This window comes from Halopiger thermotolerans (assembly GCF_054654555.1).
The window spans coordinates 342,120-457,462 of sequence record NZ_BAAIEU010000003.1; the positions used below are offsets into that span (position 1 = coordinate 342,120).

Below are 115,343 nucleotides of genomic sequence, written 5' to 3' on the forward strand. Positions count from 1 at the left end.
CATTGACGATACCGACGAATGGAAACGGCGTCTGGAACGACGCTACGACGAGTTCGTGGTTGCGGCGGCCGATGCCGGGATCAACCGCCGAACCGTCGAGCGCAACTTCGAGCCAGAGAGTGCCATCTGGACGCCCGTTCAACTCCGCGAGGAGTTTCCGACCGTCGAGTGGCGTTCACCGGACACCGCCCTGCCGAGCCGGGTCGTCCGCCTGGCCGATTCGATCACGACCATCGCGACCCACGCCGCCGAGACGACGTTGCGAATCGAGGGCGACGAGGGCCGCGTCACAGAAAACGGCGTCGTTGTCCCGACGTTCGACGCCGTTCTGGGATACGTCAACGACGCCATCCGCGACGGGCTGGCGTCGGCGTCGGTCAGGTCGTATCTCGAACGCATGGGATTCGATGTCGACGCGTACCACCCAGTCACACACGAGATCGAGGGCCGTAGCCCGGTGTCCCGAGACGACGCACGGCGACTCCGGCTGGAATACGCAGATCAACTCGAAGACGACGTGCAACGAGCCGATGTGGTACGTGGCGGATGACCCGCACCGAGCAGTCGGGGTGAGTTCGAGACTATAGAGGATCTCGCTGGACTCAGGTCACTCGTGTTTCCCTGGCAGGCACGACCTTCCCTGGCAGGCACGACCGTGTGGGAATGCGGGAGAGAGACGACGAGATATGGGTAGATAGGTTCACCGCCGCCTCAAGGCCGTTGGCCTCGTCGTCCGCTCCTGTTATCGGTCAGGTTCGGCAAGCAGTCTTCACCCTTTGGTAGGGTACGTGCGCCGTGCTAAATCCACCCTCTGTATTTAGCACGCTATTCTTATCGGCTGTTGCGGATTCCAACCGAGCCCGATCACCGACACTCGGACGGATAAGACAGACCGTTTAACAGCCACGACTCCCTACTGGACGCCATGGCAAGCTTCCGTATCGGTCGGATCTTCGGGATTCCGATCGAGCTCGACCTGACGTTCCTGCTCGTGTTGCCGCTGTTCGCCTGGGTCATCGGCTCGCAAGTGGAGTTCTGGATCGACATCCTCGGAATTCTTCCGGAGGCGACCCCCTCGAGCGGCGCGCTTACGGAAGGGTCGACGCCGTGGCTGCTCGGCCTCGCGTCGGCCATCGGACTGTTCGTCGGCGTCCTGTTGCACGAGCTCGGCCACTCCGCCGTGGCGCTGCACTACGGCTTTACGATCGAGTCGATCAAGCTGTGGCTGCTCGGCGGCGTCGCGCAGTTCACCGAGATGCCCGAGGACTGGCGGCAGGAGCTTCTCGTCGCCGTCGCCGGTCCGATCGTCAGCGTCGCCGTCGGCGCGGTTTCGTACGTCGCCTTCGTCGCGCTCCCGACCGACCTCCCGGCGGCCCGCTTCGTCGTCGGCTACCTCGCGCTCATGAACGTCGCCCTCGCCGGCTTCAACATGCTGCCGGGGTTCCCGATGGACGGCGGTCGCGTCCTGCGCGCGCTGCTGGCCCGAAACCGGCCCCACGTCCGCGCGACGCAGATCGCCGCCGCCGTCGGCAAGGGGTTCGCGGTGCTGATGGGTCTCATCGGTCTGCTCGCTTTCGATCTCCTCATGATCGCGCTCGCCTTCTTCATCTACATGGGCGCCTCGGGTGAGGCCCAGCAGACGGCGCTGAAGGCCGCCTTCGAGGGCGTCACCGTGCGCGACATCATGACCCCCGCCGAGGAGCTCGAGACCGTCACCGAGGAGACGACGGTCGCCGACCTCCTCGACCGAATGCTGCGGGAACGCCACGTCGGCTACCCGGTACTGCGAAACGGCCGGTTCGCCGGCATGGTGACCCTCGAGGACACCCAGTCCGTTCGCGAGGTCGAGCGGGACGCTTATCGCGTCGAGGACGTGATGACCGAGGCCGACGACGTCCCGACGGTCCGGCCCGACCAGCCGGTCATGGACGCGCTCGAGACGATGCAGGAACGCGGCGTCGGCCGCCTGCCGGTGATGACCGCCGACGGCGACCTCGCCGGCCTGATCTCGCGAACCGACCTCATGATGGCGTTCAACATCGCCCAGTCGGGCGGCTCGATCGGCCCGATTCGGACGCAGGAGCCGCTGCTCGAGCGACCGTAACGGCGGTAATCGATTCCGTATTCGGATCCGTTCTCAAGCCAAGTCGCCAGGTCGTCAGTTTGTCGACGCGTGGTATCGGTGCGGGACCTCCCTAGTCGTCGAACACCGTCGACTGGAATTGATCGTCGGACTCTCGAAACAGACGCTTCGTCCCGTCGTGTTTCGAAAGATCGCCCCGCTCGAGATCGTCGTGCACCGCTTCGATAGTTTCGGGCACCACCTTTTCGGTCACCTCGAACGTGTCCACCGGGCGAATCAGGCCCCACAGCGCACCGATCGAGTGGACGCACACCGCGGCCGGCGTGAGCAGAACGAACAGCGGCCACACCAGCGGATGTTTCCGATACCCCCAGAGGCCCGCGATCATGTACACGAACAGCATGCTCGCGAACGCGAGCGAAAGCACCCGATACGGAGCCAGCGTCGGGATGCTGCGCGGAAACAGGTAGCCGATGCCCATCAGTAGCGGCACGAACGGAGAGAACGCCCACGCGACGATGCGCGTGTAGTACAGCGGACGATAATACCGCGGGAGGATCCCCCCGTCACTCGTCGTTCCCGAAATCCACCGGCGACGCTGTTTGATCATCGCTCGAAGGGACGGCGGCGCCTGATTTCGAAACCGCGAGTCCAGTACCCGAAACGAGAGCTCTCGTGCATCCGCCGCCCGCCAGATGAAGTTCGTATCCTCGGTAATCGTGGCGGCGTCCCACGTGATCTGGTCCTCGAGCGAAGACCGAACGGCGACGCCGCCGCCCCACGCGTACAGCGGATAGCGGAGCCGGTGGAACCCCACCTGTTCGAACTGGTAGCCGATGCGGAACACCTCGGCGAGATACGCGAGTTTCGAGCCGGTGTACAGCGGCTTTTCGGTAAACTGGACGATATCCGCGTCGGGAATTCCCGCAAACCCCGCCATGAGCGTGTCCTCGTCGATGTAGAGCACGTACTCCTTGTCGCAGGGGACGTTCCGGCGCGCCCACTCGAGGGCGCGACCTTTGTTGGTCGCCTCGCACGCAAACTCGTCCGGGACGACGTGAACGGACGCGCCGTCGACGGAGAGGTCCTCCTCGGCGATGACGCGCACGTCGGTAATCTCGTCGGGAACGGAATCGACCGTCGTCTGGACGACCGCTTCGGCGTCTATCGTCAGGACCCGAACCTGGACGTCGTCGAACCCCCACTCGAGCTCGTCAGCACCGACACGCCAGCCGCGGGAGAGGACTATCGTTTCGAACCACCACCAGAGAACCGACGATCCGTACACCAACAGCACGGCCCACAGGAGAGCGACGATTACCCAGACGAAAGCCGACGCCATTCGACCGGCTACTCTCGGCTACACGCTCTAGTATATTTCGACTACAATGTCCGGTCAGGCGATCAGTCCGTGCAAAGTGCCTCGGAAAGGTCATCGCCGACCGACGCGATCGCCTCGAGCGCGCGGTCGACGTCGCGCATCGTCATGAAGCCGTGGATCATGTCCTCGTAGTTCTCGTAGCGCGTGGGGACGCCGTCGCGGACGAGCTGTTCGGCGTAGGCCTTTCCGCCGTCCCGGAGCGGGTCGAAGCCGGCAGTGACGATCGTCGCCGGCGCGACGCCGGAGACGTCGCCGGCGTTCGTCGGATCCGCGTAGGGGTTACGGCGGTGGATCTCGGTCCGGTAGTAGCACTCGTCGAACCACTCCATGTCGTCCTCGTCGAGGACGAGTCCGGCGTGTTCCCGGACTGACGCCTGCTCCCGATCGATCCCGACGGCCGGATAGAGCAGCGCCTGATACTCGATCGCCGGACCGTCGCGCTCGGCGGCCATGAGCGCGGCGACGGCGGCGAGCGTCCCGCCGGCCGAATCGCCCGCCACCGCGATCCGTCCGTTTCCGGCGACCATGTCGGGGTTCGCGGCCGCCCACTCGACGGCGGCGTACGCGTCCTCGACCGCCGCGGGGAAGGGGTGCTCAGGAGCGAGTCGGTAGTCGACCGAAAGGACGGCACAACCGCTCGCTCGAGTGAGGTGCCGACAGAGCCAGTCGTGGGTTTCGATGCTCCCCAGCACGAAGCCGCCGCCGTGGAAGAAGACGATCGTCGGATGCGGTCCGCTCGCGGACGGGAGGTAGAGCCGAGCGTCGCGGTCGCCGTCGGGGCCGGGGATCGTCCGGTCGATCGTCCGCCCGACGCTCGGCCCGTTTCGGTTCCGGATCCGCGACATCACGTGACTGAACAGTCTGAGTAGCTTCAGTCCGTAGCGGTTGTGCGGCAACGGGATTCGCTCCTGGCGCTCGAGCGCGGCCTTCGCCTGCGGATCGATCCTTTCAGCCTGCATACGTGACGGTTCGACGACTCGAACGAAGCCGTTTCGATTCGGAAAGTCGGTCACCGTCGCGTCGGGGGTCTCGAGGCGGCGGGAACGTACACGCTCCGATCGCGGAACGGACGCCGCGAGATCGGTGAGCGGTCCGGCACCACGCTGAATATCGACTCGGCGTAACGATACGGTATGAAACGCGATTCCGACGACGAGGTTCGGGTATGGCTCGTCGAACGGACGTACTCCGACGACGAACAGAACATGATCATCCTCACGTACGCCACCGTCGACGGCGAGCGGTACTTCCGAAAGGAACGGGCGCTCACGTCGTTTACTGACGTCCGCGATACGACCGCCGCGGTCGACGTCCCGCCCGGTAATCTCGGCTCGGTCGACGATCCCGACCGGCGAGAACAGTACGCCGCCGAAGCGCAGCGGATGGCCGAGATCCACGATCCGGACGACGTCATCTGACGGGATCGCCGGAACGCCGGCCACGGCGCGGCGGTGACTCGTCCCCGCCGACCACTCTGCGCCGTCTAGCCGCCAGTCACGGACTGCGCTCTCCCGTCGGTCGTATAGAAAGTAGCGAGTCGCGTCGGTCCGCCACCGGAACGGCGGTCCGACCGCTTATCCGCTGGTTTGCCACCAGTCCTCGGTCTCGAGGATCTGATCCTCCTCCTCTTCGCTGACCGGACTGGCGTTGACAGTAATGAGGGTATTGTTGTCGCCGAACGGGGTCCACTCTCGGTTCATCTCGAACAGCTGGGGTTGGTTCTGGTCGTCATCGGCGTCGGGGATAAATCCGAGCTCCTCGTCGTACTCGCCGATGTTCGCGTCCTGTGCGACGTACAGCGGAACGATCTCGTCAGTGTTCAGCCACCGGATCTGATACGTGTTGTATTCGGAGAACCAACTGTCCTGTATATCTCCGTAGTTGGGCACCCAGTTGATGACTCCCGAGACGAACGTGAATTTGGCGTTCGGGCGGAAGTTACTGATCTGAATGAGCGCCTTCCAGGCGTCGTCGAGGTCGCCGACGCCGCCGTCGTCGTCCTGCGCCGTTGTGATCCCCGATGCGCCGAGGGCGAGCGCGCCCGACGCGAGTGCACCCTTCTTCATGAATGATCGGCGCGAATCGTCCGAATCGCCGAGACGCCAATTATTATCTTCTGTCATGACAAGATCACTCCATCGAATAGAAGCCTCATAGAGGGTTAAGAACTGTCCTTGCACCATATAGGATTTGTTATCAGAATCCGACACTAGTAAGTACGACGTAACGGTCACCGCCGGGCCGTGGGTTCTCCCACCTCCCGGGAGCGTTCCCGACTGCGGCCCGGGGACACTGGGCCCGTTCCGGAACCTGGTTTCGGCCTGTCACCCCCGTAACCCTGTCCGTCGTTCGCTCGTCGACGACGATCGAAATCGGCCGTCGATCCCCGAGGCGGTAATCGGTCCGTTCGGACCACAGTGTGAACCCATTTAACCCTCGATACCATAACGGAAGTTCAATGAATTCCGATCGAGTCGACCGTCGCTCCCCCCATCCCGTTTTCGAGGCCGTCGCGGCCGGTCCCCGTCGGGTGATACTTCGGTTTCTCGTCGACCGGAATACATCTGTTACCGAGCGCGAGCTGGTATCTCACCTCGAGATGACCGAATACAGCGGATCCGAACGGGATCGAACCGCTGACGCCGTCCGGACGGTCCTCGTTCACAGTCACCTGCCGAAGTTAGCCGCCGCCGATCTGATCGCGTGGGACAGAGCGGACGAGACTGTGGGCGCGACCACTCATCCGGCGCTCGCGGATCCTCGATTCGAGCGGTTGCTCGAACTCGAAATCGACGGGTTGGACGCGGTGCTATCGCACCTCGCCAGCGACTCCCGTCGCGTTCTCCTCACCGTTCTCAGGGAGGCTCGGGCGTCGATGACGCGCCGAGACGTCGCCGTGGAACTGCTGCGTTCCGCGGACACCGATCTCGAGCCGGACAGCGACGCGATCGAGGACGTAGTCGCGTCACTGTACCACGTCCATCTGCCCGCGCTCGCCGCTGACGACCTCGTCGAACTCGATCCGCGAACCGATCGAGTTGCGTACGCGGACCACCCGGCGGCCGAGGACGTCTTCGCGGTGCTCTACGAATCCGAAGATCGTATCGTCGACTCGTACGACGGGTTCTTGACGGGGTTAGGCGAAGCCTACGAGAACCTGCGGTCGGACTCCACCGCGGAGGCCGGCTGGCCGGATTTCTGGAGGGAACCGTCGTATGAATAGTAACCCGCCGGAGCTGTGGGCTTTCATAATCGCCAACACCCTGTTGTTCGTCATCAGCAGCGTGTTGGTGGTCTTGAGCTACGCCGCGTACCGCCAGAGCGACGACCGGACGTCGTATCTGACGGCGACGATCGGATTCGTCGCCGTGGTCCTCGGCGGTCTCGTCGAACCGGGCTATCAGTTAGTCGTCCGGGGCGACTTCAACATCGACGGAACCGAACTGCTCTGGCTCCAGACCGCGGAGGGACTCCTGATCGCGGCCGGGCTCGGGCTGATTTTCTACGCGGTAACCCACCACGGCTCGGAGGAGCGCGCGGCCGACGAGGACGCCTACAAATTCGGACCGCAAGAGACGGACGACTGACGCGAACGCCGCTCGAACGCGTCTCGGCTTCGATCACTCAGCTACCGACACCGATACCGTCGGTCTCCGGTGCCGCCTTCTCGAGTCTGTGCGGTCGGGCGCGAGGGTCCTCCATCGCGCCGCAGCGTTTTACGTCGCCGCTCCCTACGGAATCGCATGCGAGAACTCGTCTTCGCCCTCGAGTACGAACCCGGCTGCAACAGGGTGGCGGATACGCTCGCCGACCACCCCGACGCCCGGATCCGGTCGCTCTCCTTGCACGCCACTACGGAGGAGCTCTGGCGCGTCGATCACGCGACCGGCGACCCGGACGCGCTCGCGGCCATCGAGGACGCCTTCATCACCGCCGACTACTACGCGGACTGTCTCGCGACCGGCGACTGCGGCGCCGTCCAGACGACGCAGGTCCTCGAACACGCCGCCGACACGCTCGTGCTCTACTCCTACTGGAAACGGACGCCAGACTGCGAATCCGTTCCTCACATCGCGCTCGAGCACCTCGGCAGCGGCGTGCTGTTCGAGACGCGCCACGAGGGCCGTCACTACACCTGGCGGCTCATCCACTCCGGCGAGGGCGACGTGAGCGCGTTCTTCGACGACCTCGAGACGGCCGTCGGCGACTGCGCGCGAATGGAGATGCTCCGGACCGCCGAGGCGGAGCCGACGGGGAGCGAACCGGCCGACGGCGGGGACCTCCCGCCGGAACAGGACGCGGCGCTGCGGGCGGCCGTCGAACACGGCTACTACGAGTCGCCGCGGGCGGTCGATGTCGGCGAACTCGCCGATCATCTCGAGGTGCCGCGGTCGACGCTCACCTACCGCCTGCGACGCGCGGAAGAACGGCTGGCGAAGCAGTACGTCGCGGACGGGCAGGTCACGAGCGAATCGTCCCAACCGCTCTGAGGAGTGCTGACGGCCGCTGTTGCCCGCTCTGGCTCTCTACCGATCAGTATGGAAAAAGTACTTCCAAGCGGCGGTAGGAATGTAGACATGAATCGCCGCGTTTTCCTCGCGACTGCCGGCGCTTTCGCTCTCCTTGCACCGGGCTGTTTAGGCGTCGGTAGATCGGGTTCGGATCCCGGGGAAGTCTACGATTCGGAGCGGATGGTCGAACTCAGCTGGCGGGAGGAGAGCCCCCTCGTCGATGGGCTCGGACGTCACTCGGAGGTGCAGTACTCCGTCGCCGTCGTTGACTCCCCGTCGGACCCCGACGTCAACCGGGCGTACCTTCGCGAAAACGACGGTGAAGCCCTCCTCGACTTTCTCGACGAAACGACGTTCGAAACGACCCGCATTCTCGCGTTGCAGGCGCGGCACTCGAGCGGCGCACGGTACCTCCACGTCGATTCGCTCCGTCTCGACGTCGGTGAACGGATCGACGGATCGATCTCGATCGGTACCGCTGAGGGGGGCAACGGTGCAGAGAATCGTGAAACGTTGTTCGTTCGCGTCGGGACGGGCGAGCGCGACCCAACCGACGCGCGGATCACCGTTCGAGGGGACGACGAGGCAGTTACCGTGGAGAGCAACTAGGTCGACACTAAGCAGTGTGGACGGGCGTGTTCGTCTCTGGAAAAGAATCAGAAGTACCGGTCTGGTGACGATTTCCCCGTCCGATTGTCCGCTGGATAGTAAGTAACACCGGTGTTAGTAGCCGACATCGGTGTCCGCGAGCACTTATGGCCCGTCTCTGACTAATACTCCACGTCGACACAACCGCCATCGAATATGTCACAACAAAAAGTAGATTACGCGGACGAGGCTGCCATCGACGAATCACTGGACGAACTGCCGACCGACGAAGACCTCGAGGAGACCGTCGAAAACCTCGAGGCCAACGGGTTCGACGTCGTCGTCGTCGACTCGGCCGAGGACGCGCTCGCGGAGGTACAGTCGCTCATCCCTGCCGGAGCGTCCGTGATGAACGGCCACTCGACGACCCTCGAGGAGATCGGCTTCGTCGAGTACCTCAGCGAGGGCGACCACGAGTGGGAGAGTCTCCCCGACGAAATCTGGAGCATCGACGACGACGCGGAGCGTCAGGCCGCCCGCCGCGAGTCCCAGACGGCCGACTACTTCCTCGGCGGGATCAACGCCATCGCACAGACGGGCGAACTCGTCGCGGCCGACCGCTCCGGCAGCCGCATCGGCGCGTATCCCTTCGCCGCCAGCAACGTCGTCATCGTCAGCGGCGTGAACAAGATCGTTCCGACGCTCGAGGACGCGCTCGACCGACTCGAGTCGGTCGCCTACCCGCTCGAGAACGAGCGCGCCAAGGAAGCCTACGGCGTCGAGTCTGCGATCGCCAAACAGCTGATCTTCCGGCAGGAACTCGAGGAGGGGCGCACTACCGTGGTGCTCGTCCGCGATCGCTTGGGCTACTAACGAACTAGTCCTCCCGGGGACCCGATGCTTCTGGGTTCGCCGTCGCTGATTGCGACGAGTCTCGGGCGTCACACGTCGGACGATCGCCTCTCAATTCACGGGAGCGCTACCTGCATGCGAAACGATCATCGAGGTACTATCTCTCGATCGCTGTAAGAGGGTTTTAACTCAGATCATCACATAAACCGAAGCCGCATGGTCGACGAGGGTGAGCGACAACGGGCAGCGGCAGTGTGTGAAAACTGCGGGACTGCTCACGCGGTTCGGCTCGGTCCCGACGGTGAAATACGACCGATCGGGAGCGAACGAGCTACCGGTTGCACGTGCGGGAACGGTGACCTCCGTATTCTCAGCACCGACGCGACCGTTCTCGAAGACGTAGATATGTGACCCGCGTCGCTCGAGTGTATAGGAAGGTGCGAAGCGGTTGCTTTGCGTTTCTCACGTCCTCTCCGCTCGTATCGCTGACGCCGCTCGCCTCGAGTTGGAATATTCCAACGAAGGCTTATCGAAATGACGCCCTTAGCTCGACGTAATGACCGACGAAACTGCAGTGGGGCAGGCAAGCGGGGACGGGGGCGGACAGCGGACGGAGACGCTGACTGCCCGGCTCGCAGTCCCCGAGATGGACTGTCCCTCCTGCGCGGGGAAGGTGGACAAGAGCCTGCAGCGCGTCGAGGGCGTCGTCGATGCGGACCTCAATCCGACAACCGGAACGGCGACCGTCACGTACGATCCCGAGCGGGCCGCCGAGAGCGACGTGGTGGCGGCGATCGAAGGGTCGGGGTACGAGGTGACGGGCGGTACCGGCAGTGACGCTGGCGCCGACGCCGACGCAGCGGCGAGCGAGTCGGCCGACGGCGTCGACGTCGCACCGCCGTCGGAGGTCTGGACGAGTCCGCGAGCGACGAAGACGTGGCTCGGTGCCGCGTTCGTCGTCCTCGGTCTCGCTTTCGAGTTCGTCCTCGAGGCGCAGAACGTCGCCGTCGCGAGCGTGCTCGGCGCGCCGCTCTCGATCGCCGACGTGCTCTTTCTCGGGGCCGTCGCAGCCAGCGGCGTGCCGGTCGTGCGGAGCGGCTACTACTCCGCGAAGGCCCGGAGCCTCGACATCGATCTCCTGATGGGGACGGCGATTATCGCCGCCACCGGGATCGGCTACTTCGTCGAAGCGGCGACGCTCGCGGTGCTTTTCAGTGTCGCCGAACTGCTCGAGGACTACGCGATGGACAGGGCCCGCGACTCCCTGCGCGAGTTGATGGAACTCTCCCCCGACGAGGCGACGGTCCGCCGCGACGGGGAGGAAGTGACCGTGCCCGCCGAGGACGTGGACGTCGGCGAAACGGTCGTCGTCCGCCCGGGCGAGAAGATTCCCCTCGACGGAACCGTCCGGGAGGGCGAGAGCGCGGTCGACGAGTCGCCGATCACCGGGGAGAGCGTCCCCGTCGACAAGACGGCCGGTGACGAGGTCTTCGCCGGCGCGATCAACGAGGAGGGCTACCTCGAGGTCGAAGTCACCTCGACGGCGGGCGACTCGACGCTCTCGCGGATCATCGAGTTAGTGCAGGGCGCGCAGGCGAAGCAGACCGAAACCGAGCAGTTCGTCGACCGGTTCGCGGGCTACTACACGCCGCTGGTGGTTGCCCTGGCGATGCTGACGGCCGCCGTGCCGCCGCTTCTCATCAGCGATCCCGTCTCGACGACCGTCGCCGGTTACGAGTTCGTCTTCGCCGCCGACTGGGGGACGTGGTTCGTGCGCGGACTCACGCTGCTGGTGATCGCCTGCCCCTGCGCGTTCGTCATCTCGACGCCCGTCTCGGTCGTGTCGGGGATCACCAGCGCAGCGAAAAACGGCGTGCTCATCAAGGGCGGCAACTACCTCGAGGCGATGGGCGAAGTCGACGCCGTTGCCCTCGATAAGACCGGCACGCTCACGAAGGGCGAACTCGCCGTCACTGACGTCGTTCCGTTCGGCGACGCCGACGAGAGCGACGTCCTCCGGTACGGCGCCGGGCTGGAACGGCGCAGCGAACACCCGATCGCCGACGCAATCCTCGATCGCGCCGACGAGGCGGGGATCGCGGACCTCCCCGAGCCGTCGTCGTTCGAGAGCCTCACCGGCCGGGGAATCCGCGGCGAAATCGACGTCTCCGGCGAAGCCGGAGGCTCGTCGGACTCGTCCGACGGTGGCGAGACCTACTACGCCGGCAAGCCCGCGCTGTTCGAGGACCTCGGCTTCGATCTCTCTCGAGCGCGCAGCGTAACTGAGACCGACGGCGGGGTCGCCGTCGGCTCGGACGCGAAGGACGAGACCGGGTTCAGCGAGGAGACGCTCGCCGAACTCGAGCGGGAGGGGAAGACCGTCGTCCTCGTCGGTACGGAGTCGACACTGCTGGGCGCGATCGCGATCGCCGACGAGGTCCGACCCGCCTCCAAGCGGGCCGTCGCTCGCCTTCGCGAGCTGGGCGTCGACCGCGTCGTAATGCTCACCGGCGACAACGAGGGCACCGCCCAAGCCATCGCCGACGAAGTCGGCGTCGACGAGTACCGCGCCGAACTCCTGCCCGACGAGAAGGTCGACGCCGTCGAGGCCCTGCAGCAGGAGTACGGCGACGTGGCGATGGTCGGCGACGGGATCAACGACGCGCCGGCGCTCGCCACCGCGGAGGTCGGCGTCGCGATGGGTGCCGCGGGGACGGATGCGGCCCTCGAGACGGCCGACATCGCGCTGATGGGCGACGACATCGGCAAGCTTCCCTACCTGTACGCGCTCTCGAACACGGCCAACGGCGTCATCCGGCAGAACATCTGGGCGAGCCTCGGCGTGAAGTTCCTGCTCGCGCTCGGCGTCCCGCTGGGGCTGGTCAGCGTCGCGATGGCCGTCGTCGTCGGCGACATGGGGATGAGCCTCGGCGTGACCGGCAACGCGATGCGGCTCTCCCGGCTCAAGCCCGACCGGTTCTTCGACTAGGGCCGGCAGGTAGCCCGGCCCGACGCCGTCCCCCCATTTGGCCGATACTTATACCCGGCTCGCGTTTCGAATTGTAGCCGAATGAACGCAGGGGACGAACGGATAACGCCGGCCGTCAGACGAGGGGTCGACGGGGCGCAACTGGCCGCCGAAATCGGCATCGACGGGCGGGAGATCGAGTGGCGCAAGGACTTCACCGGCTTCGACGATGCCGACCGGCAGCGGCTGCAGGCGCTGGCCGACGTCGTCGACCCGGTCATCGACGAGACGGTCGACGACTTCTACGACAACCTCCAGTCGTACGACGAGACGCTCGAGATCTTCGATCGCTCCACGAAAACGGTCGACCAGCTCAAACAGACGCAGCGCCAGTATCTCACGCGCCTCTTTGCCGGACGGTACGACGAATCGTACTTCCGACAGCGCGCGCGGATCGGAAAGATCCACGATATGCTGGACTTGGGCCCGAAGATCTACCTCGGGGCCTATTCCGTCTTCTACGAGCACTTGCTCGAGGCGATGGCTGCGGATCTGAAAGCCGAACTGCCCGAGACCGACGACGAGACGACGGCCAACGCTGGCGACGGGGAGGCGCAGTCGCCGGCCGAAGTACTGGACGAGTTCGCGGCTCGAACCCTCTCGCTCCTGAAAATGACGAACCTCGACCAGCAGGTGGCGATGGACACCTACATCCACTCCTACAGTCAGCGCCTCGACGACGTCATCGACGAGCAGGAGGCGTTGATGGAACAGGTCAGCCAGGAAGTGCAGCAACCGCTGGCCGACCTCGAGGCTTCGGTCGGCGACGTCGCCGCGAGTTCCGAGCAGATCAGCGCGCAGGCCCGCGATCAAGCCGACTCGATGGAGACCGTGACCAGCGAGGTCGCGGACATGTCGGCGACGGTCGAGGAGATCGCCTCGACGGCCGAGGAGGTCGCCGCGACCAGCGCCGAGGCCGAAAGCCAGGCACAGGAGGGGCGGGAAGCGGCGACGGAAGCGATCGAGTTGATGCAGTCGATCGATTCCTCGACGGCCGAGGTCGCCGCCGACGTCTCGCAACTCGAGGACCGAATCGACGAGATCGACGAGATCGTCGACGTCATCAACGACATCGCCGACCAGACGAACCTGCTGGCGCTGAACGCCTCGATCGAGGCGGCACACGCCGGCGAGGACGGCGACGGGTTCGCCGTCGTCGCGAACGAGGTCAAATCGCTGGCCGAGGAGTCCCAGGAGCACGCCCGCGAGATCGAAGGGCTGGTCGACGAGATCAAGACCGACACCGCCGAGACGGTCGCGAGCCTCGAGGAAACGACCCAGGAGATCGACCGCGGAATCACGCAGGTCAACGACGCGATGGAAACCCTGCAGGACATCGCCCGCGCCGTCGAGGAGGCATCGGAGGGGGTTCGGGAGGTCTCCGACGCGACCGACGATCAGGCCGCCAGCACCGAGGAGGTCGCGTCGCTGGTCGACGAACTCCTCGAGCAGGCCGATCAGGTCGCCGACGAGATCGAGGACGTCGCCGCCACTAACGAGGAGCAAGCCGAGAAGGTCGAGCAGATCAGCGAGACGGTGACCCGATTGTCGGACGAGCGCTGATCGGACGTTAGTGGCCACGTCTCGGGAGACGATCCACGTGGCGTCGCGTGCCCGTACCGTGACGTGACGCGGTGCGGCCAGCAATCACCGTCGGCGCCCGCTCGCGTCGAGCGCCGAGCGCGCCGCGGTCGGTAGTAACGCACTGATACGAACCGGCTACGAGCCGGCGGTCCGGACGACGCGCTCGTAGAGGGTCGCCAGTCGGTCCAACGAGCGCTCGACCGCGATCGTCTCCCGACGCCGTAAGCACCGCTCGCGGAGCCGATCCTGCTCCGCCATCGTTCGGTCGATCGCCCTGCGCAGCGCCGCGACATCGCCGGGCGGATAGCGGTACCCGGTCTCGCCGTCGATCACGGTATCGCGCAAGGCGCCCGCGTCCGCGGCGACGACCGGCGTTCCGCAGGCGTTCGCCTCGAGGGCGACGAGTCCCTGCGTTTCGATGCGGCCGGGAAACGCGAAGACGTCGAGCGCCGAGTAGAACGCCGGTAGCGCGTCCCGGGGGAGGACGCCGAGAAACGCGACGTCGCACTCGAGCGTCCGCGCCCGTTCGACGAGCTGCGGCCGGGACGGTCCGTCGCCGGCGAGGAGGACCGTCACGTCCGTGTCGGCGGCCGCCTCGAGCAGTTCGGAGAGGTACTTTTCCGGGCTGTGTCGCCCCGCGTAGCCGACGAGCGGCGAGTCACCGTCGATGTCGTACGCCGCCTCGAAGGCCGTGGAGTCGACAGGCCGAAACGTGTCCGTGTCGATGCCGTTGGAAACGACTTCGACGGCAGTCGTCGGATCGATCGCCGTTCGTACGTACCGCCGGGCGGCCGCCGTCGGCGCCGTTACGAGGTCGACCGCGTCGTAGAAGCGCCGCTCGTATCGAAGACACGCCTTCTGGAGGCCTGCGGCGAGCGCGGGGTGACCGACCCGCTGTGCGAGCCGATCGGCGAGCACGGTGTGGTACGACGCGACGACGGGAACCGACGACCGTCTCGCGAAGCGGATCCCGGCGAGGCCGAGGGTGAACGGGGAGTGAACGTGGACGACGTCGGGCGTCGGGAGAGCCGCCGGCGCGATCGGCACGCCGAGCCGGTGGCCGCGGTACGTCGGCGCCGGGACGCTCGGTACCGGCCGTTCGCCCGCTCTGGCGTCGTGACCGCGGGAGCGCGGATAGACGACGGTCATCCGACCGCGCTGCTCGGTCCAGCGCGATCGCCAGAGGTCGATCGTGTACGTGACGCCGTTGACCGTCGGCAGGTAGGTGTCTGTGAACGCGGCGACGTGCGTGACCACTCGACCGTCCTTCCACGGCCAGCGGTAAATCATTACGGCGTCGTCGTCCGAAACGGGATCCCGTGGGTCCGCAGTAACGATCGCATCGTCTCGACGCCGCGGACGGTGTCCCAGACGAGCACGCGGTAGTGGTCGATCGGGTGTCTGATCCACGAGTATTCCCAGTGTGCGTACGTCTCGATGGCGTTCGTGCCGGCGCGAAAGAGCGTCACGTGGAGTTGCTCGTCGGCGAAAAGCGACCGTCGGAACACCCAGCTGCCGGCGGACTTGCGGCCGTCGCGGTGGCACTTCAGCGCCGCGATCGGTTCGGGACGAAAGCCCATCTCCCGCAGGTCGGTCCGGTATCGGTCGAGCGTCCGTTCGACCGTCCCGACGTACTCCGCCGAGTGCATGGTACACTGGACGTAGCCGCCGAACCGGCCCGCGATTTCGTGGAGCACCGGACAGACCCGCCGACGGAGGGCCGTGAGTCGATCGACGGAATCGCGGTTCGCGCCACCGGACATCGGTGGGAGTACTAACCAGCCCGGGGACCAAGACGGTGTCGAATACCGTCGTTTCGGGATTCGTGAGCGTCGAACCGGTGCGGTGCGAATCGAGGGCGGGCAATTATAATGGCGTCTCACGAACGCAGACTATGCCTCGAGACCCCTCCTTCGAGATACGGGTAGCCGACGACGCACCGGTCGGCGACGTCCTCCTGATCGGGCTCACCGACGTCGGAACGGCGAGTCTCACGGCCGCAGACTACCTCGTAACGTCCCTCGAGACGACGCAGATCGGCCACGTCGCCGCTCGAAACCTGCCGATCGGGACGCCGGTCGAGGCGGGAGCGCCGCGGCATCCGATCCGCCTCTACGCGGTCGAGGAGACGTCGATCACGATCCTCGTGAGCGAGGTCTTCGTCCCCGTCTCGGTCGCGGACCCGTTCGCCGAAGCGGTCTTCGAGTGGGCGACCGATCGCGGGATCGAGGAACTCGGCGTCCTCCACGGCGTGCCGTTCCCTCACAGCGAAACGGAACATCGGCTGTTCTACGCCGCGACGCAGTCGTACCGGCAGGACCGCTTCGAGGAGACGGCGCCGTCAGATCTCGAGCCGCTCCCCGGTGGCGTCCTCGACGGCGTGAACGGCGAGTTGCTCGTTCGGGCCTCGAGGCGTCTCGCCCGTCGGTGGGCGTGTTCGTGACGCCGGCCCATCCGCCCGGCCCGGATTTCGACGCGGCGCTGACGCTTCTGGAGGGCATCGAATCGCTCTACCCTGTCGAAATCGACGAGGGGGAGCTCCGTCGTCGCTCCGAGGAAATGCACCGGTACTACGAGGAGCTCGCGGACCGAATGACGGCGCTTCGGCAGCGCGACCAACCGGTCCGCGGCCGCGATTTCCCCGAGGATCGAATGTACATGTGAGCGGACGGCGACTCGCGATCGAACGGGACGGACGGGGTGACCGCTCCCTACGCCGACGCTTCGTACCCGGCGTCGTCGACGGCGTCGACGAGCGCGTCGACGTCCGCGTCCCCCTCGACGGTGGCCGACTCCGTCTCGCGGTCGACGCTCACGCTCGTTACGCCCTCGACGTCCTCGAGGGCGTCTTCGACGGTCTGTTCGCAGTGCTCGCAGGACATTCCTTCGACGGTGATCGTCTGACTCATGGTCGAATGACGGTAACGGACCCTGATCTTTGTGGGTTTTCCCTTCGATTCGAACGTTTTGCGCCCCTCGAACCCGACCGATCCAAAGTGGATCGCAGGAAACAGTATAGTATCCTGAGCGCGTAGCGAGTCCATGCGCGAGTTGGACGAAACGGACATGGAGATCCTGTCGCTGCTGGCCGAGAACGCCCGTCGACCGTTCAGCGAGATCGGCGAACAGGTCGGACTGTCGGGACCGGCCGTTTCGGACCGCGTCGAACGGCTGCAGGAGGCGGGCGTCATCAACAACTTCACGATCGACGTCAACCGGTCGCAGCTCCGGGCCGGCGTTCCCGTCTTGATTCGGACGGAGCTTCCGTCCGAGTCGCTCGAGCCGGCCCGCGAGCGCGTCCGCGACGCCGACGGCGTCGAACACGTGTTCGTGACGGCGGAGGGCGACCTCTGGTTCTACGCGCGCATCGAGGCCCAGAACGTCCGCACGTGGCTCGAGACGCTGTTAGAGGACGTGACGGTGACCGATTACACGGTGACGCTGGTCGACCGCGTCGAGTGGACCCCGTCGATCGACGGCGTCGAGTTCGCGCTCTCCTGTGCCGAGTGCGGGAACACGGTCGACAGCGAGGGCGAAACGTCGCGGATCGACGGCGAGGTCTACCACTTCTGCTGTCCCTCCTGTCGCACCCGCTTCGAGGATCGATACCGGGAACTGGAAGAAGGCGTCTGACGACGCTTTGGATTCGAAAGCGAATCGGCGCCCGTAGCGGGCACATCGAAGGCATAAACCGCGTAAAGATGAGGCCCATAGTATGATACAAGATATAGTATGGCCACCCGAACTACCCACCTCGATATCACGGGGATGTCCTGCGCCAACTGCTCGGCGACGATTCAGGACACCCTCGAGTCCCTCGACGGCGTCTCTGAGGCCGACGCCAACTACGCCACCGACGAGGGCTCGGTCACCTACGACCCCGACGAGGTATCGCTCGCGGAGATCTACGGCGCGATCGACGACGCCGGCTACGGCGCCGTCTCGGAGACGGCGACGATCGCCATCGCCGACATGTCGTGTGCCAACTGCGCGGAGACCAACGAAACCGCGCTCGAGTCGACGCCGGGCGTCGTCGACGCGGAGGTCAACTACGCGACCGACGAGGCGCAGGTCACCTACAACCCCGCGGAGGCCTCGCTCGCGGACCTGTACGACGCCATCGAGGACGCCGGCTACTCGCCGGTCCGCGAGGAGAGCCACGACGAGGGGTCGGGGCGAGACGCCCGCGACGCGGCCCGACAGGACGAAATTCGGAAGCAGCTCCGACTGACGCTGTTCGGGGCGGTGCTGTCGGCTCCGTTCCTGTTCTTCCTGGCCGATCGGTTCCTGCTGGCGGGCAGTTACCTCCCCGCTGCGGTCTTCGGCCTCGAGTTCGGCTGGGTCGAGTTCGCGCTCGCGACGCCCGTCCAGGTCGTGCTCGGCTGGCAGTTCTACAGGAACTCCTACAAGGCGCTCGTCAGGAACGGGCGGGCCAACATGGACGTGCTCATCGCGCTGGGCTCGTCCACCGCGTATATCTACAGCGTGGCGGTCCTGCTCGATCTCATCGCCGGCGGCGTCTACTTCGACACGGCCGCGTTCATCCTCGTGTTCATCACGCTGGGGAACTACCTCGAGGCCCGGTCGAAGGGCCAGGCCGGCGAAGCGCTCCGCAAGCTCCTCGAGATGGAAGCCGAGACGGCGACGATCGTCCGCGAGGACGGCAGCGAGGAGGAGGTCCCGCTCGAGGACGTCGAGGTCGGCGACCGGATGAAGGTCCGGCCGGGCGAGAAGGTTCCCACGGACGGCGTCGTCGTCGACGGGCAGTCGGCCGTCGACGAGTCGATGGTCACCGGCGAGTCCGTCCCCGTCGAAAAGGAGGAAGGCGACGAGGTCGTCGGCTCGACCATCAACGAGAACGGCGTCCTCGTCGTCGAGGCGACGAAGGTCGGCTCGGACACGGCGCTCCAGCAGATCGTCCAGACGGTCAAGGACGCCCAGTCGCGCCAGCCCGAGATTCAGAACCTCGCGGACCGCATCTCCGCGTACTTCGTGCCGGCGGTCATCGCGAACGCCCTGTTCTGGGGGACCGTCTGGTTCCTGTTCCCGGAGGCGCTGGCCGGCGTCGTCGACTGGCTCCCGGTGTGGGGCCAGGTCGCCGGCGGTCCCGCGCCGGCCGGCGGGAGCGTGTCGGTCTTCGAGTTCGCGGTGATCGTCTTCGCGTCCGCGGTGCTGATCGCCTGTCCCTGCGCACTCGGGCTCGCGACGCCTGCGGCGACGATGGTCGGGACGACCATCGGCGCGCAGAACGGCGTCCTGTTCAAGGGCGGCGACGTCCTCGAGCGCGCGAAGGACGTCGACACCGTCGTCTTCGACAAGACGGGGACGCTCACCGAGGGCGAGATGGAACTCACCGACGTGGTCGCCTTCGATGAGGGGGCCTCGCTGCCGGACGGCGGCGAGACGGCGCCGGACGGCGGCCAACTCGCGGCTCGATCCGACCTCTCGGAGGGCGAGGTCCTCCGACTCGCGGCGTCGGCCGAAAGCGGTAGCGAACACCCGCTCGCGCAGGCGATCGTCGAGGGCGCCGAGGAACGCGGCCTCGACGTCACTGACCCCGACGCGTTCGAGAACGTCCCCGGCCACGGCGTCCGGGCGACTGTCGACGGCGGCGAGGTGCTAGTCGGCAACCGCAAGCTGCTGCGGGACGAGGGAATCGATCCGTCGCCCGCCGCCGAGACGATGGAACGCCTCGAGAACGAGGGGAAGACGGCGATGCTCGTCGCCTACGAGGGCGAGCTAATCGGCGTCGTCGCCGACGCTGACACGGTGAAGGAAACGGCAGACGACGCCGTGGCCGCCCTTCGAGAGCGCGGCGTCGACGTGATGATGATCACGGGCGACAACGAGCGGACCGCTCGAGCCGTCGCCGAACGCGTCGGGATCGACCCCGAAAACGTCCGCGCCGGGGTCCTCCCGGAGGACAAGTCCGACGCGGTCGAGCGCATCCAGGACGAGGGTCGACAGGCCATGATGGTCGGCGACGGCGTCAACGACGCCCCCGCGCTCGCCGTCGCCCACGTCGGGACGGCGATCGGCTCGGGAACGGACGTCGCCATCGAAGCGGCCGACGTGACGCTGATGCGCGACGATCCGCTGGACGTGGTGAAGGCGATCCGCATCTCGGACGCCACGCTGCAGAAGATCAAGCAGAACCTCGTGTGGGCACTCGGGTACAACACGGCGATGATCCCGCTCGCGTCGCTGGGGCTCCTGCAGCCGGTGCTGGCTGCGGGCGCGATGGCGTTCTCGAGCGTCTCGGTGCTGACGAACAGCATGCTGTTCCGTCGGTACGATCCCGATCGGGATTACAAACTGCTCGGCCGACTCCGCTGATCAGAACCTCGTCGAATCGGGTTCGGCCATGCCGTACCTCTCTATTCTGGAAGTATATCGAATATTCGGTATGTTGTCGATTCGAGGGCTCGACTTTGCAAGCAGTCCCCTCACGACGACTGCCGGCGAAGCGTCCGATACCAATGCACCGAACGACCGACGCCCGGACGCGACGCAACGGACGAACAAGCCCTATTACCCCAAATATTTCGTTCGATCCACCATGGTAGAGCCCGATTCAGCGAACCGAAATCCGCCCCGTCGCCGCGTCGGCGACGGAACGAGCCAGTCGATAACGTCGGTCGTACTAGCTGTCTCCGAAATAGACAATGACCAAATTGGTGCCGTGACTGACACCGTCGCGGCGGTCGCCGGACCGACCCACGCGACCGTGCATCTCGTGTGTCCCTTTTCGCCGGACGAGTTCGAGCGGACGGTCCGCCGGCTCGAGTACGACGCCGAATCGCCGCCGGAGCCGGACGAACTCGCGAAGCGGTCGCGGTCGGTTCGCGAAACGGCGGCCGAACTGCGCGATCCGCGCCGAAACTACGGGATGCCGATCTCCGTTCACGGTCGGATCGCCGACGATACCGGGGCGGCGATCGTGAACGCCGCGACCGAGGTGGACGCCGACCGCATCGTCATCTCCGGTCCGAACCGCTCGCCGACCGGGAAGGCGATATTCGGCAGTCCCGCGCAGTACGCCCTCCGCAACGCGCCGTGTCCGGTCACGTTCGTCCGCGGCGACTGAGGGGTTCGCCGACGGCCTCCCCATTCGACACGCTTCGCGGTCCGCGGCGCGACGGCCGTCTCGCGTTCTCGTCCAACAAATCGTGAACATTATCTTCCTCGCCGTCGCGACCACGGGTATGGACGTCTACGGTATCATCGGAAACCCCGTCGAGCACTCACTGTCGCCGCCGATGCACGAAGCCGCCTTCCGCGAGCGCGGCATCGACGCTAAATACGTCACCTTCGAGGCCGATCCCGATCGGATCGAGGGCGCGTTCCGCGGCGCCGAGGCGCTCGGCATCGACGGCCTGACCGTCACGTTGCCGTTCAAACACGACGCCTTCGCGTTCGCCGAACCGGACGAGCGAATCGAGCGGGTCGGGGCGGTCAACACGATCGACTTCACCGAGGACGGACCCGTCGGATACAACACCGACATGACCGGCACGCTGCGGGCCTTCGAGCACCACGGCGTCGACCTCGAGGGCGCTCGCGCGGTCGTCGTCGGCGCCGGCGGTGCCGCCCGGGCGCTGGCCTTCGGCTTCGAGGAAGCGGGCGCCGACGTGCAGATCGCCAACCGGACGGAATCCAAGGCGCACGACCTCGCCGACGAGGTTCCGGGCGCGACCGGTCACGGACTCGAGGAACTGCCGGACCTGATGGCCGACGCCGACGTCGTCGCCAACGCGACCAGCGTCGGGCTGGAATCCGACGAGTCGGTCGCGCCGGCCGACGCCTGGCACGGCGACCTCGTCGCCTTCGACGCGGTGTACAAGCCGCTCGAGACGCGGTTCCTGCAGGACGCGGCGGCCGCGGGCGCGCAGACGATCGACGGCGCGTGGATGCTGCTGTTCCAGGGCGTCGACGCCTTCGAGCTCTGGACCGGCGAGGAGGCGCCGCTCGAGGTGATGAACGAGGCGCTGCGCAGTCACCTGTAACCTCGCTTCGGTCGATACCGACGAAAAGACCGATCGAGCGCTTTGATTCTGCTTTTCGATCGGTGTGAAGAACGGCTTCGTTTCGGGCGCGTCGGTGATCGTCGTGAGTGAGAGCGCGTTCGGGTCGCCGCTCAGACGTCAGCGTCCGACTCGAGGACGCGCTCGCCGGCGATCAGGAACCAGCCCTGGCCGTAGAGGTTGATCGCCTGCGGGGCCTCCGGGCCACCGGGCATCGCCGCGTTGCGCTGGACGGCGCCGTCCGGAGTGACGACCGTCTTGGCCGCACTGATCGCGTCTTCGGCGACTTCGCGGTACTCCTCGCCGAGCAGACCCCGGTCGACGGCCTCGGTGAAGGCGTAGGCGTACTGGAGAGTGCCCGACGTTTCCAGATACATCGTGTCATCGTCGATGAGGTGGTGCCAGAAGCCGCTGGCGTCCTGGTAGTCGGCCATACTCCGGAGGTGGTCGGTGACGAGTTCCTCGAGGTGGTCGCGTTCGGGGTGGTTCTCGGGGACGTAGTCCAACGTATCGAGGACGCCCGTGGCGAACCAACCGTTGCCGCGCAGCCAGAGCGAGCCGTCGGGGTAGCTGTTTGGCTGTTCGCGCCAGATGTGTCGGTAGAGGTCGGTGTAGGGGTCTCGAAGGTGCTTCGCGTGGACGAGGATCTGGTCGACGGCTTCGTCGATCGCTTCGGGCGTGTCCGTAATCTGGCCGTAGCGTGCCATGAACGGACACATCATGTAGATAGCGTCGATCCACAGTTCGATGTCGTCCATGTGGTGGGTGATCCCACCGTCCTCGCTTCGCGGGGCGTCCTCGTGGAGGTACTCGAACTGTCGGCGGCAGGCCTCGAGGTAGGCGTCGGGCCCGCCGTTCTCGTAGACTTCCAGTGCGAGGACGGCGACCGCGCCGGCGTCCGGAATCGGCCGAAAGATGCGGTGTTCGTCCCACTCGGGGACCACGTCGATCGAGCCGTAAGCCATCAGCCCGTCGCTGGACTGCGAGCGGACGGCCCAGTCGATGTACCGCTCGGCGATTTCGGTGTGTTCCTCGTCGTCCGTCGCCAGCAAGCCGCGAAGGACCATCGGCCGCTCGCCCTGAATGAAGTCCTCGAAATCGAGGTCGATCGTGTATTCGGCGACGGTCGGGAGCAGTTTCGCTAGCGGACGTTCTCCAGCCATACGCAGTCATGCGAGGGAGTATCACTTAAGAATATAGGTGTCGTCCGTGTTCCAATCCAGCGGATCGACCAGCAGCGGCTACCGCGGGAGTAGTCGACGACGTATCGGTTCAGTATATGGGAACTGTTCTCGAGAAGCGAATGGTGGCGTGGAGAGCCCGACGATACCCGTAAGAGACGGCCCGCCGATACCGTCCTCCGCCACGTGACGGCACAACCTAGTCGAGCGCCGGCGATTCGATCCGGCGATGCCGAATGACCGTGAACGATTATATCGGTACTGCCTGTAGCGTTCCCGGATGGCACACGACTCTCGGTATCTGATACGGGCCGCCAAACTCGAGATGCCTAAGAGTACGGTCCACGACCACCGCCGGACGCTGACCGAAGCCGAGTACCCGGTCACCGAGGGCGGGACCTACCGCGTCGGCGCGGGGTTTCTCGCGCTCGGGGATTCGCCCGCAGTCGGACGAAACTGCACCGGGTCGCCTCCCCTGAGCTGAAAAAGCTCGCCGAGGAGGTGGGCGAACACGCCAATCTGCTGATCGAGGGACACGGCAGGGGATCTTTCTCACCGAGTTCGAGCGTTGGGACGCCATGGCCCTCGATACGCACATCGGCAAGCGCGTCCACCTCCATACGGCGACGCTCGGCAAGGCGATCCTTCGCCGGCCGGAATCGGCGGTCGACGACCTCTCCGACCGACACGGATTGCCGGCCGTGACCGAGCGGACGATCACCGACGAGGACGAGCGAAGGCCGAACTCGCGGAGATCCGCGAGCGCGGCTACGCGGTCGCCGACGAGGAACGCGTGCTCGGCATGCGCTGTATCCGGAGAGCGGCGACGGCCGAACGGGCAACGTTCGGCTCGTCGGGCGCTGTCGACGAACCGACGATGCCACCCACCTACGACGTTTGTGGCGTCGAGTACGGTGAGAGCGGATTCGAGAGTCCGCGGGAGAATCGTGACACTGTCTCCCAATACGATATCGGCGTTTCCGTCACATTTCGTCCGGCCTGAACGGACAGACGCTGACACGGCCGCTATTCGGACGGAGAACCCGTCATACGGCGCCTCGAGATATGAAATGGACGATCGGAACAGTCGATTTACGCCCGTACATCCGTAAATGTGCGCCGGCGAACAGTTGCTAACGGACGCGAAGTAGTCCGGTCACGCCGGACGGTATGCTGACGCCGGTGCGTTCCGCCTCGACGGTGAGTTCCGGTTCCAGCCGGTCGGTTGACGGCGGAGACCGCCGCACTCGTCCGGAGCTACAGATAAGCGAGCCATGGTGAGGCGCAGATGATGCGCACGGACGGCCGCGATGTCGCCGTCCTCGAGGCCGACGAGACTGTCGACGGTGGAGGCGCTGACGGAGACGGTCGGCGTCGTTCCCCGGTCGACGATATCGACGGGCGGGCGATCGTCGTCGGACGCACGGCGTCGTCGATCCGGTGGTCGTCCATACGGACGGCGAACCCCGCCGATCGTCCCTCGGCCCACGGAAGATGCGCGGTCGGCGACCGAACTGACGGCGCTTGCGCTGAGTCCAATTCAGAATCGATCGAACACGTCGATTTCGAAGTAACTGAGGACACCGACCAGAACCAGCATTAGTAGGCAGAGGGCAGCCGTCATCGTCGCGGCGACGTACGAGCCGGTGCCGGGCTCGAGGTACGGGTACGAAAACCCCAGGAGAAGCAGGAAGAGGACGTTGATGCCGAACACGAACTTGAGTACCGGTCGAGTGCGATCCATCGATCGGGTGTGAGATTCCATCGAACTATAAGTTTTCCGCGGCGGCCGCCGATCTCACGGGCTGCAGCGTCCGTGCCCAATTTATCAGTAAAGTATATATGGTTATATCATGAACACGTGAGCGATGCCAACGAATAGCAATCGCTCGAACAGTGCGATTACTCGACGGACTGCACTAAAGAGTGGGCTTGCAGGGGGGGTAGTGGCGCTCGCCGGCTGTACTAACGGCTCGGGGAACGGAGCCAACGCCAACCGTGAACCGGTCGACGAGCGCGTCGACACGCAGTTCACCAAGGCGCTCCACCGCGGGACCTACGACATGCAGAACGCGTCGTGGAACCCGTACGATCCGAACAGCGCGATGGCGAACTTCGATCCGCCGGGGCTGATCTACGATCCGGTGCTGATTCACTACCAGAGCCACGACACGTTCCAGGGCGTGATCGCGGACAACTGGGAGAAGGAGGACGAGTCGATACTGGTCGAGTTCAGCGACCAGTGGACGTGGCACGACGGCGACCCGGTCACCGTCCACGACTGGAAGACCGACTGGGACATCAACTTCGCGATATCCGACATTACGAGTCCGGATACGCCCGCGAGCGACTACATCTCCGAGGTCGAAGTCGTCGACGACTACGCCATTCGGTTCCACCTCCGCGACGATTACGCGCTGGAATCCGTCCTCGTCAACGAACTCTCCGCCATGATCATGATCAAGGAGGAGGGCGTGGGATCCCCGTCCTTCGGCGAGTGGCGCGACCGACTCGTCGATGCGGATCCGGAGACCGACGAAGCGTCGCAGCTCGTCTCGGACTTCCAGGAGTGGTCCCCCGCCCTCGAGGACGTCGTCGGAAACGGGCCGTTCCAGATCAAGGAGGTCACGGATTCCGCCTTCGTCGGAGAGATCTACGAGGACCACCCCAACGCGGAGAACGTCTACTTTACCGAGTACGTCATCGAACGACACGAGGACCAGGTGCTCGCGTTCATGGAGGGGGCGGTCGACGCGATCGCGCTCAACCTCCCCGAGTCGCCCGATATCATGCAACAGCTGCCGGAGCACCACGAGATCAACCGGGACTACAATCACGTCTGGTCGGTCCTGTACAACTTCGGTAACTACGACTGGCCCAACTCGCCGGCCGAGAATCCGACCAACCAGCCGATCACGTCGGACGAGCGGGTCCGACACGCGATCGCGTACGCGCTCAACCGGGAGGAGCTCTGGGCGTCGGTGCCCGAGGAGTACGACCTCTACGAACTGCCGTCGACGTTCCTCAACCAGACCGCGGTCGACGAGGGACTGGTCGACATCGAGGGGTACAGCGACTACGCGCAGGACCGAGATCGCGCCGCGTCGCTCATGGAGGAGGCCGGCTACCAGCGCGACGACGGCCAGTGGTACGACGAGAACGGCGACCCAGCGGAACTCAATCTGCTGGCCCAATCGAGCACCAGCGTGCAGGTCGACGGACTCAACGCCGTCCAGCACCAGCTCGAGGAGTTCGGGTTCACCGCGAACCTCGACGCGGTGGACGAGGCGACGTACGGCGAGAGCCGGCTCAACGGCGATCACGACATCATCTTCGACAACCACCCGGTGTTCTCCATCATGGGGCTGACCTACGTCGGCTTCGTCTGGGAGTGGTTCAGCAACCTGAACCACATCGACTACGCGAACGAAACGTTCGAGGTCCCCTCCGAGATCGGCAACCCAGACTCCGAGGAGACGATGGAGATCAACGTCATGGACGAGATCGACCAGCTCCACCTCACCGGCGACAACAAGTACCTCCAGCGGCTGACCTGGTGGTACAATCAGACGCTGCCGATGTACAACTGCGTCATCGCCGGCGACTACGGGGCGATCAACGCCAACCGCTGGCACGTCGACGCCCCTGAGGAACTGCTCGACAACCGCGTCGCCGAGTTCAACCTCACGAAGGTCCCCGAGGCCGAACTCAAACCGTACCAGGGGTAGCGCTCTCGAGCCGACCAATAAGGACACGATACCGGTAATGAAACCGCACGACGCAGGTATACAATGAACTGGAAAATACGACGGCTCGGCCAGGCGGTGTTCACCGTCTGGGCTGTGATGACCCTGGCGTTCGTCCTGACGCGGATGATGCCCGGCAACCCGGTCGACGCGTTCGTCGCTCGCGTCGGCCCGCAGCTGGACAACCCCCAGCAGGCCTACGAGCTAGCGGAAACGTACATGAATATCAACCCGCAGGACCCGATCCACGTCGCCTACTGGGATTACATGATCTCCATGCTTCAGGGGAACATGGGGCAGTCGATGAGTCAAAACGCCTCGGTCGCCTCGATCATGGGGGAGGCGATCCCGTGGACGCTGTTCGTCATGAGTTGGGCGGTCGCCATCAGCTTCGTGGCCGGCATTTCGCTGGGCGCGCTCATGGCCTACTGGGAGGGCAGCAAGTTCGACACCGCGCTCACCGGCTACGCGACGGTCATCACGTCGATCCCCTTCTACGTGCTGGCGCTGTTGCTGTTGATCACCTTCGCCTACCGGCTCGGCTGGTTCCCCACGTCGGGCCGTCGGCCGACGGGCGTCGAGCCGGGATTCAACCTGCCGTTCATGCTGGGAATCATCCACCACGCGACGCTGCCCGTCCTCTCGATGTTCGTCGCGTCGGGCGCGGCCTCGCTGACGATGCGCGCCAACAGCGTTCGCGTCCTCGGCGAGGACTACCTGCGGGTCGCTCGGCTCCGCGGGTTGGCAGACCGGACGATCGCCGTCCGATACGTCGCCCGCAACGCGATCCTCCCGATGTACACCGGGTTGATGATCTCGCTGGGAACGATGTTCGGCGGCTCCGTCGTCCTCGAGCAGATCTTTTCCTACAGGGGAATGGGATACTACATGATTCAGGCGGTGCGAGCACGCGACTACCCGCTGATGATGGGCGCGTTCACCGTTATCACGATCGCGGTCGTCGTCGCGCTGTTGATCGCCGATCTGACCTACGGCAAGATCGATCCCCGTGCAGGAGGTGAGAGCCGTGACGCGTTCTGAAGACGATCCCGGCGAATCGACGGACACGCGGACGCGCAACTCGGTCGATGCGTTCGTTCCCGATCAGTCCGGCGGCGCGACCGACGACGCCGGACCGTCGGTGCGAAGCGACGGCGGAACGATCGATACGGACTCGCCGTTCGAGACGACCGCGTCCGTGGCGGAAACGCGCAGCGACCGGATCGACCGGTTCCTCGAGGACTACGTTCGAACGCCGTGGTCGATCCTGCGCAGCGATTGGCGGGCGCTGGCCTCCTTCGCGATCATCACCTTCTACATCCTCGTGGCGACCGTCGGGGTCTACCTGGTCGAGCCGACGTACCCGGCCCACGGGGACAAGCTGCTGGGCCCGTTCCAGACGTGGGAGTTCCCGCTCGGAACCACGTCCTCCGGGAAGGACGTCTTCTCCATGACGGTCCACTCGACGCCGTCGATCCTGGTCATGATGACCTCCGGAGCCGTTTTCACCGTCGTCGTCGGCACCGCCTTCGGCGTCGTGGCCGGCTACAAGGGCGGAACGATCGACACCGTTCTCAGCACGATCACCGACGTGTTCATCAACGTCCCCGGGCTCCCGCTGGTCATCGTCCTCGCCACGCTGCTCGAGGCCTGGATCAACAACTCCGTGACGCTCGGAATCCTGCTGGCGGCGGCGGCGTGGGCGGGCCTCGCTCGGTCGATCCGCTCGCAGGTGCTGACGATCCGCGCCGAGTCGTTCGTCGAGGCGGCGCGAGCGATGGACCTGTCGACGCGGTGGATCCTCGTTCGGGAGATCATCCCGCACCTGATGCCGTACATCGTGGTGAACATGGTCAACGCAGCCCGCCGGATCATCTTCGCGGCGGTCGCGCTGTACTTCCTCGGCGTGCTGCCGTTCTCCGACGCCAACTGGGGCGTCATGTTGAACAACGCGTACAACAGCGGGGCGCTCTACCGCCCCGACGCGATCCACTGGCTGCTCGTGCCGATGATCGCCATCACGGGGATCGCGATCGCGCTCATCCTGCTCGCGCAGTCGCTGGATCAGGTGTTCAACCCCCGGATCAGGGCGCGCCATCAGGACCACGGCGACGACCAGTTGGAACCGGACTCCGAAACCGACACCAAGGACATGATGAACGTATGAACACGGTTACCACGACGATCACGACTTCGATCCGACCCGTTCGACCGATTCGACGACCGACTGCCGGCGGCCGACCTTTCCCGCGGGAGGTGTCGCGATGACGGTCTCGCAGTCGGCGGCGCAGGTCGACCGCCCGAACGAGGACGTCATCATGGAACTGCGAAACGCGTCCGTCGAATTCGGCATGGACCGCGGGCAGTCGCGGGTCCTCAACGACGTCGACTTCGAGGTCCAGCGCGACGAAATCGTCGGCGTCATCGGCGAGTCCGGCTCCGGGAAGTCGATGTTCGCCTCGGCGATGCTCGATGCCGTCCCCGAACCGGGCGTCACGACCGGGGACGTGATCTACTATCCCGAGGCCGGGGAGCCGGTCTCCGTCACCGACCTCTCGAAGGAGGAGCTCCGTCAGTTTCGCTGGGAGGAGGTCTCGATGGTGTTCCAGGGCGCGATGAGCTCCTTCAATCCGGTGTTGCAGATCCGCACCCACTTCGTCGAGACGCTAAGCGCCCACAATTACGACGTCCAGCGCGGCCTCGAGCGCGCGAAGGAGCTGCTCTCGGACCTGTACCTCGATCCCGAGCGGATGCTCGAGTCGTACCCCCACGAGCTCTCCGGCGGGATGAAACAGCGCGTGCTGATCGCGCTGAGTCTCGTCCTCGATCCGGAGATGCTCGTGATGGACGAGCCGACGGCGGCGCTGGACCTGCTGATGCAGCGCTCGATCATCTCGCTGCTCGAGGAGATCAAGGAGAAACACGACCTGACGATCGTCTTCATCACGCACGATCTGCCGCTGGTCGCCGACCTCGCGGACCGGCTGGCCGTTCTATACGCCTTCGAGTTCGCGGAGGTCGGTCCGGCCGACGACATCCTCGAGGACCCCGCACACCCCTACACGCGGGCGTTACTGAACGCGACGCCGAACCTCTCGGCGCCGCTCGAGGAGATGCGCCCGATCGAGGGCGAGAGTCCGGACCCAGTCAACATTCCGCAGGGGTGTTCGTACCACCCCCGCTGTCCGCTCGCGGACGACGCGTGTCGGGCGCAGGACCCTGACGCGTACGACGCCGGGCCGGATCACGACGTCTACTGCCACCACTGGGAGGACTCGATCGAGAACATCGATCGAGCGTTCTCCGACGCCGACGGGGCGGTCGACCGACGACGGAAGACGGCGGCGGATCGCTCGGCGGACGCCGAGCCGGTGGTGTCGCTGACCGACGTCGAAGTCGAGTTCGGCTCCGAGAACGACGGGCTGCTCGATTTCGGCGACTCCGAGGTGGTCACGGCCGTCGACGGCATCTCGCTCGACATCTACGAGAACGACGTGGTCGTCCTCGTGGGCGAATCGGGCTGCGGCAAGACGACGCTCGGGAAGACCGCCGTCGGCCTCCAGCGGCCGACGGACGGGAAAATCGAGTACCAGGGGCAGGACATCTGGGAGGGCAGCGGCGGCAGTAGCACGCTCGCCGACGAGGAGATTCGACGCGCGCTCCAGATCGTCCACCAGGATCCCGGCAGTTCGCTCAACTCCCACCACCGCGTTCGCACGATCCTCGAGACGCCGCTCAAGCGGTGGCACCCCGACCTCGACGGCAACGACCGACGAGAGCGGATTTTGGGAATGCTCGAGTACGTCGGGATCAGTCCGCCGGAGGACTACATCGACCGGTACCCCCACCAGCTGTCGGGCGGCGAGAAGCAGCGGGTCGCGCTGATCCGCGCAATGTTGATCAACCCGGACCTCATCCTGGCCGACGAAGCCGTGTCGGCGCTGGACGTCTCGCTGCGGGTCAGCATGATGGATCTGATGATCGAACTCCAGGACGCGTTCAACACGTCGTTCCTGTCGATCTCCCACGACCTCTCGAACGCCCGCTACTTCGCCGAGAAGACCGGCGGCCGCATCGGGGTCATGTACCTCGGGGAGCTGGTCGAGATCGGCTCGCCCGAGCAGATCATCCACGATCCGCAGCATCCGTACACGCAGGCCCTGCGCTGGGCGACGCCGGAACTCGATCGCACCGACGCCGAGGACGACGACGAGAATCCGATGCGATCGATCGACGTCCCGGACCAGACGAACATGCCCTCGGGCTGTCGGTACCACACGCGCTGTCCGGAGGCGCGCGAGGTCTGTCGCTCCCAGAAACCGGAGTTGGTCGACTGCACCGACGAGAACGGCGTCCAGCACACCGCCTGCTTCCGCGCGCTCGAGGACCACGAGTATTGGGACAGCGAACCGCTCGCGGCGGACGAACCGGCCGCAAAAGAGGCGGGCGACGCCGACTAGACGACGTCGAGAACGCCGCGCGTCGGTTTCAGTTCCTTCCGTTTCAACCGGCTGTTCCGTTTCCGAACGGCAAAATCGATCCCGAGTCGGCCGACCAGCGATTCCCGCGGACGGCTCAACCCCGGGTGCCCCGGCGCGAAAGCGTCACTGCGACGTGGATCGCTGCGCCGACGATGACGAGCGCGATTCCCCAGATGCCCAGGATCGCGGGCCAGATCCCGGTGTTCACGACGTACCCGATGACGGTGACGAGCAGTCCGGCGACGGCGGTCTTGAGTGCGTACGAGCTCGAGATCCTCCCGAGGATTCCGGTCGTTCGCCCGCTTGCAGTCCCGCTCCGCTCGAGGCGGCTCGGTTGACTATCGTCGTCAGTATCGACGGCCATATGCACACGTTATCACGGACCGTGTTATCTGTTTCGGCGCACCACGTCGTCCCCCTCATCTTGCCGGGCCGCAGCCACTCGAGATCGAGAGCCGGCCTCGAGCGGACTCGACGCACGACGACAGGGCGATAAGAGACGACACGACCCCCAACGCTCGAGTCGGTGAAGTGACGACCGCACGCGGTGAGATCGACGTTGCGACGGATGCTGCATGACCCGATCAGTATCGATTCTGTCGTAATCGACGCTAATCTTAGCGTACCTACATAATTTTTATATCATATGCTGTGGTCGGAGAAAGTGCGGTGTGAGAGACAATGACAGATCCAAATATGAGCGATACGAGCAGCCGACGGTATCGACGCGAGATTCTAAGCGGGATGGCAGCCGGATCGGCGGCGGCGGTCGTCACTGGCATGACGACGGCGTCCCAAGGGCAGGGTAACGCCCGCGGAAAAGGCAAGCAAAAGCACGGCTCGAAACGACAGATGGAGTCCCTCGATCGTGGCCTCGTGGCCGTGCCGGCCGACGACGGGGTACTCGTCCGCTGGCGACTCCTCGGAACCGAGCCCCGCGATCTGGGGTTTCACGTGTATCGCGACGGCAAGCGACTGAACAACAAACCGATCACCGAGAGTACGAACTACTTCGATCCCGACGGAACGACGGACTCGACGTACGCGGTTCGAGCGGTCGGCAACGGTCGAGCCAGCGGCAGGAAGGACGGCGACCGGAAACCCGGGATGTCGGAGTCCGTCGAGGTTTGGGACGAACAGTACAAGGAGATTCCGCTGAACAAGCCCGAGCCGGTCGAAGGCGAGGACGGCGAGACAATCACGTACCACGCGAACGACGCGAGTCTGGGCGACCTCACGGGCGACGGCACGCTCGACATCGTCCAGAAGTGGACCCCGTCGAACGCGAAGGACAACTCCCAGTCGGGTCACACGAGTGACGTTCTGATCGACGCGTATACGATAGAGGGAGAGCACCTCTGGCGGATCAACCTCGGCCAGAACGTCCGGGCCGGCGCCCACTACACGCCGTTCCTGGTGTACGACTTCGACGGCGACGGTAAGTCGGAGTTAGTGGTACGGACAGGCGACGGTACCGAAGACGGTGCCGGTAACGTTATCGGCGATCCGGACGCCGACTGGACGAATGATAGCGGATACATCCTCGAGGGGCCGGAGTATCTCACCGTCTTCGACGGCGAGACCGGTGAGGAACTCGCGACGGAGGACTTCCAGCCCGCACGGGGCGACCCCTGCCAGTGGGGCGACTGCTACGGGAACCGCGTCGACCGGTTCCTCGCGGGGACTGCCTACCTCGACGGCGAGCGACCAAGCATCGTGTTCACGCGGGGCTACTACGAAAAGACGATGCTCGCCGCGTGGGACTTCCGGCAAGGCGAACTCGAGTTGCGCTGGCTCTTCGACAGCGAGGACGGGAACGAGGAGTACGAGGGCGTGGGCGCACACAGCCTGGCCACCGCGGACGTCGACGGCGACGGCAAAGACGAGATCGTCTTCGGCGGGGCAGTCATCGACCACGACGGCACCGGCCTGCACACGACGACGATGTCCAACCCCGACGCCCAGCACTGCGGTGATTTCATCCCCGACCGGGAGGGCTTGGAGATCTTCGTCCCCGCCGAGTATCCGGCCGAGGGGGCACCGAGCCTGTCGATGCGCGACGCCGAGACGGGCGAGTACATCTGGGCCGTCAGGAACGGCGCGGACATTGGCAGAGCGATGGTCGCCGACATCGATCCGAACTACGAGGGGGCGGAAGCGTGGGCGGGCGTGCCCCTGGAAACCGATAGCGAGATCGCCGGGACGTTCACCGCCGACGGTGAGCAGATCAGTGAGACCGGCGTCAATTCGGTAAACTCGGCGATCTGGTGGACCGGCGATCTGCACCGAGAACTGCTCGATCACGATTTTCTCGGCTGGGACGCGGGATACGGCGTCGGCTGGATCAAGAAGTGGAACCCGGAGACGGAGGAACTCGACCTGTTGAAGGAGTTCGAGGGAACGCGCTCGAACAACTCCTCGAAGGGCAACCCGTGTCTGTCGGGGGACATTCTCGGTGACTGGCGTGAGGAGGTCATCTGGCGGGCCGAGGACAGCAGCCACCTGCGCCTCTACGCGACGCCACACGAGACCGATCATCGGCTGTATACGCTGTTGCACGACCCGCAGTACCGGACCGGTATCGCCCGGCAGAACGTGGGCTACAACCAGCCGCCGTGGCCCAGTTTCTTCCTCGGCCACGGGATGGACGACCCGCCGAAACCAAACATCATGACCTCGTTCGAGCCCGCGGGACACGACCGTCTCGCCGAGATATCCGCGAGCGAGACCGACTCGACTCCCTGCGACCAGGTCGACTTCGAAGCGGTCGACCTGACGGGCAACGGCAACAAGATCCGTTCCCTGACGTGGGAGTTCGGCGACGACACGACTGCGACGGGCTGGTCGGTCAGTCACACCTACGACGAACTGGGGACGTATCCCGTCAAGCTGACCGTGACGGCCAAGAACGGGGAGACGACGACCGACTTTGAGACGATCACGATCACCGAACCGGAGCCGCTAGCGCGGGCCGTGCCGAGTGCGACCCGCGTCGACGTGGGCGAGTCCATCGACTTCGAGGCGGAGGACGTCTCTGGCGACGAGGAGTCGGTCGACTCCCTGACGTGGGAGTTCGGCGACGGCACGACTGCGACGGGGTGGTCAGCTACGCATAGCTACGACGGTCCCGGCGAGTACACCGTCACGCTGCACGCCACCGCCGAAAGCGGTTGTGAAACATCGTACTCCGAGACGATCACGGTCGACCTCACGGAGGGCACCTACCGTCTGACCTCCCAGATCAACAGCAACGACATTGTGATGAGCGTCGACGGCGAACTCGCTGACGGGGCGAACGTCTACAACGACACCGTAGGCGAGGCCAACGGCCAAACGTGGGCGGTGACCGAACTCGAAGACGGCGTCTACCGCATCGCCGCGGCCGGCAACGAGGATCTCGTGCTGGAGGCCGCCGACGGGGGTACCGACACCGGCACGAACCTCGAACTCGGCCAGTGGGAGGGCGCCGATTACCAGAAGTTCGCGGTGGTGCCTCAGAGCGGCACGGGCTTCACGCTCGAGCCGACCCACGCCGACCTCGCGGCCGACGTCTGGGAGCGCGATCCGGAGCCGGGCGCGGACATCCGCCACTGGAACGTGACCAGTGCGGAGAATCAGCAGTTCGCGTTTATCGACCCCGACGGCAACTAACCGATCGGAGTCACGTAGTCACACCACCACCACGAACCTCGGGACGGGAGCCGGGTAGACACTACGCCGGTCTCCGTAGACCGCGTCGCTCGAGGCGATCGCGGACGACCGGCGGTTCGATGCTCGGTTCCGTTCTCGCCGATTTATCGATAAAAACGGGACGGTAGTCAGCGACTACCTCAGTTTTCGAGGACAGCCGCGTTCTCGAGATCGTACGCGTCGAAGTAGTCGCGCTCGATGTCGATCAACTCGGCGAACAATTTTTGCGCGTCCTCACGGGGGAGCGTCACCAGCGGCTCGTTCAGGAACGCCTCGAAGGCGAGATCGAGATCGCCGGCGAAGCCGGCCTTGACGAGCGTCTCCTGGTTGTGGATCGCGGTCGTGACCATGCTGCGGACTTCGCGGGGGAGCGTGCCGGCGGTGATCGGCTTCACGCCGGCGCCGGTGATGAGGACGTTCGTTTCGACGACGGCACCGTCGGGAAGGTCCGGCGTCTGGCCGACGTTGGGGTAGTTGACGTTGGTTTTCAGCGGCTCGAGGCCGCACAGGGCGCGGATGATGTCGACGGCTTCCTCGCTGGTTTCCGTGAACTCGAACTCCTCGGGATCGGTCATGTACTGCGCCATCTTCGCCGGCCCGTCGCTATCGCTGACGCGGGCGGAACTGGGCGTCAGGCGGATCCCCCAGCGCTGGATCTCCGCGGGCTCGTCGATCGAGAGATACCACGGGACGAACTCCACGAGGTGGCGGTCGCCGGCGGCGCCCAGAAGGCCGAATTTGTCGTAGAGGTCGAACGCGACCTCGTGGTGGTTGATCCAGTAGTCCGCGTCGTCGAAGTCGCCGGGCTCGAAACTCGGGAGGGGCTTTCGCTCCTCGAGTTCCGCATCGAGGTACTGGAAGATATCGTGATCGCGCCAGTAGGCCTCGTCGATCCACGTGAAGTGGTTGACACCCTTGACGTTCACGTCGATCTCACTGCCGGCGACGTCGTCGGCGTCGTCGACGTACTTCTCGGCGATATCTGCCAGCATCTTCTGGACGTGGAACACCTCATGACAGAGGCCGATAGCGTTGATGTCGGGGTACTCCTCGTAGAGCGCTCGCGTGCAGACGGTCATCGGGTTCGTGTAGTTGAACACCCAGGCGTCGGGACACTGCTCGCGGACCGTCGCGGCGATTTCGCGGTACTGCGGGATCGACCGCAGCGCGCGGACCGCACCGCCGGGGCCGCAGGTGTCGGCGACCGTCTGGTAGATGCCGTACTCCTGTGGCACGTCGATGTCGTGGACGAACGTCTCCTCGGGCGGATCCTGGGTCGAACAGATGACGAAGTCCGCGTCCTCGAGCGCCGCTGCGAGGGTCTCGGCGGCCTCGAACGTCCAGTCGCCGACGGCCTCCTCGCGGGTCGCAAGCGCGTTGCCGAGGTCCGCGTTCCGCTCGGCGGCCTCGTAATCGAGGTCGTAGAGCCTCACTCGCCCAGAGACGTCCCGGCACTGGAGCAGGTCGTTCATGAACGTGTGCGCCCAGCCCTGACTGCCGCCGCCGACGTAGCCGATCGTCACGTCCGTTCGCGCGTCCGACGCAGTCGTCGCTGTACTACCGAGATGGTGCATGGTACCGTGACTGACGGTGACGTACAAAAACGTTGGCGTTCAGGGCGGTCTGACCGCCGATCGCAGGTGTTAGATGACGGACGATCGGTGATGGCTGTACCCGCCGCGAGCCGCTACCGCCACTCGAGGACGGTCTCGACCGCCGCGTCGGCGTCGCCGGTCGGCGAGAACTCGCAGCCGACGTAGCCGTCGTAGCCGGCCTCGTCGATCGCCGCGATGATCGTTTCGTAGTCGAGTTCGCCGGTGCCAGGTTCGTGTCGGCCGGGAACGTCCGCGATGTGAACGTGGCCGATCCGGTCGACGTTGTCGGTGATCGTCTGAATGACGTTCCCCTCGGTGACCTGCTGGTGGTAGACGTCGTACAGCAGTTGCACGTTCGGCGAGCCGACGTCGTCGACGATGTCGAATCCCTCAGCGGACGTCTCGAGGAAGTAGCCCGGATGGTCGACGGCGGTGTTCAGCGGCTCGAGGACGAGCGTCACGCCGGCGTCCTCGGCGTCGGGCGCGACGCGGGAGAGCACGCTCACAATGTTGTCGTACTGCGCGTCGCGGTCCAGTCCGTCCTGGTCCTGTCCGGTCGTGACGATCAGCGTCGGGACGTCGTACTCGGCGGCGGTCGCGATCGACTCTCGGATCGTTTCGACGGCCTCATCGGCTACGTCGGGGTCGGTGAGCGTCCCGCCGGCGACGAAGCCGGCGATCGGAATCTCGGCTGCCTCGGCGGTGTCGACGATCGCCTCGAGGTCCTTCTCGCGCCAGCCCCAGAACTCGACGGCGTCGGCACCGGCGTCGGCAGCCCGCTGGATTCGGTCGACGAACGGCTCGTCGTCGTAGACCATCTCGACACAGATCGAGAGCCGAGCCATCTATTCGGCCTCCTCGTCGGCCATCGGCTCGGGGTTCAACTCGCCCGACTCGACCATGGCGTCGAGCGGGTTGTCGTCGATCTCGAGCGGCAGGTCGACCCGGCCACGTTTGCGGGCCGACTCCCACGTCCCGAAGATGAGTTCGGTCGCGTTCAGGGCGTTCTCCGCGCTGAGTTCCGGCTCCTCGTTTTCGTCGAGACAGCGGACGTTCTCGGCGATGGCGCGGTCGATGAACTCCCAGCTGTGGAGGCCGTCCTCGGTTTCGACGGCCTCCCAGGCGTCGTCGCCGGCGCGGCGGATGCGCAGTACGGGGAGGTCCTCGCTCTCGTCGCCCTCAGGGCCGAGTTCGATCGTTCCCTCGGTGCCGATCAGCCGGTTGTGGCACGCGACGGCGCTGGTCGGACCGCCGTCGCCGGTGGCGTCGCTCGTGCCGAGCCCGTGGACGCCGTTTTCGTACTCCCACATCACGACGGCCTGGGTCTCGTTGTGCGACCCGAAGACGACGTTCTCCTCGCTGTAGTCGATCTGGCCGAGCACCCACTCGGCGGGCACCTCGTCGTTGAAGTAGTTACAGAGGTCGAACGAGTGGCTCCCGTAGTCGAAGATGCCGACCGGCGCCGAGAACTCGATGCGCTCTAACTCGCCGATCTCGCCGTCGTCGAGCAGCCGTTTCGCGGTACGGACGGCGTCGCTGAACCGGCGCTGGTGGTTGAACGTCAGCTGGACGTCGTGACGAGCGGCCTCCTGGGTCATCATGCGCGCGCCGCCGTAGGTCTGGGCCATCGGTTTCTCGCAGTGGACCGCGTCGACGCCCGCCCGACAGCAGTCGATCGCGATCGGCGCGTGGATCGCCGGGGGGACACACAGTGAGACGATGTCGGGCTGGACCGCCTCGAGCATCGCCTCGTAGTCCTCGAAGACGTTCTCGTCGTCGATCCCGTACTCGGCGGCGAACGCCGCGGCGTTTTCGGGGACGATGTCGGCGCAGGCGACGAGCTCGCACCGATCGTGTTTCTCGTATCCTTCCGCGTGGTGGTACGCCATCGCGTAGCCGTCACGTCCGGGGTCGTCCGGTTCCGTCCCGGTTCCAATCACTGCTACCTGATAGGACATACCATACCGTTTCGCGTCAACCAGTATAATTGTTCATCCTTTTCACCGGTCATCGCTCGCTGGAGGCGTCGGACGACGAGCCGTCGTCAACTCGCCGACGCGTCGTCTGAGAGAAAGATTCAAGATTCAAGGCGGAAAGTTCGACACGATGCAATTCGTTCGATTCGCGACCGACGGTAGCGTCCGTTGGGGCGTCACAGCGGACGACCAGACGTACGACCTGACCCGGTTCGGCGAGCCGACCCTCGAGGAACTCGCGTCGCCGGGCTACCGACGGCGCGTTAGCCGCGCCGTCGAGACGGGGGAACTCCCGGCGATCGACGACCCTGAGGACCGGCTCGCACCGGTGCCGTCGTCGGCCGTCGACCAGATCATCTGCGTCGGTCTGAACTACCACGACCACGCCGAGGAGCAGGACGAGGAGATCCCCGAGAAGCCGATGCTGTTCGCGAAGTCGCCGTCGACGGTCACCGACCCCGGCGCGCCGATCGTCCACCCCGACGACGTCGAGCAGGTCGACTACGAGGTCGAACTCGGGATCGTCATCGGCCGCACCGCCTGCGAGGTGTCGGCCGAGGAAGCCGAGGACTACATCGCGGGCTACACCGTCGTCGACGACGTCAGCGCGCGCGACGCGCAGTTCGAGGACGGCCAGTTCTTCCGCGGAAAGAGCTACGACACGTTCGCGCCGATGGGCCCCGCGCTGACTAGTCCCGACGCCGTCGATCCGAACGATCTCGCGGTCGAACTGCGGCTCAACGGCGAAATCAAGCAGGAGTCGACGACCGCGGAGTTCATCTTCGACGTCGGCGAGGTCGTCGAGTACATCAGCAACTTCACGACGTTGCGGCCGGGAACGGTCATTTCGACCGGCACGCCCGGCGGCGTCGGTATCTTCCGCGATCCGCCCGAACTCCTCTCGCCGGGCGACACCGTCGAAGCAGAGATCGAGGGGATCGGGACGCTCGAGAACCCGGTCGTCGGCGAGTCGGAGTAACGCGGTACCGTTTCGACGAACGGGGAGCGGTTAGATCCCCGCCAGCTCCCTGAACGACCGCTCCGTGAGCCACTTCCGATCGTTCTGCGAGAGGCCGTCGACGTGCTCGAGCCACCGGAGGCTCTCCTCGTAACTGGCCGCGTCGCTGACGTTCGGGAAGTCCGATCCCCAGACGACCCGCTCGCGACCGAACGTCTCGAGCAGCCAGCGGACGTGGTCGTGCATGTCGGCGTAGGGGAACCCCTCCTCGGAGCGGTGGACGACCTCCGAAATTTTCACGGCGACGTCGTACTCCTCGGCGGCCAGCGGCTCGAGGGGTGCGAACACCTCGTCGGGATCGGTTTCGGGGCCGGCGTGACAGAAGTGATCGAGCGCGTAGCTGAGGTCGGGGTAGGTCTCGATCAGGTCGACCACCTGCTCCAGTTGGTCGTAGTGGGCGAGAATCTGGACCAGGGCATCGGTATCGCGGGCTGCGTCCCAGAACTCGGGTTCGTCGATGGCGTCGCGCAGCCAGTCAACCTCGGGGTCGAACGTCTCCCACATCCGATCGTAGGGGCAGATCGCGCCGAGCCGGAAGCCGAGGATGCCGTCGGTAGCCATGCACGAGCGCAACCGGTCGGCCACATCGTCGGCGAACTGATCCAGCATGACGATCCCGTAGAGATCGTCGTACCGTTCGGCGCACTCGAGCGTGTAGTGGTTGTCTGTCCACTCGCAGATCGGGTAGCCGACGACGACCGCCTCGTCGACGCCGATCGCGTCCATGTCGGAACGGAGTTTCTCGGCGTCGTAAACTGCGTCGACGCCGAACTCGTCGACGGTATCGACGAGCGGCCCGTTGACCCAAGGATGGTCGCGATCCGGTCGCGTCCAGGCGTGCGTGTGAGTGTCCAGCACCATTCGTTCAGGGGAACCGACGCGTCGAGCGCTACTAAGCGTTGTGTTACACGGGGTCGCACGCGAGTGCGTTACGTTCCCGACGAAAAGAATCGACTGGCCTCGCGCTCGTGGCTGCGACCGTCGCTCTCGAGTTCGCTACGCTCCCGAGCTGTCGTCGGCTTCGACTTCCTCGGTGATGAGGTTCCCGTCGTTGTCGATCCGAAGGCGGTACTGACTCTCGCCGTCCGGCGTCGTGAGGATGGCACCGTTGCCGGCCCCCTCGATTCGGACGTCGGATTCCTCGACGGCGAACGTCGGCGATCCGCCGGCGCGGAACTCGTGGGAGCCAGAGGTCTCGTGCCGTTGTGTACCGTCGTCGAACCAGCGCGTCGACCCGACCGCGTCGTCGCTCACGTTGGGTTCGGGGCGCAGGTTCTGCTGATCGAAGTACGACGCGTACTCGATATCGGTGCTGTACTCGGCGTGGAACAGATCGACGTTCTCGACGAAGAGCCCGTTGTGTCGCGGCCCCTCGCCGTCGGTCACGTCGACGGCCCTGACGCCGCTGTGGTAGTCCATCGCGTTGTGGCGTTCGTGGACGTTCGAGATCGACACGCTCCGTGTCTCATTGACCGAGTTCTCGAGTTTGACGATGTCCTTGCTGACCGACTGCAGCGGGTGGCCACCGACCTGGATCGAGTCCAGCGTGATCGAGGCGCCGCCGTCGATCCGGATGCTGTGTTCGCCGCCGCCGCCCCGCCAGTTGTAGATGTCGAGGTCGAACGAGGGGCCGTACGGGACGTCCTCGTTCCCGTACTCGGCGAGGAAGGCGTCGCGACAGCCGGTCACCTCGGTGTCCTTGATCGTCACTTCGCTCGTCCCGTGGTAGTCCGCGAGTCTGATCCCGGCCGGCACGCTGTTCCGCCCGCTCAGGCTCTGGAGGTACATCCGGGAAACGTGCATGTGACCGATACCCTGGATGTCGACGAACGACCGCTCGAGGTTCCCTCGAGCGTAGAACATTCCGCCGTAGAGGTTGATGTTCTCGGTCTTCTCGTCCGGTCCGATGACGAAGAAGCTCTCGATCGGCTCCGTGGCGAAGACGAGGGTCCACCCCATCTCGAACACCAGTTTGCCGACGTTGTCGTCGATCTCGACCGGGGACTCGAACCGCCAGGCCGGAAGGCCCGCGGCCGCGGCCGGATCGTCCGGATCGGGCGACGGAACGACGATTTTGTGCCCTGGTTGTCCGCTCGGGAGATCCTCGAGGACGTTCTCTAGCTTCTGGTCGAGCGTGTCGCCCGGATAGTCGGTGACGACGTGGATCGAGTCGGCCGACCCCTCGGCGTTGAGTACGCCGTCGTCGTCGACGTTCAGGTTCGAACCGGCGAAGTCCGTAATCGCCGCATCGTTTGCCACCGTTGCGAGCGCGCCCAGTTCGGTCAGGCTGTGACCGTCGGCGTCGACGTCGGCGTCCCACGCGTACCACGGCTGTTCGCCGCGGCCGTCCTCTTGTGCGCTCCCCGCCCCGGCGAGCGCGACGCCGAGCCCGGCTGTTCCGAGCAATCCCAGCGCCCCGCGTCGGGGGAGCGTCCAGTCCGATCGCTCTCCGTTGTCAGCATTGTCATTGCTCATTGGTATCAACCGCTTCTAACGGCAACAGATCCGTTACCCGTCCGGATATAAATTATTTTTTGACAACGAGAATGTAACACTCACTCATATTTCGTGACGGCTGAAATTCCTGCCAGACGTAGCCGAAAACGCTTCGCTCCGAGGTCGTTCGGGGCACGCGAAGAACTGAACCGCTCCCCTGCGCCGGATTATTCGGAAAACGAGAAGACGGGTTTGCAGGTCTCGGACTCGAGGAACGCTTCGAACGCCGCGGTCGGGTCGTCGACGCTGTAGGAGGTATCGATGATCTCGTCGGCGTCGATCTCGCCGCCGTCCAGGAGACGGATCGCCTGCTCGAAGTTCCGCCAGGTCGACCCGTAGGACGTGTTCACCATGACTTCGCCGCGGACGACCGGCGTCATGAACAGTTCGCTCGGCGCGCCGGGCAGTCCGACGACGACGACCTGCCCGCCCTTGCGGACGTGTTCGACGCCCATCTCGACGCCGCTCTTGTGGCCGGTGGTATCGAAGACGACGTCGAAGCCGCCGCCGTCGGCTTTCGCCTCCACGAACGTCTCGAGATCGTCGGTCTCGACGTCGACCGTCTCGATGCCGAGTCGTTCGACGAGCGGCAGCCGATACTCGGTGTCCTTGCCGAGCCCCGAGACGACGACGTTCGCGCCCAGCGAGTCGGCGACGGCCGCGACCAGGACGCCGATCGGGCCGGGGCCCTCGACGAGGACGAAATCGCCGGGCGTGACGGTCGACCGGTCGAACACGGCCCGCGTCGCAATGCTCAGCGGTTCGGTGATGCTCGCCTGTCTGAGCGGGACGCTGTCGGGGATGTGGTGCAGGTCTTTCGGTTTGACGGTCGTGTACTCGGTGTACGCGCCGTCGTTGTGCATCCCAGTGATCTCGAAGTTCCGGCAGACGTTCGACTGGCCGTTCTTGCACTGGAAACACGAACCGCAGTCGTGGATCGGTTCTTCGACGACGTGATCGCCGGCCGCGAAGTCGGTCACCGCGTCGCCGACGGCGATGACTTCGCCCGAGTACTCGTGGCCCATGATGCGGGGCAGCGGGATCCACTCGTAGCCGTCTTCGTACGTGTAGGCGTGGGCGTCGCTACCGCACAGTCCGGCAGAATCGACTCGTACGAGCACTTCGTCCTCGGCGGGCGTCGGCTTCTCTCGTTCGCGAATTTCGATAGATCTGGGACCGGTATGGACTATGGCCTTCATGCTGGAGTTCCCTCTCGCTCTAGTCGAGCTAGTGGTGGTTTGCAATCTACTCACATATAACTTTGCGCTATCCGGAAACGGAGCGACGGTTCGCTCGCCGCCCACGGCCGATCGCCGCCGGCCTGCTCCCGGACGACCGCGCTGGCAGTGATCTCCGCTGTCGGCGGCGCAATCGGATCAGTGGAAAGGATTTTATCGCTTCCGAGAGCAGTAGCGTTCACGAGGAGAGAGAATGGAAATCACGGACGTCAACGCGACCAAGATCAGCAACGAATCGTGGGGCGAATTCATCGAGTTCCCCCTGGTCACGATCATGTCGAAGTACAAGGAGTACCGGAACGTCGACGGCGAGAACCCCCAAGCCCGCCGCAAGTGGATGGGGCCCGTGGGCGACGTCGTCGTCGAGGTCGAGACGGACGCCGGCATCACCGGCGTCGGCGTCGGGAACTGGGGAAGCGGCGCCATCGCCACCGTCGTCGAGGAAACCCTCTCGAAGATCGTGATGGGCGAGGATCCCACCCAGCGCGAGAAGCTCTGGGAGCAGATGTACCGCGCGACCCTTCCCTTCGGCCGGAAGGGCGTCGCCGTCATGGCGATCAGCGCCGTCGATCAGGCGCTGTGGGACATCGCGGGCAAAGAAGCCGGTAAGCCGGTCTACGAACTGCTCGGCGGCCCTACGACCGAGGAGATCCCCGCCTACGCCTCGAACCTCCATCCCGTCGACATGGAGAAACTCGAGCGCGAGGCCGTCCAGTACGCGGAGGAGGGCTTCGACGCGATGAAGCTGCGCTTCCTCCACGGTCCTGAGGCGGGTCGCTCGGGGATGAAGAAAAACGAGGAGATCGTCAAGACGGTCCGCGAGGCCGTCGGCGATGAGATCGAGATCGCGGCCGACGCCTACATGGGCTGGTCGGTCCGCTACGCGAAGAAGATGCTCGACCGCCTCGAGCCCTACGACATGGCGTGGGTCGAGGAGCCCGTCATCGCCGACGACATCTCGGGCTACGCCGAAGTTCGCGAAGCCGCGCCGATGCCGATCTCCGGCGGCGAACACGAGTTCACGCGCTGGGGTCACGAGGACCTCCTCGAGGAGGGTGCCGTCGACATCCTCCAACCTGACGTGGGCCGAGTCGGCGGCATCACGGAGCTGATGAAGGTCGCCGACATGGCCGAAGTGCACGACGTGCCAGTAATCCCCCACGCCGGCACGAATCCGACGCTGCACGCCATCGCGGCGCACACGAACATGCCGATGGCGGAGTACTTCCCGACGCCCGAGTGGTTCGAAGAACAGCAGGAGGAACAGGAGTCGACCTACGCCGACGCGATCTTCGAGAACCCGCCCTCGCCCGAGAACGGGTCGATTCCGATCCCCGACGAGCCCGGCGTCAGCACCCAACTCAACCGCGAGGCGCTGGAGCACTTCGCCGTCGAGTGACCATGTCCGAGGACGTCACATTCGAGTTCAACGTGCCGGTGTTCGCCGGCGCGCCGGACGAGGGCGACGACGAGCCGGTGCACCGCGACACGCCCCGCTACGAGCGACTGGACTGGGAGCAGACGAAGGCGGGCATCCTGAAGGCCGAGGAACTGGGCTTCGACGCCGCGTGGGCGCCCGACCACCTCATGCTCGGGCGCGACCACGCCGAGTACGAGGCCTGGACGCTGCTGTCGGCGATGGCCGGCTTCACCGACGACATCAACCTCGGGTCGCTCGTGCTCTGTAACGACTACCGCAACCCCGCCTTGGTCGCGAAGATGGCCGCGACGCTCGACGTCATCTCGGACGGCCGTCTCGAGCTCGGCCTCGGCGCGGGCTGGCACGAACCCGAGTACGAGGCCTACGGCTGGGAGTACCGCGACGGCTTCGAGCGGCTGATGCGACTGGACGAGGGCATCCGGCTGATGAAGGAGATGTGGGCGACCGACGCCGGCGAGGGCGCGACCTTCCAGGGCGAGCGCTACGAGATCGAGGACGCCTACTGCGACCCCGGTCCCGTGCAGGACCCCCATCCGCCGATTCTGGTCGGCGGCCAGGGCGAGCAGGTGACGCTGAAGCTCGTCGCCAAACACGCCGACGTCTGGAACACCGACGTCTTCAACGGCGACGTCGAGACCCTCGAGCACAAGATCGGGGTCATCGAGGACCACTGCGAGACGGTCGGGCGCGACCCCGACGAGATCGAGTACTCCTGGGACGGCCACGTCATCTGCACCCGCGACGAGGCGAAACTCGAGTCGCTGATCGACCTGATGACGCCGATCCAGTTCGAGGAGGAGTACCAGGATCAGGCGCCGATCGAGACCGAGGAAGACGCCCGCGAGTACATCATCATGGGGACGCCCGAGGAGTGCGCCGAGGCGATCGAGCGCCGCATCGAGGCCGGCGTCACGAAGTTCCAGGGCTGGTTCATCGACTTCCCCGACACAGACGGGATGGAACTGTTCGCCGACGAAGTCGCGCCGCAGTTCCGGTAACGCGGGACTCGTTTTCTGCGGGTTCGGTTCCGTGTCCGTCGATCGATACCCGTCTCCGTTCGCTATCGAATCGATCGTCGAGTTGCCACCCTTCCGTTCGGCTTCGCGTTCCGGCTCGAGGGTCCCGAAATCGCTCGTCCGGCGGGAACACCGTCCCACCTGCGATGAACCGTCCGGTATCACCGGACGAGATAAACGGACTCGTGCTCGTGACCGAACTCCGTACGATACCCCTCGAGGACCGCTGTTACGGTAGAATTCGACTCCTTCGAACGCCACCCACGATTTCGCCCCACCATTTCATTACACCCGTACTACTGTAATTCATGATGGCGTCCGATTCTGGTGATAGCGGACGTGCGTCGGAATCGAACGGAATTCACTATCACATAACAGGGCCCGCGCCTGCGCGATACGCCGCGCTCAGCGCGATAGCGGCGGCGAGGGGCCGCACGAAAGATTCGAATTCGTCCGTCGACACCGGACAAACGATCGGCCGCGGCGTCGGTTGGCGGCGGGCGGTACACCTAAGGAATCGTCCCCCGCAGAACCGGTATGGGCTCGAGCGAGTACGATTTCACCGGCGAGACGGTCATCGTGACCGGCGGCAGTTCGGGGATCGGCCGGGCGGTCGCCCGGCGGTTCGGCGATGCCGGCACGACCGTCCTCGTGGCCGACGTTCGCGAGTCGCCGAAGGGCGACGACGACCGCGCGCCGACGCACGAACGGATCGAACGCGACGGCGGCAAAGCTCGGTTCGTGCAGACTGACGTCTCCGATCCGGCCGATCTCGAGGCGCTCGTCGGGGCGGCCCGCGAGTTCGGCGGCGTCGACGTCATGGTGAACAACGCGGGCATCTTCCGGGGCGGCTCGCTGTTGGACCTCGACGTCGAGACGTTCGATGCGGTCTACGAGACGAACGCGCGCAGCGTCTTCGCGGGCTGTCGGGCGGCCGCCGCCGACATGGTCGACCGCGGCGTCTCGGGTTCGATCGTCAACACCGCCTCGATCAGTTCCGAATACGCGCAGGTCGGCCACGCCGCCTACGATCCCTCGAAGGCCGCGATCACGATGCTCACCCGGGTTGCGGCGCTCGAGTGCACCGAGTACGATATTCGCGTCAACGCCGTCGCGCCCGGTCCCGTCGACACGCAGATCGGCTCCGAAAACGACGGCTCGAGTACCGACGGGTCGGCGTTTCAAAAGCGGAATCCGATGGGGCGGCGGGCATCGCCGGACGAGATCGCCGGCGCCTACCTCTACCTGGCAAGCGACGACGCGTCGTTCGTCACCGGCCACATGCTCTACGTCGACGGCGGGCACGCGATCTACTAACACGACGAATCCAGTCCGTCGTTCGCCGCGAAAAGGGCGACCGGAACTGCCCGTCAGTCCCACGCGGACGGCTCGTACTCGGGGAGTCCCTCGAATTCCGGGACGTCGACGAGGTAGACGTTGCTCGAGCCGTCGTACCGGTCCGAATCGAATACTACCTGCGAGCCGTCCGGACTAAATCGTGAATGGGGGTGGGGGCTCTCGGGCTTCCAGTCGACGGTCGCGAGGGCGCGCGGCCCCTCGTACTCGCCCGCGTCCTCGTCCCATCGGTAGAGGATGTTGTAGGGCAGTCCCGTAAAGGAGCCGTCGCAGACGAGCAACTCCGGCGAGTTCGCGTGGGTGTGGGTCAGCGCGTACACCTCGTCCGGGAGAGCGGTTTCCCGGCGGTCGGCGTCGTCGTAGCGGACGCTGCCGATGAACGGCTCCGGATCGTCGGCCCGGTCGCGGCCTTGCGGATCGCGCATCGAGCCATGGTAGCCGATCCGCTCGCCGTCGGCCATCCAGTACTCGTGGCCGATGCCGGCGTCCTCGGGCACCTCGCGGACCTTCCAGACGTCGGCCGTCTCCGCGTCGGCGACCCAGATGCGGTGCTCGACGCCGTCCCACGGTCCCTCCTGGCAGAACGTGAATAGCTCGGGGCGGGTCGGCGAGGCGTTGACGTGGCTGCTGATCCAGCGGTCCTCCTCGTGGATCAGTTCGGGGTCGCCGCCGTCCTCGTCGACCGGCACGGCGAGAATCTTCGCGTGCGGTCGCGCCTCCATCATCTCGTCCATCCACGGCCGTTCGCCCGGGAGGTCCACGTCCGCCTCGACGACCGCCGCGTAGACGACGCTCCCGTCGGCGTTGACGTCCATCGACCCGCCTTCGTACCCCTCGGGTGCCTCGTAGAGGACGTCGGTGACCTCGAGTCGCTCGAGGTCGAACCGAACCAGGGTGTCGTCGACCCAGAAGTACGCGTCCGAGGTCTCGTGGTGGATCGAAGTTTCGCCCTGGAACCCCTCGAGCGCCGTCACCTGTGTGATCAGTCCCGACTCGAGGTCGATCGAGAACAGCTGTCGGCTCCCCGTTCGGTCGCTGCGAAACAGCAGCCGCCGGCCGTCGTCGTACCAGCCGTCCTCGGTGAAGTAGAGGTGGTAGTCGTCGTCGGGATGGTTCGTTAGGCGAGTCACTCGAGCGCCCGTGTGCGGATCGTCGTACTCCTCCCACTCGGCGGGCCATGTGGCACCCGCTCTGGGGCCCTGCGTGATCGTATCTGTCGATGGCATGAGCAGCTATGCATGCCGTCGTCGCGGGGAGAGTTAACTATCCCGGCTCCGGCGATCGGCGAAAAACGCGCGAACAGAGTCGTCCGCCGCTACGGCAAGGCTACCGTGCGGGCGGGAACCCAGTGGGCCGACATGCGCCACGCCTACGTACAACGCGACGGCGCGTGCACCTTCAGACCGTTCAACTACCTCGTCGTTCGGGACCTCCAACTCGAGTCGTCGGGGAGTTCGTCCGCTCGCACGACCGCTACTGGGAAACGGAGGGGCGGTTGAACGCCGTCTATCCCAACGGCGATAGCAAGCGCGACATCCCCGACTTCACCGAAGCCTTCCCCGACTGGGTCTGGCGGTACTACCGCGAGTCGGGCGACCGGCGCGGAAGAATTAACTGTCAGCCGAGAGAGACGGTCGGTATGAACGACGTCGTCGACAATCCGCTAGAGACCCGCGCCGATGTCCAACGCGCGGTCCGACAGCTCGTCGAACCGCTCGAGAACCACCGCAGTCCCGGCGGTGCCCGCCTGAAACCGAGCGAAGCGGGCGCCTGGTTCCCGGACGCCGCGGCGGATCTGGAGGGGTTCGCGCGACCGCTGTGGGGGCTCGTCCCGCTGGCCGCCGGCGGCGGCGAGTTCGACGGCTGGGCGCGGCTCCGCGAGGGGCTGCGAAACGGCACGGATCCCGATCATCCGGAGTACTGGGGACCTGCGGGGGACTACTCGCAGAAACACGTCGAGACGGCCGCGATCGGCTTCGGGCTCGCGCTCGCACCCGACCGGCTCTGGGACCCCCTCGAGCCGGCGACGAAAGACCGGGTCGCGGCGTATCTCCGGCAGGTCGACGACGCGTCGCTGCACGACTGCAACTGGCTGTTCTTCCGCGTACTGGTGCACCTCGGCCTCGAGGCCGTCGACGCGGACTACGACCGCGAGTTATCCGAGGAGACGCTCGATCGCCTCGAGTCCTTCGCGACGACGGACGGCTGGTACGCCGACGGACCGGCCGAGGAGAGTTCGCGGGATTACTACATCCCGTGGGCGATGCACACCTACGGGCTCATCTACGCGACGCTGGCCGAGGGCGATTCCGAGCGGGCCGACCGGTTCCGCGAGCGCGCCGCCGACTTCGCGCCCCAGTTTCGCCACTGGTTCCGCGCGGACGGCGCGGCGCTGCCCTACGGACGGAGCCTCACGTACCGGTTCGCGCAGTCGGCGTTCTGGGGCGCGCTCGCGTTCGCCGACTGTGAGGCGCTCCCGTGGGGCCAGGTGAAGGGGCTGTGGCTGCGCAACCTCCGGTGGTGGCTCGAGCAGCCGATCTTCGCCGACGGCGGTGCGCTCTCGGTCGGCTACCGGTACCCGACGCTGAAGGTGAGCGAGCCGTACAACTCCCCCAGTTCGCCCTATTGGGCGCTGAAGGCGTTCCTTCCGCTGGCGCTCGAGTCGGACCATCCGTTCTGGCGGGCCGATCCCGATCCGCTTCCGGACCTGCCCGAACGAGTCGTCCAGCCAGAGCCGAAGCTGATCGTCTGCCGCGATCAGACGGCGGACCACCACTACGCGCTCGCCGCCGGCCAGTCGACCCACTACCGCGAGAAGTACACCAAGTTCGCCTACTCGAGCGAGTTCGGCTTCGGCGTCCGCGGTCGCCGCCCCGGACTCGAGGGTGCGGGCCTCGACAGCGCACTGGCGCTGAGCGAGGACGGCCGTGCGTACCGAATTCGGGAGTCGGTCGACGAAACCGCCGTCCGGGACGGCACGCTCTACTCGCGGTGGACGCCCTGGGACGACGTCCGCGTCGATACCTGGCTCGCGCCTGCGTCGCCGTGGCACGTCCGGGTCCACCGCGTCGAGAGCGATCGGCCGCTCCGCAGCGCCGAAGGCGGATTCGCGCTCCCCAAGGGCGAGGACGACCGGCCGGATCGCCACGAGTACCGGACGGGAACGGGCCGAGCGTGGTGTCGAACGCCCGGCGGTACAAGCGGGGTTCGCGACCTCCGAGCGGACGGCCGCGAGCAACGTGAGGGCGAAACGACGAACGGAGAGCCGAACACGAACGTCTGCCACTCGCGAACGACGATCCCGACGCTCGTCGATGAACACGACCCCGGAACCCACTGGCTCGTCACGGCGGTGACGGCGGCCCGCGACGGGGGTGACGAGCAGTGGAACCAGGCCCCGACGCTCGAGTCCGTTGACCCGCTCGTCGTCACCCACGACGACGCGGAACTGCTGCGTCTCGAGCGACCGGTCGACGCAGGGGATTCGGACGCCTAGTGTCGTTCGCCGTCGCGCGACGCGAGGTCGTCGCACACCCGAGGACCGTCGACCCGTCGCGGCTGACGGCACCCGAACATCTATGTCATCGTGAGAAAACGGTCTTCGTATGGAACGAATCGCGTTCCACCTGGAAATCGTCGACGGACAGCGAGACGCGTACCGCGAGGAACACCGGAACGTCCCGGACGAACTCGAGGACGCGTACCTCGAGTCCGACGCCGGCATCGAGACCTACTCCGTGTTCGAGCGCGACGGCCACGTCTTCGGCTATCTGGAACTCGAGAATCCGGACGCCATCAAGGAGGTAATGGACGAGAGCGACGCGCAAGCCGCGTGGGACGAGGTCATGGACGGCATCCTCGAGCCGAACGACGGCGACATCTGGCTGGATGAAGTGTATCGGATGAAGTGACGCGGTCTTCTCTCGAGTACCCGTCGAAAAGAGGTGATCGGGATACGACGGTTGGTGGTGCTGAGTATCGGTCTCTCCTCGATAGTTATCTGATTTGAATACTAGTAGAGAATTAGATATTACCACTGCCGAATGATCGAACAGGGTGTTCACGATCGGGTACAGAAAGTCCCTTTTCAACTCGCGACTGGCGTGAAATCGAATCGCGTTGCACTCCATGAACCCGTGATCTGAATCGTCGACCAACAAAAGTGGTTGTGACTGTGGTTGCTCTCGATAGAAACGAAACCCACCGTACACGGCTATTTCGGCGACTTTAGTGATCGCTTCTGACGGAAATCGATCGAGAAGCGCGACGCCAACGATGTCGCGTATCTCGTCGGTCGGACGCGTTCTCTCCGATCAGCGATCCGCCGACGCGGCTGGCCATCCCGAGACGAAAACAGAAATCTCGATCCGCCGTTGGACATAGTATTCAATCGAGGAGTCGATTCATATTTTCTCTCGCTGACTGTTATAGTGACAGGCCCTCAACCGACAATACGTCTACTAAGGTCACTATTTGACTATAGAGAGTGGGGGGTCTTTCAGAACCCGAATTGATTCCGTGCTGACTTTCGGTTATCTGGTGACGGCTAAGTAAAAGACGCGTTAGAGGGCACATAGGGCCAAAATTTTCAGTGGCATCGAAATTACATTCCTCTCATGGCACCTTCCATAACATTTTTGACAGCGGTGTCTTCTGGATACCCATGGAAAAATTCCACCCGTATGATAGAGTCGCGTGGGACGAGCACGAACAACATCTCACGCAGTTTCACACGCACGAGCCGCGGAACACGATACGCGACGACACGTCCGTTCACGAACCGAGTATCGACGCAGAAACGATCCCGATCGACGATCTCGGGAAAAACAATCTCTCGCCGGCGTCCTCGCCGCGGACGCTACTGAAGAAATATCGAAACGTCGGATACACCGTTTTCTCGCTAACGGAGCACGAGTACTACGTCGAGCGATCGAAGTACAAAGACGTTCCCTACGAGGAGATGCCCGACCGACTTGATCAAACGAGTTGGCCCTGGACGAAGTGGGACATCAATCCGGCGGACGTAGGTGTGGTCGCACTTCCGGGAACTGAATTACGGGCGTCGCACCACGGCTCGCTTCACGATGTGATCGGCCTGGACACGGATATCGGACACGGACGACAGGCCTCGATGACTGCCCTACTCGATCGTATCGCGGACCAGGACGGGTTGGCGATCCTCCCGCACCCGTCGAAATACAACGACGCGTCGAACTACGAACAATACGTCTCGGTGTTCGAAACCGCTGACGTCCTTCTCGGAATGGAGATCTTCAATGGGAACGATCGGTATCCGAGTCGCGAACTGTGGGATCGATTGCTCACGCACTTTGGACCCGATCGACCGATCTGGGCGTTCGCCGGCGACGACTACCACGGCCGCGCCCGTCCACGGGACGGCAAACGGTTCAATCGGTCGCGGATCGTCCTACTTTTGTCTACTCATTCGAAGGAAGCCGTCCGAGAGGCAGTGACCACGGGACAGTTTTACGTTCAGCACAACGGGAATCATCACGCACCGTTCATCCGCTCGATCGACGTGACGGACGACGCAATTTCCGTCGCTGCCCCCGATGCGATGAGGATAGAATGGATCGCCGACGGCGATGTCGTCGCAACCGGCGAAACGGTTCCGAACGATCGATTCGTCGATCGGACGTACGTCCGAGCGGAAGTTCACGGAGACGGACGGGCCGTTAGCTGTACCCAACCGTTCTATCCGGTCTGAGGGGACGCGGCTCGCGTACACCGGGACGGTACATAGGACCACATAGCACTCATAGCAAACGAATAGACGGCGACCCAGACACACACCGTATGGCTCGGCATCCACATCTCTGGGCTGCGCTGTTAGCAGCCCGTCGCGGTGCTGAAGCGCTTGCATCGTGGGACGAGCATCACACCGATCGCGCAGCAGGCCAAGAACCGGCCAGAACCTGCGATTTGGCCACTGAAAAAGCGATTTTGAACGAACTCGAGCGTCACTTTCCCGAGCACAACGTGATTTCGGAGGAGCGCTATCCGGGGTTCGCAACGAAACCGCGATGGATCGTCGATCCGCTAGATGGACGGATTAACTACCTCAACGGTATTCCCCACTATTCGGTGTCGATCGCGTTTGAGGGGACAGGAGCAGCGGACGTGAGCGTCGTCTACCATATTCCGTCGGACAAACTGTTTACGGCTATCGAGGGGCAGGGGGCGTACCTGAACGGTCGCCCCATCTCGGTTTCGGACACGGCCACACTCTCGGATGCACTGGTGGTTACGGGGTTCGATCCGACGACGATCAAGGAACAAAGCTTCGATCAGTTCCGTTCGCTACTCGATCGGACTCAGGGAGTGAGACGGTTTGGATCGGCCGCTACTGAACTCGCGATGGTCGCTACCGGGCAGTTCGATATCTTCTTCGAGCGGGTGCTAAGCGTCTGGGATACGGCTGCTGGCATACAGATCATTGAGGAGGCCGGTGGCGAAATCACCCGAATCGAGCAACTGGACGGGAGTAATCGCGAGATGGTCCTTGCGTCGAATCCGCAGATCCATCAGGAAGCCGTCTCGCTCATTTCCTCGAGCGGTCAGGGTAATTGAGCGGCGGCCCGAAACGGCAGCTCAGTCCGCGTCCGGGTTCGCTGCTTCGTTTCGATAGAGTTGACACAACTCTCCGTGAACGCGTCCGTTCGAGGCGACGATGCCGACGTCCCGTTCCTCGGCCGTGAAATTCACCGGCGATCCGTCCCAGTCGGTCACTGTTCCACCGGCTTCCTCGACGAGCAAACTCCCCGCAGCAACGTCCCAGGGAGACGTGTACTTGTCTAGAAAACACTCGAACGTTCCGTTCGCAACGAACGAAAGATCGCACGCGCCAGCCCCGAGTTGGCGAAGTCCTCGCGATCGGTCAGGCGGAAAGAGGTGCTGATACACCCGACGCAGCCGACCGTCGTCGACGATCGGGGGTGAGATACCGAATAGCACGGCACTTTCCGCCAGCGAGGGCGCTGAAGATACGGATATCGGTCGTCCGTTTTTTCGAGCACCGTTACCCGCGACCGCAGTGTACATATCCTCGCGTTGGGGATGGACGACGACACCGACGACCGGTTCAGATTCGTCTAGCAACGCGATCGACGTGCAGTAATGCTCGAACCCGGTAACGTAATTTGCGGTCCCGTCGAGCGGATCGACGACCCACGTGAACCGTGCGGCTCCGTCGCGCCCGGCCTCCTCGCTAATAATCGCGTGCTCCGGATGGGCCTCCGTAATAATCGAGCGAATGATCTGTTCGGCACGGAGATCGATCTCCGTTACCAGCGTCCCCTCTCGTTTCTGCGCCGTGTCGTAGTCCGACCGGAAGTTCGATCGGAGGAGTTCGCTTACTTCCGTCGCTGCTGTCTTCGCTGTCGTCAGAAAGTCGTCGAATGCAGTTCCCATGTGTTCTGATCGATGTCTGGTGTGTGTCCTGATTCTACTCGGAGTGACCGACGTGAGAAGACGAGAAGACTACACGAACGGAAGGATAATACCTGCGACGACGATCGCCGAGCCACCGATGAAGAGCACGTCGAATCGGCCGACACGCAGGTCGCCTAACTGTAATTCACGGCTTTTGTCGTTTGCTAACGAATACGAGAAGCCCCTCGTCTCGAGCGCTTCGACCGTCACGCGACTTCGTTTTGCGACGTCGAAGATCATCGGATAGAACGCCCTGATCGAGAGCCGAATCAGGTAGACGTAATAGCGCCATTTGAAACGACCGGGCGATTCTGGTGCCCGGCTTCGAAGGCGGTAGACGTTCACCGTCTCGTGGTACTCTTCGATGAGAACGGGCAACATTCGGTACCCGTAGCTGATCGCGAACGTGAACTGGCGCGGGACGCCGATGCTCATGAACGCGCGGCTGATGTTCTTCGGGGACATCCCGGAGAACACGGCGATTGACGTCACCGAGACGATCGTCAGTTTCGTCGTGTAGGGAAGCAGTGCCGTCGCACTCTGTACGAAATTCCCGCCCATCAGTACCGTTACGAACGCGTACAAGAGCACGTTCGTTACGACGCCAAACGCGAGTAGCGCGATCAGATACTTGCTGACTCGAGATACCATCGCGAGGACGGACACGAACGCGAGCAGCCCGCCGAGAATTCGCAGATCGTAAAACAACCACGGAATGACGAGGAACACGCCGTACCACGCAAGTAGCACGCGAGGATCGAGTCGATTGAAGATCGTCCCCTCGTTGTCGTACGCGGTGCGGAGCAGATCCTGTTTCAACGACTCGATCGACAGTGCGTCCCGGAACTCGTCGTGGTAGCTCATCGGTTGCTCCCCTCAAGGGCCGGTGCGTGTTCGGAGAGTCCGTCGGCCAACTCCGAGACGGTCGTCGCAGGCGGCGAGATATCGAGGTCGTCGCTCAGTCGAACGACTTGCGGCGCCCGTAGGTTACACCGTTCGAGACGGTCGAGATCGGCAAACACGTCTCTCGGTGTCCCGTCCGTTTCGACGGCACCGTCATTCAAAACGATCACGCGCGTCGCCCACTCGGCGACCAACTCGAGGTCGTGTGTGGCGATGATAACCGTCTCGACGCGGTTATCAGCGCGGTGTATCGTCCGTTCGACTTCACGGCGACTCGCCAGATCGAGGCTTCCGGTCGGCTCGTCGAACAACACGATGGACGGGTCCGTCGCCAGCCCGATTCCGAGCGACGCGCGGCGCTGCTCACCGACGCTTAACAGTCGACCGTCACGGTCCTGTACCTCCTCGAGGTCGAGAAATTCGATCACTTCGTCAACCCGTTCCTCGACGTTCGCGACGTCGCGTTCTCGCAAATAATAGGCAATGTCTCCTCGGACCGAGTCGCGGATAAACATGTCCTCGGGGTTTTGATCGACGTAGGTGATGTCCGCCGCCAGTGCTTCCGGAAGGACAGCATCGGTGTCGGTTCCGTCGACAGTGACGCGCCCGGAATCGGGCTTCTCGATGCCGGTGATCAACCGCAACAGCGTCGATTTCCCGGCACCGTTAGCGCCGACGAGCGCGATCCGCTCGTCCGGATAGAGATCCAACGAAACGTCTTCCAGTACTCGAACGTCGCCATCGCGGAGTGTCGTGTATCCGTGATCGACGTTCTGGAACGAGACGATCGGCTCGACTTCCGATTGTCCTCGTTCGATTTCCTGGTCGTCCGTTTGATCCGCCTCGTACTTGAGCGATCGATACCGGTCGATCGCATCGGCGTACGTCGTCGGGAGATCTCCGCCGTCGTCGATTCGTCTGGCGACTCGAGTCACTTGCGGGGGATGAATGCGGTGCTCTCGTAGCTCTTCGATTCGATTGAGCCCCTCGTCAGTCGGCCGCTTCCATTCGACGGTGCCGTCTGCCACCAGCGCAACGGTATCACAGTACTCGGCGATGAATTCGGTATGGTGCTCGATCGTAACGACCGTAATTCCCTTCTCGTTTAGCGACTGTAGTCGTTCGTAGGTTTTGTGCGCACGAACGGGATCGAGTTGTGCGGCCGGCTCGTCGACGATGAGGATCTCTGGCTCCATCGTCAACGCCGCACCGAGAGCGACCAGATGCTGCTGACCGCCGCTCAACTCCCATATGAAACGGCCATCGACCGTTTCGATATCCAACTGTGAGAGCGTGTTGAGCGCCCGCTCGCGGTAATCATCTCGCCCGTAATTGACGGGGCCGAACGTCAGTTCGTCGTGGACGGTCGGCGTTACGAGCTGATTTTCGAACTCCTGAAACACGTAGCCGACGTCGCGGGAGAGGTCCGCCACGGACGCATCGCGGGTATCTTGCCCGGCGACGCGTACGCGACCGTCGAACTCGCCCTCGAAGAAGTGCGGGACGAGTCCGTTGAACGTTTTACACAGCGTCGTCTTCCCGCTCCCGTTTCCGCCCAGGATAGCGATAAACTCGCCGCGGTCGATACGTAAATCTGCTTTCTCTACTACCGGTTCGTCAACCCCCGGATATCGGAAGGTGACATCCGACACGTCGATAGCTGTCTCTGTCATGCTTACGCCCGTTTACGCGGAGTGTTTTGCACGCTGCCAGACGACGATCGCGACGAGAGCGGCCGCAACGATCGGGACGGCAATAAACATCTCACCGTACGCGTCCATGAATTCGGGCGCCCACACGACGTTCAGCCCGAAGCCGGATTCCGCGGCCGCCGCGAACCCGAACGCGAGGGGGAACGCAATCAGTACGGACAGTGCTGCCGTCCACGAGAAACCGCGTAGCATGGACGCCCCCTGCGTCCCCTTGTACGGTTCCATTCCCATCAGCGGCTCGATCTTTCCGTGGAGTTTAGGATACAGATACAGTGCCGGAATAACCCCGAAGATGATCCCCGTGATCACCATCTGCGTGAGAAAGTCGACGCCCTCGAGCACGAGTATGCTCTCAGGGAGTCCCGGCACCGCTTCCAGTTCTTCGACGCCGATGTACACCTTCCCGATATCGACGAACATGGCGAGGAACTCGTTGAGCCCCTCAGCGATGAGGACGACCGCGGCGAGTTGGCGGCGATTCCTCGGGTCCTGAAACAGCAGTGCCGCGAAGAAGAAACACGTCGAAACGAGCAGCAAGTCTTCCATCACTCCGAGTCCATTGAAGTCGCCCAATAGCACGTCCTCGAAGACGATTTCTCCCATCGGAACCGCGAGTGCGGCCCAGAATGTTCGAAACAGCAACACCAGCACGATCGGAATGAAGATGAAGTCACCGACACCCAGTTCCAACGGTCCGACGTCGAATTCGGGTAGTACCTCCGTAATTGCGTATTGTAAGCCGCTGAGGGACATGACGAAAATGAACACCGTCATATCTCGTTGGCCGAAGCTGAACCAACTCGTTTTCTCTGTAGCCATCTCTGACATACAGATACGCCGTCGGCTGATATCGGTATGAACTTTGATATTATTTATATATCTGGGGATAGAGGTACATAGATCAGTAAATAGGAGGGGGGTCTTTCGGCGGGACGGCCAGACGGACGAGCAATCAAATCAGCCGTTATACAGCCACTGTGCCTGTTCAGTACGGCTGGATTCGCTCAGTACTGTTCTCGTACCGTATCGATTTTACACTGAACGCAGCGGTCATCGGCAAAACACGAAACGCTATCGTAGGGACAATCATACGCTTCGACGGTAACGGACTGCCGACGTTTCTCTCGCCGCCAGATACGTTCCCACTCGTCGATATCCATCTCAGCGGACGTAAAGACGACGTTCCCGTCTCGGTCCACGATCTTTGCTACTGTAACCGAGTCCCGGTTTGCCGTCACGATCTCGATCGCTTCGTCGTACGAGGAACAACTGATCGTTTCCGTTCCCGTCCGATCATCGAGGAGGCGAACGGTAATCGACCCGTCGTACTCTTCGGTCGGTTCTAACCCCGGAGTCATGGCGGAGACACTCGAGAGGACTGTCGCTTCCATATCTGTCCGTCCGCTGAGGACGGATTCTTGTCTAGTGGCGTCTGCCCCTCCCGATATGTTAGTTGGTCCCGAGTCATCGGCTAGCGCTCTATAAGAGTACGCTCGACGCGGTCGTGATAGTTACGGTATGCTCAGCTACGACGAGTGGCGGCGTACGTCCGCAATCGTTTCGGGCACCTCGTCGATATGCTCGATTGCGACCTTCAACAGGGCGTCGTGGATTTCTCTCGTCTCCTCGTCCCGGATCCCCATCCGACGGAGTTCGGGCGTGACGGTGATTCCGAGTTCGTCCTCGAGTTCGTTCCACGTCTCGTCACGGGCGTACAGCGGTTTCTGTCGCACTTCGCTGTATTCGAACGCCGGTCCGGTCTCCGCCGGTGACTGCTGTTCGGCGGCAGTCTCGTCGTTCGCCGTCACGTCGTTTGAGTCGTCTTGTCGTGACGGCTGACTCGAGTCAGTGTCGTCGGCGCGCGATTCCGACGATTCCGCTGTCGCTGTTTCGGTTTTCGACGTCGCAGTGCCCGCGTCGGCGGTCTCCGTTAAGTCCGCTGCGGATCGGTCATCCGGGTCCGTCGCTGACTTCGGTTCCGAATCCGACTCTGACTCGGAATCCGTCGCCGTCTCGTCGTCCGCTTTGAGGTCGTCGAACGGGTTGCTCATCGGTCGATCCCTCCGCTGACGACGATTTCAGCCAGTTCCTCGTAACACGAGATCTGATCGCTTTCTGGATCGTAGTCCTGCAGTGGCTGGTTGTGCTGGAGCGAGCGCGACAGTGCAGAGCGATGTCGAATCCCCGGCTTCGGTGCGTCCATCTCGCCGGCGTCGATCGCCTCGAACTCCTCGGCCGTGATCCGGGCAAACTCCGGGACGGCCTCCTGCAGCGGCTGTCCGGGATTGACCTCGTAGGTCGCAGTATTCAAGTTCTCGAGGAGTTCGCGGTCCTCCGTCTGCTGGTCAATTCGGTCGCCGAGTTTGTTCGGGACGACGGCCAGCACGTCGACGTCGATGTACTCGCGGGCCGGTTCGATCAACCGCTCCATCGTGCGCTTGTAGCCGCCGATCGCGCTCGAGCCGGGTTCGATCGGGATCATGACGTTGCCTGTCGCGACGAGCGCGTTGTTGTTGAGCATCCCCGGATACGCCGGGCAGTCGAAGACGACGTAATCGTAGACGTCGCCGAGCAGGGGGTCGACGATCTTCGATTTGACCCGGGCCGACCCCTGCATCGCGCCGGCGAGATCCTTCTCGACGTCCTCGAGGGTATTCGACGAGGGCAGCAGGTCGAAGCCGTGGTCCGTCGGTCGGATCAGATCCTGCGGCGTGGCGTCGCCCTCGAGGATGACGTCGCCGAGGTTGATCTCGCCCTGGTAGGCCGCCTCGAATCCCAGCCCGTTCGTCGCGTGCCCGTTCGGGTCGAGGTCGGCGAACAGCGTGTCGCCGCGCTCGGCGAGCTGTCGCGCGAGGTTCATCGCCGTCGTTGATTTGCCGACACCGCCTTTCAGGATCACGACGCTTACGGCGCGTGGCTCGGTCGTTGGTTCGTCCATGGGTATCTTCGCCCGCCCGATCGAGGTATGATAGGTACCTATTGTCCCGTGCGTGGTTGGTTCAGCGGGCAAGAAAGACATTTTATTCTACCTTCTTAATTCTACCTACTGTAACTTCGATAGCTGTAATAGGTAGAATAGGTGCAGTAGGCAGCTTTCGCAAGCTACCTAGTTCACCTATTGCACCTATTTTTCCTATTGTGGCTGTCGTAGGTTCGGTAGCTCCGGGAACTGTCTCGCGTAGTGAACGCACTCGAGGCGCGGAAGGGTCGATAGCTGTCCCGCTAATAGCTACTCGACCTACTTTCTGATAGCTACCTATTGCACCTATTGTATACGGTGGAGAAATTCTACCTATTGTAACTATCGTTCCGATTTACCGTTAGGTAGCTATCGTGACTCGAGGAGAGACTACGAACGAGTCCAATAGCGACTGGACCGCTTGAGTGAGCCCTACCTATCGAGCCCATCGTTCCTACGGCACCCACCTCATCTGTTGTACCTATTGCTCCTATCTTCCCTATTGCAGCTATTATCCCCAATTCAAATATTGTACCTATTGTCCCTATTCCGGTCGCTCAACGAATCTACGCGGAGAGAGTCACCGCACGAATCGGTAGAGAGCGGAAGTCGATCTCCGAGAACCAGTTGAAACCCAGCGGACGAACGGGTTCGAAGCGAGGTGAGGTGGGCAGGTCACACGGTGATTCGTTCCTCCCCGCAGATCGGCACCCGCCCTCGAGCGCTGCGCGTACGAGTACCGATACCGCTACCACTGCTGCGGACGGTCAAGGATCGTGCTGAGCGGGGGCGGATACGTGTCCTACAGCGAGAGGGCGAGCGAAAGGACACCCAACATTGATTTACCGATCAACTGAATGCCCGTACCATGGTTCAAGTGGGCGTCGTCGGTCAAATAGGCGTTATCTTCCTGTCAGTTCTGGGCCTGTGGATCGGCGCGCGACTCCTCGTGGATGCGGTCGTCCGATTGGCTCGACGGTTCGGCCTCTCGGACCTCGTAATCGGACTGACGATCGTGGCGATGGGGACGTCGACACCGGAGCTCGCGGTCTCGGTCGACGCCGCGCTCAAAGGGTTAGGCGACATCGCAGTCGCGAACGTCCTCGGCTCGAATATTTACAACCTGGCGTTCATTCTGGGAGCGATTTCGTTGCTGAAGGTGATTCCGATCGAGAAATCGCTCGTCCATCGCGACGGTGTCGCGCTGCTGACGAGCACGCTCATCGGTGGCATCATCCTGTTCGACCTCCGGGTCTCGAGGGTCGAAGGTACGCTCCTAGTGGGATTGTTCGTCGCTTACACGGCCTATCTGCTCCGGGGCAACCACACGGAATCGGAAGGACCGACCGATCAGCCGTCCGGGGAAGGAGCGGTGACCCGTCAGGTGACCGAACGGGTGGCCTTTCGCGGGCGAGACGCCGCGTTTCTCGTGGGCGGGCTAGCGCTGGTGCTGATAAGCGGCGACTACATGGTACTGGCCGCCTCGGAGTTAGCCCGTGGCGCCGGCATCTCCGAATGGGTCATCGGCGGGACGATCGTCGCCGCGGGAACCTCGACGCCGGAATTCGCCGTTTCCCTGGTGGCTATCAGACGGGGAAGCCTCGGGGTCTCGGTCGGTAACGTCGTCGGCAGCAACATCTTCAACATCACGGGGATCATGGGCGTGGCGGCGATCATTCGGCCGCTCGTGGTGAGCGGTACGGCACTGGGGACGCTGGCGTGGTTAGTCGGTATCGTTCTCCTGATGGTCACCGCCCTCTGGACGGGCCGAGTACTCTCTCGGTTGGAGGGGGCCCTGTTCGCCGCCAGCGAAGGCGCTCGGTGGATCCTCGGTCTGCTCGGGCTGATCGGATAGCTCCGTGATACGATTTTCAATACGTGGCCTCTGCCGCCTTCGGGAGCAATCGGTCATTCCTCGGTCACCGACTCGACCTGTACTTACCGCGAATTTCGCGTCCGACTCGAGAAAACGGATCGTAGTAGCGAGTCACGTTACGCGTTCGTCCTATTCGCGTCACGTCGCGAGGGGAGCACCGCCCAGATCACGATCGCAGCGGCGACGACGACGCCGATCGCGACCGTCTCCAGAACAGAGAGGTAGATCCCGAACCACGAGAGCGCCGTCCGCAGCTCGACGACGATCGGCACGAGGACGGCGAGCACGACGAGCAGGCTACCCCTCGAGATGCGCATTAGACGACCACCTCCCGGACCGTCTCGAGCGTCTCGAGGACGGGCAGTGCGTTCGGACCGAGACTGAGCTGGTACCCCTCGATGCCGGAGCCGAACAGCCCACCGCCGTTCACGATACTCGCGAGCGGCAGCGTGTACGCGAAGATCACCAGCACGACCGCGATGGCCGTCCAGAGTTTGAGGTTGTCGAGGACGACCGGCGCGTCTTCGGGGCCCGATAGCGTGCCGGCGTAGGTGTTGTCCGGGATCGCGTCGCTCGGGCCGTTGAACGACGTGAGCGTGACGTTCAGGAGGAACAGCGCGAGCGACACGGTGAGCAACACTGCGCCGAGCGCGACCTGGGCGTTGATCTCAGCGACGGTGCCGACGGCGGGTTCGAAATCGAATCCCTGGTACTGCGGTTCGGCGGTTCGGCGCGGCATTCCGAACAGTCCGGACCGGTGCATCGCGTTGGACATGAACGTCATGCCGACGAACCAGATCAGGACCTGTCCGAGTGCGACCGACCGGTTCCACAGTTCCTTGCCGGTCACCTGCGGGAGGAACCAGTAGGTCGCCGCCATGAACGTCAGCGCGACGGCGGTGCCGACGGTCAGGTGGAAGTGGCCGACGACCCACCAGGTGTTGTGGACGAGGTAGTTGATGTTCATGCCGGCGTTGATCATGCCGGAGAAGCCGGCTGCGGCGAACATCAGCCCCGCGAGGGCCATCCCGGTGAAGACGGGATCGCGCCACGGGAGCGCCTTGAGCCAGCCGAGATACCCCTCGCCGCCGCGCTGGCGCGCGCCGTGTTCCATGCTGGCGACGACGGTAAAGGCCGTCAGCAGGCTGGGAAGCAGCAGGAACATCGTGTTCGTCATGGCGATGAACTTGTACCCCTCCGCGATGCCGGGGTCGAGGTACTGGTGGTGGATCCCCGTCGGAGTCGACAGGATCAGGAAGAGCACGAAGACGACGCGCGCGAGCGGGTCGCTGAACAGCTTGCCGCCCGAGAGCTTCGGCAGCATGATGTACCACAGCATGTACGCCGGCATCAGCCAGAAGTACACGACCGCGTGGCCGAAGTACCAGAACAGCGTCCGGGTCAGCAGCGGGTTGACCGAGTCGACGATCCCCAGCGACCACGGCAGCAGGAAGACGAGGATCGACGCGGCGACGCCGAGCGTACAGAGGTACCAGAACAGCGTCGTCGTCAGCGTCATGAACGTCGGGAGCGGGATCCGTTCGTCGGGGTTGTCCTTGCGCCAGCCCCACCAGGTCCGGAACCAGTCGGCGCCGGCGAGCCAGGTCCCGACGACGAACAGCACCAGCCCGACGTAGAAGATCGGATGCGCCTGCAGCGGCGCGTAGAACGTAAAGAGCACGTCGGCGCTCGCCGGAATCGCGTCGACGACGCCGCCGAGGATCGCGATCCCGGTCAGCGCCGTTCCGACGACCATCAGCCCGTACCAGCCCCACGTGAAGCGTAAGTCCTCGAGACCGCGGTCGAGGCTCGTCGTCACCGCCCACGTGAAGAGGCCGACGAGGAAGAAAATCGTGAACACGATCGCCAGCAACACGCCGTGGGCGGTGAGGACGGTGTAGTAGTCCGCCGAGTCGATGACCCGGAGGACGTCCGTCCGGTGGAGCGCCTGGACGAGACCGAGGACGCCGCCGATCGCCAGCGCGACGAACGAACTCCAGAACGCCGCCCTGATCACGCGCGCTTCGTCGGGGAACTGGTCGACGTAGGCGTTACGCATCGTCCTCACCCCCGTCGTCGGCAGTGGCGTTGCCGGACGTCTCGTTCCCCGCGGAGTCGCCGTCGGCGGCGGCGGCGGCGGTGACCGACACCGTGCCGCTCTCCTCGTGGCCGTCGACGGTCACCGTCCAGTCGTGGTCGCCCTCACCGAGGTCGTCGCCCGCGACGGCGAACGAAACGGTTTCGCTGCCGTCGCCGGGAACGGTGATCGGCTCCTCGTACGTGTCACCGCCGATCTCGAGCGTGGCCGTCGTCTCGAGGTCCTCCTGCAGCCCGTTGGTCACGGTCGCGTTGATCGTCGCCGACTCGCCCGCCGTGATTTCGTCGGGCCCCTCGGCCGACAGCTCGGTCAGGTCGAACTCGTCCTCGGGAACGACGGTCAGTTTCCCTTCCATCGTGTGGTGACCGGAGCCGCAGTATTCGTTACAGAGAATGCCGTACTCGGCCGGTTCGTCGAACTCAACGGTCATCTTCGATATTTCGCCAGGAATTACCATCGTGTTGATATTCGTTCCGGGAACGGTGAAGCTGTGCGTCACGTCCCGACTCGTCACGTAGAACGTCACCGTGCTGTTCGCGGGCACCTCGATCTCGCGAGGAAAGTACGTCCACGCCTGCGCGACGACGTTCACCTCGTACTCGTTGCCGCCGACGTGGGTCACCCCGGGATCGGAAAAGCGCTCGTGCTCGTCGATGTTGTCCGGATCGATGTCACCGCCCTCGTCGTCGATCATCGCGATGCCGGGGCCGACCGCCCCGTACGTGATCGTCGCGATGAAACCGACGATCAGGACCATCGCCGCGACGAGCCAGATCTTCTCGTAGGTGTGGATGTTCATGCGACGCCCACCACCGTCGCGAGCGTCCCGATGACGGTCGGTCCGTTACCGAGGAACTCGACGAAGTACATGAACAGCCACAGCAGTACCAGTATCAGGAAGTAGAGCCCGATCAGCACGGCCGTCCCGATCGGGTCGTACTCCTCGTGGCCGATCTCGCGAACGCGGTCGGCCTCCTGGGGTTCCGTTTCTGTCGCTGAACTCATACGGGGTGGTAGGGGAACCGAATAACTTACTTGCGCTTGCTCTTCCCACGCCGTAGGAACACCCTGCGAGGTTAATGGGTTCGACTCCGGAGTATCACGTATGGCTTCGACTCTCGAATCGGTTACACCGCGTCACGCGGCGGCCGTCGGGCTGTTCGCGATCGTCCCGCTGGTCGTCTACGGAGTCACCCACTCGGCGGTTGCCGGCCTCGTCAGCGCGATCAATCTCGCGCTCATCTACGGCTCGTTGTACGTCGCCATGACGCCAGTCGACGGCGACCACGGCCACGGCCACGGCGGCGGCCGCGACCAGTCCGGCAACGGCGTCGCGAATTAAGCGCGGCTGCCGGCTGAAGTCCACCACCTGGTTCCGAATGAACGACACCCACGGTCGACCCGCAACGCGTCGGCGTCCCGGTCTAGATGCGCGTACCGGCGCCGACGCCGACTCCGACACCGAATCACCCGCCTCATCCGCCGACGACTGCGATCTCTGCGAACTGCCGACGCCGGCCGATCCGATCACCGGCGACGACGTCGACGGCTCGTTCTGCTGTCAGGGTTGTCTCGAGGTCGCCCGCGCGCTCGGCAGCACCGACGCCCCCGCGGACATGCCGGAGCGGGTGCGACAGGACGGAGACGACGATCACGGTCGCGACCTCGACTCCCTCGAGGGCGAGGACGCCTTCCTCGCGGTCGAGGGAATGCACTGTTCGACCTGCGAGGCGTTCCTCGAGTCGATGGCCGAACGCGAGGACGGCGTCCACGGCGCAGCGGCCAGTTACGCGACGGACACGATCCGAATCGTCTACGATCCCGAGCAGCTCTCGGCGGACGAACTGCCGGAACTGGTCTCCGGCTACGGCTACACCGCCTCCGAGCGAACGACCGACGGGACCGACGGCGGCTCCGGTTCGGACGACGGGCTACTTCGGCTGCTCATCGGCGGCTTCTTCGGAATGATGGTCATGATGTGGTACGCCCTCTTTCTCTACCCGACGTACTTTGGGTTCGAGCCCGTCGCGGAGTTCGGGTCCTACGACGGGATCTTCCTGGCCGCGAACGTCTGGGTGTTCACGTCGATCGTCCTCTTTTACGCCGGCTATCCGATCCTTCGGGGTGCGATCGTCAGCCTCCGGGCGGGACGCCCGAACATGGATCTCCTCGTGGCGACGGCCGCGCTCGGCGCGTACGTCTACAGCGCCGTCGCCACGCTCCTCGGGCAGCTCCACCTCTACTTCGACGTCACCGTCGCGATCGTGCTCGTCGTCACCGCGGGCACCCGCTACGAGCGGGCGGTCAAGCGCCGGGCGACCGGATTGCTCTCCGACCTCACGGAACAGCAGGTCGATCGGGCGCGTCGGGAAGGCGGCGAGACGGTGCCGATCGACGCCGTCGAGCCAGGTGACCGGCTCCTGGTCCGGCCCGGCGAGCGCGTCCCCCTCGACGGCGAGATCGTCGAGGGAACGGCCGCGATCGACGAGTCGCTGGTCACCGGCGAATCGCTTCCCGTCGGAAAGGGGCCGGGCGACGCCGTCCGCGGCGGCACGGTCGTCACCGACGCGCCGATCGTCGTCGCGGTCGGGGACGAGGCCGAGAGCACGCTCGATCGGCTCGTCTCCGTCCTGTGGTCGATTCAGAGCTCCCGGCCCGGCATCCAGCGGCTCGCGGACAAGCTCGCGACGGTCTTCGTGCCGCTGGTCGTCGCCCTCGCGGTCGGCACGACCGCCGCCCTCCTGCTCACCGGCGCCGAACCGTCGAGGGCGCTGCTGGTCGGACTGACGGTCGTGATCGTCTCTTGCCCCTGCGCGCTCGGGCTCGCGACGCCGCTGGCGGTCGCCGCCGGAATTCGGGCGGCCGCCGAACGGGGGATCGTCGTCGCCGCCGAGACGATCTTCGAAGACGCCCCCGACGTCGACGTCGTCGTCCTCGACAAGACGGGAACGCTCACGACCGGCGCGATGGCCGTCGACGATGTCCACCTCGCCGACGGCGTCGACGAGGACGACCTGCTCCGCCGTGCCGGCGCGATCGAAGCGCTCTCGGAGCACCCGATCGCCGCGGCCGTGACGGACGCCGCTCCCGACGACGCGATCGAGGCGTTCACGGACGCGGATGCGGACTCGGACGCGGGCACGGTCGAAAGCTTCGAACAGGCCGACCGCGGCGTCAGCGGGCTCGTCGACGGCGAGCGCGTCGTCGTCGGCCACCCCGAGTTCGTCCGCGAACGGGGCCAATCGATCCCCGCCGTGCTCGAGACGGCCGTCGACGACGTACGTGCGACCGGGAACGTGCCGGTCGTCGTCGGCTGGGGCGGCCGGACCCGCGGCGTCGTCGCCGTCGGCGACTCACCGCGTGCCGACCTGGACGCGGCCCTCGAGTCGCTCGGCGACGGACGCGAGGTCGTCGTCCTCACCGGCGACGACGGCACCGCCGCGGATCAGTTCCGGGAACTCGAGACCGTCGACGAGGTCTTCGCGGGCGTGCCGCCGGAGGGGAAAGCCGAGACGGTCGAGCGCCTCCGGGCTCGAGGGACGGTCGCGATGATCGGCGACGGGAGCAACGACGCGCCCGCGCTGGCGGCCGCCGACGTCGGAATCGCGATGGGAAGCGGGACGGAGCTGGCGATCGACGCGGCCGACGCGGTGATCGTCAACGACGAGCTGGCGGCCGCCGGGGAGACCTTCGCCGTCGCGACGCGGACTCACCGACGGATCAGGCAGAACCTCGGCTGGGCCTTCGCCTACAACGCGGTCGCAATCCCGCTGGCGATCAGCGGGCTGTTGAATCCGCTGTTCGCCGCCGTCGCGATGGCTGCGAGTAGCGCGCTCGTCGTCTGTAATTCCGCGCGGTCGATCTGAGCGAGCGCCGTCGATGCGGAGCGCGTATCGGAAACGGCCGCTCACGACGTTGGTACGCCGGTCCGCTGCGTCCGCTCCTGGAATCCAGCGTACTCCGTGCACTCGGCCGTCTACGGGATATTGTCCCGCTTTGCCTGTCGTAGAAATTCGTCGACTTCGTCGTTCTCCCAACCCTGAACCCTCTCGATGACCGGTTTCAGTTCGTCACCGATCGGCGTAAGGGTGACGCTCCCCGCTTCTCGATGATAGTCGATAATACCGTGATCGGCGAGACGCGGCAGTTGATTGTGACGTAGTTCGATACCGACGTCTTCGCTATCGAAATAGCGTTCGATCTCTTTGCGGTGAACCGTTCCCCCTCGAGCAGTCAGGAGATACAAGAGATAGCGCGTCCGTTCGTTCGCAAGAATTCGAAAGAGATCGCCGATATTAATCGGGACGTCAACCGTCAAATCGTCGCCCCGTCGTCTCGAGTCGACACTATCGGTGGTTTCGTTCGCAGGCGTGTCATCACCACACATAGAGGGAAAACACGACTAAACCAATAAAGAGTTTTCCTAATCAGTGATACACTACGACAATCTGCTCGCTTGGGATATTCACGATGATGTGAGTTCTGCTATTAGTGCAAATTGGTCGTGATTCCGTAATACCATTCAGCGTATCACCGCTTCAGATATACTAGTGACATTATTAGTCTGAGATACCATTCCGTAGTCGTGGGCATCTCATTCAATCTATTTCCCGATCGCGTCCGATTGTCCACCCACGAGAGGGAGGAGCGGACGGCTCGCTTTTCAGCGGAACTCCCTTCGATCAGATTTCGATTAACGGAGTGCGCTGACGCTCGATCCGAATCGAGAACGTGAGTAGATACCGTCCGCGAGAGTACGACCTCGAGAAGATCGCGTCTCTCGGTCAGTCTCTGAACGAATACGGTGGCTAGATCGGTACCCCGCCGTCAGACGCCCGTAATGTCGAGAACCGACCGTGAGCTCAAGCGTATTGTAGTAAACGACCAATACGATCGGGAGTCTTTATTGACAGAATTCCATCAATAGAGATCGCGACGACGTCACGGTCGGCGGATCGAAAACGCTGTCAGCCGACCGACGTACTCGGTTCCAGTTCACTCGACGAGAACGTCCGACGCTAATAAATGACGAATCCCTTGCGGTCGTCGATCGAATTTAACACCCGGCGCGTAGAGGCGTCGGCGAACGGCCTGACGGGCGTCGCGTCGGATCACACAGTCACATTCTGCGCGTCGAATCGTTGAGCACACCTGCTACAACGTTCCGGCCCACCACTACGACTTGCTTGACGCGCTGACTAGACGGTTCCTCCAGGGCAGAACCGGTATCTGAACGCGGTGGCTTGGTCACGAGGCAGGTCCGTGATTGCATCGGCGTGATTTCGATCGAGGGGGCCCAATTTCTATAGCGACATATGATTTATCCCGTTTGGCCGAATCGTCGTTCGTCGTAGCCGACGGCTGAGACACGCTAACCGATTATTCCGTCTCAAACACCTCGGTATTATCTTCTGCTAATTCGCTCGCTTCGATGTGGGAGTACATCTGACTCGTCGTCTTCGGATCGGCGTGTCGGAGCGTCCGCTGGGCGCGCTGGTGCCCCTTCTCCTTGTAGAGCAACTCGCCGACGCCGCGCCGGGCGCCGTGGGGCTTCAGATACTCGCCGTCCTCGAGATCTGGGACGTCAGCAACTGTCGAAAGCCGGCGCATGAGCGACCGCGCGCCCTCGGTCGTGATCGACGGCGGTTCGACCCCCGCCTCGAGCGCGACCGTCCAGTAGCCTCGCCGTTCGGTCCGCCGGTCGCGTTCCTCGCCGCCGAGCTCGGCCCCGAGGTTCCGCGACAACGTCGGGACGTGGAGCGACGGGAAGACCGGCCAGTCGTCGCTCGGCGGGTCGTAGGCCTCGTACCACCGTCGAAGCGGCGTTGACGCTTGCTCCGGCAGTTGTGCGGGTTCGCGCTCCTGATTCTTCCCGAGAATCCACATCGTCCCCGCCTCGAGGTCCACGTCGGTCCACCGGATCCCGGTCCGGCGCGGGTCGTTCGGATCTTTGACGATCTCGCCGCCGCGGACCCCGGAGTAAGCGATCGTGGCGACGAACGCGCGGTCGCGAAGCCGCTTGTGCAGAATCGGTGTCGGGGCGACCGGCTCCTGGTAGGCGCTGTCGACGCGCCGGCGGACGAACTCGAGGACCGCCTGACGCTGTGCCGGCTGCCAGTACTGGCGCTCGTACTCGCCGCTCGAGGGCCGATCGGGCATGCTCTCTCGAGCCGGCCCCTTCTCGGCGGGATTTTCCGCGAGGTAGTCCCATTTGACCGCCCACGTGAGAAACGCCGAGACGTAATCGTAGTAGGTCCAGGCGGTCGAGGCGGCGATTCCGCCGTCCACTGCGTCGGACTCGCCGGCCTCGACGCGACGAGCGAGGTGGCCGGCGTAGGCGCCCATGAGTCGCTGAGAGACGTCGTCGAGCGTCTCGACGCCGCGATCCCGGCAGAAGTCGATCCAGTCGGTGACGACTCGCTCGAGGTTCTGGCGGTAGTTCGGCGCCGCGTTCGCTTTGCTCTCGAGACACTCCGCGAGGGCGTCCTCGAGGGGTTTCCCGTGGGGTCGAGCCCCTGAATCTGTGGAATCCATCGACTGCGACGACCGTACGGCGTCGGGGATAGTAAAGCTACTTGTGATTACTGGACTAATGCAAAGTGAGGTGTGGAAATCGGTCGCCGCGCGATACTGGTCTCCTCGAAGGCTCTATCGGCCGAATAGGATCATCGGCGCAGATATAAATTCCATATCGCTATATCAAATACCCGTTTCTCGGTACTAGAGGGCGCAGTTCAGATTCCGCCAAACCGCTATTCTCACGCGTCCGCTATCCGATTCCTCGAGCGAGCATAGCGATCACCGTCGACGAACTCGCAACTGACGCAGCGACTGCTCGCGTTGAATACGACGGGGCACAACGCCGGCCCGCATACCTCGCAACTGCCGTCGCACCTAACTCCGCCACGAACGTCCCGGTAGCCGGGAAAATAAGTGGATGACAAAAACCGAGGCCATCCAGCGTCAATCGGTTACGATATGCGTGGACCATCCGCGTTGAACCTTCCCCTGAGGATCCGATACTCGGGGGAAACACACTCGGATGAACAGGCGCTGTGCGCTGTGACCGGGTACACGTCTCCGTCGGACGATTTCCAAACCGGAATGATCCTCTCACAGTCGGAACAGACGGCAAGGATACGTTGTCGTTCGCTGCTCGTTTCCATATTTCGACTTCGCCATCACTTCCTACGCTCTGTGAATATATAATCACTTTCGGGGTCGATCGGACTATCCGTTTTCGAAGCACTAGCCAACGGGTATAAAACGCCGTCAATCCCCGAATCACGGTTTTCGAACATCGGTATCCGCCTCACGAAACACGGCAGCGTTGTTCACAGTGGGAATCCGAGACCGGTCCTCGTTCCCAGGCCCCACATACTACGTTATATCTATCGGTGTTGTAACAGTCGTATGCTCCTCGCAGCATTCCGGATCGAGCTCGATGCGCTCGCCCTTACGGACACGTTCGACCAACTCCCCGACCTTCGATTCGAGGCCCAACGGGTGGCGGCTCACAGCACCAAGTGGACGATGCCCTGCATGTGGGCCAGCAACGTCGACTTCGACCAACTGGATACCGCGCTTGCGGACGAACCAACCGTCGACACCATCGTTGACGCGACGGAGTTCGGCGACGAAAAGTTCTATCAACTGGAATGGAGCGCAGACATCGAAGCGAAAATTAACGCGTACGTCGACAGCGAAGCGTCGATCCTTCACGCCGAGGCCACCGCCGACGGCTGGGAGATCCGCATCCGCTTTGGCACCCGCGACCAATTCGATGCGTTCCGCGACGTTCTCGCCGAAGCGGAGTACGACTACACGCTCTTGGAACTTTCCCGACCGGACGATCCGCGGCACATGGGAGGAAAACTGACGCCGGCCCAACGCAATGCGCTCCGACGGGCGAAAGAACTGGGCTACTACAAGGTCCCCCGCGAAATCTCGACGCGCGAACTGGCCGACGAGCTCGAGATGTCGCATCAGAACCTGTCGGAACTTCTGCGCCGAGCCACGGACAACCTCGTCGACGCAGCCGTTCGGACCACCCCCACTCCCGAACCAATCCAGGCCACCGACAGGGTCGAAGACTGACGCTGAACAGCAGTCCCGATTTAAAACGGTGCCGCGGAAAGCGCTACGCCCTTTCTCGTCACTCTCCTAGGGTCTGATGATGAAACCAACGTACGCCGAAATCGCCGTCTCCGAGGAGACCAGCCTCAGCGAAGCGATCGTACTGGGAATCGCAGAGCAGAAAGAAATACCTCCGCCGGAGATGCCACCGCTCTACGAGACGATCGATCCGGAAGCGCTGGATACCCTCTTTCGTGATCGGGACTCGGGCCACCTCTCGTTCGAGTACGCCGGATACACAGTCGTCATCCGCGGCCGTGAACCGATCGTCATCCACGGGACCGAGGATCAAATACAGCAAACGCAAGACGAGGGAACAAACGGCGGGTCACCCCTCCGAATCGTCTGTTCGGCCTGTGGCTGGGAGGCGACAGCGACGGGGACCGACGATCACGTCGATGTAAGTCGACGAGCAATCGACCACTTTACCGACACCGGACACACGCCCGTCAGAAAAGTAGGTGAGATCAGCGTATGACTGCTAACGCCGTTAGCGAATCCGTAGATATCCTCCTCGCGGAGGATAATCGCGGCGATATCCGACTCATCAAAGAGGCGTTCCACGAGACAGACATCGAACCGACGTTTCACACGGCAACGAGCGGGAACGAAGCCCTCGAGTTCCTCCGTGACCGCTGCGATACGGACGCGTATCCGGATTTGTTGCTCCTCGATCTGAATATGCCTCGGAAAGACGGATTCGAAGTCCTCGAAGAACTCCGGGAGAACGAGGCGTATCCACCACTCCCAGTTCTCGTCCTCACGAGCTCACGGGCAGACGATGACGTGGTGAAAAGTTACGAGTTGGCTGCAAACGCCTATCTGTCGAAACCGAGGAACCCTGATGAATTCGTGTCGCTGGCACAGGCGATCGAGGCGTTCTGGATTCACGAAGCACAGCTTCCGCCGGTATCATCGCAGTAACTATTCGACGGCGTCCGAGGATCACACATCTAATAATCAAGAATGTAGACGTGATCGAGATGGCTGGACAGAGAAATAACTGGTCGTCGGCTGCGCTCACGGCCGCGGGCGTCGTCTCAATTGATCAGGCGATCGATGTTGTCTTCGAGTTCGTCGTAGCGCTCTTCGGCTTCGCGTTCGATTCGATCGGGGAGCGGGCGGATCGGCTCGCGGACGTTTCCGCCGTGAAGTCCCGCGAGCTCGAGCCCCTTCTTGACGACCGGCACGCTGGCGGCTCCTGGAATCTCGTTGTTATCACCGTACTCCTCGCGGAGGTTCTGGTACGGAAGACAGATGTTTCGGATCTCTCGCGCACGGTCCCACTCGCCCTCAGACAGCGCGTCGAACAGCTCGAGTCCGATCTCCGGCCGGAAGTTACTCACGCCCGCGGAGAACCCTTCGACACCCTCCGCCCAGTATGCGACCGCGAACGGTTCCGCCAGGCCGTTGACCCAGACGACGTCGTCGCTCCCCGCAGCGATTCCAGCGCCGAGCTTCACGGTGTCTTTCAGCGCGTACTTGATCCCGACGACGCTGTCGAGTCGCGTGAGCTTGCCGAGGTAGTCGACGGACGGATCGAACCCGCGGACGTAGGGAACGAGCGGTCGGTCGGTGTTCGCTCCGAGCTTTCGGTAGTACTCGAGGAGGCCCGCTTCGTGGATGTAGGTGTGGTCCGGCGGCATGATCATCATCGCGTCGACGCCGAGTTGCTCGTACTCTCGAACGAGTTCCTGACCGTTGGCGGTGCTGCCGCCGACGCCTGCGAGCACGCAGGCGGTTTCCGGAAGCCCCTCGAGGGCCGCCTCTGCGACTGCGATCCGCTCGCGCTGTGACAGAGAGTGGTACTCGCTGATGTTTGCGGTCGCGAGGAACGTTTCGACGCCCTTGTCGTGAAGCGCCCTCGCGTTTTCCGTTATCTTCTCGTACTCGATGTCGCCGTTTTCGTCGAAAGGTGTAAGTAATCCGACAGCTACTCCACGGAGGTGTTCCTGCACCTGCTCGGCAGATAATGCCATGAGTCGTTATGTAGCGGCAATCGGCATAAAACCATCGTCTACGGCCAATTGAACGACGAAATCACCGTTGTCCGATGAACGGTCGTCGGACCGGATGGTCCGATCCCGCTGGCTCGTTCTCCCACGACCACCGGCCGCGAGAATCGGTTCAGAGAGTGATCGGCGGAGCTCGTACCCGACGATTCAGCTCCGCATCTCCCTCGAGAGACGTTAGTAGTTCAGGTAGACCGTCTTCGTGCTTGTGAAGAAGTCGAGTCCCGCATCGCCCTGTTCGCGGTAGGTGTTCGTCGAGGAGTTCTTGTAACCGCCGAACGGAACGTGGAGTTCCAGCCCCGTCGTCTTCTCGTTGACCTTGGCGACGCCGGCTTCGACGTCTTCGACGAATCGGTTGGCCTCCGTGAGGTCCTGCGTGACGATGCTCGCGGACAGTCCGTACTCGACGTCGTTCGCCACCTCGAGCGCTTCCTCGAAGTCGCCGACCGTGATGACGGCAAGCACCGGACCGAACACTTCCTCCTGGGCGATCCGCATCTCGCTTTCGACGTCGGTGACGACGGTCGGTTCGACGAAGAACCCGCCGTCGTATTCGTCACCGTCGGGTTCATCGCCGCCGGTCTCTACCGTCGCGCCGTCGTCTCGAGCGATGTCGACGTACTCGAGCGTCGATTCAAGTTCGCTTCGGCTGACGTGCGGGCCCATGTCGGGGTCCTCGAGACCCGGCCCGATTTCGATCGATTCCGCGTAGTCGGTGATCGCGTCGACGAACTCGTCGGCGATGTCCTCGTGGACGATGGCGCGGGAACAGGCGGTACACGACTGGCCGGTCGTTCCGAACGCACCGACACCGACGATGTCGGCGGCCTCGTCGACGTCGGCGCTCGGCATGACCACCGTGGGGTTCTTGCCGCCCATCTCGCACTGGACGCGCTTCAGATCGTCCGCCGCCGTCTGCGCGACCGTCGTGCCGACCGCCGTGCTCCCGGTGAACGACACGGCGTCGATGTCGTCGTGGGACGCCAGCGGTGCACCCACTTCGCTTCCCGAACCGGTGACGAAGTTCGCGACGCCGTCCGGCAGTCCCGCCTCGTCGAGACACTCGAAAACGATCCGCGTCATGTTCGGTGCCTCCGACGCGGGTTTGATGACCAGCGTGTTTCCGGTCGCGAGCGCGGGGGCGATCTTCCAGGCCGGAATCGCGATGGGGTAGTTCCACGGGGTGATGAGTCCGACCGTCCCCAGCGGCTCGGGCTTCGTGTAGAGTTCTTTTCCGGGCGCGCTCGGAGCTTTCGACGTTCCGCCGAGGTCGCGAGCCTTCTCGGCGTAGTACGAGAAGATATCGATCGCACGCTGGACTTCGCCGGCGGCCTCGCTGCGGGTCTTGCCCTCCTCTCGGACCAACGTCTCCGTCGCGTCGTCTTTGCGGGCAGCGAGGCGGTTCCCGGCTTCTTTGAGGATCTCACCGCGACTCGGACCGGGGGTATCGGCCCATTCGTCCTGCGCGGCGACCGCCGCGTCGATCGCCGTTTCGACGTCCGCTCGCGTCGACGATTGATACCGTCCAACCACCTCGTCGGTATCTGCGGGGTTTCGAACCTCGAACGTGTCGCCGCTTTCCGATTCACTCCACTGTCCGTCGATATAGTTAGCGTACACTGTCGACATTCCGTTTCAACGTTGTGGGTTCTGGTATACATGAATTGTGATCACCGTTCGGTCAGCGAGCGGCGGACCTAGCGAATCCTATCCGCGCTGCTGGCGACCGGCCGACCAACCGTCGCCGGCGACGACCTCGCGGCAGTACACCGGACCGAAAACAGAAACGGACCGGGCGTTAGAAGAAGAAGTTGTTCGGGACGTAGACCGAGACCTCGGGCACGACCGCGACGATGAGGATGACGATCAGGAGCGGGATGTAGAACAGTACCATCGCGCGCATGACCGTCTCGAGAGACGCGTCGGTCACCTTCTCGAGCACGAAGAGGACCGAGCCAAGCGGCGGCGTGACGACGCCGGTCATGAGCGAGAGGATCATCACGATCCCGAAGTGGATGGGATCGATCCCGAGCGTCTCGATGATCGGCATCAGGATCGGGACCATGATCATGATCGTGGCGGTGATGCTCATGAACGTCCCGATGAGCATGAACAGCGGAACGAAGATCAGAATCGCGACGGTCGGATTAGTCGTGAATCCGGTGATCGCGTCGGCGAGCAGGATCGGAATCCGGAGTTGCAACGCGACGAGGCCGTACAGCATCGCCAGGGAGATGATAAACAGGATGGAGAACGTCTCGACCATCCCCTCCTGGAACTCCTGGAGGAGGACCTCGCCCGTAAGCGAGCCCTGATAGAAGCCGAGCCCGATCGCATAGATGACCGCGACCGCGCCGGCTTCCGTCGCGGTGAACACCCCGGAAAGGATGCCGCCGACGATGAACACGGGGATCAGTAACGCGGGGAGCGCGTTAACGAATTCCCGGCCGATCGTCCGGAGTCCGGCAGCTTCGCCCTTCCCGTATCCCTTCCACCGCACGACGAGATAGGTGAACACGGAAAGGACGGCAGCGATCAGCAGCCCCGGTACGATCCCGGCCAGAAACAGTGCGCCGATCGATTCTTCGGCTAACACGCCGTACAGAATGATCGGAACGCTCGGCGGGATGATCGGACCGATGATCGACGACGCACCGGTAACACCGATCGCCGTCTTCTTGTCGTAGCCCTGATCGCGCATCGCGTTGTACTCGACGCGGCCGAGTCCCGCAGCGTCGGCGACCGCCAGCCCGGACATCCCGGAGAAGATGACGCTCGCGCCGATGTTGACCTGTGCAATGCCGCCTCGGACCCGTCCGAAGATGGCGTTGGCGAAGTCGAACACGTCCGAGGTCATGTCCGTCCGGTTCATTAACCGGCCCAACATGAGATAGAACGGCACTGCGAGCAGCGTAAACGAGTTCAGCCCGTGCATCAACTGATTCGACATCAGGCCGTAATTAAGGGACGGGCCGAACGGGGAGAACATGATGAGAACGCATGCCGACCCGATCGCGACCGCGACGGGCATGCCAAGCGCGTAGAGGACCAGCAGTCCGCCGAGGAATATCAGTCCGATCAGTAACAGTTCCATCTTATTCACCCTCCTTGTTCGCGCGGTTTTCCTTGTTCATGAGTTGTTGACCGACCTCAGTCGTCGTCAGCGTCGAGCGGAGATTGAGCAGTTCGTAAAACACCATCATCGCGATGAACGCCGATATCGTCCCGTATATCCATCCCTGATGGACTGCTCCAACACCGATCATGGGCGTGCTCCAGTTCTGAACCGTCGCACGGAATCCGGCGTACCCTAGCATGATCAGGAACGCGATCGTCAGGACCTGTGCGAGGACGTCGACGATCATCCCGGCCACCGGAGACCGTTGTTCGAGCTGGTCAGCGACGATTGTCATCTTGATGTGTTCACCGTTTCTGGAGGCGACTGCGGCCCCGCCGTACGTCCCGACGATGAGCAAATATCGCGCGAGCGGTTCCGTCCACCACGCGCCTCCGCTAATTGGGAGGTTAAAGACGCGGACGATAATTTGTGCCACTGTCAGCACTAACATTAAAACGAAAATGAACGTTGCTACGTTAAGTACGAGCCAATCGTACCATGTATCCTGTTTTAACCCCAATGACTGGTCGATATCCATACTCAATAATGATGCTTGGTGTGGTATAATAGCACCGGTTCAGCGGGACTGACTCACTTAGACGTTACGCCACTGCTCCCACGAACCCGCGTACTTGTCTTCGAATAGCTGTTCGATCGCAGGAGCAGCCGCCTCGTAGAACGCCTCCGAGTCGACGTCTTCGATGATCTCCATGCCGTTTTCTTCGGCCTCCGTGAGCAGTTCTTCCTCCGAATCTCGAGCCCACTGGGTTGCCTCCTGAGTGACCTCGTTGACGACCTCGTCGACCAGATCCTGCTGAGACTGATCCAGGCCCTCGTAGAAGCTGGTACCGACGTACATCTGTCCGCTCTGGGGAAGATGGCTGGTGAGGCTGTAGTAGTCCTGCACTTCCCACAGGCTAAGCGAGGCGATCTGGGCGGGCGGGCCTTCCGAAGCCGCGACGACTCCCTGCTGCAGGGCCGAGTACAGTTCGTCGAGCGAGACGGGTGACGGACTCGCGCCAACGGATTCCCACGCACTCACCCACGAATCGTGGTTCGGAAGCCGGAGGTCCATCCCCTGAACGTCGTCGGGAGTACGCACCGGTTCGTTCGACGTGTAATGGCGCATTCCTCTGTAGATTCGAGGACCGACGGGCTTGATCCCCGCTTCTTCGAGAGCGGGGTACACTTCTTCCTGGAACTCGTCCGTCTCCATGATCCGCTGCTGCTGTTCGAAACTCTCGAGGACGAACGGGGAGTTGAAGAAGTAGTACTCGGGCGCGTGGATGTCGTAGGCGTCCGATCCGCCGGTGTACATGTCAACGGACCCCTGGGCCATCAGATCGAACGTCTCGGACTCCGACCCGTACGAACCGCCGTAGGAGAACTCGACGGTGATGTCACCGTCGGACTCCTCTTCGATACGTTGCTTGAACTGTTTCCCCGCGTAGACCGGCGAGGTTCCCTCTTTCATCACGCTCGCCATCGTGATGGTCGTGCCGCCGCTGCCACTGCCGCCGCTACTGCCGCCCATACAACCGGCGAGAGTTGCGATACTGGATGCACCGATTCCCAATTTGACGGCCTGACGGCGCGTCATATTAGCTAAACGGCTATCCTTACCGGTTGCCTGATTGCCAGACATACTCTCACCATTGTAACGGTGGTATATGAATCTATCCCTATTTTTCCCATAATATATCTGTAAATCCCACTCCGGTTATACCAAGGTGCGGGTGACGATCGGAACTCCAGGATCGCTGTACCAGTCCAAACCACCAGCGAGACGAGGTGAGGGCCGGTCATCTCGGTCAGCCGGCAACGAGTTCACGTGAGGGCTACACCGTTACGACCGACCGACGGCACCATCTCGAGACGAGCGACCGTGGCCGCAGATCACCGATCGAGAGACGGAAGCGGGCGAAACGGACTCGATCAATAGGTTAGATCGAGCTCAATCAGGTTCGCCTTCTGGGACAGCTTGGTCGGAATCTCCTCTCGGAACCGCTCGTCGGTCATTCGACTCCGCGGACCGGACACGCTTATCGCACCGATAGCCGTCCCGTCGTCCAAGAGCGGAACCGCTACGCATCGAAGCCCGTTGATCCGCTCTTCGTCGTCGAAAGCGAACCCCCGGTCTCGGATCTCCGCAAGCACGTCGAAGAGTTCGTCGACGTCGGTGATCGTTCGGTCGGTCGCAGACGGAAGTCCGTGGCGGTCGACGATTTCGTGGACCCGTTCTTCCGGAAGGTGAGCCAGAATCGCCTTTCCGAGCGCGGTGTTGTGGAGGTAGACGGACTCGCCCGTGTACGTGTTGATCTGAACCGCTTGGTTCCCCATCGAGCGGTAGATGTAGATTCCGAGTCCGTGCTCCTCGACCAGGAGGTTCGTCTTTTCGCCCGTCTCCTCCGCTAGCGCTTTAAGTTCCGGCTTCGCCGTATTGTAGAGTTCCATTCGGTGGCGCGTGTATCCCCCTAACTCGAAAAACCGGAGCCCCAACCGGTACTTCGATCCGTCCTTGACGACGTATCGGTGCTCCTGGAGGGTACTGAGGTGTTTGTGAACGGCGCTGGGGGCGAGGTCCAACTCCGTGGCGAGTTCCGTCACGCCCGCTCTGTCTAGCTCTTGGAGGAGATCGATAATCTCGAGCGACGTTTCGGTCGCTTTGACCGGGTATTCAGCCTTGTATCCCATACCTCGCCGTTCGAGACATGATCTTATAAGGATTTTCTTCGATAGAGAATCGTGAACGACGACGAGCGAAGTACGCCACTCTCGATTCGTAACGCCGTCCTCGAGTAGCGGTCCAACGCGTCACCACTCCCGATAGTCACCTTCACTCCCGGAGATCCGGGCGTCAGATACGGGATCTGGAACGATGACCGCTCTCCCTGCTCCTTCGCACGGTTATCGACAAGGATTCTCTGACAGAGAAACCACCGCCGATTCATTTACGCATGTACTATAGTAAAACAGGCGCAGAAACGATTTACAGTCGTATCAGTGTAACTTCCAGATGACCTCCAACAAGTAACAAAAATAATCTTCTTTCGGGCCGGAAAACAACCTATGTGAAGCGGCTGTTTACACAGGTACTATTGTAATAGAGATCGCAAAAGAGCAACCGGCTAGTCCGCACTCCTGAGATATTTGATGGGATCGGCGGACCGTCTGCTACTGACGGGAGGAGAGAATAGATTTCGCGCCGTATCGAAGATCGACCGGTACACAGCGTGCCAGCTTCAATTTCCATTATAGAATCGACAGTAGTAAAACAATGCGCTGTTCGTACGGAATGGCTTTTCACCATTAGAGAATCCGGGAGAGGAGTAACTCCATCAGGATCGGAGGGAGAAGAGGAACTGCACACTGAGTCCGCTTATTTTCCCCACCAACCAGTGACGCTGATTCAAATATAAGATATACTATAAAACGTCATTTTCTCTGTTAGAGAAAGGTGCCGGTAGCGGAACCGAACGCCGAGCAAACTAGTAGTACGGGTGTAGTTCGGAGAATTTGACGACGCGGCTCGATTGGCTCCGCTAGAAGCCAACAGGGTCGAAACGGCGGAATGCATCGCTGATAGAATGCAGGAGCTTCGATAGATCGGACCGAAACGGAATCAGTAGTCGCCCTCGAACGCGTCGACAGTCGAGACGGAGCACAACGGACCGACGAATTGCCGTTCGTGGTGGGTCCGACGTGGAGTCAATCGCGAACACGAGGACGACGAGCGAGAAACCACGGGGGCGCCTGAACGGATCGAGATCGACGACGGGACACTACGGGCGCTAAACTGACGACGTAACGCGACCGAACGACGTCGAACCCGACAACCGTGGTCGTATAGCCGTTAATCAGCTCCCTGCGGCGGAACGTACCCGCATTCCTCGCACATGAAGAGGGGGTTCTCGTACGGCGCAACCAACGTACGGTTACAACTGTCGCAACGCATTGTACACGCCACTAGTAGCACGACAGCCAATAAAATCATACGCCGCAAACGACGACGGCGGTTATTCCGTCTCCGCCACCTGAGTCGTCCGAGACGGTTCCGATCGAACCGTATCGATAACGCCCCGAAGGTAGCCGACGGTAAACCCACGAGCGCGGTGTCGCCAGTCGTCGTCGCCCTCCATTTTCGGTACGTGGTCCGGGATGACGGGACCGTCGAAACCGACGTCGTGGAGCGTCCGAACTGCCTCTGCGGTGTCGAAGTTACCCTTGTCGACGAACGTTTCGTGGAACTTCGGTACCGTTCCGACGACGTCGCGGAAGTGGATGAAGACGATCTGATCGCGTTCGCCGAAGCGACGGATGACCTCGGTCACGTCCTCCCCCATCTGCGAGAAGCAACCGAGACACAGCTTGAGCCCGTGGTTGTCGCTGGGAACGAGTTCCATCGCCTTCTCGAAGTTCTCTACGTTCCGGAACAGACGCGGGATACCACCGAGCGACTCGAGAACCGGCGGGTCGACGGGGTGAAGCGCGAGATCGACGCCGGCTTCTTCCGCCACGGGGAGCACGGTCTCGAGGAAGTACTGGTAGTTCTCCCAGAACTCTTCCTCGGTGTAGGCTCGATCGAGACCGGGTGCGAGCTCGTCCGGATCGTCGAGTTCGTCGTAATCAAAAGCGGTCGCCTCCGCGCCGCCGCGGGTCTCGACGGGTGCAGTCCGCATCGGAACGACGCTGCGAGGGTTCCACTGGTAGCCCAACACCGGAATTCCGGCCTCGCCGAGGTTTCGGATCAGGGTGGTGATCTGCTCGAGCGCCTCGTCCGCACCGTCGCGACCGAACATGATGTCGCCGTACATCGAATACGGCAGCGACTGAATTCCGGTAAAGGAGAGACCGGCGTCTTCGATCCGCTCTCGAGCAGCCGTGAGCTCCGAGACCGACGGGATCTGGTTCGGGCCGACCGCGATCGTATCGGTCCCGTCCCGGTCGTTGAATTCGTCGGGTTCTTCGTCCGTGTCCGCGTGATCGACGAAAATGTCCGTCGCTCCGAGTTGACGGATGTATCGTAATCGAGACTGCGAAAGCGATCGTGTACGAACACCGACTCTGACGGACGTATTGCTATCGCGATCCATACCCGATCACTCGTTTGAAGCGTCTAAACTATTTCGGAGCGGATATCGGATCGACTCGAGTACTGTGACTCACGCGAGATTTCCACGAGAGAACTGACTCGCCGGACGAAAGCCGAAAAGCTAGATTTTGTAGCCGCTGCTATGGGACAGCAACGCGGAACTAGCGTTTTCGGAGAGCTACGACGAATGGCGCTTTCAGTGCCCAAGGAGCGTGAGGATCACCCATGATCCGACACCTTGCTACGGCCCTTAGCGCCACGTGATTCGTTGTCGGTTTTCAATATAAGTTCTTCCATCCACTCGTTACCTCGTGAAAGAATATTATGGTCTCGGTCGCGTCGGTATCGGTGTCTCCCGATGGCCCGGACAAGACCGGGCCATCCACACTCGATGAATTCGAGCGCGTTACACTGACTGGGTCGTCACGGTAACCGGTCCGTCGAACTGGAGGATGATCGACTGTGCGACGTCACCGAAAACTGCTTTTCCAGTCGGAGAGCGTTTCTTGCCGCTGACGAACACGTGCCCGCAGTTTTCCTCGTCGGCGATTCTGAGGATGTCACTCGGAATCGTCCCGACCACGCCCAGTGTCGTGTACGAGATATCGTCGCCGAACGCATCGGTCGCGATTTCGTCGGCCTCGGACGTCGCGAGCTGCTCCATCTCGTCGACGCTTTCGACGTCCCTGTCCGACGTCGCCTGTCGCTGCAGGTTGTTCTGGAATTGCTTTTCATCGACGATCCTGCAAAACAGGATCTCTTTTTCCGTTCCGGTAACGTGATCCTTCGCTGTGCGCAACAGTTTCTGGTCCGGTTCATCGTCTGTCTGGACGACAAGTACTTTCTCCATACTGTCTACACAGTCGGGACAATATATAAAATTCAGCACTGTCAGGAAATCCGAACACAGTCAAGAGCGTCCGCACAAACACCGGAGAATCGTACTGAACCGTACGTTGTATCGAATACATTTATCCGGCGCGTCAACCCACGATAGGGACACCGGAAATGAAACACCAGCGCGACCATCCCGACGCCCCCGATAACACAGGTACCCGTCGTACCCGCTGCGCTTTAGCGAGGTACTCGTGGTCTCGGCTCATCCACCGTGCGTGTTCTTCGAACGAATGCCAGACTGGACGCTGCTACGGGTGATCCGCATGTCAAAGAGACAATCCAGACAGGTCTACGTCGTCCCCCACAGCGACCGTTACCACACGAATCGGGGCTGTCAGGGACTCCAGCAGGCGTATACCGTTTTCGAACGGTCTCGATCAGAACTCGCCGACGAACTGGACCACTGTCGACTGTGCTCCGGAGAAATCACTACCCCCGACACCGACTCGTTCGAAACACGGCGATTGCTTGAGGAACTCGATCCCGACGATATCGGCTAATCCGCTGTGGATCTCGACGGTCATCACTGTCACTGTGGGCCACCTCGAGTAGCGGACGGGTGAAGTTCGGTTAGCGACGCTGCCCGTAGCCCTATTCGGAGAGTGTCATGCGGCTGAACGTGTGTCGCGTTTTCAGGACGGTGAGGCCATCGGAGGCCGGGATGAGTAATATAGCTATCAGTAGTACCCCCAATTGAGATTGTATATATTGCACAATATATTGTCTCGGACTTCATCTCGCTGTCACCGTGTGGACAACGATATACGAATACAGATTCCGGTTTTCTGCCAGCGGATAACCGAAATACCAGATATCTCCAAATCGACCCTTTACGATGACTCTGGCACTAGTCGCCAACCACTTTTTGATACATCCACTATTTTAGCAATGTATTCTGGATTATAACCTCCTACAGACGATATATGCTAATATCTTGTATCTGATTCCGTTGTATATAGACATAGAGTCATATGTACCAGTATATTGTTTGTATAATACACTACAATAGCGTATGACTGTGTATTAGTAATTGAAATTATAGTCGCAGTCGAGGCGTTGACTAAACGATGGCAGTAGCTTCAACACCGCAGTTCCCAGGCCGAGAGTCACCGTCCGGACATCGCTTTCGTATGTCGCAGTGAGACGAGCACTCGTCGGGGGTCGGAATCTAGCCGCTCTCGAGTCGGTGCACTCCGACACCGACGCGATCGGAGCTCCGCCGTCGACGCGTATCAGCGTCGGCGGGAAGCGCGATCCGAACGGGGATGGTCCGAAAACTGAACTCCTGCAAGCCGCCCGGATGAGAAACGGAAAAGCATAACTACCGATCACGGGTTGTCCAGACCATGCTTCGGATAGCTATGCTGGGGTTCGGCGAGTTCGGTCGCTATCTCGCGCGGGATCTGACGACCCACTCCGATACGACCCTCGAGGCCGTCGTCGACGTCGATGCCGACAACCTCGAGATCGCAGTCGACGAGTTCGGCGTCGATCCCGACGCCCGTTACACCGACGAGGAAGCCATGTACGAACAGACGGCGCTGGACGCCGTCATCATCGCGACGCCGCCGGCGTTTCACTACGACCAGATCCGCACGGCGTTCGATCGCGGCCTCCACGTGCTCTGTGAGAAACCCGTCGTCGCCGATCTCGAGGAGGCCCGAGACGTCGCTGATTGGTTCGCCGACAGCTCGCAGGTGTTGATGGCGGGCTATCAGCGCCACCTCGAGCCGGCGTTCATCCGCGGTCACGAGCGCTGGGCCGAGGGCGACGCGGAGCCGACGTTCATGACCGGCGAGTTACTGCAGGACTGGACCGACCACTTCGAGGCCGGAACGAACTGGCGGCTCGATCCCGATATCGGCTGTCGTGGCCACCTCTTCAGCGTCGGGACACACGTTCTCGAATCGCTGCTCTGGATGACCGGCCTCGAACCTGAATCCGTCACCGCCGACATGGCGTTCTACGACGACGCGGAGCGCATCGACCAGCGCGCGACGCTGTCGATCCGGTTCGAGAACGGCGCCGTCGCGACGATGGCCGATTCGGCCGTCGCCACGACCGACCGCGAACGGATCCAGATCTGGGACGGCGACGGCGCGCTCGAGTTTAGCCGCCGCGACTGGGGGGAACCGACGTTGACGGCGATCGACGAGGACGGCACCGACGCCGTCTGCGATATCGATCACGGCGGCGGCCGCGGGAAGATCGAGGCGTTCGTCGAGGCGATCGCGACCGGCGCCGAACCGCCGGCGACGCTCGAGGACGTGATCCGCGTGACGGCGCTGCTCGACGCGGCGTACGAGGCGGCCCGAACCGGAGGGCGGGTCACGGTCGACCTCGAGTAAGGCGAGCGGGGATCGGCCGAAGAAGCGGTCGCAACGAACGGGACGCTGCGCCGCCATCGCTCGGCCCTATTCCTGGAGGACCGGTCGGCGTCTCGGAAACCGATCGTCCGTGGAGCGAATACAGCGGGGAATCGAAGCGGCGGAGCCCTTTAGAGGTACTCTTCGGGGTCGGGACGCGCTTGCTGTTCGTCGTCCCGCAGGTACTCCCGTGCGACCGGGAGGAACCGGTGTCGCAGATCGAAGTAAAACGAGACGATCCCGTAGATCCAGAAGAAAAACAGCACGGCTGCGGAGACGATGAACAGCGCGCCGACTGTCGTCACCATCCGTCGATCACCCCTCGATTCCGTCCTCGGCGGACGCGCCGGCGGCGGTCTCGACCGTCGAACCGTCGACGAGGCTGTGCGCGATCGCGTCGCCCGTGGCGCCGTCGAAGACGTGGATCTTCTCGCGGTCAAAGACGACCTCGACCGAGTCGTCCTCGGCGATCGAGTTATCCGGATCGATGCTGACGAGCAACTGGGCGCCGTCGTCGCCCATGAACGTCTCGCCGTCCGACTCCGCCAGCGCGGTCTGTGGGATCAGGTACGCGTACGTCTGGTCGCCGACCGGCTCGAGGACGTCGACGACGGCGTCGAACGACGCGCTGGGATTCGCGGGGGCGTCGTCGCTCGAGGCGAGGTAGGCGTCTTCGGGACGTACGCCGACGGTAACGTCCGTACCGTCGTACTCGGCGCCGAGGGCATGTTGGAGCCGGGCGTACTCGATATCGATCCCCTCGCTCCCGACAGTTCCGTCGAACATGTTCATCGACGGGCTCCCGATGAAGCCCGCGACGAATCGGTTCGCGGGCCGGTTGTAGCACTCGAGGGGCGGCGCGCACTGCTGGAGGTGTCCCTGGTTAATGATCGCGATGCGGTCAGACATCGTCATCGCCTCCTCCTGATCGTGGGTGACGTAGACGGTCGTGATGCCCAGTTCCTTCTGGAGGCGCTGGATCTCGGTCCGCATGTGGACGCGCAGTTTCGCGTCCAGATTCGCCAGCGGCTCGTCCATGAGGAACACCTCGGGCTCGCGCACGATCGCGCGGGCGATGCCGACGCGCTGTTGTTGGCCGCCCGAGAGCTCGTCGGGGCTGCGATCGAGCATGCCCTCGAGTTGGACGATCTTCGCCGCCTGCTCGACGCGGCGCTCGATCTCGTCGTCGTCGTAGTCCCGGAGTCGGAGGCCGAACGAGATGTTGTCGTAGACGTTCATGTGGGGGAACAGGGCGATGTTCTGGAAGACCATCGCGATGTCCCGATCCTTCGGCGGGTCGTTCGTGACGTCCTCGCCGGCGATCTCGACGGTCCCTTCCGAAGGGAGCGTCAGTCCCGAAATCATCTCGAGGGTCGTCGACTTGCCACAGCCCGACGGGCCCACGAGACAGAGGAACTCCCCGTCCTCGATCTCGAGGTTCATCTCGTCGACCGCGACGACGTCCTCGTAGCGCTTCGTCGTATCAGTAAGATTGACTTGTCCCATGGTATCTTGTCACTCCTTTAATCCGCCTTGCGTTAAGCCTCTGACGATGTGTTTCTGCGCGAAGACCACGAGCAGCGCGATCGGGAGAATCCCGACGATGCTCGCGGCCGCCATCAGGTGGTACAGCTGACCGCTCTGCTGTTCGAACTCGAGGATGCCGTAGACGAGCACGGCCCAGTTGTCCGCGTCGCCGTCGGTCATCAGGAACGAGAAGAAGAACTCCCGGTAGACGCTGATGAACACGATGATCGCGGCGGCCGCGACGCCGGGCGCCGACAGCGGCAGGATGACGCGAAACAGCGCGCCGAGTCGCGTCGTCCCCTCGACGCGGGCCGCGTCTTCGAGCCCGTCCGGAATCTGACTGAAGAAGGTCGTCAGGATGAAGATGGTGATCGGCAGGGTCAGCATCGTGAACGGGAACGCCATCGACCACGGCGTGTTGTAGAGGTCGGGCGTCTCGAAGATCCCGATGGTAAGCGCCCCGGTCAGCATCTCGTACAGCGGGATGAGGAACGCGATGCCCGGGAAGTATGAGACGACGAGCAGCAGGAGCATCAGCGGCGCTTTGCCCCGGAAATCGACGCGACCGAAGGCGTAGCCGGCCAGGCTGCCGATCACCAGACAGACGATCACCGTGATCGTCGCGATGACGAGGCTGTTGAAGATGTAGTGGTGGAGCGGCACCTGTCGGAACACTTCGAGGAAGACCCCGATGTTCGTGCCCTCGGGGAGGATCCCCATTCCGTAGAGGCGGTCCTGCGGCGTGATCGCGAGGACGAACAGCCAGTAGAAGGGAAACAGCGTCACGATGATGAACGACGTCAGCGCGACGTAGAACAACACCCTGTAGGTATCGTAGGGGTTGTTGACGAGCAGGTCGACCAGTTGACCGACGCGGCTTCGCGACTCCTCCTGTGCGACGTTACGCATTCGTGCTCACCTCGTTGCGGAAGTTGACGAGATAGACCATCACGATGCCCGCGATGAGCAGCGCCGTCAGGAACGCGATCGCGGAGGCCGTCGCCCACCGCTGCATGCGGAAGGTGTCGACGACGAGGCAGGTCAGCGTCGGGACGGTGTTACACCCGGTCGACGCCTCGACGACGCCGTAGACCTTCATCGAACTGATCGTGTAAAAGATCATGCCGATGAAGACGACCGGTTTGATCAGCGGCAGCGTGATCAACCGGAACTGCTGCCACTTCGAGGCGCCGGCGACCCTGGCGACGTCGTAGAGGCTCCGGTCGACGCTCGCGAGGCCGGCGAGGATGATCAGCGCGATGAACGGAACCTTCCGCCAGATGTCGATCAGCGTCACGATCACGATCGAATCGGTCGTGCTGACGAGCGGATTCGACGAGAACAGCCCGATGCTGTGGAGCGGATCGACCAGGAAGCTGATCGACGGCTGGAACAGGAGATAGAAGATCATCCCCTGGATGACGATCGGGATCGACCACGGCAGGAGGACGATCATCCGGGCCACCGATCGGCCGCGGAAGTCCTTGTTGAGGATCAGCGCCATCCCCAGTCCGAGAACGGTCCCGATCGCGAGGCTCACGCCGGTGATGAGCAGCGTCACCACGAGGGCGCTCGAGAGGGGATCGCTCAGGCTGAAGAACGGATCGCTGAGGATGATGTCCATCTCGCCGCTGAGAATCGCGGCGTACGTATCGAAGCCGGCGAACTCGCCGACGGGATACGCCCCGCGGAGGTCGTCGCTGTGCAGCGAGACCCAGAACGTCCGGAGCAACGGATAGAACGCGAGGACCGAGAGGACGAACAGCATCGGTCCGATGAGGAGGTAGCCGTACTTGTCCTCGTCCAGTTGTTCGATCCGGTAGAGGATCGGCGATATTGCGTTGAGTACCTTCTTTTTCATTGTGTGGTGGTGTGGTGCGTGGTGTCGTTACCGCTGCTGCTGGACCGGCGGTCCACACAGCGCCTGCGGCCGGTCCCGGATCCGGGACGGAGCCGCGGGTCGTGGCGGAACACGGTTACGCTTGCGACTGTTCGATCTCCTCGACGGCTTCCTGCGCCGCCGCGGCCGCCTCCTCGGGCGATTGCTTCTGCTCGAGACAGGCGGTGAACTCCTCCGCGATCGCGTCCGACTGGGAGTCCCAGATCGAGTTGATCGGGTGCACCCACTGGTTTTCCGACTGGAGTCGGAGCGTGTCGAGGTACCGGCTCATGATGGGGACCTCGGCGGCCTGATCCGACTCGTACAGCTCCGGCTTCGGCGGCGTCGAGCCGGTGAGTTCGAAGATGTCGAGGTAGAACTGGTCGGACGTCATCGCCTTGATCAGTTCGACGGCCGCCGGCAGGTTCTCGGAGTTCGGGTTCAGCGACAGGTGCCAGCCGCCCAGCGTCGCGTTCGTTCCGCCGGTACCCTCGTACTTGGCCTCGTCCTTGGGCACGCCGTAGGGGAACGGCATGACGCCGAGGTCCTCGCCGAAGGCGTCCTCGCCGGCGAACTGGGCGATGGCATACGACCAGTTTCGGTGGAAGGCCGCCTGGCCGGCCTGGAACGACTCCTGGGACGGCTGGGTGTCCCACCCGAGCGCCTCGGACGGCAGAATGTCGCCGGAGACGTCCTCGAGCGCGTACTCGTCGTCGGAGCCGTGCATGAACGTCCGGAGCAGGCGAAGCGTTTCGATGACCGGCCCATCGTCGACCGTAATCGGTCGATCGCCGATGGGCCCGTGCTGGTTCTCCATGTCGCCGAAGTAGTTGCCGCCCATCGTCACGAGTTTCTCGTAGCCGGTCTGGTGAGCGATCGTCCGGTGGTTGAGCGTCAGCGTATAGCCGTGGTCGAGGTCGTTCTCCTCGACGGTGTCGCTGACGATGTCGGAGAATTCGCTCCACGTCATCGGCTCCGTCGCCCAGTTTTCGCCCTCCGGATCGTAGCCCGCGTTTCGCACGTAGTCCTTCCGGTAGAGGATCGCCGGAATGTCGACGAACTGCGGAATGCCGTAGAGGCCGCCCTCCCAGCGCATCGAGTCGACCATCGTCTGGTGGTAGTCGTTCTCGAGCTCGTCGAGTTTCTCCTGCGGGAGCGCCTTGTTCAGATCGACCAGCCACCCTCGCGGTGCGAATGCCGACGTGTACGAGAAGTTCGTCAGCATGACGTCGGGCGTGGACTGCCCGGCCTGCAGGATCTGCGTGTATCGATCCTGCTGATCGTCGGCCCCCCAGACGCCCGTGGAGAACTCGACCGAAATGTTCTCCGGCAGCCCCGCGTTCCGCATCGACTCGATCAGTTGGTCCTGAATATCGCCGAACAGGGGCGCGGTGGCGTACTCGACGGTCACTTCCTCGCCGTCGTACTCTCCGATATTTAGTTCGCCGGACCCGCCGTTGCCGTTGCCGCCGCCATCGCTGATACAGCCAGCGAACCCTACGACGCCGGCTGCTCCGGTCGCCGAAAGTACTCGTCGTCGAGAAATTCGGCGCCTGTTCCGCGATGTTTCCGAAGCTCCACGATTGGGTCTCTCAACCATGAGCGGTACATGAATAGACCGTTATATAAATATTGCCCTTTGTTCATTATAGATCCGTTCCCTGCACTGATCTACACCATCGATCATTTACCTTTTATTACCATACGTTCATCTATTCGGTGTCACCGGACGGCCCTCGATCGTCTCGGTGTTCGTCGGCCGACGCCGGATACTAGCCGATAGAATCGCTGCCAGAAGTGTGGAAACACCCGGATAGGCCGCCTTAGATGGTGTTCGTCCACGGGGGAAGCGAAAAGTCCGACGTCGCCGGACAAAGAGGATCGAAGCCGTCAGCGGAAGACACGGCTCGAGACGGGGACGAATCGCCGGAAATCGCTCGACACAGCAACGGGAACGGGACACTACAGCCTCGAGCGTGCGGATAACTGACGGCAACGACGGTACCGACTGGAACGCGGTCGACAGCCTCGACGGCCGACCCGCCGTTCGAACGACGCCCCGGCGGGTCAGCGACGAATGCCCGCGGTTTCGTCGGGGCCGCGAGTGCAGCCTTACTCGAACTCGGGGATGACTTCCTCGCCGAACAGGCGAATCTGGTCCTCCACAAGATCCTTCGGCATGCCCGAGTGGTGGAACCGGAGCGCGAGGTGGTCCAGCGGGAAGCGCTCCTTAATCGACTCGATCTGCTCGACGATCTGTTCGGGCGTCCCGTAGATGAACCGGTCGTCGGCCAGTTCCTCGAAGTCCTCGACCGAGTCGGCCGTCATCAGCGGGTGGGAGAACTCGCCGCCGTACTCGTCGATGTAGGTGCGATGGACGTACTCCTTGCGCTCCATCACTTCCTCCTCGGTTTCGGCGATGACCGCCTCGCGCATCAGCGGGTGTTCGATCTCGTTCCAGTCCTGGTCGCTGTCTTCGATGTGCGCGCGCTGTTGCTCCTTGCGGTCCTCGACGATGCCGAGATCGGCGACGACGCCGGGCACCCAGGCGTCGCTGAACTTCACCGAGCGCGCGATCTGCTTGTCGCCCCAGCCGCCGACCCACAGATCCGGGCGAGGTTGCTGGACCGTCGGCGGCAGCGGCTGCCAGTCCTCCACCGAGAAGAACGGACACTCGAAGGTAATCGGTTCCTCGGAGGAGAGGAACTCGTCGAGGAAGCGCAGCCCTTCGATCATGCGCCCGGCGCGCTCGTCCATCGGCACGTCAAAGGCCTCGAACTCCTCCTCGACGTAGCCGAGCCCCACACCGAGCGTGAGCCGGCCGTTCGAGATGTTGTCGAGCATCGCCGCCCGCTGGGCGACGTGCAGCGGGTGGTACAGCGGGAGGATCAGCACCGACGTGACGAGCTCGAGGTCCTCCGTGCCGGTGCCGATGCTGGTCAGCCGCGTCAGCGGCGACGGCCAGTAGTTGTCGCCCTCCGTGGCCTGATGGTCGTTGACCCAGCAGGACTCGAAGCCGACGTCCTCGGCCAGTTGACAGTGTTCGACGACGCCGTCCCACGACTGTCCGCCCTCGACGGGGAAAATTCCGAACTTCATGCTCATAGGTTACGATGGTATCGTGTGCGCAGCTACTATTTACATGTTACGTCGCTCCGCGGAGACGAGGGGACGGTGACCCCCGGAAGTGAATCGTACGGTTCGATAAACACGAACCGAGACGGACCTCGCGACCGACGTTACGGAACGTGAAAGCGTGCCGACAACACGAAAACAGTCACCGCGAAGCGTCCGGTCAAAGCGGATCGGCTCGACCGACCGAGTTCGTGCACGCGTATTTCGCGGATATCGGCGAATAGACTGATCGAGAGACCGATCTCACGGATCAGTCACTCGTAGTCTATCGACGTGCCCCATCCCAGGTCGACGGCGTTCCACACCTGGAATTACAAGAGTACGTTCGTAATGGAAGTCAGTAGCAGCCGTGGCCCGAGAGTCGTTAAGAAGCGTTCGCAAGAGACGAACACAGAGACGGACAGTCAAGAAACGGTGAATGCTCGCGGTCGAATCGTTTCGATAATCCGAAATTGCAGGCCGAACGCGGAGCCGTTCGGCCAGAGCGAACGTATCGATATCACTCGAGTAGGAGAGTGGAGAGACAAACGCGGGCGTATCTACGTTCGTCTGGGACCGGCTGTAGTTCCTGTGACAGGAACAGGTTTATTATAATTTCCACCAATAATTGTGATATGGAGTCACAAAGAGGGACGGGTCGAACGATCCGTTCAGTTGAGATTTCGTTTAAAATAATCGAGTCGCTCAAGCGCAAGGGCGGCGCCGGTGTGACGGAGCTCGCAACCGAATTGGAACACTCCAAGAGCACGATTCACAGCCACCTCGGAACGCTCGAGGACCTCGAGATCGCCGTCAAGGAAGACGACCAGTATCGGCTCAGCTTGCGGATTCTGAACATCGCCCAGCACGTTCGCGAGCAGATCGGAAACTACGACGTCATTCGGAAAGAGGTCAAGACGCTGGCGCGGGATACCGGCGAGATCGCGCAGTTCGGCATCGAGGAACACAGCCGAGTGTCGTACCTCTGCAAGGCGGCCGGTGACGACAGCGTCGAAACCGCCTCGAGCGTCGGCACGCAGCAGCCGATCCACTCGACTGCGCTCGGCAAGACGATCTGCGCGTACCTCCCTCGCGAACGCGTCGACGAGATCGTTTCGGAGACGGAGTTCCTCGCGCAGACGGAGAACACGATCGCGACGGCGGAGGAGTTTTACGAGGAACTCGAGGCGATCCGCGAGCGCGGCTACGGAATCGACGACGAGGAGAACATCGACGGCCTTCGCTGCGTGGCCGCGCCCGTCAGAAACGGAGAGGACGTCCTCGGTGCTATCAGCGTCTCCGGACCGTCGAGCAGGTTCACCGACGAACGACTGCACGGCGAACTCGCCGACTACGTTCAGGGTGCAGCGAACGTCGTCGAACGCAACACGAACCTCTCGTAGATCGCGGCTAATTCTTGACGGTGCTCGCATGACTTATACTGATAGATATGGACGGTTCGCGTATGGAGATCGCAAATGTAAGGGGATACGCCCTCTCGTCGCCGATCGCTCCGGTACAGGAGCGGCCGTTCCACGGCGGCGTCCGGCGACTCCGGAAGCGAGACGTCGTCCTCGTCGTCGTCGAGACCGGCGACGGACAGCGAGGCGTCGCGACCGCCGGAGCGAGCAGTTCCGCCATGACCGAGTACTTCGAGGACGACTCGCAGGGAACATTTGCCGACGTCGTCGACGGTCACGTCGCCGACGCCCTCGAGGGTGAGACGATAGACGAAATCCCCGAGGCTCACGAGCGACTCCGCGAGAGCGACGTTCCCGACGGCGATCTGATCGAGGCGATCTCGGCGATCGACGTCGCGCTGTACGACATCCTGGGGAAGCGACGCGGTGCGCCGGTGTACGAACTGCTCGCCGAGGAGTTCGACGCCGACGCGGCGCCGACGACCGAACTCGATCTGTACGCCAGCGCGGGGATGTACATGGAGCCGGACGGCTACGTCGAGCAGGCGCAGGTCCTCGAGGAGCTGGGGTTTTTCGGCTACAAGTATCGGCCCGGAATCGGCCCCGACGGCGACCGCGAAACCGTCGAACGACTCGCCGAGGCCGTCGACGACATCGAACTCATGCTCGACGTCCACACCTGGTGGAAGCTCCGCGAGGGCTACGACCGCGAGACGGTCCGCGATCTGGTGGTCCACGCCGACGACCACGACGCCTACTGGATCGAGGAGCCCGTCGCGCCGGACGACCACGACGGGTACGTCGACCTCGTCGCGACCGGCGCGCCCCTCGCGGGCGGCGAGAGCGAGGACTCGGCGGCGGGACTGGTCGCGCTCGGCGAGACGGGCGCCGTCGACTTTCTGCAGGGCGACGTCCGCCACCACGAGGGGTTTACCGGCTGCCGGGAGGCAGTCGCGCTCTGTGCGGACCGCGACGACCTCGAGTTCGTCCCGCACAACTTCGGGACGTGGATCGGCCTCGCCGCGAACGCGCACCTCGTCGCGGCGGCGCCCGACGCGACGCTCGTGGAGTATCCCGTCTTCGAGAACGACCCGCTGTTCGACGCCGCCGTCGACCCGGGAATGTACCCGTTCGATCTCGCGTTCGATTTGATCAAGGGCCAACCCGACGTCACCGACGGCGTCCTGTCGGTGTCTGACGATCCCGGACTCGGCGTCGAGCTAAACGACGACGTGATCGAACAGTACCCGTTCAGGGACGGCCCCTGGACCGAATTCCACTACGACGACGCCTGACAATCCAACGATGACGACCAACACCACCATGGAGATCGCACTGCTCGGCGGTACCGGAGAGATCGGCGAAGCGCTCGCGCTGCGATTGGGACGCGACGCGGACTACCCGTTGACTATCGGCTCGCGCGACGAGCAGAAAGCCGCCGAGGCGGCCGAGACGTACCGCTCCCGGCTGCGCGAGCGCGGCGTGGAGCCGCAGATCGAAGCGGCAGAAAACGTCGACGCTGCGGCGGACGCCGACGTCGTCGTGCTGTCGATTCCGCCCTACTACGCCGAGGAAACCGTCGACGCCATCGCACCGGTACTCGGGGACGACGCGATCCTCGTCAGTCCCGCGGTCGGCATGCAGGGCGACGAGGACGGCCTTCACTACCACCCGCCATCGGGCGGCAGCGTCATCGAGATGATCGACGAAACGGCGCCGGACGAGGTTCCCGTCGTCGGCGCGTTTACGAACCTCTCCGGGAGACGACTCGCCGATCTGGACGTCGAGATCGACACGGACACGCTGCTGATCGCCGACGACGAGGACGCCAAGGAGACGGTCGCGACGATCGCGGACTCGATTCGGGGCCTTCGTCCTCTCGACGTCGGGCCGCTCGCCAACGCCACCGAAGTCGAGGCGTTGACGCCGCTGCTGATCAACATCGCGAAGTACAACGACGACATGGAGAACGTCTGCGTGACGTTCCACTAGCGGCGCTACAGCGGCTCACCTCCGTACCCCGCCGAAGTCGCAGAACGTTCCGCTCGCCGGACCGACGTTCCGGCTCGAGCCCGTCGATCTTCCAGATCGTCACTGCCCCGAGCACGCCGGTCTCACGACTTGCCTTGAGGTGGCCGCCGACCGTGTGCTCGCGTCGAACGCCGTCACGTGATGCAGTTCACCGTCGGTGAGCACGCCGTAATGTCGGTCAGCTCTCAGACGCCCTCGAGTGCCACCTCGACGTCCGATCGGCCAGTCGTCGGGCAGATCCGTGCGGTCGACGTACGATCCCGGGGATCAGATAGCGCGGACGACGGAGGACTCGATCTCGTGTGCTCGCAGTCGGCTGGCTCTCGAGCTGCTGCTGGACACTGCCGCCAAGTCGCGAGCTGCAATCCGAACGCGCCGACGAAAATTGAAGTACGATCGACTTGTTGGCTCCCGTATGCTCAGATACGGAATCGTCGGTGCGACGGGATTCGGGAGCAACCACGCGGCGGCCGTCGAGTCGATCGACGGCGCGGAAGTCGTCGCCGGCACGGCGCGCAGCGAAGAATCGATCGCACCGTTTGCAGACGAGTACGACGCAACCGGCTACACCGATCACCGGGAGATGTTCGAGGCCGAGGCGTTGGACGCCGTCAGCATCTGTACGCCGTCGGGAACCCACGCAGAGATCGCAGTCGACGCTGCCGAGGCCGGACTCCACGTTCTCTGCGAGAAGCCGCTGGACGTGTACATCGACCGGGTCGATCGAATGATCGAGGCGGCCGATCGCAACGGCGTTCGACTCGGCGGGATCTTCCAGCGGCGGTTCACGCCGGAACGGTGGACCGCCCGCCGGTGGGTCGAGGACGGCCGGTTCGGCGATCTGATCCTCGCCGATACGAGCGTCAAGTGGCACCGCCCCCAGCGTTACTACGACGACCACTGGCACGGCCAGCGGGACCTCGACGGCGGCGTCCTTATCCAACAGGCGATCCACTTCGTCGACCTGCTCGACTGGCTGACCGGCGGCATCGAGCGCGTCTCCGCCGAGACGGACACGATCGCCCACGAGATGGAATGCGAAGACCTCGCGGTCGTCTCCCTCGAGTTCGCGAACGGCGCTCGAGGGGTTATCGAGGCGACGACCGCCGTTCGGGGCGGCGAGGACCGCGTTGAACTGAACGGAACCGAAGGCTCCTACAATTCGGGAACCTTCGTCCTCGAGGACGAGGAGGTCGAACCGGACATAGTCGAACCGCCGACGGGAACGGGCCTCGAGGGACAGGTTCGGGACTTCCTCGAGGCGATTCGAGAAGACAGGGAGCCGCTCGTGAGCGGGCGGGACGCCCGCAGGGCTGTGGAAATCGTTCTCGCGGCGTACGCGTCGGCGGACCTCGGTCGCCCGATCGACGTCGACGAGGTGCGGGAGCTACAGGACCATACCTGACGTCGGATGTCCGGCGTGTAACCGGCGATTCTGCAACGCGACTGACCGATTCCTCGACCGCGGCGCCGCGATCAGAACGACTCGAGCGTCGCGTCGCTGTCGTCGACGATCCCGACGTCCACGGCCAAATCGCCGGAGTTAGCCGCGAGTTCATCGCTCCGGTCTCGCCAGTCGCCCACACGAACGGGGACCCGCCGGCCGTCTTCGGACCGCGAACATAACGATCGGATCGTCAATTGGGGCGGTTCGCGTGCTACCCGTCTCCGAACGACATCGCGGACTCGTACGCCGCGGCCTCCCCGGCCGTGGGCTCGTCCTGATCGACGCGGACGTCGATTAATTCCGGTCCGTCCCGTGACAACGCGTCGTCGACTGCCTCCTCGAGTCCCGCGAGCGTTCGGGCCGTCTGACCCCGACAGCCGAACCCCTCCGCGATGGCCGGGAAGTCGGGCGAGGACCAGTCGAACCGGTGTCCCTCTGCGTACTGATCGATCTCGGGCGATTTGCTGATGATTCCGTAGTCCGCGTTGTTGAAGCAGATCGTGAGCACGTCGAGGTCGTAGGCGGCTGCCGTGTGCAGTTCCTGCAGGCACATCATGGCCCCGCCGTCGCCGGTCAGCGCGACGACCGGCCGCTCCGGCGCCGCGAGTTTCGCGCCGATCGCGGCGGGGACGCCGACGCCCATCCCCGCCCACGAGCCGGCGGTGACGTACGATTCGGGATCGTAAGCCGCGAAGTTCTGCTTGGCCCACAGCCGGAAGCCGCCGATGTCGGTCGTCACGACGGTCTCTCGCGGGAGCGCCTCGCGAAGCGTCCGGAGGACGCCGGCCGTCGCGATCGGCTCCTCGTCCGACAGAAGCCCGCGATCGCGGAGTTGCGCTTCGTACTCCGACCGAACGTGGTCACCGATTTCGCGGCCGTCCCAGCCGTCGTCCGCAGTCCCAGCGTCGGACTCGGACTCGAGCCCGTCACGAATCCGCTCGACTGCAGTCCCGGCGTCGTCGACGATCGCCACGTCCGCCTCGTAGGCGTTGTCGATCCACGCCGGATCGGCCGAGGCGTGGACGAGCGTCTCGCCGAATGAGATCGACCAGTGGTCGGTCGTCACGCCGTCGAAGCGGGTCCCGAGCGCGAGGACGACGTCCGCCGCCTCGAGCGTCCGTCGTGCGCCCGCCGGAAGGTGACTGCCGGTGACGCCGAGCCAGCGCGGGTCGTCCTCCGGGAAGACGCTTTTCCCCTTGTAGGAGGCGACGACGGGCGCGTTCAGCCGCTCGACGAGGGCGCGGACCGCGGCCGGCTCGCACGTGCGGCGGGCGCCGACGCCGAGGTAGACGACCGGCCGATCCGCATCGGCGAGCAGTCGCGTCGCGGTTCGATACTCCTCGTCGCCGTCGAAGCGACTCGTCTCCGGCTCGACGGTCACCGCCGGCGATCGAAACCCCTCCTTGAGCAGCGACTTCGGGACGCCGAGCCGAACCGGGCCCCGCGGCGGGGTCAGCGCGGTTTCGATCCCCGAGCGGACGGCCCGGTGGAACTCGAGCGGTCGCTCGATCGAGACGTTTTCCTTGACGACGGTATCGAACGTCTCGGGCTCGATCTCGTGGATCGGCCCCTTCCCGCGATCCTCTGGATCGGCGTCCGCGGCGATGTGCACCAGCGGGACGCGATCCTCGAGGGCGTTTTTCAGGCCGTGCATCGCGTTCGTGTCCCCGGGGCCAGGCACGGTCAGCGTCGCCGCGACGCCGCCGCCCGCCTCGTAGTACCCCCACGCGACGTGGGGAATCGCGGTCTCGTGGCGGGCCATCACGTACCGGATGTCGTCGCGGCGTGCGACGGTACGATCCAGGGGCAGCGTCTGCGTTCCGGGCAAGCCCACAAGGAGGTCGATCCCGGCCTCGACCAGCGCGTCGTACAGCTGTTCGCTGCCGGGTCGTACCCGCCCCGTGGGATCGTCCTGTGCGGTCATCGTGTCCGAGTACAACGACCAAGCCACTAAATACGGTTGGTCGGCTTCTCGAGGGAGGCCACAACAGGATTAGCCCGACGATCCCATCGGGGCGTCGTCTTCGTCGCCCGCGAATCGCGGGTGGTCGGCGATCCGATCGACCATGGCGATCTTGAAGTAGATCGTCCAGAGAATCGCAAGAATGAAGGCACTGAGAACGAGTTCGAGCCGAGATGTGAGGGCCAACTGCTGGACGACGTAGCCCGCAGTGATCGTCACGCCGAGGTTGTACACGAGGAGAATGCCGTCGTGTTTCGTGAGAGCCATAGGGACAGGTTTCAGCGAATCGCCAAATAGCTGTTCACTATGGCAGCGACGCCGACGGCGCTCGAGGCTAACGGATTCGATCGAGGACGAGAAACGCTCCGCTCGCGGCAGTCGCGGTCGTCGGACGAGTGTCTCGCTGCTGCCGCAGAATCACTCGATGAGCGACTCGACGTCGTCCTCGAGTTGCCGGTAGAGCTCCTCCGCGCGACGTTCTTCCTCGGCTGAGAGCGGGCGGATCGGCTCGCGGACGGCGCCGTTTCCGGCGTTGAGTCCGGCGAGCTCGAGCCCCTTCTTGACCGCGGAGACGCTGATCGCCCCCGGTATCTGGTTGTCCTGACCGGTTTCGCCGCGGAAGTTCTGATAGGGGAGACAGATATCACGTAGTTTTCGGGCGCGCTCCCAGTCGCCGTCCGAAAGTGCCTCGTACAGTTCGAGGCCGATCTCCGGCCGGAAGTTGCTCACGCCGGCGGAGAATCCTTCGGCACCTTCGGCCCAAAACGAGACGGCGTACGGTTCCGCCAGCCCGTCGACCCAAACCACGTCGTCCGCACCGGCGTTGACGCCCGCACCGAGTTTGACGGGATCCTCGAGCGCGTACTTGATCCCGACGACGCCGTCGACGCGAGTCAGTTCGGCGAGGTAGTCGACGGACGGATCGAAGCCGCGCACGTACGGTACCAGCGGCGTGTCCGTCGCGGAATCGAGTTCGCGATAGTACTCGAGCAGCCCCTGCTCGTGGATGTACGTGTGATCCGGCGGCATGATCATCATCGCGTCGACGCCGATGTCGTCGTAGGCGCGAATCAGGTCCTGTGCGTGGCTCGTGCTTCCGCCGACCCCCGCGAGGACGCAGGCGTCGTCGGGCAGCGCGTCGACGCTCGTCTCCGCGACGGCGACGCGTTCGGTCGTCGATAGCGAGTGGTACTCGCTGATGTTCGCAGTCGCGAGGAACGTCCGAACGCCCTCGTCGTAGAGCGTCCGGGCGTTCTCGGCGAGCTTCTCGTGTTCGATCTCGAGATCGGCGTCGAACGGCGTGAGCAAACCGACGGCAACGCCCCGTAGTCGGTCCCGTACCCGTTGAGTTGACGACGGCATAAAGTGGTAATTCATAGCACACGATATAAGCCCATCGCTTACGTCCGATTCGTGTTCGACCGGTAGCCGGATGTTCAGTCGCGAAATCGAATAGAAAGATGACGCCGACAAACGAACCTGAAAACGGTAGCTGCGGCGACCGCACCGCGAAAACGGTCAGTCGTCGTCCAGCGATTCGATCGGTTCGACTTCGCCCCACACCGCGTCGCTCCCCTCGGTCGGGGCTGCCCACTCGACGGCGTTGTCGAGCACTCGCTGGATCTCGTCCTGGTAGAAGATCGGGTACTCCTCGTGGCCGGGCCGGAACGCGAAGATGCGGCCACGGCCGCGGCGGTAACAGATGCCCGAGCGGAACACCTCACCGCCCTCGAACCACGAGATGAAGACGGTGCGGTCGGGCTCCGGGATATCGTAGGGTTCGCCGTACATCTCCGTCGCCGGCACCTCGAACGATTCGGGGAGTCCGTCGGCGATCGGATGACCGGGATCGGCGACCCAGATCCGTTCGGTCTCGCCGCTGTGGCGATATTTGATGTTACAGGTCGTCCCCATCAGTTGCTTGAACGGCTTCGAGTTCTTCCCGGAGTGGACGGGGACGAACCCCATTCCCTCGTGGACGCGGTCGACGACGCGGTCCGCGACCTCGTCGCTGACCTCGTCGTTCGCGCAGTGAGACCACCAGACGAGCACGTCGGTCTCCGCGAGCACGTCCTCGGTGAGACCATGGTCCGACTCTTGCAGCGTCGCCGTTCTGACGGTTCGGTCCTCTGCCTCGAGGCTTTCCGCAATGGCGCCGTGGATGCCGTCGGGATACCGTTCTGCAACCACCTCGCGCTCCTGCTCGTGGACGTTCTCGTTCCAGACCGTGATTTGCTGAGTCATACGACGGTGACTCGTCGGTGATCGTGAAAAAGATTCGGCTCCTAACGTCACCGCAGCACAAGCTATTTCGTGGCAGGCGCTACTCGGTAGCACATGGAAATTACGTCACTCGAGACGGTTCCGCTCGAACACGAGTTACCGGACGGTCAGGGGCTGGGCGACGCCCGCGGATTCGGTCGCACCCGCGCGACCACGCTCGTCCGCCTCGAGACCGACGACGGACTCGTCGGCTGGGGCGAGGCGTTCGCGCCGGGAGGAATCGCCGCAGCCACGATCGACGAACTGTTCCGAGACGACGTGCTCGGCATGGACCCCTTCGATGTCGAGTCGCTGGCGGACGGCGCCTACACCGATCCGTACCACTTCGGGGGCGACGTCTTCGTACAGAGTGCGCTGAGCGCGATCGACGTCGCCTGCTGGGACATCATCGGGAAGTCGGTCGGCCGACCGATCCACCGGCTGCTCGGCGGCCGCGAGCGCGAGACGCTGACCCCCTACGCCTCGACGATGTACTATACGGACGAGGATCGGCCGCTCGAGGAGCCGATTCGTGAGGCGGTCGACGAGGGCTTTACCGCCGCGAAGATCAAGATCGGCGCCGATCCCGACAGCGACGTCGAACGGGTCCGCGTCGCCCGCGAGCTCCTCGGCGACGGCGGGACGCTCATGGTCGACATGAACGGGAACTATCGGCCTCATCAGGCGATCGAGACGGCGAAGCGAATCGCCGAGTACGACGTCGCCTGGATCGAGGAACCGGTGCCGCCGGAGAACCCCTCAGGCTACCGCGACGTGAAAGCGAAGGTCGACGTACCGCTAGCGGCAGGGGAAGCCCACTACGGCCGGTTCGATTTCAAGCGGCTGATCGACGACCGGCAGGTCGACATCGTCCAGCCGAACCTCGGTCGCTGCGGCGGACTCTCGGAAGCGCGGCTGATCGCCGACATGGCCTCGACGGAGAACGTCGCCGTCAGACCTCATATCTGGAACAGTGCCGTCGGCATGGCCGCCGCGATCCAGTTCGCCGCGAGCGTCTCGGACTACCCCCATACCCGGAACGTACCCGAGCCGATGCTGATCGAGTTCGACCGCAGCACCAACCCGCTGCGCAGCGAGTTGCTCGAGACCCCGTTCGATCCTAGCGGCGGCGTACTCGAGGTTCCCCAGGAACCGGGGCTGGGGATCTCGATCGACGAGGACGCGCTGGCGCGGTACCGCGCTGACGAGTAGGGACTCGAGGCGTGGCGATCGGAGCCGTCGAACCCATCAATTTAATAGGTGTATCCATCAGATAGCTGGTATGGACGTCCTTGTGACCGGTTCCTACGGTCGGTGCGGGACGGCGATCATCGACCACCTGCACGACCGCGAGGAGTACGACTTTACCTACTACAACCGTTCGGATAGACCGGACGATCACCCCTACGGCGAATACGATACCGTCGTCGGCGATATCAGCGACTACGAGACGCTTCGAGACGCCTGCGAGGGCCAGGACGCGATCGTCCACCTGGCCGCGTTCCCCAGCGCGGAGGGCGACTGGCGCGACGTCTTCGAACCCAACATCGTCGGGATGTACAACGTCCTCGAGGCCGCACGCGAGGCAGAGGTCGAGTCGATCGTCTTCGGGTCGACCAACCACGTGATGGGGATGTACGAACTCGAGAACGCGCCCGAGATCTACGGGCGCGACCACGACCTCGTGCTCGATCACACCGATCCGGTGCGGCCGGACTCCTACTACGGCGCCTCCAAGAGCTTCGGCGAGGACCTCGGCCGGTACTACATCGAGGACTGCGAGTACCCGACGCAGTTCTACGCGCTCCGGATCTGTACGGTCAACTCGAGCGAGTACGACCACCCCTACGGGGATGCCGAACAGGGCGTCGACGAGGGCGACTGGGAACGTGGCAGCGACGCGTACGAGTGCTGGGTCGCACGGATGAAGGCGATGTGGCAGTCCCGTCGGGACTTCGCCCATCAGATCGACTGCTGTCTCCAGGACGACGACGTCGAGTTCGATATCTTCTACGGCGTCAGTGACAACCGCCGGCGGTGGTTCGACCTCGAGCACGCTCGCGCCCGGATCGGCTACGATCCGCAGGACGACGGCGAGGAGTGGAATTCGCCGCCAGCGTAGTTGGTCCCAGGGTTACGAATGCCGAACGTGTATCTCGATTTGGGTTCGGTCCGTTCTCCATCGATTCGTTTCCCTACTCAGGAGAAATCTACGTATGACGATCGAAGACCTCGTATATTACAGTGCATTCGACACTCGCTACGGTCGCTGCAGGGAAGGGAGTTGTTCGGCATTCGAGAACGGTAAGCGGCCGAACTCACCGCCAGTCGCTCCGCCGCAGATCAGATGGTGCTGTCGACGTGATTTCTCGGAGTATCGGCCGTGTTCGGTACGGAATCACATCACAATCTATAAATCCCTGTTACGTTCTTTTTGAATGCAAATGGCAACCAGTAAGCTCCGATACGGGATTGTTGGCTGCGCCGGCATAGGAGAAAACCACGCGGACGCCGTCGAGGACCTCGAGGACGCGACGCTCGTCGCCTGCGCCGACATCGACGAGGGGGTCGCACGGTCGTTCGGGGAGGCGTACGACGTCGCCTGGTACACGGATCCAGCCGAGATGGCGACCGACGCCGATCTCGACATCGTCAGCGTCTGCACGCCGAACGGCACCCACCTCGAGATCGTCGACGCCCTCGCCGAGGCGGGCGTCGACGTGCTCTGCGAGAAACCCCTCGAGATCACGCGCGAACGCGTCGACGAGCTGATCGACGTCTGCGAGCGCGAAGGAATCACGCTGGGCGGGATCTTCCAGCGGCGGCTGTACGGCGGGCCGCAGCTCGCCCGTGAGGTCGTCGCCGACGGGCGGCTCGGCGATCTCGTGTTCGGCAACACGGAGATAAAGTGGCACCGAGACCCGTCCTACTACGAGGACGTCGGGTGGCACGGGACGACCGACCTCGACGGTGGGGTGCTCCTCACGCAGGCGCTCCACGGCGTCGACCTCCTCCAGTGGACGGCCGGCAAAATCGAGCGCATCGCTGCCGAAGTCGATACCGTTCACCACGACGTCGAGGTGCCCGACACCGCAGTCGCGAGCGTCGAGTTCGCCAACGGCGGCTACGGCCAGATCACGGCGACGACGGCGATGTACCCCGAGGAACGGATCTCGTTGCACCTCCACGGCACCGAGGGGTCGATCAAGTGGCACGAGGACGAACTCGAGTTGTTCGAGACGAAAGACGGCGCCGAGGCGACGCCCGAGCCGTTCCACATGGGCACGGGCATCCCCGGGCAGGTTCGGGACTTCGTCGCGGCGATCCGAGACGACCGCGAGCCGATGATCCCACCCGGGGAGGCGCGCAGGGCGCTCGATATCACGTTCGCACTGGAGAAAGCGGCTAAAACCGACCAGTGGGTCGACGTCGAGTACGGCGCTCGAGAGTAACTCGATGGATCCGGCCCGATATCACCCGACGGCGATCAGCGCGCGGCGTCACGCTCGCTCGGCGCAAATCGGCGGTATAACGCCCCGACGGAGGGCGCTTACGGCGGGCACGAGTTCGCGATCGTACAGACCGAGAGCGAGGACCACCGCCTGGAATCGAACACGGTTCGAGTAACCCTCCCCAGCGGTTCCCGGATCTCGTTGAGCGCCGACCTCGAGCGGTTCGTCAACGACCCGACGTACGCGTTCCCCTGGGATCGGCCGTAAGCGACTGCGGGCGGAGACGGTTAGATCGCGCTCACCTCCTCTCGGCGTTCGGATCGAAGTCGACGGGCGTTTTCTCGATGAGCGTCTCGTACTGATTCCGCCCTAGGTATTTACGCACATACTATTGTAATTACATCCTCAACGTCAATCGGCACGGAGTACGTGTCCGATACTTGTTTACTGACCGTAGATTAAACAGATATCTTATCTATTGACGGCGCCGTCGTATGTCGATTCTTCCGTATAACTCGAGAAACGAAAAACTGTAAGAATACGTATGAAGTCCCGCAGAACGACCGACAGCGCTTCTGGAGGGCGTTTATCGATAGCGCCGCCGCTCGAGTGCTCGGAGTCAGCCGCCGGACGAAAAACGAGGATCCGACGAGAGAAACTAGATCGATTCGAGCGGCCTCGAGACAGAACTAGTCGCGCTGCGGATAGACCGCGAGTTCGAACGTTCGATCCGCAACGGAGAGTTGGAGGTGTCCGTCGTCGCGGCGTCCGTCGGACGAGCGGTCGAAGAGCCCGAGTTCGTCCGGATCGATGCGGAGATCGACCGTCGTTCGCTCGTCGGGCTCGAGTTCGACGCGTTCGAAGGCCCAGAGTTCGCGAACGGGCGTCACGACCGAACTGAACTCGTCGCGACCGAACGCCTGGACGACCTCGCTGCCGTGTCGGTCGCCGGTGTTGGCCACCGTGACGCTGACCGTGACGATCTCGCCCGGAGCTATTGTGTCGTCGGACAGGTCGATCGCTTCGTACTCGAGGGTGGTGTAACTCAGTCCGTGGCCGAACTCGAACAGTGGATCGTACGAGGACGGATGCTCGTCCGGGCCGATCGGATGGGGATGCGGCAGGTAGTTGAAGTACGTCGGCAGGTCGGCCGCCGATCGCGGCATCGAAATCGGGAGCCGGCCGCCGGGCTCGGCCTCGCCGAACAGGACCTTCGCGATCAGCTCGCCGCCGACGCGGCCGGGATAGTACGCCATGAGGATCGCCGGGACGTCGTCGGCCACCTCCTCGATAGCCAGCGGGCGGCCGGTCACCAGCACCGCGACGACCGGCGTTCCGGTCGCCGAGACCGCTTCGACGAGGTCGCGCTGGGCGTCGGGCAACGAGAGTTCCCGCCGGGTCGGGAACTCGCCGGTCTCGCCGTCGGTCTCCGCAGAGGGACCGAACTCGTGGAGGTACCAGTCCTCGCCGAGCGCGACCACGGCGACGTCAGCCGCGGCCGCCCGCTCCGCGGCGGCGTCGATATCGACCGACGCGTTGATCTCGCAGCCGGGTTCGTAGGTGACGGTCGTCTCGTCGGCGACGTCGGCGATCCCCTCGAGAATCGTCGTCCCGGGGACGCCCTCGTCGGCGTTACAGCTCCAGCCGCCGTTCTGGTGGACGATCGCGTCGGCGTTCGGCCCGGTGACGAACACCTCCTGGGGGTCCTCGAGGGGGAGCAGGTCGCCCTCGTTTTGCAGCAGCGTCAGCGACTTGCGGACGGTCTCGCAGGCGACGTCGAGGTGGTCCGGCGTTCCGAGCGCGTCTGCGGCATCGTCGTCAGGGTAGGGATCCTCGAAGAGGCCGAGCGCGAACTTCGCCCGCAGTACCCGCTCGGCGCTGGCCTCGATTACCGCCTCGGACAGTTCGCCCCGCTCGACCAGTTCCTGGACGCGTCCCGCGTGTTCGCCGCCGGCGACCGAGCCGATATCCAGCCCCGCAGCGTGGGTCTGGCGCGCCGCCTCGAGCGGCGTCCCCGCCGTCCGGTGTTCCTGGTGTAACTGCGTGATGCCGTTCCAATCGGAGACGACGACGCCGTCGAACCCGAGTTCCTCGCGGAGGAGGTCGGTCAGGTAGCGACGGGAGCCGTGGGCCGGTTCGCCGTCGATCGAGTTGTAACAGGGCATCACCGAGCCAACGCCTTCGTCCAGCGCGGCCTCGAAGGGCGGCAGGAGTACGTTGCGGAGCGTGTGCGAAGAGACGTCGACCGGCGCGGCGTCCTCGCCGCGCGCGGGAACGCCGTAGGCCGGGAAGTGTTTGGCCGTCGCGAGTACGCCGTCGTCCTCGAGGTCGTCGCGCTGGTAGCCCCGGACCTTGCCGGCGGCCAGCCGGGCGACGAGGTACGGGCTCTCGCCGAACGTTTCGCCGGTTCGCCCCCACCGAGGGTCGCGGACGACGTCGCACGTCGGACTGTAGTTCTGTGCGGCGCCGGTCGCGCGCAGCTCCGCCGCCGTGATCTCGGCGGTCCGTTCGATCAGGTCGGGGCTCCACGTCGCCGCCGCGCCGAGCGCGTTCGGGAAGACGGTCGCCTCCTTGATGTAGGCGTGACCGTGGATCGCGTCGGCGGCGAACAAAAGCGGAATCCCGAGGCGAGTCTCCTCGACGGCGTGTTGCTGGAGTCGGCGCGCCGCGTCGACCGCCTCGTCGACCGACTCGTTCGGCGACCCGCCCCAGCCGAAGGGAGCGACGGCCCCGATGTGGTACTCGTCGATCTCACTGATGACGTCGTCGACATCGTGAAGGCCCTCGTCGAGAACCCCGACGTAGGAACCGGCCAGTTGCCCGATCTTCTCCTCGAGGGTCATCCGCTCGAGGAGGTCGGCGACGCGCTCGTCGATCGACAGCGACGGATCTAGATACCGAGCCTCGCTCGTCATGGATGTAGGGATCCACGCAGGAAGTTAATAAGTGTATCCCTCGTGTACGGACGTCTGAGGCCTCTGAGAGTCGGAATAACGATACGCCCGGGCGGAGCGCGCGAACGCGATAACGGTGTAAAGAATCGTTATGTTTTCCGAAAAATATTTATTATCTGGGACGGTACCGCAGGAGTACCATGGCACCAGAGAGAGTGCTATCCACCGGCACAGAGGCATCACGGCGACGGATCTTACGAGTCACCGGCACAGTGGGGGCAGCGGCACTCGCAGGGTGTGCCGGCGGCAGCGACGACGGGGCCGACACTTCCGGCGGGGAGATCACCGGCGACGAGCCGATGACCGAACGGACCTTCACCGCGCCGACGTCGGTGCTGCCCGGCGACATGCAGTGGAACGCCGCGAACGACAGCAACTATCCGGATCGGCCGGGGTTCGTGGTCTTCGACCGGCTGGTGTACTTTCGGGCGACGACCGGCGAGTTCGCCCCGGGAGCGCTCGCCGACTGGGAAATCGGCGACGACGCGGCGACGCTGACGCTGCAGGACGACCTGACGTGGCACAACGGCGAGGACGCCACGGCGGCGGACCTCGTCCGAAAGCTCCACATCTCGCTCTACGATAGCCACCCGATCGGGAACTTCACCTCGGTCGAGAACGTCGCGGCCGTCGACGGCACGACCGTCGAGGTCGGTCTCGAGGCCGACGTCTCCGAGCCGGTCTTCCTCAACTCGATCCAGAACATGGAGCTGGATACGCCGGCCGAGCAGTACGAGGACATCCTCGCGGAACTCGAGGACGATCCCGAGTCGACGGCGCTGGCGGATTTCGCGCCCGAGGAACCGATCGGGACGGGGCCGTTCCAGTACGAGAGCGCGGGAGAACAGGAACTCGTCACCACGAAGTTCGAAGACTCCCACTGGGCCGACAACGTCAACTTCACCGAGTACCGGTTCCGATTTATCGATGGGAACGAGCAGGCCTGGCAGGCGCTGCGGGGCGGCGCGGTCGACGCCTTGCACAACATCTTCACCTCGCCGGACATCATGGCGTCGTTCCCGGACCACGTCGTCGAGGTCCAACAGCCCGCCAACTGGGGGCTGTCGATCGCGTTCGACCACGACCACAAGCACTTCGGCCAGCGCGAGGTCCGGAAGGCGATCGCCCACGTCGTCGATCGAGAGGTCGTCGCGGAGAACTCCGCCGGCGGCGGCGACGCGAAGGCGCCCGTGGGGACGCCGACCGGCATCGTCGGCAACTTCGACGGCTCGGCCGACGAGTGGCTCGATAATCCCGACGCCTTCGAGGACTACGCCGGGAACAACACCGAGCGAGCGACCGAACTGCTCGAGTCGGCCGGCTTCTCGCGGGAGGACGGCACCTGGGTCGACGCCGACGGCGAGACGCTGACCTTCGAGTTCAAGGTGCCGGCCGCCTGGAACGAGTGGGTCGACGCCGCGATCACGCTCAATCAGCACCTCCAGGACTTCGGCATCGAGACGAACCTTATCACCCGGGACGACGGGGTCTACTTCGGCCAGGACCTCTACGGCGACACCGGCTTCGACGTCGCCGGCTTCTGGTGGTCCGACGGCTGGACGTATCCCTACCACACCTTAAACTGGAACCAGAACAGCTTCGACGCGCAGAACGTCTACAACTACCCCGGATCGATCGAGCTGCCGCCGATCGGCGAACCCGACGGCGAGACCGAAACCCTCGAGTTCGCCCCGGAGTTCGAGGAACTCGTCGGGATGGATCGGGACGCCGAGGAGACGCGGCAGAAGATCAACAAGCTGGCGTGGGCCTTCAACTACGACCTGCCCCAGCTGCCGATCCAGGAGAAGGTCGATCAGTGTTTCGTCGCGACCAAGGACTTCAAGGTCGTCGACGACTCCGACCCGGACGCGTCGGTCAAGTATCCGACGACGTACCTCCCCCGGATCGGGAAACTCGTCGCGAAGGAAGAATAGCGCGGCTACGTCGAATACATGCAACGATACTACGTCGAACGCACGCTACAGGCGATCGTCACGGTGGTATCGGTGATGAGCCTCGCGTTTTTCCTGCTCCGGCTGATGCCCGGCAATCCCGCGGACGCCTACCGGGCCGAGCTCATCCAGAACAATCCGCAGATGACGCAGGCCGAGATCGACCACCGCGTCGAGCGCAAACTCAACGTGCTCCCCGACGCGCCGCTCCACGAACAGTACATCAACTACGTGATCGGACTGCTGCAGGGCGACCTCGGCGAGTCGATCAACGAGGGCGTCCCCGTCGCCGAGATCATCGCGGAGGCGCTTCCGTGGACGATCTTCACGATGTCGACCGCGCTGTTGCTCTCCTTCGCCATCGGCGTCTCGCTCGGCGCGATGATGGCCTACAAGGAGGGCAGTTACTTCGACAACGGCCTCTCGGTCGGCTCGATCCTGTTCAACTCGATCCCGAACTACATCGTCGGGATCGTGCTGATCTGGTTCCTCGGCTACCGGTTCGAGCTGTTCCCGACCGGCGGCCGGTACTCGACCGAGATGGAACCGACCGTCGCGCTGCTCGAGCCGCTCGAGACCCTCGCATTCCTCGGGGACGCTGTCTGGCACGCCGCGTTGCTGATCGCCTCCTACACGGTCGTCGCGGCCGGCGGCTGGGCGCTGCGGATGCGGGGCAACAGCATCCAGATACTCGGGGAGGACTACCTGCGCGTCGCGCGGCTCCGCGGCCTCTCGGAGCGGCGGATCGCGACGCGGTACGTCGGACGCAACGCCGTCCTGCCGCTCTACACCGCGCTGTTGATCGCGATCGGCTTCGCGCTGGGCGGCAGCGTCATCCTCGAGCAGGTGTTTACCTACCCCGGCGTTGGCTACTACATGATCGAGGGCCTCGAGGCCCGCGACTACCCGCTCATGATGGGCGTGTTCCTCGTGATGACCGTCGCCGTCGTCCTCGGCGTCTACATCGCCGACCTGACGTACGGGATCATCGATCCCCGCGCCCAGACTCGCGGAGGTGAGCACTGATGAGCGAGCGGAGCGAGCGAACGGAGCCGCTGCACGCGATCGACGACGGCGACGCCTTCGATGCCGTCTCCGAGACCACGCTCACCCGAAAGGAGCGGTACCAACGACTGGTCGACCGCTGGCTCCTCGCGCCGGGCCGGATCGTCTGGAGCGAGCGCCGCGCCCGCATCGGCGCCGGGATCATCCTGCTGTACGTGGTCGTCGGCTTGGTCGGCCCGGCGCTGTACAAGGAACCGCGAACCAATCAGGGCCCGCGATCGGTTACGCCGCTGGCCGAAGGGCTGGCCTACCCCCTCGGCACCGACAACCTCGGCCGCGATATCCTCGCCCAGATCGTCCACGCGACGCCGTCGATGCTGCAGATGATCGCGGCCGGCGGCCTGTTCGTAACGGTCATGGGCGTCACCGTCGGGACGATCGCGGGCTACTCCGGCGGCCGGACTGACCGGCTGCTCTCACTCGTCACGGACATCGTGATGACCATTCCGGGGCTCCCGCTGATCGTCATCCTCGCCGCGCTGCTCGAGCCCCAGAACCCGATCGTCACGGGGCTGATCCTGACGGTCAACGTCTGGGCGGGGCTGGCCCGCGAGATCCGTTCGCAGGTGCTGTCGATCAGCCGCCACTCCTACGTCGAGGCGTCCCAGGCGATGGGGCTCTCGACGCCGTCGATCATCGTCAAAGACATCCTTCCGAACATCATGCCGTACGTACTGATCACGTTCGTTAACGCCGCGAGACAGGTCATCTTCGCATCGGTCGGCCTGTACTTCCTGGGGGTACTGCCGTACGACAGCGTCGTCAACTGGGGCGTCATGATTGACCAGGCGATCAGCGGCGGGGCCATGCACGTCGCGTCGATGGCCCACTGGCTGATCGCGCCGCTGGCGACGATCACGCTGCTGTCGTTCGGACTGATCCTGTTCTCGCAGGGGACGGATCGAATGTTCAACCCGCGCGTTCGCGCTCGACATGCCTCCACAACGGGGTCGGACGACGAACCGCCTGAGTCCGGTGGCGGCGCTGCGACGACCGGAACCGGAGGTGGGATCCGATGAGCGGTCGCGCCGATCGATCGGGATCGGACGCCGTCGCGACCGAGTCTCGATCCGATGCAGTCCTCGCGTGTCGCGACCTCACCGTCGAGTTCCACATGGACCGGGGAACGTCGACGGTACTCAACGGCCTCGACGTCGACATCGAGCGCAACGAGATCATCGGCATCGTCGGCGAATCCGGCTCCGGCAAGTCGATGTTCGCGTCCGCGCTGCTGGACGCCGTCGTCGATCCCGGCGTTACCTCGGGGTCGATCACCTACCGGCCGACGGACGGTCGGGAGATCGACGTCCTCGAGCTCTCGGACGACCGACTCCGGCGGCTTCGGTGGGAGGAGATCTCGATGGTCTTCCAGGGCGCGCTCTCGTCGTTCAACCCGACGCTGACGCTCCGGGGCCACTTCGTGGAGACGCTCGAGGCCCACGAGTACGACGTCGAGTCGGGGATGGAGCGCACGCGGGAACTGCTCGAGGACCTCTACCTCGACCCCGACCGGGTGCTCGATTCGTACCCGCACGAACTCTCCGGCGGGATGAAACAGCGGGCGCTGATCGCCCTGAGTCTGGTGCTCGAGCCCGAGGTGCTGGTGATGGACGAGCCGACCGCAGCCCTCGACCTGCTGATGCAGCGCTCGATCGTTAGCCTGCTCGGCGATCTGCGGGACAAGTACGACCTGACCATGGTGTTTATCACGCACGACCTGCCGCTCGTGACGAAACTGGCGGACCGCATCGGCGTCCTCTACGCGTTCGAACTCGCGGAGGTGGGCCGGACCGAGGAGATCCTCCGGTCGCCGACCCACCCCTACACGCGGGCGCTGTTGAACTCAACGCCCGACATCGACTCCCCGCTCGAGGAGATGCGACCGATCGAAGGCTCGGCGCCCGATCCGGTCAACGTGCCCTCGGGCTGTCCGTACCACGAGCGGTGTCCCATCGCGACTGAAGACTGCGCGACGGTGAAACCGCCGATGGAGCCGGTCACGGAAACCCACGACGTCGCCTGTCACCACCGGGACCGCGTCGACGAAATCGAACTCACCGCGGAGGTAGACGGATGAGCGCCGACGAACCCGTCGTCTCAATGGACGGCGTCGACGTCCACTTCGAGACGGAGGGCGGTCTCAACCCCTTCGAGGACTCGGAGACCGTACGGGCGGTGGACAGCGTCGACCTCGAGATTCCGGAGAACGACGTCGTCGCGATCGTCGGCGAATCCGGCAGCGGGAAGACCACGCTCGGCAAGGCGGCCGTCGGCCTCCAGCGACCGACCGGCGGCACCGTCAGCTACCGCGGCCAGGACGTCTGGGAGGCCAAGAAGCGCTTCTCGAATCCGTCGATCCCCTACGAGGAGATCCGGCGGTCGCTCCAGATCATCCACCAAGACCCCGGCTCGTCGCTGAACCCGCACCGGACGGTCGAAGCATCGCTCGCCGAACCCCTGAAGAAGTACCAGACCGACCTCGGCCCGGAGGACCGCGAGGCGCGGATCCTCGCGATGCTCGAGCGCGTCGGGATGGCGCCGCCCCACGACTACGCCCAGCGGTACCCACACCAGCTTTCCGGTGGAGAGAAACAGCGCGTCGCGCTCGTGCGGGCGCTGTTGATGAACCCGGATCTCATCCTGGCCGACGAGGCGGTGTCGGCGCTGGACGTCTCCCTGCGCGTCGAGGTGATGGACCTGATGCTCGACCTGCAGGAGCAGTTCGACACGTCGTTCCTCTTCATCTCGCACGACCTCTCGAACGCCCGTTACCTGGCCGAGCACGCCGACGGGCGCCTCGGCGTGATGTACCTGGGCGAACTCGTCGAACTCGGGGACGCCCAGGAGGTGTTGCAGAACCCGCAACACCCCTACACGAAGGTGCTGAAGTGGGCGACGCCGTCGCTCAGCCTCGAGGAAGGGGCCACGGAGCCGCCGGTTCGGGAGATCGACATCCCCGACCCGGTCGATCCGCCGTCGGGGTGTCGGTTCCACACGCGGTGTCCGCACGCGACCGACCACTGCAAGACGACGGCGCCCGGCGTGCGCTCGGTCGACGGGGGCGCTCGCGCACACCGCGCCTCCTGTTTCCGCCTCGAAGACGACAGCGAGTACTGGAACAGCGAGCCGCTCGAGGGCGCGCGACTGGACGAGGAATAATCACGGCTGCCGTTCTCGATTCGGCAGCGGTTCACAGATCGTGCTGCCGTCGTACTGTTCAACAATAGTTAGTCGACGGGTCGGTACTGCCGACACCGATACAGCACGTAGACGGCGCCGAGAAAACCCGTACCGACGAGGACGAAATCGGCGACGAGAACGGTCCGCGTTGCCGACCCGGACGGCTGGAGCCACAGCGCCACGAGCAACAGCATCAGCAGAACCGCCTCGAGGCCGAGCAGTAACACGACCGCGGAGCGGTACTCGCGCATCGTCTTCCAGAATCGATCGGTAATCGTGTCTGCCATTGGTACGCACACTCGAGTGGGAGTACTTCTTGGTACCGGTTCGTGGCGTCGGACTCGGCAGATCCGAACGGAACGGATGGCCGGTCAGTCTGCGTCGGACTCGGCGCCCCGCTCGAGCACCTCGTCGACGTCGAGATCGGTCCCGCTCGAGGGAGCCTCGAACTCGATCGCCTCGAGGGTGATGCGAACCGCTTCGACGTCCTCGTAGACGGCGCCCCAGCCGCCGACGCTGTACAGGTCGCCGTCGGCGGCGACCTCCAGCTGCAGGAAGCCGGCGACGTCCTCGAAAGAGGGGTGCGCGTCCGAGCGATAGATCCCCGGATACGCGATATCCGTGACGATGCCCGTGATCCGACAGGGTTCGTTCGTCTCGACCCACGTCCCCTCGACGGTCACCGCGAGATCAGCGCCGTCCCGCCACAGCGGCGCCACGTCGCGGACGAACTCCTCTAAGGTCATGTAGGGAACGGGCGGTTCGGTGTTCTCGTAGACCGTCTCCCAGAGTTCCCAGACGCCGGTCTGGAAGTACCAGTGGAAGATAAACGAGAGGATGTAGTCGTCGATCAGGACGCCGAAGGGGCGGTTCGCCCAGTCGTTCGGTGTGAAACACGTTCGCGTGCGATCGGCGACGAGCAGGAACGGGCCTGGGATCCGGCAGGCGCGCAGTTCCGACACCGTCGCGGCGAGGTCGACGTCCTCGAGTCGCTCATCTAGGTCCGTCCCGTAGACGGCGACCCGTATCACAACGCCGCGATCGCGGGCGTCCTGCAGAGCGTTCATCAGCGCCCGGAACTGCTCGACGGTCGCCGACAGTTCGATGAAACTCTGCGCGTCGCGGATCAGATCGCGCGCGCGGTCGACGACCGTCTCCTCGTGTTTGACGACGCTGACCGTGTGCTCGCT

The 115,343-nt window shown here is 63.7% G+C and carries 100 protein-coding genes (2 of these 100 cut by a window edge); 50 read left to right on the plus strand and 50 right to left on the minus strand.

Annotated features, from left to right (window positions below; genetic code table 11):
* Together ACYQ26_RS06820 and ACYQ26_RS06825 are read left to right on the plus strand one after the other, a co-directional pair.
* Nucleotides 1-550 carry the end of a glutamate-cysteine ligase family protein gene (locus ACYQ26_RS06820; protein WP_459808118.1) on the plus strand. The gene continues 563 nt to the left of window position 1, outside the view, so 550 of the gene's 1,113 nt are visible here — the last part of the coding sequence; the start codon falls outside the window, past its left edge; the stop codon is at nt 548-550.
* Between the two features lie 375 nt (nt 551-925).
* Nucleotides 926-2,104, plus strand: coding sequence for a CBS domain-containing protein (locus tag ACYQ26_RS06825; protein WP_459808119.1), 1,179 nt, complete (start codon nt 926-928; stop codon nt 2,102-2,104).
* Nucleotides 2,105-2,195: 91 nt separating this feature from the next.
* Here the strand turns inward: ACYQ26_RS06825 and ACYQ26_RS06830 are convergent, their stop codons facing one another.
* Nucleotides 2,196-3,425, minus strand: a complete 1,230-nt coding sequence (locus ACYQ26_RS06830) for a glycosyltransferase family 2 protein (protein ID WP_459808120.1) — start codon at nt 3,423-3,425, stop codon at nt 2,196-2,198.
* Between the two features lie 62 nt (nt 3,426-3,487).
* A complete protein-coding gene (locus tag ACYQ26_RS06835; protein WP_459808121.1) occupies nt 3,488-4,423 on the minus strand; it encodes an alpha/beta hydrolase in 936 nt (311 codons plus the stop codon).
* 174 nt (nt 4,424-4,597) lie between these two features.
* Between ACYQ26_RS06835 and ACYQ26_RS06840 the strand changes: the two genes are divergently transcribed.
* Nucleotides 4,598-4,882 carry a DUF7967 family protein gene (locus ACYQ26_RS06840; protein ID WP_459808122.1) on the plus strand — a complete coding sequence of 95 codons (285 nt, stop codon included), beginning with the start codon at nt 4,598-4,600 and terminating at the stop codon, nt 4,880-4,882.
* 156 nt (nt 4,883-5,038) lie between these two features.
* On the opposite strand, the gene ACYQ26_RS06845 is transcribed toward ACYQ26_RS06840, so the two are convergent.
* The gene (locus ACYQ26_RS06845; RefSeq protein ID WP_459808123.1) at nt 5,039-5,587 is read right to left on the minus strand and encodes a twin-arginine translocation signal domain-containing protein; all 549 of its coding nucleotides are present in this window, start codon (nt 5,585-5,587) and stop codon (nt 5,039-5,041) included.
* A 335-nt stretch (nt 5,588-5,922) separates the two neighbouring features.
* On the opposite strand from ACYQ26_RS06845, the gene ACYQ26_RS06850 reads away from it, so the two are divergent.
* The 7 genes from ACYQ26_RS06850 (at nt 5,923) to ACYQ26_RS06880 (ending at nt 14,006) form a co-directional block, all read left to right on the plus strand.
* Nucleotides 5,923-6,687: a DUF7344 domain-containing protein gene (locus ACYQ26_RS06850; protein WP_459808124.1), complete on the plus strand. Its 765-nt coding sequence runs from the start codon at nt 5,923-5,925 to the stop codon at nt 6,685-6,687.
* The gene (locus ACYQ26_RS06855; protein ID WP_459808125.1) at nt 6,680-7,051 is read left to right on the plus strand and encodes a DUF7521 family protein; all 372 of its coding nucleotides are present in this window, start codon (nt 6,680-6,682) and stop codon (nt 7,049-7,051) included. The genes ACYQ26_RS06850 and ACYQ26_RS06855 overlap by 8 nt, the downstream gene beginning before the upstream one ends.
* 156 nt (nt 7,052-7,207) lie before the next feature.
* Nucleotides 7,208-7,954: a helix-turn-helix domain-containing protein gene (locus ACYQ26_RS06860; protein ID WP_459808126.1), complete on the plus strand. Its 747-nt coding sequence runs from the start codon at nt 7,208-7,210 to the stop codon at nt 7,952-7,954.
* 3 nt (nt 7,955-7,957) lie between these two features.
* Entirely contained in the window at nt 7,958-8,584 is a 627-nt protein-coding gene (locus ACYQ26_RS06865) for a hypothetical protein (RefSeq protein WP_459808127.1), read from the plus strand.
* Between the two features lie 195 nt (nt 8,585-8,779).
* Nucleotides 8,780-9,436: a lactate utilization protein gene (locus ACYQ26_RS06870; protein ID WP_459808128.1), complete on the plus strand. Its 657-nt coding sequence runs from the start codon at nt 8,780-8,782 to the stop codon at nt 9,434-9,436.
* Between the two features lie 535 nt (nt 9,437-9,971).
* Nucleotides 9,972-12,404: a heavy metal translocating P-type ATPase gene (locus ACYQ26_RS06875; protein ID WP_459808129.1), complete on the plus strand. Its 2,433-nt coding sequence runs from the start codon at nt 9,972-9,974 to the stop codon at nt 12,402-12,404.
* Between the two features lie 81 nt (nt 12,405-12,485).
* Complete coding sequence (locus ACYQ26_RS06880; protein WP_459808130.1) at nt 12,486-14,006, plus strand: globin-coupled sensor protein; 1,521 nt, start codon at nt 12,486-12,488, stop codon at nt 14,004-14,006.
* Between the two features lie 156 nt (nt 14,007-14,162).
* Here ACYQ26_RS06880 and ACYQ26_RS06885 read toward each other — a convergent pair whose 3' ends face one another.
* Both ACYQ26_RS06885 and ACYQ26_RS06890 read right to left on the minus strand, forming a co-directional pair.
* Nucleotides 14,163-15,284, minus strand: coding sequence for a glycosyltransferase (locus tag ACYQ26_RS06885; protein ID WP_459808131.1), 1,122 nt, complete (start codon nt 15,282-15,284; stop codon nt 14,163-14,165).
* A gap of 32 nt (nt 15,285-15,316) precedes the next feature.
* A complete protein-coding gene (locus tag ACYQ26_RS06890; RefSeq protein ID WP_459808132.1) occupies nt 15,317-15,790 on the minus strand; it encodes a hypothetical protein in 474 nt (157 codons plus the stop codon).
* Between the two features lie 131 nt (nt 15,791-15,921).
* Here ACYQ26_RS06890 and ACYQ26_RS06895 point away from each other — a divergent pair, with 131 nt between their 5' ends.
* On the plus strand, nt 15,922-16,470 hold the full coding sequence (locus ACYQ26_RS06895; protein ID WP_459808133.1) for a proteasome assembly chaperone family protein: 549 nt from the start codon (nt 15,922-15,924) through the stop codon (nt 16,468-16,470).
* Complete coding sequence (locus tag ACYQ26_RS06900) at nt 16,461-16,691, plus strand: hypothetical protein (RefSeq protein WP_459808134.1); 231 nt, start codon at nt 16,461-16,463, stop codon at nt 16,689-16,691. The genes ACYQ26_RS06895 and ACYQ26_RS06900 overlap by 10 nt, the downstream gene beginning before the upstream one ends.
* A 47-nt stretch (nt 16,692-16,738) precedes the next feature.
* Here the strand turns inward: ACYQ26_RS06900 and ACYQ26_RS06905 are convergent, their stop codons facing one another.
* Complete coding sequence (locus ACYQ26_RS06905; RefSeq protein WP_459808135.1) at nt 16,739-16,936, minus strand: CopZ family metallochaperone; 198 nt, start codon at nt 16,934-16,936, stop codon at nt 16,739-16,741.
* A 133-nt stretch (nt 16,937-17,069) separates the two neighbouring features.
* Here ACYQ26_RS06905 and ACYQ26_RS06910 point away from each other — a divergent pair, with 133 nt between their 5' ends.
* The 4 genes from ACYQ26_RS06910 to aroE all read left to right on the plus strand — a co-directional run bounded on the left by ACYQ26_RS06910 (nt 17,070) and on the right by aroE (nt 22,033).
* On the plus strand, nt 17,070-17,660 hold the full coding sequence (locus ACYQ26_RS06910; RefSeq protein ID WP_459808136.1) for an AsnC family transcriptional regulator: 591 nt from the start codon (nt 17,070-17,072) through the stop codon (nt 17,658-17,660).
* Between the two features lie 99 nt (nt 17,661-17,759).
* Nucleotides 17,760-20,363 (plus strand): heavy metal translocating P-type ATPase, encoded by a 2,604-nt coding sequence (locus tag ACYQ26_RS06915; protein ID WP_459808137.1) that lies wholly within the window; start codon nt 17,760-17,762, stop codon nt 20,361-20,363.
* A 223-nt stretch (nt 20,364-20,586) separates the two neighbouring features.
* A complete protein-coding gene (locus ACYQ26_RS06920; protein ID WP_459808138.1) occupies nt 20,587-21,114 on the plus strand; it encodes a universal stress protein in 528 nt (175 codons plus the stop codon).
* Between the two features lie 118 nt (nt 21,115-21,232).
* Nucleotides 21,233-22,033 carry a shikimate dehydrogenase gene (gene aroE / locus ACYQ26_RS06925; protein ID WP_459808139.1) on the plus strand — a complete coding sequence of 267 codons (801 nt, stop codon included), beginning with the start codon at nt 21,233-21,235 and terminating at the stop codon, nt 22,031-22,033.
* A gap of 131 nt (nt 22,034-22,164) precedes the next feature.
* On the opposite strand, the gene ACYQ26_RS06930 is transcribed toward aroE, so the two are convergent.
* The gene (locus ACYQ26_RS06930) at nt 22,165-23,214 is read right to left on the minus strand and encodes a glycoside hydrolase family 88/105 protein (RefSeq protein ID WP_459808140.1); all 1,050 of its coding nucleotides are present in this window, start codon (nt 23,212-23,214) and stop codon (nt 22,165-22,167) included.
* Between the two features lie 298 nt (nt 23,215-23,512).
* Between ACYQ26_RS06930 and ACYQ26_RS06935 the strand changes: the two genes are divergently transcribed.
* Nucleotides 23,513-23,716: a hypothetical protein gene (locus ACYQ26_RS06935; RefSeq protein WP_459808141.1), complete on the plus strand. Its 204-nt coding sequence runs from the start codon at nt 23,513-23,515 to the stop codon at nt 23,714-23,716.
* A 1,056-nt stretch (nt 23,717-24,772) separates the two neighbouring features.
* Here the strand turns inward: ACYQ26_RS06935 and ACYQ26_RS06945 are convergent.
* Nucleotides 24,773-24,976, minus strand: a complete 204-nt coding sequence (locus ACYQ26_RS06945) for a hypothetical protein (protein ID WP_459808143.1) — start codon at nt 24,974-24,976, stop codon at nt 24,773-24,775.
* 124 nt (nt 24,977-25,100) lie between these two features.
* Here ACYQ26_RS06945 and ACYQ26_RS06950 point away from each other — a divergent pair, with 124 nt between their 5' ends.
* From ACYQ26_RS06950 to ACYQ26_RS06965, 4 genes are all read left to right on the plus strand, one after another.
* The gene (locus ACYQ26_RS06950) at nt 25,101-26,960 is read left to right on the plus strand and encodes an ABC transporter substrate-binding protein (protein WP_459808145.1); all 1,860 of its coding nucleotides are present in this window, start codon (nt 25,101-25,103) and stop codon (nt 26,958-26,960) included.
* A 63-nt stretch (nt 26,961-27,023) separates the two neighbouring features.
* The gene (locus ACYQ26_RS06955) at nt 27,024-28,019 is read left to right on the plus strand and encodes an ABC transporter permease (protein ID WP_459808146.1); all 996 of its coding nucleotides are present in this window, start codon (nt 27,024-27,026) and stop codon (nt 28,017-28,019) included.
* Entirely contained in the window at nt 28,006-29,145 is a 1,140-nt protein-coding gene (locus tag ACYQ26_RS06960; RefSeq protein WP_459808147.1) for an ABC transporter permease, read from the plus strand. The genes ACYQ26_RS06955 and ACYQ26_RS06960 overlap by 14 nt, the downstream gene beginning before the upstream one ends.
* Nucleotides 29,146-29,242: 97 nt before the next feature.
* Nucleotides 29,243-31,438 (plus strand): ABC transporter ATP-binding protein, encoded by a 2,196-nt coding sequence (locus ACYQ26_RS06965; RefSeq protein ID WP_459808148.1) that lies wholly within the window; start codon nt 29,243-29,245, stop codon nt 31,436-31,438.
* 115 nt (nt 31,439-31,553) lie between these two features.
* Here the strand turns inward: ACYQ26_RS06965 and ACYQ26_RS06970 are convergent, their stop codons facing one another.
* The gene (locus ACYQ26_RS06970; protein ID WP_459808149.1) at nt 31,554-31,823 is read right to left on the minus strand and encodes a hypothetical protein; all 270 of its coding nucleotides are present in this window, start codon (nt 31,821-31,823) and stop codon (nt 31,554-31,556) included.
* A gap of 488 nt (nt 31,824-32,311) precedes the next feature.
* On the opposite strand from ACYQ26_RS06970, the gene ACYQ26_RS06975 reads away from it, so the two are divergent.
* Entirely contained in the window at nt 32,312-35,110 is a 2,799-nt protein-coding gene (locus ACYQ26_RS06975; RefSeq protein ID WP_459808291.1) for a rhamnogalacturonan lyase family protein, read from the plus strand.
* A gap of 179 nt (nt 35,111-35,289) precedes the next feature.
* On the opposite strand, the gene ACYQ26_RS06980 is transcribed toward ACYQ26_RS06975, so the two are convergent.
* The 3 genes from ACYQ26_RS06980 to ACYQ26_RS06990 form a co-directional block, all read right to left on the minus strand.
* Complete coding sequence (locus tag ACYQ26_RS06980; RefSeq protein ID WP_459808150.1) at nt 35,290-36,723, minus strand: family 4 glycosyl hydrolase; 1,434 nt, start codon at nt 36,721-36,723, stop codon at nt 35,290-35,292.
* A 113-nt stretch (nt 36,724-36,836) separates the two neighbouring features.
* Nucleotides 36,837-37,589 (minus strand): hydroxypyruvate isomerase family protein, encoded by a 753-nt coding sequence (locus ACYQ26_RS06985; RefSeq protein WP_459808151.1) that lies wholly within the window; start codon nt 37,587-37,589, stop codon nt 36,837-36,839.
* Entirely contained in the window at nt 37,590-38,702 is a 1,113-nt protein-coding gene (locus tag ACYQ26_RS06990) for a Gfo/Idh/MocA family protein (RefSeq protein ID WP_459808152.1), read from the minus strand.
* A 148-nt stretch (nt 38,703-38,850) separates the two neighbouring features.
* Here ACYQ26_RS06990 and ACYQ26_RS06995 point away from each other — a divergent pair, with 148 nt between their 5' ends.
* The gene (locus ACYQ26_RS06995) at nt 38,851-39,699 is read left to right on the plus strand and encodes a fumarylacetoacetate hydrolase family protein (protein WP_459808153.1); all 849 of its coding nucleotides are present in this window, start codon (nt 38,851-38,853) and stop codon (nt 39,697-39,699) included.
* 30 nt (nt 39,700-39,729) lie between these two features.
* Here ACYQ26_RS06995 and ACYQ26_RS07000 read toward each other — a convergent pair whose 3' ends face one another.
* The 3 genes from ACYQ26_RS07000 to ACYQ26_RS07010 all read right to left on the minus strand — a co-directional run bounded on the left by ACYQ26_RS07000 (nt 39,730) and on the right by ACYQ26_RS07010 (nt 43,433).
* Complete coding sequence (locus tag ACYQ26_RS07000; RefSeq protein ID WP_459808292.1) at nt 39,730-40,596, minus strand: amidohydrolase family protein; 867 nt, start codon at nt 40,594-40,596, stop codon at nt 39,730-39,732.
* 138 nt (nt 40,597-40,734) lie between these two features.
* Nucleotides 40,735-42,213 (minus strand): hypothetical protein, encoded by a 1,479-nt coding sequence (locus ACYQ26_RS07005; RefSeq protein WP_459808154.1) that lies wholly within the window; start codon nt 42,211-42,213, stop codon nt 40,735-40,737.
* 188 nt (nt 42,214-42,401) lie between these two features.
* Nucleotides 42,402-43,433: a zinc-dependent alcohol dehydrogenase gene (locus ACYQ26_RS07010; RefSeq protein ID WP_459808155.1), complete on the minus strand. Its 1,032-nt coding sequence runs from the start codon at nt 43,431-43,433 to the stop codon at nt 42,402-42,404.
* Between the two features lie 232 nt (nt 43,434-43,665).
* Between ACYQ26_RS07010 and rhcD the strand changes: the two genes are divergently transcribed.
* From rhcD to ACYQ26_RS07025, 3 genes are all read left to right on the plus strand, one after another.
* Nucleotides 43,666-44,871 (plus strand): L-rhamnonate dehydratase, encoded by a 1,206-nt coding sequence (gene rhcD, locus ACYQ26_RS07015; protein WP_459808156.1) that lies wholly within the window; start codon nt 43,666-43,668, stop codon nt 44,869-44,871.
* Nucleotides 44,872-44,873: 2 nt separating this feature from the next.
* A complete protein-coding gene (locus ACYQ26_RS07020) occupies nt 44,874-45,911 on the plus strand; it encodes an LLM class flavin-dependent oxidoreductase (RefSeq protein ID WP_459808157.1) in 1,038 nt (345 codons plus the stop codon).
* 555 nt (nt 45,912-46,466) lie between these two features.
* Nucleotides 46,467-47,246: an SDR family NAD(P)-dependent oxidoreductase gene (locus tag ACYQ26_RS07025; protein ID WP_459808158.1), complete on the plus strand. Its 780-nt coding sequence runs from the start codon at nt 46,467-46,469 to the stop codon at nt 47,244-47,246.
* Nucleotides 47,247-47,299: 53 nt separating this feature from the next.
* Here ACYQ26_RS07025 and ACYQ26_RS07030 read toward each other — a convergent pair whose 3' ends face one another.
* The gene (locus tag ACYQ26_RS07030) at nt 47,300-48,511 is read right to left on the minus strand and encodes an oligogalacturonate lyase family protein (protein WP_459808159.1); all 1,212 of its coding nucleotides are present in this window, start codon (nt 48,509-48,511) and stop codon (nt 47,300-47,302) included.
* Nucleotides 48,512-48,924: 413 nt separating this feature from the next.
* Here ACYQ26_RS07030 and ACYQ26_RS07035 point away from each other — a divergent pair, with 413 nt between their 5' ends.
* The 4 genes from ACYQ26_RS07035 (at nt 48,925) to ACYQ26_RS07050 (ending at nt 53,876) form a co-directional block, all read left to right on the plus strand.
* The gene (locus ACYQ26_RS07035; protein ID WP_459808160.1) at nt 48,925-50,781 is read left to right on the plus strand and encodes a DUF2264 domain-containing protein; all 1,857 of its coding nucleotides are present in this window, start codon (nt 48,925-48,927) and stop codon (nt 50,779-50,781) included.
* 109 nt (nt 50,782-50,890) lie between these two features.
* Complete coding sequence (locus tag ACYQ26_RS07040; protein WP_459808161.1) at nt 50,891-51,196, plus strand: L-rhamnose mutarotase; 306 nt, start codon at nt 50,891-50,893, stop codon at nt 51,194-51,196.
* A 752-nt stretch (nt 51,197-51,948) separates the two neighbouring features.
* Nucleotides 51,949-53,013, plus strand: coding sequence for a hypothetical protein (locus ACYQ26_RS07045; protein WP_459808162.1), 1,065 nt, complete (start codon nt 51,949-51,951; stop codon nt 53,011-53,013).
* Between the two features lie 89 nt (nt 53,014-53,102).
* Nucleotides 53,103-53,876 carry an inositol monophosphatase family protein gene (locus tag ACYQ26_RS07050; RefSeq protein WP_459808163.1) on the plus strand — a complete coding sequence of 258 codons (774 nt, stop codon included), beginning with the start codon at nt 53,103-53,105 and terminating at the stop codon, nt 53,874-53,876.
* A 21-nt stretch (nt 53,877-53,897) separates the two neighbouring features.
* Here the strand turns inward: ACYQ26_RS07050 and ACYQ26_RS07055 are convergent, their stop codons facing one another.
* From ACYQ26_RS07055 to ACYQ26_RS07085, 7 genes are all read right to left on the minus strand, one after another.
* On the minus strand, nt 53,898-54,716 hold the full coding sequence (locus tag ACYQ26_RS07055; protein ID WP_459808164.1) for an inositol monophosphatase family protein: 819 nt from the start codon (nt 54,714-54,716) through the stop codon (nt 53,898-53,900).
* A gap of 69 nt (nt 54,717-54,785) precedes the next feature.
* Entirely contained in the window at nt 54,786-55,601 is an 816-nt protein-coding gene (locus ACYQ26_RS07060; protein ID WP_459808165.1) for an energy-coupling factor transporter transmembrane component T family protein, read from the minus strand.
* Nucleotides 55,598-57,313: an ABC transporter ATP-binding protein gene (locus ACYQ26_RS07065; RefSeq protein ID WP_459808167.1), complete on the minus strand. Its 1,716-nt coding sequence runs from the start codon at nt 57,311-57,313 to the stop codon at nt 55,598-55,600. Before ACYQ26_RS07065 ends, ACYQ26_RS07060 begins: the two co-directional genes overlap by 4 nt.
* A gap of 12 nt (nt 57,314-57,325) precedes the next feature.
* Nucleotides 57,326-58,180, minus strand: a complete 855-nt coding sequence (locus tag ACYQ26_RS07070) for a DUF8171 family membrane protein (RefSeq protein ID WP_459808168.1) — start codon at nt 58,178-58,180, stop codon at nt 57,326-57,328.
* A 176-nt stretch (nt 58,181-58,356) separates the two neighbouring features.
* Nucleotides 58,357-58,710: a hypothetical protein gene (locus tag ACYQ26_RS07075; RefSeq protein ID WP_459808293.1), complete on the minus strand. Its 354-nt coding sequence runs from the start codon at nt 58,708-58,710 to the stop codon at nt 58,357-58,359.
* Nucleotides 58,711-58,878: 168 nt separating this feature from the next.
* A complete protein-coding gene (locus ACYQ26_RS07080; RefSeq protein WP_459808170.1) occupies nt 58,879-59,403 on the minus strand; it encodes a DUF7970 domain-containing protein in 525 nt (174 codons plus the stop codon).
* Nucleotides 59,400-60,290, minus strand: a complete 891-nt coding sequence (locus ACYQ26_RS07085; RefSeq protein ID WP_459808171.1) for a ParA family protein — start codon at nt 60,288-60,290, stop codon at nt 59,400-59,402. The genes ACYQ26_RS07080 and ACYQ26_RS07085 overlap by 4 nt, the downstream gene beginning before the upstream one ends.
* Nucleotides 60,291-61,179: 889 nt before the next feature.
* Here ACYQ26_RS07085 and ACYQ26_RS07090 point away from each other — a divergent pair.
* Nucleotides 61,180-62,166 (plus strand): calcium/sodium antiporter, encoded by a 987-nt coding sequence (locus ACYQ26_RS07090; protein ID WP_459808172.1) that lies wholly within the window; start codon nt 61,180-61,182, stop codon nt 62,164-62,166.
* 137 nt (nt 62,167-62,303) lie between these two features.
* Here ACYQ26_RS07090 and ACYQ26_RS07095 read toward each other — a convergent pair whose 3' ends face one another.
* Genes ACYQ26_RS07095 through ACYQ26_RS07110 form a run of 4 tightly spaced genes read right to left on the minus strand, consistent with a single transcriptional unit; the run spans nt 62,304 to nt 65,290 of the window.
* Nucleotides 62,304-62,504 carry a CbaC protein gene (locus ACYQ26_RS07095; RefSeq protein WP_459808173.1) on the minus strand — a complete coding sequence of 67 codons (201 nt, stop codon included), beginning with the start codon at nt 62,502-62,504 and terminating at the stop codon, nt 62,304-62,306.
* Nucleotides 62,504-64,246 (minus strand): b(o/a)3-type cytochrome-c oxidase subunit 1, encoded by a 1,743-nt coding sequence (locus ACYQ26_RS07100; RefSeq protein WP_459808174.1) that lies wholly within the window; start codon nt 64,244-64,246, stop codon nt 62,504-62,506. Before ACYQ26_RS07100 ends, ACYQ26_RS07095 begins: the two co-directional genes overlap by 1 nt.
* Nucleotides 64,239-65,084, minus strand: a complete 846-nt coding sequence (locus ACYQ26_RS07105) for a cupredoxin domain-containing protein (protein WP_459808175.1) — start codon at nt 65,082-65,084, stop codon at nt 64,239-64,241. The genes ACYQ26_RS07100 and ACYQ26_RS07105 overlap by 8 nt, the downstream gene beginning before the upstream one ends.
* Entirely contained in the window at nt 65,081-65,290 is a 210-nt protein-coding gene (locus tag ACYQ26_RS07110; protein ID WP_459808176.1) for a hypothetical protein, read from the minus strand. Before ACYQ26_RS07110 ends, ACYQ26_RS07105 begins: the two co-directional genes overlap by 4 nt.
* Nucleotides 65,291-65,390: 100 nt before the next feature.
* Here ACYQ26_RS07110 and ACYQ26_RS07115 point away from each other — a divergent pair, with 100 nt between their 5' ends.
* Entirely contained in the window at nt 65,391-65,627 is a 237-nt protein-coding gene (locus ACYQ26_RS07115; protein WP_459808177.1) for a DUF8131 family protein, read from the plus strand.
* Between the two features lie 37 nt (nt 65,628-65,664).
* Complete coding sequence (locus tag ACYQ26_RS07120; RefSeq protein ID WP_459808178.1) at nt 65,665-68,151, plus strand: heavy metal translocating P-type ATPase; 2,487 nt, start codon at nt 65,665-65,667, stop codon at nt 68,149-68,151.
* Between the two features lie 110 nt (nt 68,152-68,261).
* Here ACYQ26_RS07120 and ACYQ26_RS07125 read toward each other — a convergent pair whose 3' ends face one another.
* Entirely contained in the window at nt 68,262-68,672 is a 411-nt protein-coding gene (locus ACYQ26_RS07125) for a DUF7344 domain-containing protein (protein WP_459808179.1), read from the minus strand.
* Nucleotides 68,673-69,664: 992 nt separating this feature from the next.
* Nucleotides 69,665-70,819 carry a tyrosine-type recombinase/integrase gene (locus ACYQ26_RS07130; RefSeq protein ID WP_459808180.1) on the minus strand — a complete coding sequence of 385 codons (1,155 nt, stop codon included), beginning with the start codon at nt 70,817-70,819 and terminating at the stop codon, nt 69,665-69,667.
* Between the two features lie 879 nt (nt 70,820-71,698).
* Here ACYQ26_RS07130 and ACYQ26_RS07135 point away from each other — a divergent pair.
* The 3 genes from ACYQ26_RS07135 to ACYQ26_RS07145 all read left to right on the plus strand — a co-directional run bounded on the left by ACYQ26_RS07135 (nt 71,699) and on the right by ACYQ26_RS07145 (nt 73,345).
* Nucleotides 71,699-72,382, plus strand: a complete 684-nt coding sequence (locus ACYQ26_RS07135) for a helix-turn-helix domain-containing protein (protein WP_459808181.1) — start codon at nt 71,699-71,701, stop codon at nt 72,380-72,382.
* Between the two features lie 79 nt (nt 72,383-72,461).
* Complete coding sequence (locus ACYQ26_RS07140) at nt 72,462-72,899, plus strand: HalOD1 output domain-containing protein (protein ID WP_459808182.1); 438 nt, start codon at nt 72,462-72,464, stop codon at nt 72,897-72,899.
* Nucleotides 72,896-73,345 (plus strand): response regulator, encoded by a 450-nt coding sequence (locus tag ACYQ26_RS07145; RefSeq protein WP_459808183.1) that lies wholly within the window; start codon nt 72,896-72,898, stop codon nt 73,343-73,345. Before ACYQ26_RS07140 ends, ACYQ26_RS07145 begins: the two co-directional genes overlap by 4 nt.
* A 116-nt stretch (nt 73,346-73,461) precedes the next feature.
* Here ACYQ26_RS07145 and ACYQ26_RS07150 read toward each other — a convergent pair whose 3' ends face one another.
* The 8 genes from ACYQ26_RS07150 to ACYQ26_RS07185 all read right to left on the minus strand — a co-directional run bounded on the left by ACYQ26_RS07150 (nt 73,462) and on the right by ACYQ26_RS07185 (nt 83,493).
* Nucleotides 73,462-74,400, minus strand: coding sequence for a dihydrodipicolinate synthase family protein (locus ACYQ26_RS07150; RefSeq protein WP_459808184.1), 939 nt, complete (start codon nt 74,398-74,400; stop codon nt 73,462-73,464).
* A 210-nt stretch (nt 74,401-74,610) separates the two neighbouring features.
* Entirely contained in the window at nt 74,611-76,062 is a 1,452-nt protein-coding gene (xacF, locus tag ACYQ26_RS07155) for a 2,5-dioxovalerate dehydrogenase (protein ID WP_459808185.1), read from the minus strand.
* A gap of 169 nt (nt 76,063-76,231) precedes the next feature.
* Nucleotides 76,232-77,527, minus strand: coding sequence for a TRAP transporter large permease (locus ACYQ26_RS07160; protein ID WP_459808186.1), 1,296 nt, complete (start codon nt 77,525-77,527; stop codon nt 76,232-76,234).
* A 1-nt stretch (nt 77,528) separates the two neighbouring features.
* Nucleotides 77,529-78,089, minus strand: coding sequence for a TRAP transporter small permease (locus tag ACYQ26_RS07165; protein ID WP_459808187.1), 561 nt, complete (start codon nt 78,087-78,089; stop codon nt 77,529-77,531).
* A gap of 57 nt (nt 78,090-78,146) precedes the next feature.
* Complete coding sequence (locus ACYQ26_RS07170; RefSeq protein ID WP_459808188.1) at nt 78,147-79,085, minus strand: TRAP transporter substrate-binding protein; 939 nt, start codon at nt 79,083-79,085, stop codon at nt 78,147-78,149.
* 401 nt (nt 79,086-79,486) lie between these two features.
* A complete protein-coding gene (locus tag ACYQ26_RS07175) occupies nt 79,487-80,245 on the minus strand; it encodes an IclR family transcriptional regulator (RefSeq protein ID WP_459808189.1) in 759 nt (252 codons plus the stop codon).
* 1,322 nt (nt 80,246-81,567) lie between these two features.
* Complete coding sequence (locus ACYQ26_RS07180; RefSeq protein WP_459808190.1) at nt 81,568-82,644, minus strand: mannonate dehydratase; 1,077 nt, start codon at nt 82,642-82,644, stop codon at nt 81,568-81,570.
* Nucleotides 82,645-83,049: 405 nt separating this feature from the next.
* A complete protein-coding gene (locus tag ACYQ26_RS07185) occupies nt 83,050-83,493 on the minus strand; it encodes a universal stress protein (RefSeq protein ID WP_459808192.1) in 444 nt (147 codons plus the stop codon).
* A 310-nt stretch (nt 83,494-83,803) separates the two neighbouring features.
* Here ACYQ26_RS07185 and ACYQ26_RS07190 point away from each other — a divergent pair, with 310 nt between their 5' ends.
* On the plus strand, nt 83,804-84,040 hold the full coding sequence (locus ACYQ26_RS07190) for a hypothetical protein (protein WP_459808194.1): 237 nt from the start codon (nt 83,804-83,806) through the stop codon (nt 84,038-84,040).
* A gap of 846 nt (nt 84,041-84,886) precedes the next feature.
* A complete protein-coding gene (locus tag ACYQ26_RS07195; RefSeq protein ID WP_459808195.1) occupies nt 84,887-85,888 on the plus strand; it encodes a Gfo/Idh/MocA family protein in 1,002 nt (333 codons plus the stop codon).
* A gap of 149 nt (nt 85,889-86,037) precedes the next feature.
* Here the strand turns inward: ACYQ26_RS07195 and ACYQ26_RS07200 are convergent, their stop codons facing one another.
* From ACYQ26_RS07200 to ACYQ26_RS07225, 6 genes are all read right to left on the minus strand, one after another.
* Nucleotides 86,038-86,214: a DUF8005 family protein gene (locus ACYQ26_RS07200; RefSeq protein WP_459808196.1), complete on the minus strand. Its 177-nt coding sequence runs from the start codon at nt 86,212-86,214 to the stop codon at nt 86,038-86,040.
* A 7-nt stretch (nt 86,215-86,221) separates the two neighbouring features.
* On the minus strand, nt 86,222-87,412 hold the full coding sequence (locus ACYQ26_RS07205; RefSeq protein WP_459808197.1) for an ABC transporter ATP-binding protein: 1,191 nt from the start codon (nt 87,410-87,412) through the stop codon (nt 86,222-86,224).
* 9 nt (nt 87,413-87,421) lie between these two features.
* A complete protein-coding gene (locus ACYQ26_RS07210) occupies nt 87,422-88,342 on the minus strand; it encodes a carbohydrate ABC transporter permease (protein ID WP_459808198.1) in 921 nt (306 codons plus the stop codon).
* On the minus strand, nt 88,335-89,294 hold the full coding sequence (locus ACYQ26_RS07215; RefSeq protein ID WP_459808199.1) for a carbohydrate ABC transporter permease: 960 nt from the start codon (nt 89,292-89,294) through the stop codon (nt 88,335-88,337). The genes ACYQ26_RS07210 and ACYQ26_RS07215 overlap by 8 nt, the downstream gene beginning before the upstream one ends.
* Before the next feature lie 115 nt (nt 89,295-89,409).
* Nucleotides 89,410-90,723, minus strand: a complete 1,314-nt coding sequence (locus tag ACYQ26_RS07220; protein ID WP_459808200.1) for an ABC transporter substrate-binding protein — start codon at nt 90,721-90,723, stop codon at nt 89,410-89,412.
* 701 nt (nt 90,724-91,424) lie between these two features.
* On the minus strand, nt 91,425-92,411 hold the full coding sequence (locus ACYQ26_RS07225) for an LLM class flavin-dependent oxidoreductase (RefSeq protein ID WP_459808294.1): 987 nt from the start codon (nt 92,409-92,411) through the stop codon (nt 91,425-91,427).
* A gap of 650 nt (nt 92,412-93,061) precedes the next feature.
* Between ACYQ26_RS07225 and ACYQ26_RS07230 the strand changes: the two genes are divergently transcribed.
* From ACYQ26_RS07230 to ACYQ26_RS07245, 4 genes are all read left to right on the plus strand, one after another.
* Complete coding sequence (locus ACYQ26_RS07230; protein ID WP_459808201.1) at nt 93,062-93,829, plus strand: IclR family transcriptional regulator; 768 nt, start codon at nt 93,062-93,064, stop codon at nt 93,827-93,829.
* 62 nt (nt 93,830-93,891) lie between these two features.
* On the plus strand, nt 93,892-95,142 hold the full coding sequence (locus ACYQ26_RS07235; protein WP_459808202.1) for a mandelate racemase/muconate lactonizing enzyme family protein: 1,251 nt from the start codon (nt 93,892-93,894) through the stop codon (nt 95,140-95,142).
* A 28-nt stretch (nt 95,143-95,170) separates the two neighbouring features.
* Nucleotides 95,171-95,839: an NADPH-dependent F420 reductase gene (npdG, locus tag ACYQ26_RS07240; RefSeq protein WP_459808295.1), complete on the plus strand. Its 669-nt coding sequence runs from the start codon at nt 95,171-95,173 to the stop codon at nt 95,837-95,839.
* A 454-nt stretch (nt 95,840-96,293) separates the two neighbouring features.
* Nucleotides 96,294-97,283 (plus strand): Gfo/Idh/MocA family protein, encoded by a 990-nt coding sequence (locus ACYQ26_RS07245; protein WP_459808203.1) that lies wholly within the window; start codon nt 96,294-96,296, stop codon nt 97,281-97,283.
* 253 nt (nt 97,284-97,536) lie between these two features.
* Here ACYQ26_RS07245 and ACYQ26_RS07250 read toward each other — a convergent pair whose 3' ends face one another.
* From ACYQ26_RS07250 to ACYQ26_RS07265, 4 genes are all read right to left on the minus strand, one after another.
* On the minus strand, nt 97,537-99,249 hold the full coding sequence (locus tag ACYQ26_RS07250; RefSeq protein WP_459808204.1) for a thiamine pyrophosphate-binding protein: 1,713 nt from the start codon (nt 99,247-99,249) through the stop codon (nt 97,537-97,539).
* A gap of 69 nt (nt 99,250-99,318) precedes the next feature.
* Entirely contained in the window at nt 99,319-99,555 is a 237-nt protein-coding gene (locus ACYQ26_RS07255) for a DUF8074 family membrane protein (protein ID WP_459808205.1), read from the minus strand.
* A gap of 150 nt (nt 99,556-99,705) precedes the next feature.
* Nucleotides 99,706-100,650 (minus strand): dihydrodipicolinate synthase family protein, encoded by a 945-nt coding sequence (locus ACYQ26_RS07260; RefSeq protein ID WP_459808206.1) that lies wholly within the window; start codon nt 100,648-100,650, stop codon nt 99,706-99,708.
* Between the two features lie 156 nt (nt 100,651-100,806).
* Nucleotides 100,807-101,532, minus strand: a complete 726-nt coding sequence (locus ACYQ26_RS07265) for a ThuA domain-containing protein (RefSeq protein ID WP_459808207.1) — start codon at nt 101,530-101,532, stop codon at nt 100,807-100,809.
* 93 nt (nt 101,533-101,625) lie between these two features.
* Between ACYQ26_RS07265 and ACYQ26_RS07270 the strand changes: the two genes are divergently transcribed.
* The 3 genes from ACYQ26_RS07270 to ACYQ26_RS07280 all read left to right on the plus strand — a co-directional run bounded on the left by ACYQ26_RS07270 (nt 101,626) and on the right by ACYQ26_RS07280 (nt 105,002).
* Nucleotides 101,626-102,762, plus strand: coding sequence for a mandelate racemase/muconate lactonizing enzyme family protein (locus tag ACYQ26_RS07270; protein ID WP_459808208.1), 1,137 nt, complete (start codon nt 101,626-101,628; stop codon nt 102,760-102,762).
* Between the two features lie 70 nt (nt 102,763-102,832).
* Nucleotides 102,833-103,672: an NAD-dependent epimerase/dehydratase family protein gene (locus ACYQ26_RS07275; protein ID WP_459808209.1), complete on the plus strand. Its 840-nt coding sequence runs from the start codon at nt 102,833-102,835 to the stop codon at nt 103,670-103,672.
* 322 nt (nt 103,673-103,994) lie between these two features.
* Complete coding sequence (locus ACYQ26_RS07280; protein WP_459808210.1) at nt 103,995-105,002, plus strand: Gfo/Idh/MocA family protein; 1,008 nt, start codon at nt 103,995-103,997, stop codon at nt 105,000-105,002.
* A gap of 689 nt (nt 105,003-105,691) precedes the next feature.
* Here the strand turns inward: ACYQ26_RS07280 and ACYQ26_RS07285 are convergent.
* Nucleotides 105,692-107,917, minus strand: a complete 2,226-nt coding sequence (locus tag ACYQ26_RS07285) for a glycoside hydrolase family 3 N-terminal domain-containing protein (RefSeq protein WP_459808211.1) — start codon at nt 107,915-107,917, stop codon at nt 105,692-105,694.
* A gap of 251 nt (nt 107,918-108,168) precedes the next feature.
* Between ACYQ26_RS07285 and ACYQ26_RS07290 the strand changes: the two genes are divergently transcribed.
* The 5 genes from ACYQ26_RS07290 to ACYQ26_RS07310 are packed head-to-tail and all read left to right on the plus strand — an operon-like array spanning nt 108,169 to nt 114,132.
* Nucleotides 108,169-109,890, plus strand: coding sequence for an ABC transporter substrate-binding protein (locus tag ACYQ26_RS07290; protein WP_459808212.1), 1,722 nt, complete (start codon nt 108,169-108,171; stop codon nt 109,888-109,890).
* Nucleotides 109,891-109,908: 18 nt separating this feature from the next.
* A complete protein-coding gene (locus ACYQ26_RS07295) occupies nt 109,909-110,934 on the plus strand; it encodes an ABC transporter permease (RefSeq protein ID WP_459808213.1) in 1,026 nt (341 codons plus the stop codon).
* A complete protein-coding gene (locus tag ACYQ26_RS07300; protein WP_459808214.1) occupies nt 110,934-111,992 on the plus strand; it encodes an ABC transporter permease in 1,059 nt (352 codons plus the stop codon). The genes ACYQ26_RS07295 and ACYQ26_RS07300 overlap by 1 nt, the downstream gene beginning before the upstream one ends.
* Entirely contained in the window at nt 111,989-113,050 is a 1,062-nt protein-coding gene (locus ACYQ26_RS07305; RefSeq protein WP_459808215.1) for an ABC transporter ATP-binding protein, read from the plus strand. Before ACYQ26_RS07300 ends, ACYQ26_RS07305 begins: the two co-directional genes overlap by 4 nt.
* Nucleotides 113,047-114,132 (plus strand): ABC transporter ATP-binding protein, encoded by a 1,086-nt coding sequence (locus ACYQ26_RS07310; RefSeq protein WP_459808216.1) that lies wholly within the window; start codon nt 113,047-113,049, stop codon nt 114,130-114,132. The genes ACYQ26_RS07305 and ACYQ26_RS07310 overlap by 4 nt, the downstream gene beginning before the upstream one ends.
* A gap of 68 nt (nt 114,133-114,200) precedes the next feature.
* Here ACYQ26_RS07310 and ACYQ26_RS07315 read toward each other — a convergent pair whose 3' ends face one another.
* Together ACYQ26_RS07315 and ACYQ26_RS07320 are read right to left on the minus strand one after the other, a co-directional pair.
* Nucleotides 114,201-114,440: a hypothetical protein gene (locus tag ACYQ26_RS07315; RefSeq protein ID WP_459808217.1), complete on the minus strand. Its 240-nt coding sequence runs from the start codon at nt 114,438-114,440 to the stop codon at nt 114,201-114,203.
* Nucleotides 114,441-114,524: 84 nt separating this feature from the next.
* Nucleotides 114,525-115,343, minus strand: the 3' portion of a protein-coding gene (locus ACYQ26_RS07320) for a TrmB family transcriptional regulator (RefSeq protein ID WP_459808218.1). It continues 318 nt past the right edge of the window; the window shows 819 of its 1,137 coding nt (coding positions 319-1,137); its start codon lies off the right edge, out of view — the gene reads right to left on this strand; it ends in the stop codon at nt 114,525-114,527.

What these genes read in the sequence shown, in the direction of transcription:
- ACYQ26_RS06825 (WP_459808119.1), top strand. Translation starts at nt 926, where the DNA reads ATGGCAAGCTTCCGTATCGGTCGGATCTTCGGGATTCCGATCGAGCTC.
- ACYQ26_RS06830 (WP_459808120.1), bottom strand. Translation starts at nt 3,425, where the DNA reads ATGGCGTCGGCTTTCGTCTGGGTAATCGTCGCTCTCCTGTGGGCCGTG.
- ACYQ26_RS06835 (WP_459808121.1), bottom strand. Translation starts at nt 4,423, where the DNA reads ATGCAGGCTGAAAGGATCGATCCGCAGGCGAAGGCCGCGCTCGAGCGC.
- ACYQ26_RS06840 (WP_459808122.1), top strand. Translation starts at nt 4,598, where the DNA reads ATGAAACGCGATTCCGACGACGAGGTTCGGGTATGGCTCGTCGAACGG.
- ACYQ26_RS06845 (WP_459808123.1), bottom strand. Translation starts at nt 5,587, where the DNA reads ATGACAGAAGATAATAATTGGCGTCTCGGCGATTCGGACGATTCGCGC.
- ACYQ26_RS06850 (WP_459808124.1), top strand. Translation starts at nt 5,923, where the DNA reads ATGAATTCCGATCGAGTCGACCGTCGCTCCCCCCATCCCGTTTTCGAG.
- ACYQ26_RS06855 (WP_459808125.1), top strand. Translation starts at nt 6,680, where the DNA reads ATGAATAGTAACCCGCCGGAGCTGTGGGCTTTCATAATCGCCAACACC.
- ACYQ26_RS06860 (WP_459808126.1), top strand. Translation starts at nt 7,208, where the DNA reads ATGCGAGAACTCGTCTTCGCCCTCGAGTACGAACCCGGCTGCAACAGG.
- ACYQ26_RS06870 (WP_459808128.1), top strand. Translation starts at nt 8,780, where the DNA reads ATGTCACAACAAAAAGTAGATTACGCGGACGAGGCTGCCATCGACGAA.
- ACYQ26_RS06875 (WP_459808129.1), top strand. Translation starts at nt 9,972, where the DNA reads ATGACCGACGAAACTGCAGTGGGGCAGGCAAGCGGGGACGGGGGCGGA.
- ACYQ26_RS06880 (WP_459808130.1), top strand. Translation starts at nt 12,486, where the DNA reads ATGAACGCAGGGGACGAACGGATAACGCCGGCCGTCAGACGAGGGGTC.
- ACYQ26_RS06890 (WP_459808132.1), bottom strand. Translation starts at nt 15,790, where the DNA reads ATGTCCGGTGGCGCGAACCGCGATTCCGTCGATCGACTCACGGCCCTC.
- ACYQ26_RS06895 (WP_459808133.1), top strand. Translation starts at nt 15,922, where the DNA reads ATGCCTCGAGACCCCTCCTTCGAGATACGGGTAGCCGACGACGCACCG.
- ACYQ26_RS06905 (WP_459808135.1), bottom strand. Translation starts at nt 16,936, where the DNA reads ATGAGTCAGACGATCACCGTCGAAGGAATGTCCTGCGAGCACTGCGAA.
- ACYQ26_RS06910 (WP_459808136.1), top strand. Translation starts at nt 17,070, where the DNA reads ATGCGCGAGTTGGACGAAACGGACATGGAGATCCTGTCGCTGCTGGCC.
- ACYQ26_RS06915 (WP_459808137.1), top strand. Translation starts at nt 17,760, where the DNA reads ATGGCCACCCGAACTACCCACCTCGATATCACGGGGATGTCCTGCGCC.
- ACYQ26_RS06920 (WP_459808138.1), top strand. Translation starts at nt 20,587, where the DNA reads ATGGTAGAGCCCGATTCAGCGAACCGAAATCCGCCCCGTCGCCGCGTC.
- aroE (WP_459808139.1), top strand. Translation starts at nt 21,233, where the DNA reads ATGGACGTCTACGGTATCATCGGAAACCCCGTCGAGCACTCACTGTCG.
- ACYQ26_RS06930 (WP_459808140.1), bottom strand. Translation starts at nt 23,214, where the DNA reads ATGGCTGGAGAACGTCCGCTAGCGAAACTGCTCCCGACCGTCGCCGAA.
- ACYQ26_RS06935 (WP_459808141.1), top strand. Translation starts at nt 23,513, where the DNA reads ATGGCACACGACTCTCGGTATCTGATACGGGCCGCCAAACTCGAGATG.
- ACYQ26_RS06945 (WP_459808143.1), bottom strand. Translation starts at nt 24,976, where the DNA reads ATGGATCGCACTCGACCGGTACTCAAGTTCGTGTTCGGCATCAACGTC.
- ACYQ26_RS06950 (WP_459808145.1), top strand. Translation starts at nt 25,101, where the DNA reads ATGCCAACGAATAGCAATCGCTCGAACAGTGCGATTACTCGACGGACT.
- ACYQ26_RS06955 (WP_459808146.1), top strand. Translation starts at nt 27,024, where the DNA reads ATGAACTGGAAAATACGACGGCTCGGCCAGGCGGTGTTCACCGTCTGG.
- ACYQ26_RS06965 (WP_459808148.1), top strand. Translation starts at nt 29,243, where the DNA reads ATGACGGTCTCGCAGTCGGCGGCGCAGGTCGACCGCCCGAACGAGGAC.
- ACYQ26_RS06970 (WP_459808149.1), bottom strand. Translation starts at nt 31,823, where the DNA reads ATGGCCGTCGATACTGACGACGATAGTCAACCGAGCCGCCTCGAGCGG.
- ACYQ26_RS06975 (WP_459808291.1), top strand. Translation starts at nt 32,312, where the DNA reads ATGGAGTCCCTCGATCGTGGCCTCGTGGCCGTGCCGGCCGACGACGGG.
- ACYQ26_RS06980 (WP_459808150.1), bottom strand. Translation starts at nt 36,723, where the DNA reads ATGCACCATCTCGGTAGTACAGCGACGACTGCGTCGGACGCGCGAACG.
- ACYQ26_RS06985 (WP_459808151.1), bottom strand. Translation starts at nt 37,589, where the DNA reads ATGGCTCGGCTCTCGATCTGTGTCGAGATGGTCTACGACGACGAGCCG.
- ACYQ26_RS06990 (WP_459808152.1), bottom strand. Translation starts at nt 38,702, where the DNA reads ATGTCCTATCAGGTAGCAGTGATTGGAACCGGGACGGAACCGGACGAC.
- ACYQ26_RS06995 (WP_459808153.1), top strand. Translation starts at nt 38,851, where the DNA reads ATGCAATTCGTTCGATTCGCGACCGACGGTAGCGTCCGTTGGGGCGTC.
- ACYQ26_RS07005 (WP_459808154.1), bottom strand. Translation starts at nt 42,213, where the DNA reads ATGAGCAATGACAATGCTGACAACGGAGAGCGATCGGACTGGACGCTC.
- ACYQ26_RS07010 (WP_459808155.1), bottom strand. Translation starts at nt 43,433, where the DNA reads ATGAAGGCCATAGTCCATACCGGTCCCAGATCTATCGAAATTCGCGAA.
- rhcD (WP_459808156.1), top strand. Translation starts at nt 43,666, where the DNA reads ATGGAAATCACGGACGTCAACGCGACCAAGATCAGCAACGAATCGTGG.
- ACYQ26_RS07020 (WP_459808157.1), top strand. Translation starts at nt 44,874, where the DNA reads ATGTCCGAGGACGTCACATTCGAGTTCAACGTGCCGGTGTTCGCCGGC.
- ACYQ26_RS07025 (WP_459808158.1), top strand. Translation starts at nt 46,467, where the DNA reads ATGGGCTCGAGCGAGTACGATTTCACCGGCGAGACGGTCATCGTGACC.
- ACYQ26_RS07030 (WP_459808159.1), bottom strand. Translation starts at nt 48,511, where the DNA reads ATGCCATCGACAGATACGATCACGCAGGGCCCCAGAGCGGGTGCCACA.
- ACYQ26_RS07035 (WP_459808160.1), top strand. Translation starts at nt 48,925, where the DNA reads ATGAACGACGTCGTCGACAATCCGCTAGAGACCCGCGCCGATGTCCAA.
- ACYQ26_RS07040 (WP_459808161.1), top strand. Translation starts at nt 50,891, where the DNA reads ATGGAACGAATCGCGTTCCACCTGGAAATCGTCGACGGACAGCGAGAC.
- ACYQ26_RS07045 (WP_459808162.1), top strand. Translation starts at nt 51,949, where the DNA reads ATGGAAAAATTCCACCCGTATGATAGAGTCGCGTGGGACGAGCACGAA.
- ACYQ26_RS07050 (WP_459808163.1), top strand. Translation starts at nt 53,103, where the DNA reads ATGGCTCGGCATCCACATCTCTGGGCTGCGCTGTTAGCAGCCCGTCGC.
- ACYQ26_RS07055 (WP_459808164.1), bottom strand. Translation starts at nt 54,716, where the DNA reads ATGGGAACTGCATTCGACGACTTTCTGACGACAGCGAAGACAGCAGCG.
- ACYQ26_RS07060 (WP_459808165.1), bottom strand. Translation starts at nt 55,601, where the DNA reads ATGAGCTACCACGACGAGTTCCGGGACGCACTGTCGATCGAGTCGTTG.
- ACYQ26_RS07065 (WP_459808167.1), bottom strand. Translation starts at nt 57,313, where the DNA reads ATGACAGAGACAGCTATCGACGTGTCGGATGTCACCTTCCGATATCCG.
- ACYQ26_RS07070 (WP_459808168.1), bottom strand. Translation starts at nt 58,180, where the DNA reads ATGTCAGAGATGGCTACAGAGAAAACGAGTTGGTTCAGCTTCGGCCAA.
- ACYQ26_RS07075 (WP_459808293.1), bottom strand. Translation starts at nt 58,710, where the DNA reads ATGACTCCGGGGTTAGAACCGACCGAAGAGTACGACGGGTCGATTACC.
- ACYQ26_RS07080 (WP_459808170.1), bottom strand. Translation starts at nt 59,403, where the DNA reads ATGAGCAACCCGTTCGACGACCTCAAAGCGGACGACGAGACGGCGACG.
- ACYQ26_RS07085 (WP_459808171.1), bottom strand. Translation starts at nt 60,290, where the DNA reads ATGGACGAACCAACGACCGAGCCACGCGCCGTAAGCGTCGTGATCCTG.
- ACYQ26_RS07090 (WP_459808172.1), top strand. Translation starts at nt 61,180, where the DNA reads ATGGTTCAAGTGGGCGTCGTCGGTCAAATAGGCGTTATCTTCCTGTCA.
- ACYQ26_RS07095 (WP_459808173.1), bottom strand. Translation starts at nt 62,504, where the DNA reads ATGCGCATCTCGAGGGGTAGCCTGCTCGTCGTGCTCGCCGTCCTCGTG.
- ACYQ26_RS07100 (WP_459808174.1), bottom strand. Translation starts at nt 64,246, where the DNA reads ATGCGTAACGCCTACGTCGACCAGTTCCCCGACGAAGCGCGCGTGATC.
- ACYQ26_RS07105 (WP_459808175.1), bottom strand. Translation starts at nt 65,084, where the DNA reads ATGAACATCCACACCTACGAGAAGATCTGGCTCGTCGCGGCGATGGTC.
- ACYQ26_RS07110 (WP_459808176.1), bottom strand. Translation starts at nt 65,290, where the DNA reads ATGAGTTCAGCGACAGAAACGGAACCCCAGGAGGCCGACCGCGTTCGC.
- ACYQ26_RS07115 (WP_459808177.1), top strand. Translation starts at nt 65,391, where the DNA reads ATGGCTTCGACTCTCGAATCGGTTACACCGCGTCACGCGGCGGCCGTC.
- ACYQ26_RS07120 (WP_459808178.1), top strand. Translation starts at nt 65,665, where the DNA reads ATGAACGACACCCACGGTCGACCCGCAACGCGTCGGCGTCCCGGTCTA.
- ACYQ26_RS07125 (WP_459808179.1), bottom strand. Translation starts at nt 68,672, where the DNA reads ATGTGTGGTGATGACACGCCTGCGAACGAAACCACCGATAGTGTCGAC.
- ACYQ26_RS07130 (WP_459808180.1), bottom strand. Translation starts at nt 70,819, where the DNA reads ATGGATTCCACAGATTCAGGGGCTCGACCCCACGGGAAACCCCTCGAG.
- ACYQ26_RS07135 (WP_459808181.1), top strand. Translation starts at nt 71,699, where the DNA reads ATGCTCCTCGCAGCATTCCGGATCGAGCTCGATGCGCTCGCCCTTACG.
- ACYQ26_RS07140 (WP_459808182.1), top strand. Translation starts at nt 72,462, where the DNA reads ATGAAACCAACGTACGCCGAAATCGCCGTCTCCGAGGAGACCAGCCTC.
- ACYQ26_RS07145 (WP_459808183.1), top strand. Translation starts at nt 72,896, where the DNA reads ATGACTGCTAACGCCGTTAGCGAATCCGTAGATATCCTCCTCGCGGAG.
- ACYQ26_RS07150 (WP_459808184.1), bottom strand. Translation starts at nt 74,400, where the DNA reads ATGGCATTATCTGCCGAGCAGGTGCAGGAACACCTCCGTGGAGTAGCT.
- xacF (WP_459808185.1), bottom strand. Translation starts at nt 76,062, where the DNA reads ATGTCGACAGTGTACGCTAACTATATCGACGGACAGTGGAGTGAATCG.
- ACYQ26_RS07160 (WP_459808186.1), bottom strand. Translation starts at nt 77,527, where the DNA reads ATGGAACTGTTACTGATCGGACTGATATTCCTCGGCGGACTGCTGGTC.
- ACYQ26_RS07165 (WP_459808187.1), bottom strand. Translation starts at nt 78,089, where the DNA reads ATGGATATCGACCAGTCATTGGGGTTAAAACAGGATACATGGTACGAT.
- ACYQ26_RS07170 (WP_459808188.1), bottom strand. Translation starts at nt 79,085, where the DNA reads ATGGGCGGCAGTAGCGGCGGCAGTGGCAGCGGCGGCACGACCATCACG.
- ACYQ26_RS07175 (WP_459808189.1), bottom strand. Translation starts at nt 80,245, where the DNA reads ATGGGATACAAGGCTGAATACCCGGTCAAAGCGACCGAAACGTCGCTC.
- ACYQ26_RS07180 (WP_459808190.1), bottom strand. Translation starts at nt 82,644, where the DNA reads ATGGATCGCGATAGCAATACGTCCGTCAGAGTCGGTGTTCGTACACGA.
- ACYQ26_RS07185 (WP_459808192.1), bottom strand. Translation starts at nt 83,493, where the DNA reads ATGGAGAAAGTACTTGTCGTCCAGACAGACGATGAACCGGACCAGAAA.
- ACYQ26_RS07190 (WP_459808194.1), top strand. Translation starts at nt 83,804, where the DNA reads ATGTCAAAGAGACAATCCAGACAGGTCTACGTCGTCCCCCACAGCGAC.
- ACYQ26_RS07195 (WP_459808195.1), top strand. Translation starts at nt 84,887, where the DNA reads ATGCTTCGGATAGCTATGCTGGGGTTCGGCGAGTTCGGTCGCTATCTC.
- ACYQ26_RS07200 (WP_459808196.1), bottom strand. Translation starts at nt 86,214, where the DNA reads ATGGTGACGACAGTCGGCGCGCTGTTCATCGTCTCCGCAGCCGTGCTG.
- ACYQ26_RS07205 (WP_459808197.1), bottom strand. Translation starts at nt 87,412, where the DNA reads ATGGGACAAGTCAATCTTACTGATACGACGAAGCGCTACGAGGACGTC.
- ACYQ26_RS07210 (WP_459808198.1), bottom strand. Translation starts at nt 88,342, where the DNA reads ATGCGTAACGTCGCACAGGAGGAGTCGCGAAGCCGCGTCGGTCAACTG.
- ACYQ26_RS07215 (WP_459808199.1), bottom strand. Translation starts at nt 89,294, where the DNA reads ATGAAAAAGAAGGTACTCAACGCAATATCGCCGATCCTCTACCGGATC.
- ACYQ26_RS07225 (WP_459808294.1), bottom strand. Translation starts at nt 92,411, where the DNA reads ATGAAGTTCGGAATTTTCCCCGTCGAGGGCGGACAGTCGTGGGACGGC.
- ACYQ26_RS07230 (WP_459808201.1), top strand. Translation starts at nt 93,062, where the DNA reads ATGGAGTCACAAAGAGGGACGGGTCGAACGATCCGTTCAGTTGAGATT.
- ACYQ26_RS07235 (WP_459808202.1), top strand. Translation starts at nt 93,892, where the DNA reads ATGGAGATCGCAAATGTAAGGGGATACGCCCTCTCGTCGCCGATCGCT.
- npdG (WP_459808295.1), top strand. Translation starts at nt 95,171, where the DNA reads ATGGAGATCGCACTGCTCGGCGGTACCGGAGAGATCGGCGAAGCGCTC.
- ACYQ26_RS07245 (WP_459808203.1), top strand. Translation starts at nt 96,294, where the DNA reads ATGCTCAGATACGGAATCGTCGGTGCGACGGGATTCGGGAGCAACCAC.
- ACYQ26_RS07250 (WP_459808204.1), bottom strand. Translation starts at nt 99,249, where the DNA reads ATGACCGCACAGGACGATCCCACGGGGCGGGTACGACCCGGCAGCGAA.
- ACYQ26_RS07255 (WP_459808205.1), bottom strand. Translation starts at nt 99,555, where the DNA reads ATGGCTCTCACGAAACACGACGGCATTCTCCTCGTGTACAACCTCGGC.
- ACYQ26_RS07260 (WP_459808206.1), bottom strand. Translation starts at nt 100,650, where the DNA reads ATGCCGTCGTCAACTCAACGGGTACGGGACCGACTACGGGGCGTTGCC.
- ACYQ26_RS07265 (WP_459808207.1), bottom strand. Translation starts at nt 101,532, where the DNA reads ATGACTCAGCAAATCACGGTCTGGAACGAGAACGTCCACGAGCAGGAG.
- ACYQ26_RS07270 (WP_459808208.1), top strand. Translation starts at nt 101,626, where the DNA reads ATGGAAATTACGTCACTCGAGACGGTTCCGCTCGAACACGAGTTACCG.
- ACYQ26_RS07275 (WP_459808209.1), top strand. Translation starts at nt 102,833, where the DNA reads ATGGACGTCCTTGTGACCGGTTCCTACGGTCGGTGCGGGACGGCGATC.
- ACYQ26_RS07280 (WP_459808210.1), top strand. Translation starts at nt 103,995, where the DNA reads ATGGCAACCAGTAAGCTCCGATACGGGATTGTTGGCTGCGCCGGCATA.
- ACYQ26_RS07285 (WP_459808211.1), bottom strand. Translation starts at nt 107,917, where the DNA reads ATGACGAGCGAGGCTCGGTATCTAGATCCGTCGCTGTCGATCGACGAG.
- ACYQ26_RS07295 (WP_459808213.1), top strand. Translation starts at nt 109,909, where the DNA reads ATGCAACGATACTACGTCGAACGCACGCTACAGGCGATCGTCACGGTG.
- ACYQ26_RS07300 (WP_459808214.1), top strand. Translation starts at nt 110,934, where the DNA reads ATGAGCGAGCGGAGCGAGCGAACGGAGCCGCTGCACGCGATCGACGAC.
- ACYQ26_RS07305 (WP_459808215.1), top strand. Translation starts at nt 111,989, where the DNA reads ATGAGCGGTCGCGCCGATCGATCGGGATCGGACGCCGTCGCGACCGAG.
- ACYQ26_RS07310 (WP_459808216.1), top strand. Translation starts at nt 113,047, where the DNA reads ATGAGCGCCGACGAACCCGTCGTCTCAATGGACGGCGTCGACGTCCAC.
- ACYQ26_RS07315 (WP_459808217.1), bottom strand. Translation starts at nt 114,440, where the DNA reads ATGGCAGACACGATTACCGATCGATTCTGGAAGACGATGCGCGAGTAC.